Source organism: Streptomyces sp. NPDC047886 (assembly GCF_043204435.1).
Taxonomy (GTDB): Bacteria; Actinomycetota; Actinomycetes; order Streptomycetales; family Streptomycetaceae; genus Streptomyces.
Genome location: NZ_JBIDCF010000002.1, coordinates 401,899 through 515,296, shown reverse-complemented (window position 1 = coordinate 515,296; position 113,398 = coordinate 401,899). Strand labels below are relative to the sequence as shown.

Genomic DNA, 113,398 nt, shown 5'->3' with positions numbered 1-113,398 from the left:
CGGTACGCAGGTATGCGTAGTCCGCGGTGACGCTATCGCGATCCATGGTGCCGTGTCGCCGGGACCCCCGCCCCGACGGCTGTCACTCATGGTAAGCACATGAGTACGCACAGTGGCTAGAGGGTTGCGCCCCCCAAATCGCGAGAAACCAGCGGAGGGTTGACGTACCCAGGCGTCAGACGATCGAACCGTCGACGAAGCACCAACGCCATCTCTCACCCGGCTCGAAACTGCGCACCACCGGATGCCCGGTCTCCTGGTGGTGGCGGGTGGCGTGCCGCCCCGGCGACGAGTCGCAGCAGCCGACGTGCCCGCAGTACAGGCACAGCCGCAACTGCACCGGGTCCGTACCGGCGGTCACGCATGCGGGACAGCTCGCCGTCGACGGGGCGGGCTCCGGCCGTGGCGGTTCGGCGACGTGCGAGCACTCACTCATGATGGCCAGGTTACGTGCGTGACGGACGGTGACGGCTGGTGGCAGCTGGGAAGGCCGCGAAGGGCTGGGACGGCCGGGACGGCGGGGAGCAGCGGGTCGAGCGTGTAGTCGGGGACGCCCGGTATGTACGAGGCGGCCAGTCCGGCCGCGACCAGCAGCAGCGGCGCGGGGACGGGTGTCCTGCGGGCCGCTCCGGCGATCGCGGCGCTCACCGCGACCAGCGCCACCAAGGGCACGTCCATGGATCCTCTCCCCGCCGCATCGTGCTGCCGCTGCTGCTGCCGCCGCTCCTGCACACGGCGGCCGTCGACTCCTCGTACCTCGACCTGCGGGCCAACGCGCGGCCGGTCGCGCTGCTGTCGGTCGGGTACGTCCTGTTCGCCACGGTCGCCGTCGGCGGCGCCGCAACGCCGTGCGGGAGCGGCTCGGCGCGCCCAACCCCCTCACCGGGGAGTCCGCGGACGACACCTGCCGGCGGCTCGCCCGGGAGATGATCGCCGCCGAGCGCGACGTGTTCGTGCGGCTGCGGGACGAGCGGCGCATCGACGACGAGATGCTGCGCACGCTGCTGCGCCGGCTGGACCTGGAGGAGGCGGCCGCCCACCGCGAACGAACCCCGGACTGACCGGGCGGGCGGTCGGCCTTTGGGGGACGGCCGGCTCGGGCGGGCGGGCGGCCCTGTGGGATGGCCGTGTCGGTCAGACGACGCCCGGCCCGGACGCCGGTTCCGGGCGGCCCGTGACGACGGCGGCGACGACCGTGCCAGGCGGGAACGCGCCCTCCTCCGCCAAGGCGACAAGCCCGTACAGCATTTTGGCGACATATATGCGCTCGATGGCGAGTTCATGCCGCGCCGTGAAGTCGTCGGCGAAGGCGTCGAGCACGGCGTCCGTACGGGCGTAGCCGCCGAAGTGGAACCGCTCGTCCAGGCTCCAGTCACCCGACGGACCTCCGAAGGCACGCTCCTGGAGCGCCCGTATCTCCTCGCCCAGGAACCCGCCCCTGAGGACCGGGATGCCGAGCGCCCGCTGCCCCGCGCCGAGCCCCGCCGCCAGACCGGCGAGCGTGCCGCCCGTGCCGCAGGCCACCGCCACCACGTCCGCCCGGCCGCGCAACTCCCGGCCCAGCTCCGTACAGCCGCGTACGGCGAGCTCGTTGCTGCCGCCCTCCGGGACGACGAACGAGCCCTCAGGGGCGTCGCGCAGCAGCCGCTCCAGCACCTCCGGCTCGCCCTTCGCGCGGTACGTCGCCCGGTCCACGAACACCAGCCGCATACCGTCCGCCGCGCACCGCGCCAGCGACGGGTTCAGCGGTCGGCCGGCCAGCTCGTCCCCGCGTACGACACCGGTCGTCGGGAACCCGAGCAGCCGCCCCGCCGCGGCCGTGGCCCGCAGGTGGTTGGAGTAGGCACCGCCGAACGTCAGCACCGGCCGCCCGGCCGCCTCGGCCAGGTTCGGGGCGAGCTTGCGCCACTTGTTGCCCGGCAGGTCCGGGTGGATCAGGTCGTCCCGCTTGAGCAGCAGCCGGATGCCGCGCCGCGTGAACCGCTCGTCCGGCACGGGCTCCAGCGGCGAGGGCAGCCGGGGCCGGAGGGCCGAGGCGAGGCGGGCGAGGTCGAGCGGCTTCACCCCGCCATTGTCGCGTGAGCCCGTGCGGCCCGGGCCGTCGGCCGGGGGCGGCCGGGGGCGGCCGGGCCGCCCCGAGCCGCCCCGGGCCGCGTCGCGGTCAGCTGAGTCGCTTGGCGATGCGCGTGCGCATCGAGGTCATCGAGAACCCGCGCGGGTCCACCTTGCCCGGCTGCCACTCGCGGTGGCCGATGACCGACCGGGCCGTCCAGCCGTGGTGGCGGCAGACCGCGGCGGCCGCCTTCTCGATCGCCTCCAGCTGGGCGCCGGGCCACGGGTCGTCGCCGTCGCCGAGGTTCTCGCACTCGAAGCCGTAGAAGTGGCGGTTGCCGTCGGTGTTCGCCTCGTTGTCGACGGGCAGGCCCTTCTCCGCGATGACGGCCCGCAGGACGTCGTCGTCCCCCGGCCCCGCGTGGTTGGCCCTGCCGTACCCGACCAGGTGGACTCTGCCGTCCTTGGTGATCACCCCGTGGCAGAGCGGCCCCGGGAGACCCGAGTAGCCGTCCCGGCAGATGCCGACGGTCCGGTTCGAGCCGCGCGTGGCGGTGTGGTGGATCATCACTCCGTGCACCGGGCCCCAGGGGCCCGTGTGATTGCGGTTGTGGGTGCGCCAGTCGCCGACCTGGACGACCGTGAGGCCCTCGTCGCGCAGCGCGTCGAGGAACCTGCTCGCGGACATGGGTGGGGCCATGGCCGACTCCTTCGTGGTGGGGCGTGGGCGGGGGCACGCGGGACGAGTTCGTACGGGATCCGGCCCGTACGGACATCGGCCTGTACGGGCTCCGGCCCGCACGGGATCCGGCCCGTACGGACTCCGGCTTGTACGGGGACCTTGCCCACCGCGTCTCACGCCTCGTACGGCGAGCGATCGGATCCGGACAACCCGCGTGCTTCACGCCGGGACCGTTCGAAAAAGCGGGTTTGCTGCCCCGCGTATCTTCATTCAGTCCCACTCATTTGTGTAATGGCATCCTCACGACGCGTGCTGAAAGGCTTCTCCTGCAGGTCACTCCTTGATCGAGAGGGAAGTTCATGTCGGTTGGTTCGGTTGGTTCGGTCGGCGACGAGGTCCGGGCCGAGCAGGCGCCACCGCAGCAGAGTCTCGGCACGGCAGCGGCACGGAACCTGGCAACCACCACCAAGTCGGTCCCGCAGATGCAGGAGATCACCTCACGGTGGCTGCTGCGGATGCTCCCCTGGGTGCAGGTCCAGGGTGGTACGTATCGGGTGAACCGGCGGCTCAGCTACGCCGTGGGCGACGGACGGGTGACGTTCGTCCAGACCGGAGGGCGGGTCGACGTCATCCCGGCGGAGCTCGGCGAGCTGCCCGCGCTGCGGGGGTACGCGGACGACGCGGCGCTCACCGAGCTGGCGCAGCGCTGCGCCCAGCGGGAGTTCGCCCCCGGTGACGTGGTCGCCACCTCGGGGGAGGCGGCGGACCGGGTGTTCCTGCTGGCGCACGGCCGGGTCGAGAAGGTCGGCACCGGCCCGTACGGGGACGAGGCGGTCGTCGACGTCCTCGCGGACGGCGCGTACTTCGGTGAGCGGTCCCTGGTGGACGCCGACGCGACCTGGGAGTACACGCACCGCGCGGCCACCGCGTGCGTGGTGCTCGAGCTGACCCGCGCGGACGTGCTGAACCTGGCGGAGCGGGCCGGTTCGCTCGCCGCCCATCTCGCGGGCGTGGCGTCCGTACCGCACCAGCGCACCAACAAGTACGGCGAGAAGGCGATCGACCTGTCGGCCGGTCACGTCGGTGAGGCGGTCGTCCCGCACACGTACGTCGACTACGACCCCTCGCCGCGCGAGTACGAACTCAGCGTCGCCCAGACCGTGCTGAAGGTCCACAGCAGGGTCGCCGACCTCTACAACCAGCCGATGAACCAGACCGAGCAGCAGTTGCGGCTCACCGTCGAGGCGCTCCGCGAGCGCCAGGAGCACGAGCTGGTCAACAACCGGGAGTTCGGTCTCCTCGCCAACTGCGACTACGGGCAGCGGCTCCAGCCGCACGACGGCGTACCCAGCCCGGACGACATGGACGAGCTGCTGTCCCGCCGGCGCGGCAACAAGCTGTTCCTCGCCCACCCGAAGGCCATCGCCGCGTTCGGGCGCGAGTGCAACAAGCGGGGGCTGGTCCCGGAGAGCGTCGATGTCGCCGGGCACCAGATCCCCTCCTGGCGCGGGGTGCCGATCTTCCCGTGCAACAAGATCCCGATCTCCGACGCCCGCACCACCTCGATCCTCTGCATGCGTACGGGCGAGTCCGACCAGGGCGTCGTCGGACTGCACCAGACGGGCATCCCGGACGAGATCGAGCCCAGCCTGTCGGTCCGGTTCATGGGCATCGACGAGCAGGCGATCATCTCGTACCTGGTCACGGCGTACTACTCGGCGGCCGTGCTCGTGCCCGACGCGCTCGGTGTGCTGGAGAACGTGGAAGTCAGCCGCTGGCGGTGACAGCCCCCTGACAACGGGTACGGGCGGGGGAGCCGACAGCGCGGCACCCCCGCCCGCACCACCCCCTCAGCAGAGGAAGTGACCGTGACCACGACCAGCACGGATACGACACCGACGGCCGCGACGCCGACTGCCGCCGCGACGCCCACGCCCACGGCCGCGACGCCGACCGCCGTCCCGACGCCGACCGCCGCCGCCGCGACGGCCGGAGGCAGTCCCACCGGTACCGCCGAGTCCCCTGCGTCCCGCACGACGCCGGCCACTGCGGCGGCGCTCCTCGACCGCACCCGGACCGCCGTCACCCCGCGCCTGCGCTCCGCCGTCGAGACCCTGCCCGGCCGCATACGCCGGGTCGCGATGTACCACTTCGGCTGGGAGCACGCCGACGGCACCCCGGCCGCCGGATCCGCCGGCAAGGCGATCAGGCCCGCCCTCGTCCTCGCCTCGGCCCGGGCGCTCGGCGGCCACCAGCACGCCGCGGTGCGCGCGGCGGCCGCGGTGGAGCTCGCCCACAACTTCACGCTCCTCCACGACGACATCCTGGACGAGGACCCGACCCGCCGCAGCAGGCCGACGGCCTGGACCGTCTTCGGCGTTCCGGACGCGCTCATCGCGGGCGACGCGCTGCACGCGCTCGCCCTGCGGCTGCTCGCCGAGGACGCGCACCCGGCGGCCCCCGCCGCTTCGGCACGGCTCGCCGCCTGCGTGATCGAACTGTGCGCGGGCCAGCAGGCGGACTGCGCGTTCGAGGACCGGGGCCCCCGCGAGGTCTCGCTGGACGAGTGCCTCACCATGGCGACCGCCAAGACGGGGGCGCTGCTGGGCTGCGCCTGCGCCCTGGGCGCGCTGTACGCGGGCGCCGACGAGGCGGAGGTCGCGGCGATGGACGCGTTCGGGCGTGAGGCCGGCCTGGCGTTCCAGCTGATCGACGACCTCATCGGCATCTGGGGGGACCCGGAGCGCACGGGCAAGCCCGTCGGCGCGGATCTCGCCGCGCACAAGAAGTCGTTGCCGGTCGTCGCCGCGCTCGGCTCCGGCACACCCGCCGGTGACGAGCTGGCCGAGCTGTACCGGCGCCCGGTGCTGGACGGGCGCGACGTACGGCGGGCCGCAGAGGCCGTGGAGCGGGCCGGCGGCCGTGACTGGGCGCAGGCGGAGGCCGCCGACCGGATGGGTCGCGCGGTGCAGCAGCTGTCGCGCGCGGTGCCGGACCTGGCGGCTGCCGGGGACCTGCTGGCGCTGGCGGAGTTCGTCACGCGCCGCACCACCTGAGGCGTCCGCGACGCGCAACCGCCCGTCCGTCGCCGTCCGCCCCCGTAAGGCGGGTACGCCCGTACCCTCCGAACGCCTAGGCCTACGCCTACGCCGTTGTGCGCCCGTGCGCCCGTACGCCCGTACGTTGGCACGCACGATCGCTCGTACGTGGGCCCGTACGGCGCTCCGTGCGACGGCCGTACGACGACGGCCCGCCGGGCTGGACCTTCGGGGTCCACCGGCGGGCCGTCGCCGCTTCCTGGCCCCGGGAGCCTCCGCCCGTACGCCGTACGCCGTACGCAGTACGGCCGCTCAGGCTCCCGGCAGGACTCGGGAGACGATCCCGTCCACGACCCGGTCCAGCTCCTCGGCCGGGAGCATGCCGGGCAGCGTGAAGTGCTCCAGGAGCAGGCCCGTCATGGCGAGGTACAGCACCAGGACCGTGTCCGCGTCACCGGGCAGCCCGGCCCCCAGATGGAACTGGATGTTCCGGTCGAGTTCTTCGCGGACGACCCGGTTGAGTTCGGCCTGGAGCGCCGGACGACGGGTGGCCTCCAGCCGTAGCTCCAGCATCGCCAGATAGCCGGTGCGTTCCTCCGTCATCCGCCGGACCAGCCACTTCATCAACTCGGCGACCAACTCCCTGCTGGGCTCCGGCCGCATCGCCGTGTCGACGGCCTCGGCGGCCGGGGTCATCCGCGCATGGATGCGGGAGCCGGCCTGGGTCAGCAGGTCGTCCCGGCCGGCGAAGTAGTTCGACGCCGTGCCCGGTGGCACCCCGGCCTGGGCGTCGACGGCCCGGAAGGTCAGCCCCCGGGCTCCGTCCCTGGCCAGTACGTCGATGGCGGCGTCCAGCAGGGCGATGCGCCGCTCAGGGTTTCTGGCCATGCGGCCCCTCTCGTGTCCGAGAACGCCTCTGAAGCGCGTCCGAAAATCGTCGTGCGCGACCACTACGCTTGGAGCACTATATCCATAGTGGTTGGCCGATAGGGCCGGCCCAACCGACCGAAGGACCCTCTTGCGCAAGCTCACCTACCTCATCGCCTGCTCGATCGACGGCTTCATCGGGGACCCGAAGGGTGACGCCTCCTCGATGTTCGTCTTCGCGGACGGGGAGTACGCGGCCTACCTCGGGACCGAGTACCCGGACGCCCTGCCGACCGCCGGCAGGGAGGCCTTCGGTGTGGCCGGGGCGCCCAACAGGCACTTCGACACGGTCATTCAGGGTCGTGGCAGCTACCAGCTCGGTCTCGACGCCGGAATGCCCAGTCCGTACGGGCACCTGCGCGAGATCGTGGCGTCCCGCACGCTCGGCGATTCCCCGCACCCGAACGTCGAGATCGTGAACGGCGACCTCGTCGCCCGCGTCCGGGAGCTCAAGGCCGAGGACAGCGAGCTCGGCATCTGGCTCTGCGGCGGCTCACAGATCGCCGGTGAGCTGCTCGACGAGATCGACGAGCTGGTGATCAAGACGTATCCGCAGGTGTACGGGTCCGGGATGCCGATGTTCGGGGCCGGGTTCGCCGTCACCGACTTCACGCTCGACGGGGTGCGCGCCTTCGACAACGGCGTGGTCGTCCGTACCTACAGCCGGAAGCGCTGACCCGGCGGGAACCGTCGACCCGGCGGAAATCGCCGACCGCCCTATCCTGGAGGCATGGGCACTGAAGGGCGCCGAACCGTCAGCCGCTCGCGGACGAGCCGCGAGCCCGTGTGCCCCGCTTGCGGGCAGGCCGTCGGTACGGCCATCAAGAAGCGCAAGATCCTCGGCGCGTGGGTGCCGGTGTGGACACCGCAGCCGTGCCACAACCCCCGGTGTGAACGCTTCGGCAGAACGCCGGGTGGTCTGGGGAAGCGCCGGCCCGAGCCGGACCGCGAAGCGGATCACGAACCCGACCGCGAACCGGACCGCGAGTCGGCTCACGAACCGGACCGCGAGGCGGGTCACGAACCGGACCGCGAGTCGGCTCACGAACCGGACCGCGAACCGGACCGCGAACCGGGTCACGAACCGGGTGACAACGCCAAGACCGGCTGAAGTCCGGCGCGCACTCCGCCGGACATCCGCTGGACATCCGGCGGACATCCGGCTGAAGTCAGGCGCGCGTCGAGCTGAAGTCCGCCGGAAGTCTGGCCCTGAGGGTGACCGCCCGCACGCTGGAGGCAGTCATACCGCTACAGTCCGCGCCATGTCATCGGAGTCGACGGAAGTCTGGACCGGCTGGTACCGGGACCGCCGGGGTGCGGAAGCGATTGTCATCACGTCGGACGGGCGGCGCATCGCCACCCGCATCAGGGGTGTGGAGTACGCGGGGGAGAGCTTCGCCGGGCTGCGGGCGGGCGAGGAGAACGGCGGCCTGCCGTTGGCCGGTTGCGTACTGGAGTGGGACCTGCCGCTGCCGGTCGTCATCGGCGGGGTGACCCAACGGGGCACCCTCAGCTGTCTGTTGGCCCTGGGTGAAGCGCTGTCCGACGGCTCACCCGAGCGGGTGGACCTGCAACTGACCCTGCACTGCGGGGGAGCGGCGTACGAGTCGGGCCTGGCGGGAGGCGACTTCGACCAGGCGCTGGACCGCATCCTGCGCCAGCTCCCGCCCGGCACCCGGTTCGACCGGTCCCTCGTGGTCGCGGCCTGACGCCCCGGCATCCTCCCATCGGAAAGGCGCCCCGCGGGGAGCGGGGCGCCGTCGTTCCCACCTTCCCTGGCGGTCGGCAGGTCAGGAGACCCTGGCCAGTGCGGCCGCCAGGCCGTTCCGCCACAGATAGTCGACCCGTGACCGCTCCTGCGCGTTCGGTGTCGCGTTCTGGCACGAAGGACCGGGGCCGCCGCCGGACATCAGCTCGCTGCACGGACCCGAGTAGTGGTCCGGCAGGCCGAGCACATGCCCCGTCTCATGCGCGGTGACGCGCGTCGAGTTGTAGATCTGGTTCTGCCGGTAGTCGAGGAAGATGTAGCCCCGGCCGTGGCCGTCGGTACTGGCGTACGAGCCCCGGGAGTCGTTCCCCTCGTAGTAGCGGAAGTCCGGGTTGCCGCCCTCCTGGAGCTTCACGTTGCTGACCGAACTGTTCCAGATCTGGGTGGAGCGGGCTATCTGCGTACGGAAGCTCGGGGCGTTGGCCGCGGAGTAGACGACGGTCACGGCCTGGACGCCGGGTGTCGCGGCACGCTTCTTCGCTACCGACTCCATGACGGCGTCGAAGAACGCCCTGGTGGCCTTCGCGTCCTCCGTGGAACCGGAGTACGCGGCGTGCCCGGCCGCCGCGGTGACGGCGGCGGCGGTCGCGGATGCGGCGGCGGAGGCCGTGGACGTGGCGGCGGTGGCGGAGGCCGTGGACGTGGCGGCGGTGGCGGACGCGGCGGGTACGGTCGCGAGCGCGGCGGCGACGCTCAACGCGGCGGCCAGCGCGGCCCTGGGGTGTCTCATGGGGGGCTCCTACTCGTCCTGAACGGTTGGGTGGACGCGTTCGGTTGGAGAGAGTGTCGGGGAGCCGCCGCCCCGGACGGATGATGTCAAGGGGCGATAGCACGACCGCATCACCCCGACCAACTCCCTTTGCATTCAGGGAAATTGGCGTGGTCAGGGTGTCTGGTGCGGCGCAGGGTGCCGCCCTACGCTCAGGGCATGGAGCTGGAGGTCAGACATCTGCGCGCGCTCTGCGCCATCGCCGACGCGGGCAGTCTGCACAAGGCGGCCAGACACCTCGGGATGAGCCAGCCGTCCCTCACGACCCAGCTGCGGCGCATCGAGAACGCGCTGGGCGCCGCGCTCTTCACCCGGGAGCGCACCGGCTGCCGCCCCACCCCGCTCGGGCTGGCCGTACTCAGCCGCGCCCGCCCGCTGGTCGCCCAGATGACCGCCCTGGTCAGCGAGACGAGGGCGGCCGCCGCGCGTGCCGACGGCGCCCGGCTGCGCATCGGCTCCACCGCGAGCCGGGTCCTCGCGGGCTGGCTGCGCGGGCTGCGGCAGCGGCTGCCCGGCACGGACATCACGCTCCACATGGACGTCTCGGCGAACGCGCTGCTGCGGGCCGTCGCCGCCGGACAGCTCGACGTCGCGTTCGTCCACGAGGTCGAGGGCTGCCCGCTGCGGGTACCGGCCGGCCTGGAGCACCGGGTGCTCGTCGAACGGGAGCCGCAGTTCATCTCCATGGCCCGGGACCATCCGGCCGCCGCGGCTCCCGTCGTGGACGTCCGGGATCTGGCAGGCGACCGCTGGATGGTCGACCCGACGGTGGACGGCGAGTGGGACGGTCTGCGCCGTGTCCTCGCCGACGCGGGCATCGACCCGCCGGTGCTGCACGCCGACTACCACACGGCGGCCTCGCTGATCGTGGTCGGCGAGGCGGTCGCGCCGTGCCAGCCGACGTCGGGCCCGCGCGACGACATGGCGATCAGGCCGCTGCGGAACGACCCGCTGGCCGTACGGCTGCTGCTGTACCACCGCCCGGAGACCTCACCCGCCCTGCCGACGACCGCCCCTCCGGCGACGACCGCCTCCGCCCTACCGACGACCGCCCCTCCGACGGCCGCCCCCAATCCGCCGACGACCGCCCCGCCGACGACCGCCCCTCCGGCGACGACCGCCTCCGCCCTGCCGACGACCGCCCCTCCGACGGCCGCCCCCAATCCGCCGACGACCGCCCCGCCGACGACCGCCCCTCCGCCGACGACAGCCCTTCCGACGTGTGGCACGACGCGCGCCGCGCCCTGCGGTACCGTCCGCGACGCGGTGTACGGCGCGGTGTACGACGAACTGGCCTCGGCCTACCGGGAGGCGGCGCTGCGCACCACCGCGTACCGCCAGTGGCTCCTGCGCCACGGAAGCCCGCTCCCGCGCGCCTCCTGACCCCGGCTCAGTCCTTCTGCAGGTCGGCCAGGGCCTCCTTGGTGTCCTTGACGAGCCACTCACGCACGTCCTTCGCCTCCGGCGGCTTCACCTTGCTGTCGGGGCCGCCGCCGAACCAGTCCCACTGCATCTCGTACGTGAACCAGCCCGACCGCACGGCGAGCATCATGCTGCCGACCGTGTCGTCGCCCTCACCCCGGTACTCGGTCACCAGGAACGCCTCGTCGCCGAGGTCGTCCACGGGCAGCGTCTTGTACCGGTACCGCTCCTTGTCGGTCGTCTTGTCGCGGTAGGCCCAGTACGACGACGCGAACTCACCGGACGGGTCGGTCGCCTTGTGCCAGGTCGCCGACGTCCGCACGTGCACACTCGTGTAGTCGTTCTCGGTCGCCTTGGGGTCCTCCAGGCTCCGGGAGCAGTAGCTCTCGTCCAGGCCCTCCTGCTGGGAGGTGTACCGGGCGTCGGAGTCCTTGAGCCGGTAGTGGCCGCGGAAGGCGTTGAGCGGGGCGACCGCGCACAGGTTCTGTTCGTACGCGTGCCCGCCGAAGTCCGGCTTCGCGGCGGCTGTGCCGCCCTCGGTGCCGCCGAACGTGCCGGTCGCGAAGAGCGTCGTCGCCCACACCGCCGATGCGACCACCGCACCGGCGACCCCGAGCAGCCACCCGGGTACGGACCGCCTGCCCGGCCCGCCGCCCGGTCCGCCGCCGAACCCACCACCCGGTCCCCCCGGCCCACCCGGTCCCGGTCCACCGGGTTGGCCACCCGTGCCAGGGCCCCCGGCCTGCGGTGGGAACGGCTGCTGGGCGTACGGGTTCGGCATCGGCGCGGGCACGCCGGGCTGCTGCTGCGGATAGGCGGGCTGCTGGTACGGGTTGGGCTGCGGAGCCGGTGTCGACATGATCGGCAATGTATCGGGGGCCATGGCGTGCGATCGCGAAGGGGTGGGCGGCGAAGGAGTACGTACGCGATGGAGCGTGGCGGCGCTCACGCCACCCGGGCGGCCAGCCAGTCCGCGGTGGCGGGCAGCCAGTCGGCCCTGGCGTTGCCCAGCAGATGGTCGCCGTGCGGGACGAGCTGCCGGGTTCCGTGCGGCACCGCCCGTGCGAGCGCCGCCCCGCCCACGACACCGGGTATGACGTCCTGGCCGCCGTCCACCACCCGCAGGGGACAGGCGATGCGCTCGGCGACGCCGCGCAGATCGATCCGACGGACGAACTTCTCGGCTTCCGCCACGGAACCGGCGCGCTCCGTCAGCGTCTCGACGACGAACTGCGGCAACTCCTCCCAGATCAGGCGGTACGGCCCGCTGACCGTCGCGGCCGCGCGGACGCGGCTGTCGTACGCGGCGCCCATGGCGGCGTAGTAGCCGCCCAGGCTCATGCCGATCAGGGCGAGCCTGGTGGTGTCCAGGCCGGTGCCGGCGTCTCCTTCCAGCGCGTCGATCGCCTCGCCCAGGACCCGCGGGTAGTCGGGCGTCGGCGGCTCGGCCCCCGCCAGGACCCCCTGACCGGGCCCGTCCATGGCGAGTACGGCGACACCGCGCCTGAGGAGCTCCTCCGCCACCCCGTGGAACTCCTCCTTGCCCGAGTCGAGGCCGGGGACCACCACGACGACGCCGGGCCGCCGCGCCCCTCGCGCCGTCTGCTCCGGGCGCCGCAGCCACCCCGCGAAGCCGGCGCCCTCGACCCGTACCGCATCCGGCTCCAGCAGGGCGAGCGCCCGGCGCATCGCCCCGTCCGCCTCGGCGGCTGCCCGCGCGAGCAGGTCGCCGTCGGGGTGCGGGAGCAGCGTCGCGCAGTGGAACCAGCGGGCGGCGTGCCGGCAGGCGTCGCCCGCCGACACCCGGTTGCCGTCGGCCGCGTACGCGTCGGCGGCGGCCAGCCGGGCGCGGCCCTCCGCGCGGAACGCCTCGGGCCAGTCGTACAGCGAGCCGAGCGCCGCCGTCACCCGGTCGTAGGCGAAGAGGTCGAGGCCGGCGCCGGCCGCACGGGACCGGTTGAGCGCCGTGAACCGGCCCAGGGCGCCGGGCAGGTCGAGGGAGGAGGTCATCGTGTCTCGTTCCAGAGGGGTACCGGTGCACCGGTGTACGGGAATGGCGTCCGCACGGGCCGCCGTGCGGGGTACCCCAGCACACCGCGCACCGCGCCCGGCGGTCCAACAACCACCGCACACCGTCCGACCACCATCCGTTGTCGCCTAAGGTGAGCAGCGTGGACGCGGACCTGGATCTGGATCTCGCGCAGGTGCGCGCGTTCGTCGCGGTCGCCGGATCACTCCACTTCGGCCGGGCCGCCCGCGAACTCGCGCTCAGCCAGCAGGCGTTGTCCAAGCGCGTGGCCCGACTGGAGGCCGGGCTCGGCGTCCGGCTCCTGGAGCGCGGCGGCGGCACGGGCGTGCGTCTCACCGACGCGGGCCGGCGCTTCCTCGAACCCGCCCGCCGCGCGCTGGCGGCCGGTGACCTCGCCGTCGCCGCCGCGCGCGAGGCGGTGCCGCCCCTCCGCATCGACGTCTGGGGGCATCTGTACGAGCCGCTGCGCACCCTCGCCCCCGTCCTCGCCGCCGCGCCCGGCCTCGCCGTGGAGACGGGCACCGGACGCGACTACCCGTCCGTCGCCGAGGCGATCCGGCGCGGTGAGGTGACCGCGGGCCTCGGCCGGGTGCCCACGCGCCCCGGCGGCCGCGAGGTCCCGGACCTCGTCCACCGTCCCGTACGGCTGGAGCCGGTCGACGCGGTGGTCAGCGCGGCGCATCCGCTGGCGGCCGCCCCCCAGCTGCGCCCCGCGGACCTGCGCGACAGTGTCCTCCGCTACCCGGCGGACGCCGACCGCCTGGACTTCCTCACCCGGTTCGCCGAACACTTCGGCGTCGCTCGCGGAACGGCGGGCCCCAACCTCGGGCTCGGGCCCTTCCTCGACGCGATACGGGACGATCCCGCGTGCTTCTCGCTGTTCCCGGCGGACGCCGCCCCGGCCGCCGCACCCGGAGTCCGCTTCATCCCCCTGGCGCACCCGACCCCGCTGTACGCCTGGTCGGTCGTCTGGTCCGCCGCCCATGAGCCGCCCGCCCTGACCGAGCTGCTCCACCTCTTCGCCCGCACCGCCCGCACCACCCGCTGGCTGGAACGCGACCCGTCCCGCGACTGGCTCCCACCCACCCCCGACGCGCCCGCCGCCCGCCCCCGCTCCCCGGGAACGCGCGAGGACCCGGCCGTGCGGGACGGCCGGGTCCTCGGCTGACTTCCGGGGTTCCGGAGTGGTCAGGCCTTCTTGGTCTCCTTGAAGATCCGGTCGATCTCGGCGATCAGCTCAAGGGCCTTCTGGCCGGTCTTCGGGTCCGTGGACGCCTTGGCGGCGGACAGGGCCTTCAGGGTGTCGTTCACGAGCTGGTGCAGCTCGGGGTACTTCTCGAAGTGCGGCGGCTTGAAGTAGTCGCTCCAGAGCACCGAGACGTGGTGCTTGGCGAGCTCCGCGCGCTGCTCCTTGATGACGGTGGCGCGGGCCTGGAAGTGCGGGTCGTCGTTGGCGGCCATCTTCTCCTGGACGGCCTTGACCGACTCTGCCTCGATACGGGCCTGGGCAGGGTCGTACACACCGCAGGGCAGGTCGCAGTGGGCGCTGACCTTCACCTTCGGGGCAAACAGGCGGGAGAGCATTGAGCTGTCCTTCCTCGTGATCGTCTTCTCAGGTGGGACATTACTCGGTGGGAGACCCGTTTTCGCGGGTGCCCCCGGGGGCTTAGGACAAAAGTCCAGGTTCACCATGGGACTCGTGGACGAACCCGACGAAGGTCGGGGAGGAAGGACGGGAGGCGCCGGATGGCGGACCAGGGGCGGGAGCCGAGGGCGGCGTTCGGGATCGCCGAGGTGACCGGGCTGTCGATGGTGCCGACGCTCCGGCACGGGGACCGGCTGCTGGTGCACTACGGGGCGGTGCTCAGGCCCGGGGACGTGGCCGTGCTGCGGCATCCGCTGCAGCAGGACCTGCTCATCGTGAAGCGGCTCGTGGAGCGGCGGGGCGCCGGCTGGTGGGTGCTCGGGGACAACGCGGACGCCGAGGTGGTGGACAGCCGGGCGTTCGGGGTGGTGCCCGGGGAGCTGCTGCTGGGGCGGGTGCGGGTCCGGTACCGGGGGATCCGCCCCGGGCGTCAGCGGTCCTTGGGCGTCGTGCTGTCCTGGCTGGTGTCGGCGGTGCGGCCGGTGCTCAGCGACCGTTCGGTCTCCAGGCGTTTGCGGGCCCGGTAGGCGGCGACGTTCGCCCGGGTCGCGCAGCGGTCCGAGCAGTACCGGCGGGAGCGGTTGGTCGAGGTGTCCAGGTACGCGTTGCGGCACGGGGCCGCCTGGCACAGGCCGAGGCGGTCGGCGCCGAGCTCGGTCAGGTGGAAGGCCAGTCCCATCGCGGCGATCGCCGCGTAGCCCGCGGTCGCGTTCGACGGGTGGTCGGCGAGGTGCATGTGCCAGCGCGGGTGTCCCTCGTCGTCCAGCAGGTCGTGGCCGGAGATCTGCGGGCTGACCGGGAACTCCAGCAGGAGCGAGTTCAGCAGGTCGACGGCGAGTGCCTCGTCGCCGGAGTCGGCCGCCGTGAAGACCGCCCGCAGGCGGGCCCGTACGGACCGGAACCGGGTCACGTCCGCGTCGGTCGCGCGCCGGGCCATCTGGGTCATCTCGCCGAACAGTTCGCGCACCGCCTCCACCGAGCTGAGGGAGTCCTTGTTGCGCGCCGGCTCCTCGGTGTTCACCAGTCGCACGGCGTAATCCGAGTAATAGGCGAGTTCCACTTGTAGTCCTTACCGGAGCGGTCTAGGGTCGTCAAAGCAAGAGTAAGAGATCAGGGACGGTCAAGGGTGTTACGGAGGATGCGATGAGCGAGGCGACGGCAACCACCGACTGGCGGGCCTGGCAGCGCAGCTGGGACCGGCAGCAGGAGTGGTACATGCCCGACCGCGAGGAGCGGTTCCGGGTCATGCTCGACATGGTGGAGGCGTTCTGCGGCCCCGCGCCCCGGGTGCTCGACCTCGCGTGCGGCACCGGCAGCATCACCGACCGGCTGCTCACCCGGTTCCCCGACGCCACCAGCACCGGAGTCGACCTCGACCCGGCGCTCCTGGCCATCGCGGAGGGCCACTTCGCCGGCGACGACCGGGTACGGTTCGTCCGCGCCGACCTCCAGGACCCCGCGTGGACGCGGGCACTGCCGTACGCCACGTACGACGCCGTCCTCACCGCCACCGCGCTCCACTGGCTGCGCGCCGAGCCGCTCGCCGCGCTGTACGGGCAGCTCGGCGCACTCGTCCGGGACGGCGGTGTCCTGATGAACGCCGACGGCATGCCGGACGAGACCACACCCCGTATCAACGCCGCCGAGCGCGCCCACCGCCATGCCGCGATGGACCGCGCCCGTGGCGAGGGCGCCGTCGACTGGGCCGAGTGGTGGGCGCTCGCCGCGAAGGACCCGGTACTGGCCGGGCCGACCGCCGAACGCTTCGCGATCTACGGCGAGCACGCCGATGGCGACAGCCTCTCCGCGGCCTGGCACGTACGGGCCCTGCTGGCGGCCGGGTTCGCCGAGGCCCGCACGGTCTGGGCGTCCCCGTCCGACGCCCTGGTCCTCGCGCTGCGCTGACCGGCCGCGACGTACGCGGAGCCCACAGGATCCGTGAGGCCCGTGAGGCACGCGGGGCCCGTGAGGCACGCGGGGCATGGGAGACACGCGGGGCATGGGAGAGGGGCGGTACGGGGGTCCACCACCCGTACCGCCCCTCTCACCGCGGCCCACCGTGTCGGTCAGAGCACCTTGGAAAGGAACGCCTGCGTACGCTCGTGCTGCGGGTTCGTCAGGACGTCCCGCGGGTTGCCGGACTCGACGACCACGCCGCCGTCCATGAAGACCAGCGAGTCGCCGACCTCCCGGGCGAAGCCCATCTCGTGCGTGACGACGACCATCGTCATACCGGACTCGGCCAGGTCGCGCATGACGTCCAGGACGTCACCCACGAGCTCCGGGTCGAGCGCCGACGTCGGCTCGTCGAACAGCATCAGCTTCGGCTCCATGGCCAGCGCGCGGGCGATCGCCACACGCTGCTGTTGGCCGCCGGAGAGCTGCGACGGGTAGTGCCCCGACCGGTCGGCCAGGCCCACGCGGTCGAGCAGCTTCAGCGCCCGCTCCCGGGCCACGGCCCTGGACTCCCGCTTGACCTGGACCGGCGCCTCCATGACGTTCTCGACGGCGGTCATGTGCGGGAACAGGTTGAAGCGCTGGAACACCATGCCGATGTCCCGCCGCTTGAGCGCGACCTCGCTGTCCTTCAGCTCGTACAGCTTGTCGTTCTTCTCGCGGTAGCCGACGAGCTCGCCGTCGACGTACAGCCGTCCGGCGCTGATCTGCTCCAGGTGGTTGATGCACCGCAGGAACGTCGACTTGCCGGACCCGGAGGGGCCGACGAGGCAGAACACCTCGCCGTTCTGCACCTCCAGGTCGATGCCCTTGAGGATGTGCGCCGCGCCGAACGACTTGTGCACGCCCTCGGCCTTGACCATGGGGCGGCCGGTTGCGGAACTCATACCTTGACCTTTCCGACCTCGCTCGGCACCCGGAACCGGGTGAACTGCGCCTTGATCCGCTGTAGCGGTGTCGGCGGCAGCGCTCGGTCGGAGCCGCGGGCGTAATACCGCTCCAGGTAGTACTGGCCGATGCTGAACACGGTGGTCAGCGCCAGGTACCACAGGGAGACCACGATGTAGCCCTCCATGATGGCCAGGGTCCGCGAGCCGAACTCACGACCCCGCAGGAAGAGCTCGCCGTAGCCGATGGCGAACGCCAGCGACGAGGTCTTCAGCATGTTGATGAACTCGTTCCCCGTGGGGGGAATGATCACCCGCATGGCCTGCGGCAGCACGATCCGCCGCATGGTCTGGGTGCCCTTCATGCCGAGGGCGTGCGCGGCCTCGGTCTGCCCCTGGTCGACCGACTGGATGCCGGCCCGGCAGATCTCGGCCATGTACGCGGCCTCGTTCAGGCCGAGCGCGAGGAGCGCCGCCACGAACGGCGTCATGACCTCGTTCATCTCGTTCTTGTAGATGAACCCGAGGTCGAGGGTCTGGAAGACCAGCGACAGGTTGAACCAGAGCAGGATCTGGACGATCACCGGCGTGCCGCGGAAGAACCAGATGTAGGCCCAGGCGACGGAGGAGAGCACCGGGTTCGGCGAGAGCCGCATGACGGCGAGGATCGTGCCGAGGACCACACCGATCACCATGGACAGGACGGTGATCTTCAGGGTCTCCCAGGCGCCCCAGGCGAAGGTGCCGTTGGTGATCTGCTCACCGACCACGCTCCACTGGATCTGCGCCCCGGCGAAGGCGTTCACCAGCAGGGCGAGGAGCGCCAGGACCGCCACGGTGCCGACCCAGCGGCCGTAGTGGCGTACGGGGATGGCCTTTATCGTCTCCGGGGGCACGGCGGGACCCTCCGGGGCGGAGGAGTCCCCGGGAGGGGAGGAGTCCCCGCCGCCGGGCGGTGTGCCCGCGGCGGAGTCCTTCTTGAGGGGGTCAGTCACGGAGTTGCCTTACTTGCGTACGTGAGGAGGACCGAGCGGCGGCGCGTCACTTGCCGGCGTTGATCGTGGCCTTCTCGATGGCTCCGGACTCGGCCTTCCACTTCTTCAGCACCTCGCCGTACGTGCCGTCGTCGATGATCTTCTGGACGGCGGCCTGGAGGGCGTCACGCAGCTCGGTGTTCTTCTTGCTGACGGCGATGCCGTACGGCGCCGCGTCGATCTGGTCGCCGACCACCTCGAACAGCTTGCCGCCGCCGGCCTCCAGCTCGTTGTAGAGCGCCACCGGGAAGTCGGTGATCACGGCGTCGGCGCGCTTCGTCTGGAGCTGGGTGATGGAGTCGCTGTCCTGGTCGGAGATGAACGGCTTGATCTTCTTGGCGCCGCACTTCTTCTGCTGCGCGTTCAGCAGGTCCTCGTTGGCCGTACCGCGCTGCGCGGCCACGGTCAGACCGCACAGGTCGTCCAGGGTCTTGATGCCCTTGGGGTTGCCCTTGTGGGTGAGGATGGCCGAGCCGGCCTTGAAGTAGTTGACGAAGTCGGCGCCGCCCTTGGCGTCGTCGGTCGCGCCCTGCTGGCGCGCCTTGGTGTCGGTCATCGACGACATGACGACGTCGTGGCGGCCGTTGTTCATGCCGAGGACGAGCTGGTCGAAGGTGGCGTTGGTGAACTTGAACTCCACGCCGAGGACCTTGCCCAGCTCCTTGCCGAGGTCCACGTCCACGCCGGCCGGCTGGTTGTTCTCGTCCATGAACTCCATCGGCGCGTACGCGATGTCCGAACCGACCGTGATGACGCCCTTGTCGCGGATGGCCTTCGGCAGCTTGTCGGCGAGCGGAGCGGCGGACGTCTTCGTCCCGTTCGTCTCCTTGTCCGTGGCGCCGTTCGTCTGGTCGCCACAGGAGGTGAGGAGCAGGGAGCCGGCGACCGCGATCGCAGCGACCGCGGCGGTCCGGGACGTCCGGAGCGTCCGGTTCTTCGCGGCGGTCGGGCGGCGGGTGGTGCTTGCGGTCATGGTCGGTTTCCTCCGGCGGGTGAAAGGAAGGCCAATGGGTCGGGCACGCACCATCGGGTGTCGCGACCTCGTGTGATTACGGCATCTTGCCATTCGGACCACGTCGAACAAGGGTCCCGGCATGTCAAAATCGGGTAACGGGTGACCCCCGAACCTCAAGAGGCCGCTGGATTCAGGCCGAACCTTCTGCGGGATCGATGTCCTGCTGCCGGAAAATCTCCGGTTGATCTCGCTATCCGGACAGGATTGCGGTTGCAATTGGGTGTCAGCCGGACGAGTCCACACATTCGCCTATGAGTCATGTCACCGACACGGCGGGCCACGCCCGGCCCCGCGGGTGCCGGCCGGGCCCTCCGGCCGCCCCGCGCGGGACCCCCGGGGGGTCCCGGAGGTGACGGTGTGCGGAAAATGGACTCGTCGGCGGCACCTCGCGTCGGGTAAGAAGGATCCTTACACCCCTCATCCGGGGCTCAGGGCGCGTGTGCGGCGCGCCCGCGCGTACGTACCTCCCCCTGCAGGCGGCGGACCTACCCGCCACGCGCAGGGAACGGACGCGGTGCCCGCCCACCCCTCCTCAACCAGGAGTGGCCACCCTCAACTGATGAAGACTTAAGGGGTCAACCCACATGGCAGCGGAGATCGTCAACCCTCGTAGCGACAGCGATACCGACAGCGGTACGCAGAATGCTTCCGACGAGCCCTTCGATCCGGCTTTCGCCCTCCACAGGGGCGGCAAGATGGCCGTTCAGGCCACGGTTCCCGTGCGGGACAAGGACGACCTGTCCCTCGCGTACACGCCCGGCGTGGCGAAGGTGTGCAGCGCCATCGCCGAGCGGCCCGAACTCGTGCACGACTACACCTGGAAGTCCCAGGTCGTCGCCGTCGTCACGGACGGCACCGCCGTCCTCGGCCTCGGCGACATCGGCCCCGAGGCGTCCCTCCCCGTGATGGAGGGCAAGGCCATCCTGTTCAAGCAGTTCGGCGGCGTGGACGCGGTGCCCATCGCGCTCGCCACGACCGACGCCGACGAGATCGTCGAGACCGTCGTCCGGCTCGCCCCGTCCTTCGGCGGAGTGAACCTGGAGGACATCTCGGCGCCGCGCTGCTTCGAGATCGAGCGCAAGCTCCAGGAGCGCCTCGACATTCCCGTCTTCCACGACGACCAGCACGGCACGGCCGTCGTCACCCTGGCCGCGCTGCGCAACGCCGCGAAGCTGACCGGCCGGGGCCTCGGCGACCTGCGCGCCGTGATCTCGGGCGCCGGCGCCGCCGGGGTCGCCATCGCCAAGTTCCTGCTGGAGGCCGGGCTCGGCGACGTGGCGGTCGCCGACCGCAAGGGCATCGTCAGCCGGGACCGCGAGGACCTCACGCCGGTCAAGCGCGAGCTCGCCGAACTCACCAACCGGGCGGGCCTGTCCGGCTCCCTGGAGAGCGCCCTCGCCGGCGCCGACGTCTTCATCGGCGTCTCCGGCGGTACGGTGCCGGAGCCGGCGATCGCGTCGATGGCGCCGGGCGCGTTCGTGTTCGCCATGGCCAACCCGAACCCCGAGGTCCACCCGGACGTCGCGCACAAGTACGCGGCGGTCGTGGCCACGGGCCGGTCGGACTACCCGAACCAGATCAACAACGTGCTGGCGTTCCCGGGCATCTTCGCGGGCGCCCTCCAGGTGCGGGCCTCCCGCATCACCGAGGGCATGAAGATCGCGGCCGCCAACGCGCTCGCGGACGTCGTCGGTGACCGGCTGGCCGCCGACTACGTGATCCCGTCGCCGTTCGACGAGCGCGTCGCCCCGGCGGTCACCGCCGCCGTGGCCGCCGCCGCCCGCGCGGAAGGCGTCGCCCGCCGCTGACACCCCGCACCGGCCCCCGCCGGTCCGGCCCCGAGGGCCGCGTCGCACCCCGCCAGGGGCCCGCGACGCGGCCCTTCGCGTCGCCTGCGGCGGGGCCGGGCCGGGTTGGACTTTCGCCGGGGATGCTTGGACCCGCCGCTCGGTGTTCGCGGTTCCTCTTCCGGACGTTCACGCACGGCTGCTGTGATGCGCGCGCCACACACCCCAGCACAGGAGGCGTGAGTGAATCTGGTCGTCAACGGTGACGCCGAGAGCGGTCCCGGAGGGACCCCCGAACCCGTCGGTACGGTGACCGGCTGGCGGGTCGTGGACGGCGCGCCCGCGCTCATCGCGTACAGCCACGGCGGGGGCTATCCCACCGAGTCCGACCCGGGCCCCGCCCAGCGCGGCAGCCGGTTCTTCTCCGGCGGGAACGCGCCCAGGACCGCGCTCCTCCAGGACGTCGCCCTGCCCGCGACCGGCACCACGGGCCAGGCGGCCGTGGACGCCGGAGCCGTCCGGTACCGGATCGCGGCCTGGCTCGGCGGCTACGCCGCGCAGGAGGACGGCGCCCGGCTCTCCGTGGAGTTCCGCGACGCCAAGGGCACCCCCGTCGCGCTGAGCGTCCTCGGCCCCGTCACGGCGGCCGAGCGGAAGGGCCGTACCGGGCTCCTGGAGCGCTCCGCCGGGTCCCTCGTACCGCCCGGCGCCCGGTCGGCCCGGGTCCTCCTCGTCCTCACCCGCACCGGCGGCGGCACGTCCAACGACGGCTACGCCGACGGGATCACCCTCACCCTGACCGCGACGGGAGCCGCCCGGTGAAGCTCAACCGACGCGACCTGCTCAAGGCCGCCGGCGCCGCCGGGGCACTCAACCTGGCCTGGCCGCTGAGCGCCGGGCTCTCGCCCGCGCAGGCCCGGGAGGCCGCCGAGGCGCTCGGCGCCGACTACGACCCGGCGCCCTTCACGCTCGGCGTGGCCTCCGGCGACCCGCAGCCGTCGAGCGTCGTGCTGTGGACGCGCCTCGCCCCCGAGCCGCTCGCCGCCGAGCAGCAGCTGCCCGAGGTCGTGGAGGTCGGCTGGGTCGTCGCCGATGACCCGGCGCTCACCCGGGTCGTCGCCCGGGGCACGGCGCCCGCCTCCGCGACGCTCGGCCACAGCGTGCACGTCCCGGTCGGCGGGCTCGCGGCGGGCCGCGTCTACTGGTACGCGTTCAGCGCGCTGGGCCGTACGAGTCGCGTGGGGCGGACCCGGACGGCACCCGTCGGGCCCGTACCCCGCGTCCGGTTCGCCGCCGCCAACTGCCAGGCGTTCCACGACGGGTACTACGCCGCGCACCGGGGCATCGCCCGCGAGGACGTGGACTTCGTCGTCCACCTCGGCGACTACATCTACGAGCACGGCCCGGTCGGCGGGGACCACGTCCGCGACCACGACGGCCCGGCCGTCCTCACGCTCGCCGACTACCGCCGCCGCCACGCCCTGTACAAGGGCGACGCGTCCCTGCGCGAGGCGCACGCCGCCCACCCGTGGTTCCTCACCTGGGACGACCACGAGGTCGTCAACGACTACAGCGGTACGGGCGGCGGGGCGCCGTTCCTGCAGCGCCGCGCCGCCGCGTACCAGGCGTGGTACGAGAACATGCCGCACCGCGACGGCGCGGCCGCGTCCGCCCTGCCCGACCCCGAGATCCACCGCGTACGCCGCTGGGGCGACCTGCTGGAGCTGACCGTCCTCGACCTGCGCTCGTACCGGTCGGCGCAGAACCTGGCGAACGGCACCATCCTCGGCGCCGGGCAGAAGTCCTGGCTCAAGGGCACCGTCGACCGGGCGCCGGACTCCTGGCACGTCTGGGCCAACTCGATCATGCTCAGCCAGCTGCGCGGCCGGCCGGGCGGCTCGTACATGTTCACCGACCAGTGGGACGGCTTCCTCGCCGAGCGGAAGGAGGTACTCGGCCATGTGCACCGCAGCGGGCTCGAAGACCTCGTCGTCATCACCGGCGACTGGCACTCGGCGTTCGTCGACGACATCCGGGTCGACTTCGACGACGTGTCCTCCCCGCTGGTCGGTACGGAGTTCACCGCCCACTCGGTGACGTCGGGCGCGTACTCGGCCGACTGGAACGCGGCCAACGGTCCGCTGATGGGCCGCGCCAACCCGCATCTGAAGTATTTCGAGGGCAACCGCTACGGCTACGACGTGTACGAGGCCACGCCGGAACGGTTCAGCACCCATATGAGGGTGATCGCCGACCGCCGTGACCCGGTGTCGCCGGTGACCACCCTGACGACGTTCCACATCGACCGGGGGACCACCGGCTCCTACGAGGACCCGGCCACGAAGGGCTCCCCGGCCCAGTGGAGAAGGGACTGACGGGACGTGATTCACACCGGTGTGTGGTTCCGCCACGCACCGGCCCGCCCTAGTCTCGGGGCCATGTTCGCTGCCTACGCCGCCCGTATCGACCGTGACCAGCCGCTCAACGGACTCGAACTGGGCGAACGCCCCGAGCCCGACGCGCGTCCCGGCTGGACCACCGTCACCGTCAAGGCCGCTTCCCTGAACCACCACGACCTGTGGTCGCTGCGTGGCGTGGGGCTCGGCGAGGACAAGCTGCCGATGATCCTCGGCTGTGACGCCGCCGGTCTCGACGAGGACGGCAACGAGGTCGTCATCCACTCGGTCATCGGCCAGACCGGCCACGGTGTCGGCCCCACGGAGCCCCGGTCCATCCTGACCGAGCGCTACCAGGGCACGTTCGCCGAGCGCGTCGCCGTCCCCGCCTGGAACGTGCTGCCGAAGCCGAAGGAGCTGTCCTTCGAGGAGGCCGCCTGCCTGCCGACCGCGTGGCTGACCGCGTACCGGATGCTGTTCACCAACGCCGGCGTACGGCCCGGCGACTCCGTCCTCGTACAGGGCGCGGGCGGCGGTGTCGCGACCGCCGCGATCGTCCTCGGCCACGCCGCCGGCCTGCGGGTCTTCGCCACCAGCCGTGACGAGGCCAAGCGCAAGCGCGCGGTCGAGCTGGGCGCGGTCGACGCGTTCGAGCCGGGTGCGCGGCTGCCGCGGCGGGTGGACGCGGTCATCGAGACGGTCGGCGCGGCGACCTGGTCGCACTCGGTGAAGTCGCTGAAGCCCGGCGGCACGCTGGTGATCTCGGGCGCGACGAGCGGCGACCGGCCCGCGCACGCCGAACTGACCCGGATCTTCTTCCTGGAGCTGAAGGTGGTCGGCTCGACCATGGGCTCGAAGGACGAGCTGGAGGACCTGCTGTCGTTCTGCGCCGCGACGGGGGTGCGGCCGGTGATCGACGAGGTGCTGCCGCTGGACCGGGCGCGGGAGGGCTTCGCGAAGATGGAGTCCGGCGAGCTGTTCGGGAAGGTCGTTCTCACGACATCCTGAGTCCGCCGCGTCACATCTCTTGATGGTTCGTCAGTTCTGCTGATGGGATCTCCGGCATCGCGCGTACGACCACCACGTCACGCCATGCCGGAGGTTCCTCATGCGTACCACCGTCACCACCGTCACCGCCGTCGTGCTCGGCGCCCTGCTGGCGACCGGCTTCACCGCCCCGGCCCCCGACCCCCACCTCGACCCCGCCGCCGTCCCCGCCTCCGTCGCCCCGCCGTCCGCCGTGGCGGCCAGGTCCGGTATCCCGCCCCTCACCGACGACCGGGGCCGGGTGCTCACGCTGCGCGGCTGGAACGTCGAGGACAAGACGCACCGGGGTGACCAGGCGCTGTCCGCCATCACCGAGCGGCACTTCCGTGACATGTCCGCGCGCGGCTTCGACTTCGCCAGGCTGCTGGTGTTCTGGGACGACCTGGAGCCGCGCAGGGGCCGGTACAGCGGCGCGTACCTGCGGAAGATCGAACGGATCCTGGACTGGGCGCACAAGCACCGCGTCCGGGTGGTGATCGACGCCCACCAGGACGTCTTCGGCCCGGCGTTCGGGCATCGCGGGGTTCCGGAGTGGGCGACCCGCACCGACGGCCTGCCGTTCACGCCGCACCCCGACGACTGGTTCGCCGAGTACTTCGAGCCCGCCGTGCAGCGCGCGTTCACCCATCTCTACGAGGACGAGGACCTGCGGCGCGCGCAGGCGCGGATGTGGCGGGTGCTCGCCGGCCGCTTCGACGGCCACCCGGCCGTGCTCGGCTACGACCTGATCAACGAGCCGATGGGGGAGCTGCGGCCGGGCGAGGACCTGCCGTCGGCGGCCCGGCGGATCGAGGCCGAGCTGCTCACGCCGATGTACAACCGGCTGGCGGACGCGGTCCGCGCGGTGGACGGCGACGCCTGGCTCTTCGTGGAGCCGACCCCGATCGTCGGTGAGGGCGTCCCGACCGGCCTCGGCCGGATCGAGGACCCGAAGGTCGTGTACGCCCCGCACTTCTACAACACCGCGATGGAGGCGGGCGCCGACTACGACCCGTCGGCGGGGTGGATCGAGGCGTACGAGGCGGCCGTCACCCGCTACCCGAGGGAGTACCGGGTCCCGGTCGTCGTGGGGGAGTGGGGCCCGCTGAACAACGCGCTGCCGAACATGGGGGCGTTCTACCGGGACGCGATGGCGTCGCTGAGCCGCTACGGCTCCGGGTGGGCCGGCTACGTCTGGTGCTACGGCGGCGGGTACTGCGCGGTGGACGCCGCGGGCGAGTTCCGTACGAACAAGGAGCGCACGGCGGCGCCCTACGCGCCCGCCGTCGCCGGGGCCGTACGGGAGGAGGCGCACGCGCCGGACGCCTACCGGCTGCGGTACGTGGCCGGGCGGGGCGTGACGGAGCTGTCCCTGCCGCCGGCCGCGCGGGGCTGGCGCGTGGTGGTGGAGGGGCGGGCCCGCGCGTCCGCACCGGTGGTGGCGCCGGGGCGGCGCGGCCGGGTGCTGGTGCGGGCCGTTCCGGGTGCGACGGTCACCGTGCATGTCAACCAGGGTTGACGGCTGCGCCCCTGTCAACGTAAGTTGACACCATGACGGAAGCGACCGATCTCGCCGCCCGCGCGGGCGACCGCGACCCCCGGGTGGGGCTGCGGGCCGTCGCCGCGCTGCGGCGGCTGCTGGAGCAACTGGAAGCCGTCCAGGTCAGAAGTGCCCGAGCGCAGGGCTGGTCCTGGCAGGAGATCGCAGCCGAGCTGGGGGTCAGCCGGCAGGCCGTGCACAAGAAGTACGGGAGGCATTGATGTTCGAGCGGTTCACCCCGGCGGCCCGAGGGGTCGTCCGGGGCGCCTTCACCGAGGCGGAGCTGACGGGCTCCGCCACCGTCACCGACGACCACCTCCTGCTGGCCCTGCTCGACGTGGAGGGCACGCGCACCTCGTTCGCCTTCGCGTCACTCGGCCTCGCGGGGCGCCGCGCCGAGGTGGCCGCCGCCCTGGCGGACGCGCGCCGGCGGGGCGGGCTGACGCGGGCGGACACGGAGGCCCTCGCGGGCATCGGCATCGACGTGACGGAGATCGTCTCCAAGGTGGAGGCGGCACACGGCCCCGGCGCGCTCGCGGGCGCCGGGCGGCCGAAACGGTGGCGACCGGGCAGCCGGCCGGTCTTCACCCGCCCCGCCAAGGACGTCCTGGAGAAGTCCCTGCGCATCGCGCTGGGACGCGGCGACCGCGAGATCCGCGACGACCACGTGCTGCTCGCCCTGGCCGCCCGCCCCGGCGTCGTCGCCGACGTCCTGGCGGAGCGCGGAGCGACGTACGCGGCCCTGGAACGCGCCATGTTCGGCACCGGTCCGGGCACGGCCGCCGAAGCGAGCTGACACCCGCCCGCCGGACACCCCGCACCGGCCGCCCCCGGACGCCGCGCCTGGCTGCCGCGCCCGCTCCTCACCGATGCCGGACGCCCCCGGCCCCCGGCGGCGGGGGCCGGGGGCCGGGCACCCGCCGCGCCACGCGCGGGGTGTCAGGGGGCCGGGGGGTGGAGCAGGGCCGCGATGTGGGCCGCCGCCGTGGAGAGGTGGCGGCGGGCCTCGGCGAGCTGGTCGGGCGTCACGCCGTGGTCGCGGGCCGCGTCGCGTACGTCGTCGCGGAACCGGTCCAGGAGCCGCTCCAGGTCACGGCCGGGGTCGCCCGTGCCGTCCGTCTCCCGCGCCCACGCGGGCGTCTCGGCCGGGTCCGGCTTCGCCTGCGGCGGCCACGCGCCGCCGGGCGTCGCGCCGCCGAGCAGGCCACCCAGCCGGGTCGTCAGATCGGCCAGCCCCTCCCGTACGCCCGACGGCCAGTCGCCCTTGGCGATGTGGTCCTGGACCTGCTGCGCGATGCGCTGCATCTCCTGACGCGCCCGCTCCTGGGTCTCCTTGGCCTGCCGCCGCGCGCTCTGCGCCTCCTCGCGGGCCCTGCGCGACTCGTCCTTCGCCCGCCGCGTCTGCTCCCGCCACTCCTGCTTGGCCTTGCGCAGCTCCTCCTTGGCGCTGCGCCACGCCTCCCAGTCCTCGCCGCCGCCCGGCCGGGTCCGCCGGTTCTCGCCGGCCGCCGCCCGCATCTCGCTGCGCAGCCGGCCCGCCGCGCCGCGCACGTCGTCACGGATCTCGGCGGCCAGTTCGGAGACCGAGTCGCGGATCTCCAGCTCCAGGTCGGCCAGCTCGCCGCTGCGCCCGGCGAGTTCCGCGCGGCCCGCGTCGGTGATCGAGTACACCTTGCGCCCGCCCTCGGTGGTGTGCCGGACCAGCCCCTCGGCCTCCAGCTTCGCCAGGCGCGGGTACACGGTGCCGGCGGACGGCGCGTACAGCCCCTGGAAGCGCTCCTCCAGCAGCCGGATCACCTCGTACCCGTGCCGGGGCGCCTCGTCCAGCAGCTTGAGCAGATACAGCCGCAGACGGCCGTGGGCGAATACGGGCGGCATGTCAGAGCACCTTTCCGGACGGAGCGTCCGTGACGGCCGGTTCCTCGGTGATGTCCTCGCCGACGGCCGGGACGGGCTCGGCGGGCTCGGCGCGCTCGTCGGGCTCGTCGGTCGGCTCCGGGCGGCGCAGCAGCGCGATCGCCCCGGACACCGTCGTCGCCTTCAGCGTGCCGGTGCCCGCGCCGAGCGTGCCGGTGATGTGCTTGGCGCCCCACGCCCCCGAGACCCGCAGTCCGTCGAACGCGTTGGCGACGGCGCCGCTCGTCGTGTTGGCCTCGACCCGGGCGTCCGTACGGTGCGGAAGCCGGACCGCCACCTCGCCGGAGACACTGGTGAGCCGCACGTCGGCGGGCGAACCCGAGCCGTCGGGGTCGAGGTCCACGACCATGTCGCCGCTCACGGAATCGGCCCGCACCGAGGCCCCCGAGCCGTCGACGACCGTGAGGTCGCCGGAGACCGAGGTGAACCGGAGGTCACCGGTGACCGACTGGGCCTCCACGCTGCCGGACACGGTCTCCGCGCGGACCGGCCCGGACAGTCCGACGAGCGTCGTGTCGCCGGTGACGCCCCGCACCTCCGTACGCCCCCGGATGCCGGAGACGACGGCGCCGGCCGCGACCACGCCCACCTCGACGGAGGCGCCGGCCGGTACGGCCAGGGAGACCACGGCGGCGCGGTTGCGGCCCTTGGGGGCGAGCCAGGAGAGGAAGCCCTTCCAGGACAGGTCCTCGTAGGCCACGGTGAGCGTCGCGTCCTCGTGCGTGACGATCAGCGGCGGGCCGTGCAGCGCGGTGACCTCCAGGCGCGCGGTGTCGTCGTCGGTTCCGACGACGTTGACCGTCCCTCCGACGATCCGCACGCGCAGTGCCGTCACGGGATCGTCGAGGGTGAGCTTGAGCGGCTCGGTGACGGACCACTCGGGCATGGTGCTGACCTCCTCGGCGCGACCACGACGCAACATATCGCGTCCTCTGCGATACACGATATATCGCGGTCGCCCCAAGTCAAGCGTGCCGTACCTGGACGAATTGCCCTAGCGTGGCCCCATGGACGTGACATCCACGGGCGCGCTGCTGCTGTGCCGGGCCGATCCGCCCGCCGTACGCGCCCCCGCCCAGCTGCTGCGCGAACCGCTGATCCTCGCCCCGGCCGGGCGCGGGTGGAGCGTGCTCGTCCCCGAGGGCAGGCCCTGGCGGGAGGGAGCCGAGCCCGTCGACCGCGTCGTCTCCGGCTGGGCCACCGCCCTCACCGTCGGCGCGACCTGGCCCGTACTCGCCCTGTGGTGGGACGCCGACCGGGCGGCCGGCTACACCCTCGCGTCCGGCTTCCGCAGGCCCGTCGGCTACACCTGGCTCGCGGACGGGACACCCGCCGGCGAGGACGAGGCCATGTACACCTTCGCCGAGCGGCTCGGCCTCGACCCCGTCCTGGACGTCCAGGAACTCCAGCCCCTCACCCGCCCCGACAAGGACGCCGACGCGCGGGCCCGGCTGCTGGGCCTGACCGCCGTCCTCACCCGACTGGACCTCGCGCTCCCGCCGGACGTCCACCCGGGCGCCCCCACCGGCACGCTGCGCGCCGCGGCCCACGCCGCAGCCGGCGCCGAGCAGGTGGAATGGCACGGCTGGCGCGACGCGGTACGGGCCGAACTCGACGTGATGGAGGAGGGCCGCCTCGGCCCCTGGCTGCGCGGCCCCCGGGCACGGGCGGCCGCCATGGCCCAGCTCGCGGCGGGTGTCCCGCTGCTCCTGTGGGCCCTCGGCCGGAGGCACCGCCCCGGCTGGGCGACCGCCGGGGCGCTGCTCGTCGTCCAGGGCGCGCTGGGACTCGCGTACGACCGGCTGCGCACCCACCGGCCACCGGGCGAGCCCCGGCCTTCCGGGCGGCCGGACGCGCCGGCCTCCACCGGCACCCGGCCGGCCACCTGACCGGCTACTCGTCGTCCTCGTCGTCGTCCAGCCGCGCCAGCCAGGTCGCCAGCCGCTCGACCGGAACCTCGAAGTCCGGGTTCAGGTCCACGAACGTACGCAGCTGCTCGGCGAGCCACTCGAAGGTGACCTCCTCCTCGCCGCGCCGCTTCTCCAGCTCCTCGATGCCACGGTCCGTGAAGTACATGACGCCAGGATATGACGGCCGGGAAACGGGCCGGGCCCGCACCCCGTGACAGGGGTGCGGGCCCGGCGACGACTCCGGAACCGGGGCCGTCAGGCCTCGAAGACCTCGTTGACCAGCTGTGCCTGCTCCGCCTGGTGGCGCTTGGCCGAGCCGACCGCCGGGGACGAGCTGTGCGGCCGCGAGATCCGGCGCAGCCGCTCGCCGTGCGGGATGTCCGCGCCGACGGCCAGGTCGAGGTGGTCGATCAGGTTGAGCGCGATGAACGGCCACGCACCCTGGTTCGCCGGCTCCTCCTGCGCCCACAGGTACTTCTCGGCGTTCGGGAACTTGGCGATCTCGGCCTGGAGCTCCGCGCCGGGCAGCGGGTACAGCCGCTCCAGACGGATGATCGCCGTGTCCGTGATGCCGCGCTTCTGCCGCTCGGCGTCCAGGTCGTAGTACACCTTGCCGGAGGTGAAGACGACCTTGCGGACCGCGTTCGGGTCGACCGACGCGTCGCCGATGACCGGGCGGAACCCGCCCGTGGTGAACTCCTCCACCTTCGACGCGGCGGCCTTCAGACGCAGCATCGACTTCGGCGTGAAGACGACCAGCGGCTTGTGGTGCGGGTTGTGCACCTGCCACCGCAGGAGGTGGAAGTAGTTCGACGGCAGTGTCGGCATGGCGACCGTCATGTTGTTCTGCGCGCACATCTGCAGGAAGCGCTCCGGGCGGGCGGACGAGTGGTCCGGGCCCTGGCCCTCGTAGCCGTGCGGCAGGAGCAGCGTGACGCCGGAGGTCTGGCCCCACTTCTGCTCGGCGGACGAGATGAACTCGTCCACGACGGTCTGCGCGCCGTTGACGAAGTCGCCGAACTGGGCCTCCCACATGACCAGCGACTCCGGGCGGGCCAGCGAGTAGCCGTACTCGAAGCCCATCGCCGCGTACTCGCTGAGCAGCGAGTCGTAGACGTTGTAGCGGGCCTGCTGGTCCGACAGGTACATCAGCGGCGTGTAGTCCTCGCCGGTGACCTGGTCCACCAGCACCGCGTGGCGCTGGCCGAACGTGCCGCGGCGGGAGTCCTGGCCGGCGAGCCGGACGGGCACGCCCTCCATCAGCAGCGAACCGATGGCCAGGGTCTCGCCCATGCCCCAGTCGATGGTGCCGTCGTCGATCGACGCGGCGCGGCGCTGGAGCTGCGGCATCAGCCGCGGGTGCACCGTCACCTGGTCGGGGACGTTGACCTGCGACTCGGCGATCCGCTTCACGACCTCCTGCGACACCGCGGTGGTCACGGCCGTCGGGAACCCGGCCTGCGGGTCCACACCCGGCGCCGGCGCCGACTGGGCGGTGGCCTCGCGGACCTCCGCGAACACCTTCTCCAGCTGGCCCTGGAAGTCCTGGAGCGCCTGCTCCGCCTCCTCCAGCGTGATGTCGCCGCGACCGATCAGGGACTCGGTGTACAGCTTGCGCACCGAGCGCTTCTTGTCGATCAGGCTGTACATCTGCGGGTTGGTGAACTGCGGGTTGTCGCCCTCGTTGTGGCCGCGGCGGCGGTAGCAGATGAGGTCGATCACGACGTCCTTGTTGAACGTCTGGCGGAACTCGAAGGCGAGCCGCGCCACGCGGACCACGGCCTCCGGGTCGTCGCCGTTCACATGGAAGATCGGCGCCTCGATCATGCGGGCCACGTCGGTCGCGTACATCGAGGAGCGCGACGACTCCGGGGCGGCGGTGAAGCCGACCTGGTTGTTGATGACGATGTGGACCGTGCCGCCGGTGCGGTAGCCGCGCAGCTGCGACATGTTCAGCGTCTCGGCGACGACACCCTGTCCCGCGAAGGCCGCGTCACCGTGCAGGGCGACCGGCAGGACCGTGAAGTCCGTGCCGCCCTTGTTGATGACGTCCTGCTTGGCGCGGACGACACCCTCCAGGACCGGGTCGACGGCCTCCAGGTGCGAGGGGTTGGCGACCAGGCTGACCTTGATCTGCTCGCCGTCGAGGCCGGTGAAGGTCCCCTCGGCGCCCAGGTGGTACTTCACGTCGCCGGAGCCGTGCATCGACTTCGGGTCGAGGTTGCCCTCGAACTCGCGGAAGATCTGCGCGTACGACTTGCCGACGATGTTCGCGAGGACGTTGAGGCGGCCGCGGTGGGCCATGCCGATGACGACCTCGTCGAGCCGGGACTCGGCCGCCGAGTCGATGACCGCGTCGAGCAGCGGGATGACGGACTCGCCGCCCTCCAGCGAGAACCGCTTCTGGCCGACGTACTTGGTCTGCAGGAACGTCTCGAACGCCTCGGCGGCGTTGAGGCGGCGCAGGATCCGCAGCTGCTCCTCGCGCTCCGGCTTGGAGTGCGGGCGCTCCACCCGGTCCTGGATCCACTTGCGCTGCTTCGGGTCCTGGATGTGCATGAACTCGATGCCGGTGGTGCGGCAGTACGAGTCGCGCAGGACGCCGAGGATGTCGCGCAGCTTCATCATCGACTTGCCGCCGAAGCCGCCGACCGCGAACTCGCGCTCCAGGTCCCACAGGGTGAGGCCGTGCTCGGTGATGTCCAGGTCGGGGTGCTTGCGCTGGCGGTACTCCAGCGGGTCGGTGTCGGCCATGACATGGCCGCGGACCCGGTAGGAGTGGATCAGCTCGAAGACGCGCGCCGCCTTGGTGACGTCGTCGTCGTGCGACGTGTCGATGTCCTTGAGCCAGCGGACCGGCTCGTAGGGGATGCGCAGCGACTTGAAGATGTCGTCGTAGAAGTCGTTCTCGCCGAGGAGCAGGTTGGCGACGATCCGCAGGAACTCGCCGGACGCCGCACCCTGGATGACCCGGTGGTCGTACGTCGAGGTGAGGGTCATCACCTTGGAGATGCCCAGCTTGTTCAGGGTGTCCTGGGACGTGCCCTGGAACTCGGCCGGGTAGTCCATCGAACCGACGCCCATGATGACCGACTGTCCGGGCATCAGCCGCGGCACGGAGTGGACGGTGCCGAGGCCGCCGGGGTTGGTCAGCGAGACGGTGACCCCGGAGAAGTCGTCCATCGTCAGCTTGCCGACGCGGGCGCGGCGGACGATGTCCTCGTACGCCTGCCAGAACTCGAAGAAGCCCAGCGTCTCGGCCTTCTTGATGCCGGCGACGACGAGCTGGCGGTCGCCGTTCGGCTTCACCAGGTCGATGGCCAGACCGAAGTTGACGTGCTCCGGCTTGACGAGGGTCGGCTTGCCGTCCTTGACCGCGTACGACCAGTTCATCGACGGCATGGCCTTGATGGCCTGCACCATCGCGTAGCCGATGAGGTGCGTGAAGGAGATCTTCCCGCCCCGGGCCCGCTTCAGGTGGTTGTTGATGACGATCCGGTTGTCGAAGAGCAGCTTCACCGGGACGGCGCGGACCGACGTGGCGGTCGGCACGTCCAGCGAGGCGTCCATGTTCTTCGCCACGGCACCGGCCGGACCGCGCAGGGTCACGAACTCGGGGCCGGCCGGAGCCTCGGTCGCCGGAGCGGCGGCCGGCTTCGCGGGGGCGGCGGCCGCCGGCTTGGCGGGCGCGGGCGTCGCCGGCTTGGCGGGCGCGGGCGCGGCGGCGGGCTGTGCGGCGGGGGCCGGGGCCGGGGCCTGTGCGGCGGGGGCCGGGGCCGGAGCGGCCGGGGCCTGTGCGGCGGGCTGTGCCGGAGCGGCGGGAGCGGCGGCAGGGGCCTGTGCGGTGGGCGCCTCTGCTGCCGGGGGCCGCGTCGCGGTGCCGGTGGCCCCCGCGGCCGCTCCGGCCTGGCCTGCGGGCTTGTCCGCCGAGCCGGACGTCCCCGGCTTGTAGTCGGCGAAGAAGTCCCACCAGGCGCGGTCGACCGAATTCGGGTCCTGGAGGTACTGCTGGTAGATCTCGTCGACGAGCCACTCGTTGGCACCGAAGGCGGCGGCAGGGTTCTTACCCTGCCCGTCTTGATCGGTCGAGATGCTGGAGTTACTGGGGGACTGAGACGACACGGCGGCAACCGCCCTCTTCCGCTTCACAAGGTGATGGACAGCGGAAATAAAGGCTACGCCTCCCTGGCCTGGAGGTGCAGGCCGGGCAAGGCATCGTCGCGTACATCACACCGAAAGGCGGGTTTCGCGGGAAGAAATGGCGGGAAACAAACGTGGTTCCCCCGCGTCCGGGTAGGGGGCAGCCCGGCTACGGCCCTGTCGACCGCACCCCTGACCGGGTCCTCCCCGTGTCCCGTACTGATACACGAGGAAGCCGCACTTCCGGTTCGAACCCTACGTCAAACGCGCGGCGGGGGTATCCCCGGAAGAGTGACCCGGATCCGGCAACCCCGCGCCGATTCGGCCACCCCGATCCGGCCGCCGTGCAGATCGACCGCCCAGCGGGCGATCGCCAGCCCCAGCCCCGTACCGCCGTCGCTGCCCGGCCCGTGCGGGGCGGCGACACTGCCCCGGTTGAACCGCTCGAAGACCTTGTGCCGCTCCGACTCCGGAATGCCGGGGCCCTCGTCCAGCACCTCCAGGTCCAGCGACTCCGGCTGCGCGCCCCGCCTGGCCCGCACCGTCACGCGGCCGTGCGGCGGCGAGTGCTTCACCGCGTTGTCGATCAGGTTCGCCACCACCTGGTGCAGCCGCTCCACGTCCGCGTGCGCCGTCAGCTCCGGAGGTGACACGTCCAGGTGCAGATGCACGTCCGTCCGCGAGTGACGGCCCGAGTCGGAGCCGAGGCCGCGCCGCGCCGCCGCCAGGTTGGCCTCCTTCAGCACGCCCGACAGATACGGCCACACCTCGAACCGGCACGACCGCAGCGGTACGACACCGTTGTCCAGCCGCGACAGGTCCAGCAGCGTCTCCACCAGCCGGCCCAGCCGCTCCGTCTGCTTCAGGGCCGTCCGCATCGTCTCCGGGTCGGCGGCCGAGACGCCGTCCACGACGTTCTCCAGCACCGCGCGCAGCGCCGCGATCGGCGTGCGCAGCTCGTGCGAGACGTTGGCGACCAGCTCCTTGCGGTGCCGGTCCACGGCCTCCAGGTCGTCCGCCATGCGGTTGATCGTCGACGCGAGGTCGCCGAGCTCGTCACGGCGGTCGGCGCCGCGCACCCGGCGGGTGTAGTCGCCGTGCGAGATGCCCTTGGCCACCGTGTTCATCTCGTCCAGCGGCGCGGTCAGGCCGTGCGCCACGAACTGGGTGATCAACAGCGTCGCTATGACCGAGAACACCGTGATGAACCGCAGCTCGGTCTCCGTGCGCAGCGCGACCAGCAGCAGCCCGGTCGTGATGAACACGGACACCACGACCAGCGTGCCCAGCTTGGTCTTGATCGAGATGGTGACCGACCGCAACCGGGAGCGGAGGCCGACGGGCCGCCGGTTCACGGCGCCGGGGTCTCCAGCGCGTAGCCGACCCCGTGCACCGTACGGATCCGCTCGGCGCCGATCTTCCGGCGCAGCGCCTTGATGTGGCTGTCCACGGTCCGGGTGCCCGACGCGTCCGCCCAGTCCCACACCTCCGCCAGCAGCTGCTCCCGGGAGAGCACCGCGCGCGGCGTGTTGGCCAGGCAGACCAGCAGGTCGAACTCCGTCGGCGTCAGATGGACGTCGTCGCTCCGCACGCGCACCCGGCGCTGGGCGTGGTCGATCTCCAGCTCGCCCAGCCGGAGGATGCCGCTGCGCGGCGTCACGGCGGCCAGCGCGGCCCGCTCCACCCGGCGCAGCAGCACATGGACGCGCGCCGCGAGCTCCCGCATCGAGAACGGCTTGGTCATGTAGTCGTCCGCGCCGACGCCGAGCCCGACGAGCATGTCGGTCTCGTCGTCGCGGGCCGTCAGCATCAGCACCGGGACCGGTCGCTGCGCCTGGACCCGGCGGCAGACCTCCAGGCCGTCGAAGCCGGGCAGCATCACGTCGAGGACCATCAGGTCGGGCTGCCAGGCCTCCGCCGCGTCGACGGCCGCGGGGCCGTCCGCCGCCGTCTGTACCAGGAACCCCTCGGCGCGGAGCCGGGCCGAGATGGCCTCGGCGATCGTGGTGTCGTCCTCGACGACCAGGACCCGGCGCTGGGTACCCGGCGTGACCGCTGTGCCGGTGTGGCTGGTGTGTGTGTGCTCCATGCCCCGCCCCTGTCGCGTCCTGCGCGAGCGTGTAGATCCGTGCGTTCGGTCAACAACATAAAGGCACCGACGGTGTCCCGGCTACGCAGGGCGAACGGCGAGGTGGACGACGTCCGGTACGCCCCGGGCAACCGGCACCTCTTCGGTTCTTACCCCGCTGAACCCGGCATTCCGCAATGACTCTTCGAAATCCGGGGACGGCCGCGCGGACCAGACGGCGAGAATTCCGCCCGGATTGAGCCGGTTCGCGCAGGCCGCCAGGCCGGAGGGGGAGTAGAGGCTGTGGTTGCCCTCGGTGACGGTCCAGTCGGGGCCGTTGTCGATGTCGAGACAGAGGGCGTCGTACGTGTCGGCGGCGGTGTGGACGTACTCGACCAGATCGGCGTGGACGAGGACGGTGCGCCGATCGGCCAGCGCCGGGCCGGAGATGGCGGCGAGCGGCCCCTCGCGGTGCCAGTCGATGATCGCCTGCTCGCGCTCCAGGACCGCGATACGGCCCCAGGCGGGGTTCGCGGCGGCGTGGGCGAGCGAGAAGCCCACGCCCAGACCGCCGATGAGCACGGCCGGGCGGCCGGAGCGGCGCGGGGCGTCACCGTCCAGCGCCCGCAACGCGGCGTCCACGAGCAGCCGTTCGGAGCGGCCGTCGGAGGTGTCCATCAGGAACGTGCCGTTGGCGATGATCTCGTAGTGGTCGCCGCGCCTGCGCAGGGCCACCTCGCCGTACGGACCTTCACGTCGGTCGAGCGTCAGAGCCATGGCCCGCAGCCTATTGCCTGCGGCCCGGGATGTGAGATGTGTCATGGACGGGGGCGTGATCCATCGCGTTGGGTAGGGGGCGGTGGACCGGGGGGTTGCCGTGCGTGCCGGGGGGCCGACGACGAAAGGGCCTCACCGTGCCCCAACAGCTCACGCCGCGCGGGACGGTGGAAGCGGAGCAGCCGCCGCGACCCGGTCCCGGCGCGATGGGGGGATCCGGGTTGCTGAACGCGATACCCGCGCAGCCCGCGGCCGACGGCGCCCGTGAGCTCTCTGAGGCCGGTACGGCGGGCCGGCCCGCCGCGCGCCGGGCGCTCACCGGACCGCCGCCGCCGTCGGGGTGGCGCCGGGCCGCCGCGCTGCTGCCCACGCCCGCCGGCACGCCGTTCACCTTCGGCTACACGGCCGTTCTGGTCGCGACGTCCCTCTACGCCGAGTTCGGCGACGCGCGGACCGTCGCCGAACTGCTGCGCGCCTCCAGCACGGATGTCGCTCATCTGTCCCGCGACCCGCTGCTGGTGCTCGTGGCGAGCGCGCTGTGGGTGGCGGGCGGCCTGACGTCGCCGTACGTCATCGGGTTCGTCTTCGTCCTCACCGCGCTGGAGCGGCGGATCGGGGCCTGGCGGGCGGCCGCCGTGTTCCTGGTCGGGCATGTCGTGGCGACGCTGGCGACCGAGATTCCCGTGGGGCTCGCGGTGCTGGCGGGGCATCTGCCGGACACATCGCTGCACCGGCTGGACTACGGGATCAGTTTCGGCCTGCTGGCCAGTGTCGGCGCGCTCGCCGGACTCCTGCCGCCGCTGGTGCGCGGTGTCGTCCTGGCGTGGGTGTCGCTGATGCTGCTCCACGACCTGCTGGTGTTCGAGGACCCGCTCACCAACTGGGGGCATCCGCTGGCCCTGTCGATCGGCGTGGCCGGCTGGCCGCTGGTGCGCCGTGCGGCCGGGCGGGCGCCGGGCCGCACGGGGTGACACCCTCCGGTGCCGTGGCGGGCGTCAGTTCCGTACGACCCCGGTCAACGGCCCCTGGTACCGCCAGCCGAGCGCGCTGTAGAGGGCCCGGCCCTGGACGGTTCCGGACAGCACGGCGGTCGTGGCGCCCGCCTCGGCGCCCCGGTTCTGGAGGGTGAGCATGACGAGGCTGCCCAGGCCGCGCCGCCGGTGGTCGGGGTACGTCTCGACCTGGTCGACCACCGCCGTACGGCCCAGGGGCGCGATCTGGCCACGGGCGGCGAGCGAGCCGTCGGCAGCGAGGATCCGCACGCGGAAGACCCCGTCCGTGTCGGACGTCTCCGTCCGGTAGCCGGGCGGCGGTTCGGGTGTGGCGACGGGGCGCAGCGCGGTCCACATCATGAAGCCGGGGTCGTCGGGGACCGTCCAGCCGGGGGTGACCCAGCCCGCGACGTCCTCGGGTTCGGCGAGGACTTTCAGCCAGGCGCCCGGCTCCGCGACGCTCGCGCACAGCGCCCGCACGGTGGCCTCGTCCGGCTCGGGCAGGACGTGCCGGAAGACATGGCCGGGCAGCCCCACGTCGATGCGGTAACCCCAGGGCTCGGCCACGGGCGGTGGGGTCCCCCGGTTGACGGCCCATCCGTGCACCCACACCTCGGTAATAGCTGAACTCATCATGCGGTCATTGCATACGGGGGCGCGGTCCGGCCGCCACCGGATTTCCCGGGGTGGGGGAGTCTCGTCCGGGTCTCGTGCCGGAGTCGCGGCCGGGGCCGGGGCGCACCCGGCGGCGCCGCTTTCCGGCCGGCCCCCGGTCGGGGCGGAGAGCCGCCCCGACCGGCGTCGGCCGTCGGCCGTCGGCCGGCCGGCTGCCGTCAGTGTCTGCCGTCGCCGTCGCCGTCGCCGTCGCCGTCTGCCGTCAGCGGTCAGTGTCAGCCGTCCGCCCTCCGGCGTCGTCAGCGGGCGTACGGCCGGGTCATGATCTCCATGTTGTGGCCGTCCGGGTCGTCGAAGTACGCGCCGCGCCCGCCGAAGAGCCGGTTGATCCGGCCCGGTTCGGTGTGGGAGGGGTCCGCGTAGTAGGTGACGCCGACCGCCTCCAGGCGCTCGATCATCCCGTCGAACCGCTCGTCGGGCACGAGGAACGCGTAGTGCTGCGACTGGATCGGCTCGTCCGTCTTCTCGTAGTAGTCGAGCGTCACGCCGTTGCCGAGGTCCACGGGCAGGAACGGCCCGAACGGCGCACCCACCTCCAGGCCCAGGACGGCGGCGATGAACTCGGCGGACAACCGCCGGTCCCTGGCGTAGACGGCGGTGTGGTTCAGTTCGACGGCCGTCGGGCCCGGCCGGTGCTGCTGGTCGTGTGACATGTGCGGTTTCTCTCCAGGTCGTGGTTCCGCGGAAGTGCGGGCGCCGCACGCGGGCGCCGCGTGGCGAGGACGAGGAGAGGGGAAGGCGGGGCTCTGGCCCGCCTCGCGCTCACGCCGAGGCCGGGCGCCTCACTCGTGCGTGGCCCATGGCCGACCCGGCAGTCACCCGCCCGACACTAGTGCGACCCGGGACGAGGGCAAAGGATCACCGCGGATGTGGCGTGGACCGCCCGCTCGGTGGCCGAAACACCCTGCCACGACGCGTCGGCGCGGAACGTCCCGCTTCCGGGCCGCTCAGGTCGCCGTCGGTATCGGCCGCCCGCCCGGGGGCTCGCGCAGCAGCGTCTGCCGCAGGCGGTCGACGGTCGACCGCCACGGGCCCGCGTGGTCCGTCTCGCCCCACAGCTCCAGCAGCTCCGACGGGTCGCTGACCACACGGTCGAGGGCCTGGACGGCGAGTCCGGCCAGCTCGGCCGGGAGCGGCGGTATGGGCCGCTGGGGGCCGTAGGCGGTCGTGACGGGCGTACCGCCGGGGCGCTGTGCCGCGACCAGCGCCGCCGCGGCGATCGCCTCGTCGGCGACGTCCGCCTCCAGGTAGTCGTCGGTGCCGGCGGCGCGGGCGAGCGCGCTCCGGATGAGGGCCTCCCGCTCGCCCTCGGGCGCGTCGTCGAGGCCGCCCGCGAAATCCGCCGCCGTGTCGTTGTCGAAGGGGGCGATGTCCCAGGTGCCCATGTGTCACTCCCGATCGGTGCGATGTCCCGCCATCGTCGCAGCGGCCACTGACAACGACCCGGGCCGAACACCGGCGCGGGCGGCCCGGGTTCCCCGTACGGACACGGCGGCGCTGTCGGGCGATCGCTGTCAGCGAACGGTGGGAACACCTCCGGGCTCCCGAGCATTGAGTCGATACAGCTCAACTTGACTGCCTAAGGGGAGATCATGGCTTCGACGTCCACACCGCTCACCCTGCCCGTGCTGCCGCTCGACGACGAGGTCGTGCTGCCGGGCATGGTCGTGCCGCTCGACCTGTCCGACAACGACGTGCGCGCGGCGGTGGAGGCCGCACAGGCGGCCGCCCGTGGCGATACCGGCAAGCCACGCGTCCTGCTGGTGCCGCGGGTGGACGGGACGTACGCCGGGATCGGCGTCCTCGGCACGGTCGAGCAGGTAGGGCGGCTCTCCGACGGCGATCCCGGAGCGCTCATCCGGGGCCGGGGCCGGGTCCGGATCGGGGCGGGGACGACGGGGCCCGGCGCCGCCCTGTGGGTCGAGGGGACCGCGGTGGACGAGTCCGCGCCCGACCCGCTGCCGGGCGCGGTCGCCGAACTCGTCAAGGAGTACAAGGCCCTCGCCACCAGCTGGCTGCGCAAGCGCGGCGCCTGGCAGGTCGTGGACCGGGTCCAGCAGATCGACGACGTCTCCGCCCTCGCCGACAACTCCGGCTACTCGCCCTTCCTGACACTGGACCAGAAGGTCACCCTCCTGGAGACCGTCGATCCCGTCTCCCGCCTCAAGCTCGCCACCGAACAGCTCCGCGACCACCTCACCGAGCAGGACATCGCCGAGTCCATCGCCAAGGACGTCCAGGAGGGCGTCGACAAGCAGCAGCGCGAGTTCCTGCTCCGCCGCCAGCTCGACGCCGTACGCAAGGAGCTGCGCGAGCTCAACGGGGAGGACGGCGAGGACGAGGGCGACGACTACCGCTCCCGCGTCGAGGCCGCCGACCTGCCCGAGAAGGTCCGCGAGGCCGCGCTCAAGGAGGTCGACAAGCTGGAGCGGGCCAGCGACCAGTCCCCCGAGGGGTCCTGGATCCGCACCTGGCTCGACACGGTCCTCGAACTGCCGTGGAACGAGCGGACCGAGGACGCGTACGACATCAGGGGCGCCAAGCGCGTCCTCGACGCCGAGCACGCGGGCCTGGACGACGTCAAGGAGCGCATCACCGAGTACCTCGCGGTGCGCAAGCGGCGCGCCGAGCGCGGCCTCGGTGTCGTCGGCGGGCGGCGCGGCGGCGCCGTGCTGGCGCTCGTCGGCCCTCCGGGCGTCGGCAAGACCAGCCTCGGCGAGTCCGTCGCCCACGCCATGGGACGGAAGTTCGTCCGGGTCGCCCTCGGCGGCGTACGGGACGAGGCCGAGATCCGGGGCCACCGGCGCACCTACGTGGGCGCGCTGCCCGGCCGCATCGTGCGCGCCGTCAAGGAGGCCGGTTCCATGAACCCCGTCGTCCTCCTCGACGAGATCGACAAGGTGGGCTCCGACTTCCGGGGAGACCCGGCGGCCGCCCTCCTGGAGGTACTCGACCCGGCGCAGAACCACACCTTCCGGGACCACTACCTGGAGGTGGAACTCGACCTGAGCGACGTCGTCTTCCTCGCCACCGCCAATGTGCTCGAAGCCATCCCCGAGGCGCTGCTCGACCGGATGGAGCTCGTCCGGCTCGACGGCTACACGGAGGACGAGAAGATCGTCATCGCCCGTGACCACCTGCTGCCCCGGCAGCTGGAGCGGGCCGGACTGGGTGACGGCGAGGTCGTCATCGAGGAGGACGCGCTGCGCAGGCTCGCCGGGGAGTACACGCGCGAGGCGGGCGTACGGAACCTGGAGCGGTCCATCGCCCGGCTGCTGCGCAAGGTCGCCGCCCAGAGCGAGCTGGGCGAGCGGGAGTTGCCGTCGGTGGTGGGCGCGGACGACCTGCGCGGGCTCATCGGCCGGCCGCACCACGTACCCGAGTCCGCCCAGGACCCGGCGGAGCGCCGCACCGCCGTGCCCGGCGTGGCGACCGGCCTCGCGGTGACCGGCGCGGGCGGCGACGTGCTGTTCGTGGAGGCATCGCTCGCCGACCCGGAGACGGGTGCGGCGGGACTGACCCTGACCGGGCAGCTCGGCGACGTGATGAAGGAGTCCGCGCGGATCGCGCTCTCCTTCCTCCGCTCGCACGGCGCCGAACTGGAACTGCCCGTCACCGGGCTGAAGGACCGGGGCGTGCACATCCACTTCCCGGCAGGCGCGGTACCCAAGGACGGCCCCAGCGCGGGCGTCACGATGACCACCGCCCTCGCCTCGCTGCTGAGCGGCCGGCTGGTCCGTACGGACGTGGCGATGACCGGTGAGGTGTCGCTGACCGGACGGGTGCTGCCCGTCGGCGGCGTCAAGCAGAAGCTGCTGGCGGCGCACCGTGCGGGCATCACCACCGTCGTCATCCCCAAGCGGAACGAGGCGGACCTGGACGACGTGCCGGCGGAGATCCTGGACGGGCTCCAGGTCCACCCGGTGACCGACGTACGGCAGGTGCTGGAGATCGCGCTGTCGCCCGCGACGTCGGAGGTCTCCGTCCCGGCGGCCGCGTAGCGGGTGCCCGGCGGTACGGGCGGGCGGTGCGCGGTCAGGAGCCGGCCGCCACCGCCCGCTCGTACAGCGCCCGCGCGTCCGCGCCGAACAGCACCGCCGTCGACTCCCGGTCCGTGTCGCCGCCGCTGAGCACCGCGATCACCCGCCCGGGCCGCTGCGCGTCCCGGTGGCCGGCGAGCCACGGGCTGCCGCTCGTCCCGGACCAGAAGCCGCCGCACTCCATCAGCAGCGAGCCCTCGAGGTCCGGGTCGCGGGCCGTGTCGGTGGTGCAGGAGACGGCACGGTTGCCCGGGTTGTGGTCCTCGTTCGGGTAGCCGACGACCGTCACCCGGCGTTCGGGTCCCGACGCCCAGTCCACCGGCAGACCGCCCACCACCCGCTGGACCTGGCGGCCCCTCGCGTCCGGCTCCAGGGTGAGGAAGGCGTAGTCGTGGGCGTCGTCGCGGTCGTCCCGCCACGCGTCGTCCACCTGCACCGAGCGGACCTTCCAGGTGCCGTACGGGGCCCTGTCCGCGCCCGACCCGTGGAACCCGGGCGCGAACGAGACGTGTTCGGCGACCTCCCCCTCGTCCCCGTGCACGCAGTGCGCGGCGGTCGCGACGACGTTGCCGCGCGGGCTGTCCACCACGCTCGCCGTGCACCAGTGCTCGTCCCCGTCCAGCAGGACGCCGACGGGTGGCAGGGCGCGCGCCGGCACGGCCGTACGCTGCGGAACGGGCGGCGCCTCCGCCTCGGCCCGCTCTCCCGGCACGCCGCCGCCCGGTTCGTCACGGCCGTCCTTGTACGTGTCCGTGTCCGCGCCCGCGCCCGCAGCCGCGTCCACCGAACCGGGCGCGTGCGAAGGGCCCACGAGCACCAGCGCGGCCACGAGGAGGGCGACGGTCCTGGCCGAGGCCCCGGCGTAGGAGGAACGTGTCAGCGGCAGTTTCCCGAGCATGGCCCCCATCCTGCCCAACCGGCCCGCGGCCGATGCCGCCTCACGCGTCCAGCCAGCCGCGGAGCGTCGCCTGCGCCCCCGCCTGGAACCGCGTCCGGGCGTCAAGCGCCTCCAGCAGCCGGCTGATCCGCCGCCGTGCCGTATGGACGTGGACGCCCAGCCTGCGGGCGATCGCCTCGTCCTTCAGCCCGGCGGCGAGGAGTGCCAGCAACTCCCGCTGCTCCCGCCCGCCACACTCCTCCGCGCCTTCCCGGCCCCGCGCGCCCTCCGCGCCCCGCGCGTCCTCCCGGCCCCGCGCGCCCTCCGCGCCCCGCGCGTCCTCCCGGCCCCGCGCGTCCTCCCGGCCCCGCGCGTCCTCCCGGCCCCGCGCGTCCTCCCGGCCCCGCGCGTCCTCCCGGCCCCGCGCGTCCTCCGCGTCCTCCCCGCCCGACCGGTCGCGGCCCGATCCCTCCCGGCCACCGTCCCGGCCGTCCGGGCACCCCGGCACCTCGCCCTCCTCGCCCGCGCGTACCTCGGCTCCCCATGGCGCCGCCCGCTCCCACACCGCCTCGAACAGCGGCACCAGCGCGTCCCGGAGCCGCACGTCGGCCGTCACCAGCGCGGCCGCCCGTGGATCGGCGGCGTCCCGGGGCGGCAGCAGCGCGACCCGCCGGTCCACCGCGACGAGCCGCGTGGGCACCCCCGCGGCGACGCGCACCCGCAGCCCCCGCCGCGTCAGAGCCGTCAGAGCCGTCAGAGCCGTAGACGTCCGCGTACCCGCCGACGACATGACGCCCGACCGGTCCAGGACCACCCGCACCCGCACACCCCGGGCGAGCAGCGACTCGACATCGAGCCGGGGCAGACCCGGCCCCAGGCTCAGGCACGGCCCCGGAACCGGCCACGGCCCCACACCCGGCCCCAGGCCGGAGTCCGGCCCCGGGCCCGGCGGCGGGTACGGGGCGCGGTCGTCCATGATGAGCACCTCGCGCTCGGCGCGGGCGAGCAGGTGGTCGGCCCGCTCCCCGATCGCGCGGCGCCCGGTGACCGTCTCGACGCCGCTGTCGCCGCCGCCCGGCCCCGCCGGGTGCGCGGCGAACCGGTGGGCGGCCAGCCGCAGCCGCTCCAGCTCCGCCGACCGCAGGTGCAGTTCCGCCTGGCGGCGGTGGATCAGCGTACGGATCGCGGCGGCGGGCGCCGCCGGATGCGGCAGGGCGCCGTCGTCGGACGGGTCCGCCGGTCGTGCGAACCCGTGCTCGACGAGCCGGTCCAGCGCGGTGTCCAGCCGTTCCCGGGGCAGATCCAGGAGCCGCGCCAGCTCCTCCGCCCGTTCCGCGCGTTCCGCCAATAACGCCTCGTAAGCCCGCTCCTCGGCCTCCCCCAGGCCAAGTGGGTGCAATTCCCCCTTGATCATGGGTCGGATTCTCACTCCGCTTTCACGGCACACACAAGTGTGCGTGTCCACTTCTCAACGCCCTTGGCTCATTGCCCACTTCGCACCTCGCCGCTTGCATGGCCATGACCACCTGAACGGCTCTGACCAAGCTCGTAGGAGGGGTACGTACTGTGCGCAAGTCCAGGAGAGACTCGGCGAGATCCGGAATGCGGACGGGGGTGACCGCGACCGGGGGAGCGGCGCTCATCACCGCCGGACTGCTGATCGGCACCGTTCCGGCCCAGGCGGCGGCCCTCCCGGCCGCCGCCGAGCGGACCGTGGGGTCCGCGCCGCCGGCCGGTGACGTGATCCCGGGTACGGAGACGGAGACCCCGTCGCTGATCGACGGCATCCGCGAACCGGCGGACGCCAAGGCGTCCCCGGCGGACGCGGCCCGCGGCCACCTCGCGGCCAAGGAGAGCCGCTACAAGATCGCCGAACCGAGGCGTGATCTCGCCCCCGTGCAGACCCTCAAGCGGGGCGCGGAGGAGACGGTACGGCTCCAGCAGAAGCACCGGGGCGTACCGGTCCTGGGCGGGCAGTACGTCGTCCGGATGGAGACCAGGGGCGGCGAGCGGGTCGTCACCGGCACCTCGGGCAAGTACTTCACGGGACTGACGGCCGGGACGAAGCCGACCGTCACCAAGGACACGGCCGTGCGCCGCGCCGTCGCCGCCACCCTCGCGCGGCTCGGCGGCCACCGGCTCACCACGGCGGACGCGGTACGGGCCGAGGGGGCCGCTTCCGTGAACGCCGAGGCACTCAGCGGCAGTGCCCGGGGGCTGGTGGTGATCCCGAGCGGCGACGGCGTCCTCGCGTACCACGTCACCGTGCGCGGCACCGACGCGGCGACCGGCCGACCGGTGCTCCAGCAGGTGTACGTCGACGCCCGCGCCGGGTTCCCGCTGCTGCAGTTCAGCGGCATCAAGACGCTGACGGCCGACCGGACGGACCAGACCGCCACCCGGGCCGGGGCCACCACGGCCGAAGCCACCCGGGCCAAGGCCGGCCAGGGCAAGCCGTCCACCGCCGGGGCCACCGCTCCCGGGGCCGGCGCCGAGGCCACCACCGGCAGCGGCGTCCGCGTCGACGGCACCAAGGTGACGCTGAACATCCACCGGCCCACCGCCGAAGGCCCGTACGTCATGGCCGACCACGCCCGTATGGCGGACAGCAGCAAGAACACCCTCTCCACCTGGGACGCGCGCGGCCGCGACGTCGGCGAGGTCGCGGGCGTCTGGCCCGCCGGCCTGAAGGAGTTCGCCTCCGCCACACCCGCCTTCGGCAAGGCGGCCACCGACTCGGGCGCCGTCGACGCGCACTGGGCCGCCGGCGAGGTGTACGACTACTACAAGCAGCGGCACGGCCGCAGCGGCCTCGACGGCCACGGCACGTCCGTGAACTCCCTCGTCGGCGTCACCGACTTCGGCGAACCGTTCGTCAACGCCTTCTGGGACGGCACCAAGATGGTGTACGGCTCCGGCGACGACGAGTACAAGCCGCTCTCCGCCGACCTCGACGTCGTCGGCCACGAGATGACGCACGGCGTGGTCGAGAACACCGCGAACCTCGTCTACGCGGGCCAGCCCGGCGCCCTCAACGAGGCCATCGCGGACTACTTCGGCAACGCCATCGACGTCGACCGGTCCGGGACCCGGATGGACGACCCGGACGCCGGCCTCATCGGCGAGGACCTGTGCCGCACCACCGCGCCCCGCGACTGCGCGCTCCGCGACCTCAACGACGGCGCGACCACGTCGAAGAACTTCCTCGGCGTCACCTTCGGCACCGACAACGGCGGCGTCCACCTCAACTCCACCATCTTCTCCGGCGCCCTGTGGGACATGCGCCAGGACCTCGGGCCCGAACTCGCCGACCGGATCGTGTACAAGGCGCTCGCCGAGTACCTCACCCCGCTCGACGGGTTCACCGAGGGCCGCGCCGCCGTGCTCGCCGCGGCCAAGGACCTCGGCACCACCGGAAAGGCCCTGAAGGCCGTCCAGCGGTCCTTCAACGCCCACGGCATCGTGAACGGCTGGGAGAACGCCCTCGGCGTCGACTCCGACAGGCTGTTCGGCCCGCTCAACATCGGCGGCACCGGTGTCCGGGCCGGCGGCGGCTGGTGGGCCACGTCCAAGTCGAACGACGACGGCTCCGAGCCGTACTCGGTGTACGCGGGCCGCGCCGACGGCACGGGCACACCCAGGCTGATCAGCCCCAACGACGGCCGGTACCACGTGTACCCGGCGACCGACGGCAGGACCGTGGTCTGGGCGGCGTACGGCCCCACCGGTATCGACGTCCTGTCCCGGCCCCTCGCGGGCGGGCCCGTCAGGAAGCTCCACTCGACCGAGGGGGACATCATCTCCCTGGCCGTCGCCGACGGCGTCACCGTCTTCGACGCGTTCGACTTCACGGCCGGCCGGCACGTCGGCTACGTACGCGCCGGCGACCGCGCACCGACCTACGTGGCCGGCGGGCGTGACGACGTCGTCACGGCCGTGCCGTCCATCGCGCACGGCAGGATCGCCTACGGGAAGCTGTACCCCGGCGGCGGCGACTACCTCCTCGGCGTCGAGATCCTCGACCTGAAGACGGGCAGGACCACCCTGACCGAGCAGATGGGCGAGCCCCTGACCCTCGGCCAGACCGGCATCAACGACCGCCATGTCTTCTGGCTCGCCGACCAGAACGTGGAGGACGACGGACAGATGTCCATCGTCCGCGCGAACGTCGACGGCACCAGCACCTTCGACATCAGCCCGGAGGCCAAGCCGGGCGCGCTCATCCCGTTCGAACTGACCGTCTCGGCGACGGCGGTCACCGTCAGCTCCGTCCTCCCGGACCTGGAGCTGCGCAACGAGAACCTGCCGAAGCTGTGGCAGCTCAACGAGGACGGCTCCCGCCGCGAGCGGTTCTCCTGCAACCGGGGCGAGCAGCTGTCCCCGGCCGCCGTCTCCGGCACACGGGTCCTGTGGCTCGACGGCACGACCGGTTCCACCGATCTCGTCGGCCGTGACCGCCCGGCGGGCCGCTGCGGCTGACCCCGGCCGGTCCCGCGCGACCGGACCCCGCGCAGAACCGGACCCCCGGCGCCCGTGCGCCGGGGGTCCTCCCAACGCCTATGCTGAGGGCGCTCGAAAACCTGAGTGGGGTCCGGCCGAATGAACCGTTCAGCAGTGCACGTGATGATCGTCGACGACGAGATCCTCATCCGGGAGGGACTCCGGAGGATCGTCGACGGGTTCGACCGGGCACAGGTCGTGGCTGTCTGTACGGGCGGCGCCGCTGTCCGTGAGGCCCGGCTCCACCGTCCGGACGTCGTCCTCCTCGACATCAGGATGCCGGACCGCGACGGGCTCAGCGTCCTCGCGGACCTGCGGGCCCTGCCCGAACCCCCGGTCGTCGCCATGCTCACCACCTTCGACGCCGACGAGCACCTGTCGGCGGCCCTGCGCGGCGGCGCGGCCGGCTTCCTGCTCAAGGACACGGCGCCGGAACAACTGGAGTACGTCATCCAGGATCTCGCGGCGGGCGGCAGCGTCATCTCGCCGAAGGTCGCCAGGACCGTCGTCGACGGCTATCTACGCGCGCAGTGCGACGCCCGGCCGCCGGGACCGGCGGCCGACACCCGGGCGGTACCGGCCGGGGCCGGTGACGACCGCGTCCTGGAGGAGCTCACCGCCCGCGAGCGCCAAGTGCTCGCGCTGCTCGCCGACGGCCTGTCGAACACCGAGATCGCCGGCCGTCTGTTCATCGGCGCCACCACCGTCAAGGACCACGTCAGCACCGTGCTCGGCAAGCTGGGCGTGACCAACAGGGTGCAGGCCGCGGTCCGCGCCCACCAGCTGCGGATCGTCCCCGCCACGCCCGCCCGCGACACCGAATGAGGCGGCTCGTGTCCGCCGAGCGCGTGGTCGTCGCGCTCGCCGCGGCCGAACTGCTCACGGTCGCCGACACCTTCGGCACCGTACCCCTGATCGTCTGCGCTTCCGCGCTGCTCGCGCTGCCGCTGCGGCGGCGGTTCCCCCTGCTCACGCTCGTCGCGACGCTGCCGTCCATGCTGACAGGGCACCTGTGGCTGCCGCCGATGATCGCCATGTTCCATGTGGCGTCGCGGCTGCCGCGGACCCGGATCGCGGCCGCCTGCGTGCTGCTGTTCGCGGCGGCGGTCTGCCCCTGGCCCGTGGACGACTTCTCCGGGATGAGCCGTGTGGAGCTGTTCACCTCCATCGAGGCGGCCGGGCTGCTCAGTGTCGGCCCCACCGCGCTCGGCCTGCTCGCCAGCACCCGCGCCGAGCTCAGGGCGCGGATCGTGGACCTCACCGCCACCCAGGAGCGGGAACGGCGCCTGGAGTCCGAACGGGCGGTGGCCGGTGAACGGGCGCGGCTCGCCCGCGAGATGCACGACACCGTCGCCCACCACGTGGGCATCATCGCCGTGCAGTCGGGTGCGCTGCGGGCGGGCGAGACCGACGACTGGAAGCGGGACACGGCCGAGAGCATCCGCAGGCACAGCGTCCAGGCGCTGGAGGAACTGCGGGACATGGTCGGGGTGCTGCGCGCGTCCGACCCGGAAGCGGCCGCCGCGGCGGGCCGCCCCTGTCTGGACAACCTGCGCGCCCTGACCGCGGACAGCCTGCTGGACGTGACGGTCGAGCTGACGGAGCCGCACAGCGTGGCGTGGACCCCGGCGATGGAGTCGGCGGTGTTCCGGATCGTGCAGGAGGCGCTGAACAACGTGCGCAAGCACGCGCCCGGGGCCCGGGTGGCGGTGTCCGTGGCGCCCGACGACGACCACACGTCCCTGACGGTCGAGATCCGCAACAGCGCGCCCGCCGTGGACCAGGACCCGGCCGCCCGCACCGCCGTCGACGCGGCCGCCGGACTCCCGGTCGGCGGGCACGGACTTGCGGGCCTGCGCGAACGGGCCGAACTGCTCGGCGGCCGGCTGACGGCGGGGCCCGGCCGTGACGGCGGCTTCCTGGTCCGCGCGGTGCTGCCGCTGTGACGTGAGGCCCCACCGGACGGAGGGGGTCGGTCGGCGGTACCGGCGGCGGCGCGGGCCCGGCACGATGGACCCGCCGGGCTCCGGCGGGGGACTGACCGACCCCGCCGCGGCCCGTTTCACCACTGGCCGGGCCGGAGGAGGAACGTCCACGGCGTCCCGGACGCCGTGGACCTGGATTCCGTCCTGTGTGAAACGGCGAACCAGCGGGGGCGCACCGGTGCGCCGGGGCAGCGGCGCCTGGTGACGCCCCGCTGGTGTCGCTCTTCCCCGAGCCGCCGAGCCACGGGGCTGACGAGCCGCCCGCCCGACGAGCCGCCCGCCCACCGAGCAGGTAGACCTCGTTCCTCCCGCGCGACGCGTCGCGACCGGCGGCGTAGCCTGAAGTTGACCGGACTCGGGGATGCTTCCCGGGAGGCAGCGAAATGGCCGAGATCTTCCACAAGAACTTCGACTCCGCGGATGAGACGCGCCCGTTCGAGGACGGCAAGGGCAGGCTGGACCTGGTCGAGACGGACCACGGCCCGGTGGGCCGGGCGATCTTCGAACCCGGCTGGCAGTGGTCCAAGCACATCAAGCCCATCGCCGGTACCGAGAGCTGCCAGGCCGCGCATGTCGGCTACTGCGTCAGCGGCAGGATGAAGGTCGTCATGGACGACGGCACGTCGGCGGAGGCGGGGCCGGGGGACTTCATGTCGATCGCCCCCGGACATGACGCCTGGGTCCTCGGCGACGAACCGTGCGTCATGCTCGACTGGGCCGGTTTCGGGGACTACGCCAAGCCGGCCGCCTGAGCGGGGCCGGCCGCCTGACCGTGATCAGCCGTTGGCCAGGGCCTGGAGACGGTCGTACGCGCCGTTGAACCTGTTGTGGTCGCCCACGATCGGGCCCGACGACGTGTACTGCCACATCGTGTAGTACGCCCAGCCCGCAGGGAGTTCGCCCACGGTCGTGTTGTAGCGCGCCACCCACAGCGGGTTGGCGGTGGCGAAGCCGCCGTAGTCGCCCGTGCACTGCCGCCACCAGCTGGTGGCGGTGTAGATGACCGCGTCACGGCCGGTGCGGTACTTGTACCGGTTCAGGAAGTCGCGGATCCAGGCGACCATGCCGGACTGGGTCTTGCCGTAACAGGTGGAGCCGTACGGGTTCCACTCGATGTCCAGGACGCCCGGGAGGGTCTTGCCGTCGCGGGACCAGCCGCCGCCGTTGTTCACGAACCAGTCGGCCTGTGCGGCGCCCGTCGTGGTGTCGGGCGTGGCGAAGTGGTACGCGCCGCGGATCATGCCGATGCCGTACGAGCCGTTGTACTGCTGCGTGAAGTACGGGTTCTTGTAGTACGTCCCCTCGGTGGCCTTCACGTAGGCCCACTTCACGCCGCTCGTCCACAACGCGGACCAGTTCACGTTGCCCTGGTGGCTGGAGACGTCGACGCCCTCGGTCTGGACGGCGCGCGTCTCGGGCGGCAGGCCGCCGACACCGTCGTGGGATGCGACACCCATGCCCATGTGGGCGGTGCCGCGCGCCGGTGCGCCCGGCTTGTCCGCCTTGTCGGCGGTGGGGGGAGGGGTGGCATCGGCGGCGGCCGCGTTGGCCGCGCCGGGCAGGGTGAGGATCAGGGCCACGACGGCGAGCAGTGCCGTGGCCAGGGCAGAGCGGGTCGTTCCGGATCTGTGCACGGGCATGGCGTGCCTCCGAAAGCTTCATGGTGTGGACATGACACGTCGCACGCTACGCACGTAGAACGACTCCGTGGAAGAGGGTCCGGGCGACGCCGTTGGTCTACGCCTGCGAAATACTGACGGAGCTGCGGCGATGGAACGCCGCCGACGGAAACTTTCACCGAGGCAAAAGCGCGCGAGGGGTGCTGACGTGCACGGAAGCGGTACCGGGAGTGAAGCGGAACCCAACCGCGAAAGCGGCGGGGACCAGGAGTTCCTGGCGCTGGAACGGGAACTGGCGGTCTTCCTCCGCCGTGCCCGCGCCTCGTCCGGCGAGATGGCCCGCGAGGTCCACCCGGACCTGGAGCCCGCCGCGTACGGACTGCTCGTCCGGCTGGACGAGGCCGGCAGCCGCCGCGCCACCGAACTCTCCGCGTACTTCGGCGTCGGCAAGGCGACCATGAGCCGCCAGCTGCGCGCCCTGGAGGACCTCGGGCTGATCGCCCGCGACCCCGACCCCGCCGACGGCCGCGCCTCCCTCGTACGCCTCACCGAGGAGGGCCGCGCCCGCTTCCGCCGGGTGCGCGACGCCCGCCGGGAGCGCTACGTCCGGAAACTGGCGGGCTGGGACCGGGCCGAAGTGGCCGAACTGGCCCGGCTGCTGCACCAGCTCAACGCCGGGGCCGATGAGCAGGGCGCGAGCGGCGCCGGCCAGCCCTGACCCGCCACGCCCGCCTGACCCGCCACTCCCGCCTGACCCGCCACTCCCGCCACTCCGGCCTGTTCGCCACGCCCGCCTGTTCGCCGCTCGCGCCAGGCCCCGCCCGTCCGACGGTGCCGCCGTCCGCCACTCGCGGCGTCCGCCGTCCGCCGTCCGCCACCCGCCGCCGTCCGCCGGGTGGGGTGGCGGGCGACCGGCGCGGTCAGGGGGTGAGGCGGGCGTAGACCGCCGTCGCGTCGTCGTGCGTCTTGCCGCCGCGTCGCGGTCGCGTACGGGCGGAGGCGTCCGCCGTCTCCAGCTCCCGCACCCGGCCGATCAGGCCGCGCGGGCCCTCCTTCCGCAGCACCGCGCAGCACTCCGCCCAGTCGCCCGCTCCGAACCGCTCCGTCCAGCGCGTCGCGCCGTCCGTGAGCGCGGCCAGCGCCCGCACATCGGCGAGCGGTGTCCGGCCCGTCACCGCGCGGGCCGCCACCGACGGGTCGGCGGCGGCCGTGAAGAAGCCGCCCTCCCTGTTGCGCACGGTCGCGTCGGCGATCGCGTTGCTCGCCAGCGAGCCGGGCGGCAGCCGGTCCAGGCGGTCGTCCCGTACCGCCCGTACCGCCCCCTGGGGCGACTCCAGCAGCAACACGGAGTCCGACAGGACCAGGTGCTCCAGCTCCGCCGTGTTCCAGCGGGCCACGACCACCGTGGCCTGCGGCGTACGGGTGTGAGAAAGGTCACAGGTGCCGCGATGGGTGTCGGCGGTGCGTCGGATTGCCTGCGACAGGATCTCAGTCAACGTCAGATCGGGCCGCGAAGCGGACAGTTCGGTCAAGGCGCCCCCCAGTCGGGCGGTGTACCAGGGCACCGAATGCACACAACCGACGTCACCCTCCGGTGGTGTCACCCCGTCCAGCGCCACCACGACCCCTCCCTGGCCGGCGGCGGGAAGCGCCACGGCGGCCCAGTCCTCGTTGGGGTGTTCCGGGTCGCCCGGGACGGAAGCGATCTCAGCGTGCATGCACCTCAGTCTGCATGACTCCTTCACGCCGCGCACAAGAGTCCGAAATTGGCCTGTACCAGCAGGTCAGGTCACGGTAGGAGCCTGGGATTCGGCCCTCCGGGAGTGTGCGGGCGCGCATCCTGCCAAAGCCCGCGCCCAAGGTCCAACCCGCTCCCTGGAACGGCCCGCGAGTCGGCCACACGGGAGTTGTTCGCCAACTCGGGATTGTTGTTCACTCGTTCGGGTGGCGGAGCGGCCGATGCCCGCTCCCTTCCCAAAAGGGCTGGAATGGTCGGAAGCCGTGCCAGGGGTGGGGGCGCTCTCGTGTGACCGGCCGTCACCTCTGCTTCATCGGCGGACGAGTTCAAGAATGTGAGCACCGGTGCAGAAGCGCAGTGACACTCCCGGCGATCCCCAGGTTCCGGGCGGCCGCGGCGTACGCGTACGCAGCCGGCTCGTGGCCGGTGTCGCGCTCGTCGGGATCACCGTCATCGGCGCGGGCACCCCGGCCGTCCTCACCGCCTCCACGGAACTGAGCGAGTCCCAGGGGCTCGTCACCCACGCCCAGCTCAACCGGCAGGCCGTCACCCTCGCGCACTCGCTCGCCGACGAACGCGACGAGGTCGTCACCTATATCGCCGGCGGCCGCAAGGGCAGCCCCGGCGACACCGGCACCTCGACGGACGAGGGCTCCGGCTCGGACGCGGACCCCGGCTCCGACTCGGCCTCCGGCTCGGACGCGGGCGCGTCTGGCAGCCGCAGCGCCCGTGTCGACCGGCAGATCGACGAGATCAGCGCCGACGCCCCCGCCGAGCTCCGCCGCGACCTCGCGGGCCTCCCCGCCGTCCGGCGCGCCGCCCTCACCGGCAAGGGCACCGCCATGGAGACCCACCGGGCGTACACGCAGGTCATCGCCAAGCTCCACGCGCTCGCCGACGACCTCGCCGAGCGGACTCCCGCCCGCGCCGCCGGAGCGGGCGGCCGCGCGTCGGCCGAGCTGGGCCGGGCCGCCGAGCAGGCATCCGCCACCCGCGGTCTGCTGCTCGCCGCCCTCGCCGTCCCCGGGAAGCGGGACACCGGCACCGTGTACGACCCCGTCACCGGCCGTTTCGTGCCCCGCGAGGACCCCGAGGGCGAGGCCGCCGACCGTACGCGCGACCTGCTCAGCGCCGCCGCCCAGCAGGCCCGCGTCCGTGAACTCGCCGCCCTCGCCGACTTCGACCAGGCCGCCGACCCCGCCGCCCGCGACTCCCTCGCCGGTACGGTCACCGGACCCGACGTCAAGACCGCCGAGGAGTACCTCGCCCGGCTCACCGACCGCCCCGAGCTGTCAGGCGACGAGCGGCGCACCGACCCGGAGCCGCTGGAGGCCGCGCTCACCGCCCGTATCGAGCAGATGCGCGGCGTCGAATCCGCCCTCGCCACCGGCCAGGTCGAGCGCGTGGAGCGGCTCCGCGACGACGACGTCACGGCCCTGGAGCTGCGCATCGCCCTCCTCGGCGGCTGCCTGCTCGTCGCGATCGGCGTCTCCACCGCCGTCGCCCGTACGCTCACCAGGCCGCTCGCCGTCCTGCGCATCGGCGCCGCCCGGATCGCCGCCGCGCCCGAGGCCGAGGAACCGGTCAGGTTCACCGGCCGCAACGACGAGTTCGCCCAGGTCGTCCGGTCCCTCAACACCCTCCACGGCAAGTTCGTGGAGCTCGGCACGCGCGCCGAGCGGCTCGACGGCGAGCGGGCCGACCTCACCGGCGCCCGCGAGGCCCTGGCCGCCGAACTGTCCGGTCAGCGCGCCGAGCTGCAGGAGCGCGCCGCCCAGGTCACCGCCGAGCTGGAGCGGCTGCGCGAAACCGTCCACCACACGTTCGTCAACCTCGCCCTGCGCACCCTCGGCCTCGTGGAACGGCAGCTGACCGTCATCGAGAAGCTGGAGGAGCGCGAGCAGGACCCGGAGCGGCTGGCCACCCTCTTCAAGCTCGACCACATGGCCACCGTCATGCGGCGGCACAGCGAGAACCTGCTCATCCTCGCGGGCCACGAGCACAGCCACGCCCACCAGGGCCCCGTCCCGCTCGTCGACGTCCTGCGCGCCGCCGTCAGCGAGATCGAGCGGTACGAGCGGGTCACCATCCAGTCGCTGCCGCCGCACGCGCACGTCGCCGGGTTCGCCGCCGACGACCTCAGCCACCTGCTCGCCGAACTGCTGGAGAACGCCACGTCGTTCTCGCCGCCGGACGCGCACGTGCAGCTCTCCGGCTGGCTGCTGGAAGGCGGCGAGGTGATGCTCTCCGTACAGGACGAGGGCATCGGGATGACGGAGGGCAGGCTGGCCGAGCTCAACGCCCGCCTCGCCGACCCGCACCCCGAGGAGCAGGACGCGGACGGCGCCGGGGAGGGCCTCGGTCTGCGCGTCGCCTCGCTGCTCGCGGCGCGCCACGGTGTACGGGTCCAGCTCAGGGAGCAGAAGCAGGGCGGCGTGGCGGCGGTCGTCGTCCTCCCGCAGTCCCTGCTGCCGGCGCCCCCGCCCACCGCGGGCCCGCCGTCGGTCACCGGCACGCCGCCGACGCTGAACCTGCCGGGTTCGGTGGCCGAGGCGAACTCGAACGCGCTCCCCGGCCGCCCCCGCCCGGCGGACCCGCTGGTGGCGGCCGCTGAAGCGGCCCTGTCCGCCCAGGGGACCACCCCGGAGACGCCGGAGGCCCCGGAGGCCGCGACCGCCCCGGAAGACCCGGCCGCCCCCGACCACGAGGACCCGGCCGCCCCGGAGGGCCTGAGCGGCGCCGGAGGCGAGGCCGAGGCGACCGACGCGGCAGACCCGATCGACTCGGGCGACCCGATCGACGCGGCAGACCCGATCGACTCGGGCGACCCGATCGACGCGGCAGACCCGATCGACGCGGCAGACTCCGAGCACGGGGCCGTGGCCGAGGGCGTGGAGACCACCCTGCAGTTCCGGGCACCGCTCGTGGAGCCCGACGACCCGGGGCACGACCCGTACGCGATCGGACCCGACCGCCATGAGCGCGCCGGTGAGCCGGACCCGGTTCAGGGTCCCGGAGCGGAGCCCGACGCGGGTGCCGGCACGGGCACTGGCGCCGAGTACGGCGCCGGGCCGCAGCGGCTCACCGACAAGGGGCTGCCCAAGCGCACGCCCCGGATCGTGGAGACCTCGGCGCCGCGCGCCGACCGGACCGGCAGCGTCGACGCCGAGGCACTGCGCCGCCGGCTCGGCGGGTTCCGCCAGGGGGCCGAGCAGGGCCGACGCGACGTCCAGGCGGAGATCGCCGGGAACGCACAGCAGCAGGTGACGGAAGAGGCGGGGGACGGAATCGAGGAGGCACGCAGTTGACTGCGACGACCGGCACCTACGGACTGAGCAGCGAGGCCCGTAACCTGCACTGGCTGCTGGGCAACCTCGTGGAGGAGGTGCCAGGGGTCCGTTCGGTCGCCGTCGTCTCGTCGGACGGCCTGCTGCTGCTCTCCTCCGACCCCGCCCAGGGCGCCGCGCCGGCGGCCGGGCCCGCGTCCGACGACACCGGTCGCCCCAAGGGCCCGCGGGGCTCCAGCGCCGACCTCGCCACCATCGTCTCCGGCATCGCCAGCCTCACGGTCGGCGCCGCCCGGCTGATGGACGGCGGGGGCGTCAAGCAGACCATGGTCGCGATGGAGGAGGGCAGCGTCTTCGTCATGTCGATCAGCGACGGCTCGCTGCTCGGCGTCCACGCCACGCCCGACTGCGACATGAGTGTCGTCGCGTACCACATGGCCCTCTTCGTCGGCCGTGCCGGGCACGTCCTGACCCCCGAACTCCGCAGCGAGCTGCGCAAGTCGATGGAGAGCGCCCAGTGACGTCCGCGTCGTTCCCCCTGCCCAGGTCCGGGCCCGGCAGGCTGCCGGTGCGCGGCGACGGCCGCCGGCCCGCCCGGGTACGCCCGTACTCCCTGACCGGCGGCCGCACCCGCTTCGGCCACGTGCTGCTGGTCGAGACGTTCGTCGCGGCCCTCGAAGCGCCGCAGGGCCGCAAGGAGCTGTCGAACGGCGGGCTCGGCTCCCGCCTGATGCCCGAGATGCGGGCCATCGTGGAGATCTGCCGCCGGATGCGTACGGTCGCCGAGATCTCCGCGCTCCTGAAGATGCCGCTCGGGGTGGTCCGGGTCCTGCTGAGCGACCTGGCCGACCAGGGAAAGATCCGTGTGTACGGGACGGGGCACGGCGTCGGCCAGCCCGACCGCGCGTTGCTCGAAAGGGTGCTGAGTGGACTCCGCCGTCTCTGACCTCCGTACGGCCGCCGACCGTACAGCCTCCGGCAGCACAGCCGCCGACCGTACGACCGCCGACCGTCCGGTCGCCGCCGACCGTGCGACCGGGGTCGACGGCATACCCGGCACGCCTCAGCCCGAGGAGCCGCCCCGGGCCTGGCAGCTCGACCACACCCGGGCGCCGATCGCGACGAAGGTCGTCGTCGCCGGTGGCTTCGGCGTCGGCAAGACCACGTTCGTCGGGTCCGTCTCCGAGATCACGCCCCTGCAGACGGAGGCGCTGATGACCCGGGCCAGCGCCGACACGGACGACCTCTCCGCGACGCCGGACAAGCTGACCACGACCGTCGCGATGGACTTCGGCCGCGTCACCCTCGACGACGACCTCGTCCTGTACGTCTTCGGCACACCCGGCCAGCAGCGCTTCTGGTTCATGTGGGACGACCTCGTCCGGGGCGCGATCGGTGCCGTCGTGCTGGCCGACACCCGCCGCCTCACCGACTGCTTCCCGGCGCTGGACTACTTCGAGAGCTGCGGCCTGCCGTACATCGTCGCCGTCAACCACTTCGACGGCACGGAGCTGTTCGAGCCCGAGGACGTGCGCGATGCGCTGACGGTACCCCCGGACGTACCGATCGTGATCATGGACGCCCGCAACCGGATCACCGTGATCGAGTCCCTGCTCGCGCTGGTCGCCCGGGCACTCGAAACCACCCCTGAGTAGCGCCGGTCACCGGCCAGTACGGAAAGAGGCCCCCTCTCGATGCGGAAGATACTCATCGTCGGAGCCGGCCAGTCCGGTCTCCAGCTCGCCCTCGGCCTCCAGGGCCGGGGGTACGAGGTCACCCTGATGTCGAACCGCACGGCGGACGAGGTCCGGTCCGGCCGTGTGATGTCCACCCAGTGCATGTTCCACACCGCGCTGCAGCACGAGCGGGACCTCGGCATCAACTTCTGGGAGTCGCAGGCGCCGCGCATCGAGGGCCTCGGCGTCTCCGTCGCCGCCCCGGACGCGGGCCGCGCCGTCGACTGGCTGGGTCGGCTGGACGGCTACGCCCAGTCCGTCGACCAGCGCGTCAAGATGGCCGGCTGGATGGAGACCTTCGCCCAGCGCGGCGGCCAGCTCGTCATCCACGGCGCCGCAGTCTCCGACCTGGACTTCTTCTCGCGCACCTACGATCTGGTGCTGGTCTCAGCGGGCAAGGGCGAACTCGTCTCCATGTTCGGCAGGGACGCCGCCCGCTCCCCCTACGGCGAGCCGCAGCGCGCGCTGGCCGTGTCGTACGTCCACGGCCTCGGCCCGCGCCCCGAGCACCCGGAGACCGAGGCGGTCCGCTGCAACCTGGTGCCGGGTGTCGGCGAGCTGTTCGTCATGCCGACCCTCACCACCAGCGGCCGTGCGGACATCCTCTTCTGGGAGGGCGTCCCCGGCGGGCCCCTCGACGTCTTCCAGGGCGTCAAGGACCCGCAGGAGCACCTCACGCTCACCCTGGAGCTGATGGAGCGGTTCCTGCCCTGGGAGTACGCGCGGGCCACCAAGGCCGAACTGACCGACGCGGGCGGCACCCTCTCCGGCCGGTACGCCCCGACCGTCCGCAACCCCGTCGGCCGGCTGCCCGGCGGCGGCCTGGTGCTCGGCGTCGCCGACGTCGTCGTCGCGAACGACCCGATCACGGGGCAGGGCTCCAACTCCGCGTCCAAGTGCGCCGCGTCCTATCTGGCGTCCATCGTCGAGCACGGCGACCGGCCGTTCGACGAGGACTGGATGCGGAGCACCTTCGACCGCTACTGGGATACGGCCCAGCACGTCACCAAGTGGACGAACGCCATGCTCGGCGTCCCGCCCGAGCACGTCCTCAACCTGATCGGCGCGGGCGGTCAGCTCCAGCCCGTCGCTGACCGCTTCGCCAATGGCTTCAACGACCCGGCGGACTTCGAGAACTTCTTCTACGATCCGGAGAAGGCGTCCGCCTACCTGGCGTCGGTCACCGCCTGACCGCGTCGGTCACGTCCCTCCCGCCCCGGGTCCGGCACCGTTCGGCCCGGCCCGTACGCCCCGCCGGCCGGCAGTCCCGGCGGGGCGTACGCACGCCCCGGCGCCCCCGCGAGGCCGGTCGGTTCGGCGGGGTCCGCCGGGTCGGCGAGGCCGGTCGGTTCGGCGGGGTCCGCCGGGTCGGCGGGGTCACTCGGATCGGCGGCGTCCGTCGGGTCGTCGAGGTCGTCGAGGTCGGTCGGGTCTGTGAGGCCGGTGAGGCCGGTGAGGCCGGGCAGGGCGCCCGCCGCTCCGGCCCGCTCCAGCTCGGCGAGCTGCCGGACCTCCTCGTCGGACAGCGACGCCAGCATCTCCTCGATCTCCGCCAGCCGCGCCCGTACCGTGTCACGCGCCTTCTCCTGACGTTCGGTCAGCGTCTGGCGCCGGTCCAGGGCCCGGCGGGCCGCCGTCGCCAGCGCGTCCGCCCGCCTCTCGCCGCCTTGCAGCAGCGTCACGGCCGCCATCCGGTCCCGGGCCGCCCGGCGGATCAGATGCGCCTGGTCCAGGGCGTGGTCCGGGTCGCGGGCGAGCAGCAGCCGCAGGGCGGAGGAGAACTCCGTACGCCCCTGGTACTGGGCCCGCGCCAGCCGCCCGGCCTCGTCGCGGGCGCGGGCGAGGGCGCCCCGGGCGCGGGTCAGTTCCCGGGTGAGCCGCCTGGTCTCGGCGGCCTGCGCGGCCAGTTCCTCCCGGGTGGTGCGGTACGTCTCGGTCGCCGCCTCCGTCTCGCGGTACAGCCGCCGGAGCTCGACCAGCATCCCGGACACGGTGGTGACGGCCGGTTCCTCGGGCGCGGGGACCGGCGCCGCCGCGATCACCGTCGCGGCGAGTGCCGCCGTACAGACCGAGCGCAGCCGTCTCGCTGACACCTCATCACCTCATCGCCTCGTCGTCTCGCCATCTCGGGACGAGTCGATGATGGGTCGTCAGGTCGTCGGATCACCTGACGAATGGGCGGTTCGGCCCAACGGGGTCACCCGGAGAGGGGGAGCGCGTAGAACATCCGGTCCCTGCGGACGACGGCGGTCGTCCCGACGACCAGGGCCGCGTATCCGGCGACCGGATCCCCGGCGCGCGGATCCTGGACCCCGGCGTCCTGGAACTTCCACAGGCGCCGCCCGTCGGCCGCCGCGAACGCGGTCACCTGCGCCCCGTCCGCGACGAGCAGCGCGCGTCCCCGGGCGCCGCCCGCCGTCACCCTCGGGACACCCCTGCCGGGCGCCGTCGCCTCGGTCGAACGCCGCCACCGGGCGCGGCCCGTCGCCGGGTCCACGGCGTACACCGTCTGGTCCCGGTTCGCCACGTACAGCGTGCCGGCGTGCGGGGCGCCGGGCCCGAAGACGGCGCCCGCACCGGACAGCCGCCACAGGGGCTTGCGGGTCCGCAGGTCGAAGGCGTGCAGCTCGTTCCCGACCGGGGCGAACAGCCGCCCCCGGTCGTCCCCGGCGACGGCGGCGGTGGGCCTGGCGGCACCCAGCGGGCCGGACCACAGGAGCTTGCCGGATGCCTTGTGGTACGCGTGGAACACCGCAAGGCCCTTCGCGGCCGCGCTCTGGGCGGGGGTGATCGACAGCGGGTCCTGACGGACGACGACGGTGCCCGGCAGGACGGCGGCCACCGTGTACCGGGGTGTGTGGGGTGCGCGGCCGTTCGGCACGAGGGCCCGCCACAGCGGCGTACGGCGTACGACGTCGAAGGCGAAGAGGTACGTCCGCGAGGCGGGTTTCGCCGCCGTACCAGAGGTACCGGACGCACCGGACGCACCTGCGCCGGGTGACGCGGTGGCCGTGTGCGAGCCCGTGAACCACACGGTGGAGCCGGACTGACCGGCGATCGCCGACACGGTCAGGCCGGGCGTGCCGGGGAACCTGTCCCGCAGCGGGACGCGGTGCCGTACGGTGCCGTCCTCCGGCGCCAGCCACAGGAGGTCGGCGACTCCCGCGACGAACAGCAGGTCGTCCCCGGCCGGCATCGCCGCCGCGAGCGACGCGCCCTCGCGGCGCTGCCACAGCCGCCGCCCGGTGGCCAGGTCCACGGCCGCGGCGTGCGCGTCGGTTGTCAGGACGAGGGCCCGGTCCCGCCAGAGCGCGGCCCGCGGCGCACCGCCCGCCGTCGTCGGGCTCTCGTACGCCCAGCGCGGCTGCGGCGGCACGCCGGCGACCGCCGGACGAGGCCGGGCGGCGGGCCTGGGGTCGACCCGGGGCTCCTCCGCGCCGCCCCGCACCGCGAGGACCCCGCCGCCCCCGAGGACGGCGCCCACCGCGCCGGCGGCGACGGCACCGAACAGCCCCCGCCGCGACAACCGGGGAGCCGGCAGCCCTGCCCCGGCCGTGACCGGCGTGACGGGCGTGACCGGCGCGACGGCCGGGGGCGGCCCGGCCGGTTCGGCCGGTTCGGCCGGTTCGGCCGGTCCGGCCGGTCGGCTCTGCGGGGCCGGGCCCGCCGGGACGGTCTCCGGGTACGCCATGTGCAGGGCCACACCGGGGTGCGCGGGATGAGGGCGCGCCAGGGGGCCGTGGTCCGGCGCCGGTCCGGTGTCCGGCGCCTGCGACGGGGGCGCCGTCCCGGTCCGGGGCGTCGGGATGGCGAGCCGTACCGTGCCCCGTACCAGGCCCGCCGCCGTGGCGGCCTCGGCGGCCAGGGCCGTCGCGAGCGGCGCCGGCAGCCAGCCGCCCCTGGCCAGCGCCGCCGCGCCCTCCAGCGCGAGCCCCGCCGCGACCTCGCCCGCGGTCGGGCGGTCCTCCGGCGCCTTGGCCAGGCACCGGGCGATCAGCGGCCGTACGGCATCCGGCACCGAGCCCAGGTCCGGCTCGGCCGACGCGATGTCCGCCGCGTCCCCCAGGGCGGCGGCGCCCGTCGCGGCGTACGCCAGCAGCAGGCCCAGGACGAACACGTCCGACGGCGGTCGTGGCTCCGCGCCCGCGACCTGCTCGGGGGTGAGGTAGCCGAGCCGTACCGCCACCTGGCCGCCCGGCCGGGCCTCCACGGACACCGCGGCGCCCAGCGGCCCGAACGCGGCCGGGCGCGGCCCGTCCACCGCGAGCAGCACCGTGTCGGGCGAGAGCCCCTGGAGCACCGCACCGGTCGCGTGCACCCGCGACAGCGTCTCGGCGAGGCCCGCGCCGATGACCCGTACCGCCCGTTCGGGCAGCGGCCCGGCGAGGGCGACGGACTCGCCGAGGCTCAGCGCGGGTACGTACGCGCTCGCCGTCCACAGCCGAGGCCCGCCGTCGGCCGGGCCGCGCGCGTCGCCGTCGCCACCGTCGCCGGCTCCGGCGGCTCCGGTGGTTCCGGACCCGGGCGCGGAGCCGAGCGGTTCCGGCACCCAGCCCCCGGCGAGCAGCTCGGCGGTGCGGGTCTCGGCGGTGAACCGGCGGCGGAAGGCGGGCAGTTCCGCCAGTCTCGCGGGCGGCACCGTCACGAGGGCCGGCGCGCCACCGGGCTCCCGGGCCAGGTACCGGACGGCGCTCGCGGCCTCGTGCAGGCGCGCGAGCACGGCGTACGGGCCCACGGTCCGCGGATCGTCATCCCGCAGCGGCTGTACGGGCACGTCGGGCTCCCCCCCTGGTGGCGGCTCGGTCGCCCCGCGATCCTATGCCCCGGCCGCTCCACGGCCCCGGTCCTCGGCCTTGGACCAGGGCCACCTGAGCCCGCGCCGCTCGCGGCCACCGGGCTCGTACTCGTACTTCCAGCCGCGCTGCAGCCCGAGCCGCTTCGTGTACCCGGACGGGACCCGGCGGTAGGCGTACACGGTCGGCGGGCCGCCCGCATCGTCGGGGACGGGCACCTCGTACCACTTGGGCGGATGGCCCGTGGGGCCGGTCAGCACGGGCAGGACCCGCCCGTCGAGGGGGCCGCCGCTGAAGGGGGTGTTCTCGCTTCGCACGAGAACCAGTGTCACAGCAGGTGCGTGGCCTCGCCGACGACGGGGGCGACGCGCCGGGCGAGCGTGCCGACCGGGCCCCGCGCCGTCTCCAGGGCCAGGAGCCCTGCCACGACCCGCGCGGTCTGCGGGTCCGTCGCGGCGGTCGCCGTCAGCAGCGCGACCAGGTGGTCGACGAGCCAGCCGCGCAACTCGTCGGCGGGCGGCCGCTTCTCCTCGTCCAGCCAGATCAGCGACGCCGCCTCGACCGCCGCGATCCAGGTGCGCACCATCATCCGCAACCGGGGGCCCGGCTCGGGCACGCCCAGGTGGTACAGGATCTGCTCGGCGGCGGCGCGCCGCACCTCGTCCACGATCGCGGTCGTCCGGGACGTCTCGGCGACGCTGCCGCCCTGGAGCAGCGCGCTGAACCCGGCGTCGTGCTGGTCCACGAACGCCAGGTAGCGGTCGAGTACCCGGGCCAGCCGCTCGGTGGGCGGCCCCGCGGCCGGTTCGGCGAAGCAGAGCTCCAGTTCGTCGGCGGCCGACCGCAGCGCCGCCTCGTACAGCTCGGACTTGCCGCCGGGGAAGTAGCGGTACACGAGCGGCCGCGAGACCCCGGCCGCCTCGGCGACATCGTCCAGGGAGACGTCCTCCGGCGCCCGGTGCGCGAACAGCGAGAGAGCGGCACCGAGCAGCTGGGTGCGACGCTCCTCGACGCTGAGCCGTCGGTACGCGGGCGTGGCGGCACTCGTCATGCCCGCAGCGTAACCCCGGCGGCGAGCCCCGAGGTCCGGGACGGCCGCCCCGGGCCCGACGGCCCCGCCCGAGGACCGGACAGGCCGGCCGGTCCCCGCCCGCGCGACTGGCGTCGCGTGGCGAGGTCGTCCGGGTTGCCGGACGGCCGTGCCCGGTCGGGGCGTCGAACCGCCGCGCACCGGCCAGGCCCGCCGGGCCGCCGTCCGTGTGGGAGTCGTCGGCCGGGCCGCCGTGCCGGTCAGGCGAGCAGGCCGGAGCTCTTCCAGAGGCGGCGGCCCGCGCCCCGTAGTACGCCGATGTCGTCGAGGAAGTCCGTCAGCCGCTTGGCGCCCGACTGCATGACCTCGCGGCGGTGGCCGCTCGCGCGCACCTGGGCGACCGCCTCGCGCCGGTCCAGGCCGATGTTCTCGTACACCTGGGGGTTGACGAAGCACACCGAGAACACCCGGGCGGCCTCGCCGCAGCTGATCCGGGTGAACTCCTGCTCCCAGCGCGGGGCCGTCACCATCTGGCGGCGCAACTCCTCGCGGGCGTACCTGACGTGGCGGGCCTCCTCCACGACATGGATGCGGGTGACCCCGCGCACCAGCGTCTGGACGCGCTCGTCCGGGAACGTCAGCCGCTGCATCCAGTCGAGGATCTCCTCGCCGAGCAGTGTCGCCGCGAACGAACCGGGGGTCGTGGAGACCGTCTTCAGGACGCGGGCCATGTTGTGGTAGACCCGCGGCACCGGATAGGCGGGCGCCTCACCCTTCTGGATCATCTTGGCGAACATCATCGAGTGCCGGCACTCGTCCGCTATCTCGGTGAGCGCGTAGCGGACATGGTTGCTGGTGACGGACTTGTCGTAGATGTGCCGGACCAGCAGCTGCATCAGGATGATCTCGAACCAGATGCCCAGCGACGCCAGCGACGCGGCCTCGTGCCGGGCCAGGTCCATCCGCTGCTCCTCGGACATCTTCCGCCAGAGCGGGGTGTCGTAGAGGGAGACGAGCTCCGGTGGCCAGAACCACTTCCCTTCCTCGATCGGGGCGTCCCAGTCGAGTTCCTTCTCGGGGTCGAACGAGTGCTTCGCGGAGGATTCGAGCAGGCGCTCGGCGACCTGTTCGCGGTCCCTGAGCGGGCCGAGCGCGTCCCGGAGGAGACGCAGGTCGGGTTCGGACACGGTCGTCATGGTGGCGGCACCTCGCAGCTCACTGTCGCGTTACCGGCGGTCATCCCTTATGAGACTGCCTGTCAGTAAGCCCGTCAATCCCCCCGGCGTGAGTTGTTGACGCTTCGTACAGCACCATGTGAGCCTGCGAAGGACGCAGCCACCCCGGATGAACCCGGACGAACCCAGGTGACGCGAAGGAGCCGCCGGTGTCGACACACGATCTCTACGCGAACGGTCCGGGAGACTCGATCTGGCAGGTGCCCGCCTCCGGCGCCGCCCGGTTCAGCTGGGAGTACGACGACGGGCGCGACCGCCTCCTGGCCCTCTACCAGAAGGGCAAGGACAAGCAGTGGGACGGCGCCACGCGCATCGACTGGGACCTGGAGGTCGACCCGTACGACGCCCTCGGCACCCCCGACGAGGCGATGACCGTCTACGGGACCCCCTACTGGGCGAAGCTGACCGACAAGGACAAGGGTGAACTGCGCCGGCACTACGCCGCGTGGCAGTTCAGCCAGTTCCTCCACGGCGAACAGGGCGCCATGATCTGCGCGGCACGGATCGTCGAGTCCGTGCCCGACATGGACGCCAAGTTCTACTCCGCCACCCAGACCATGGACGAGGCGCGGCACGCCGAGATCTACGGGCGGTTCCTGCACGAGAAGATCGGCATGCTCTACCCGATCAACGACAACCTCCAGAGCCTGCTGGGCGACACCCTGCGCGACTCCCGCTGGGACATGCCGTACCTCGGCATGCAGGTGCTGATCGAGGGGCTCGCGCTCGCCGCGTTCGGGATGATCCGGGACACCACGAACAAGCCGCTGCCCAAGCAGATCCTCGCGTACGTGATGCAGGACGAGGCCCGGCACGTGGCCTTCGGGCGGATGGCGCTGCGCGACTACTACAAGCAGCTCACGGACGCGGAGCTGCGGGAGCGCGAGGAGTTCGTCATCGAGGGCTGCTACCTCATGCGCGACCGGCTGCGCGGGGTCGAGGTCCTGGAGAACTTCGGCATCCCGAAGCGGGAGGCCGAGGCGATGTCGGAGCACTCCGAGTTCCTCCAGCTCTTCCGCAAGCTGCTGTTCAGCCGGATCGTCCCGTGCGTGAAGGACATAGGCCTGTGGGGCGAGCGGCTCCAGAAGGCGTACCTGGACATGGGCGTCTTCGACCTCGGCGACTCCAACCTCGACCTGCTGATGACCCGGGACGAGGAGATCGCCGAACAGCTCGACCGGGAGCGGTTCGCGGCGGAGGAGGCGGAGCGGGTCGCCGAGGTGGCGGACGCGATCGCGGAGGGAGCGGCGCCGTCCTGACCGAGCCCGGTCGGTCGGGTGGGCCCGGAGGCGACGGTGGGTCCGGTGGGTCCGGTCGGTCCGGAGGTGACGGTGGCTCCGGTGGCTCCGGTGGCTCCGGAAGTGACGGTGGGTCCGGTGGGTCCGGTGGCTCCCGAGGTGACGGTCGGTACGCGGGCCTCGCGGGCTCCGGTGGGTCCGGTGGCGACGTTGGCGACGGTGGCTACGCGGGCTTCGCGGGCTCCGCGGTCCGGTGACCCGCGGGTGGTCAGGACCGGCTGCCGTCCCCGGACGCCAGCGCGGCCTCCATCACCGCCCGCGCGATCGGTGCCGCGCTCCCGCCGCCGCTGATGTCCTCGCGCTTCGCCGACGCGTCCTCCACCACCACCGCCACCGCGACCTCGGGCCGCGCCGACTCCGGGCCCTGCGCCCAGCCGATGAACCAGGCGTACGGCGTGCCCAGGTTGCCGACGCCGTGCTGGGCCGTCCCCGTCTTGCCGCCCACCCGCGCGCCCTCGATGGCGGCGTTGCTGCCGGAGCCCCGCTCCACCACGTCCACCATCAGCCGCCGCAGCGCGGCCGCCGTCGACGGTCTCATCGCCTGCGCGTAGCTGCGCCGCAGCGTCCGCGTCACCGGGCTGCCGCCCGCCGTCGTCGTCCGGTCCACCAGGTACGGGCGGGCCAGCTCACCGCCGTTGGCGACGGCCGACGCGACCATCGCCATCTGGAGCGGGGTCGCCGTCGTGTCGTACTGGCCGATGGACGACAGGGCGAGCTGGTCGACGGTCATGCCGGTGTCGAAGTTGGACACCGCGACCCGCGAGGGAATGCGCAGGCCGGTGTCGTTGAAGCCGAACCTCCGTACCGCGTCGAGCATCCCGGCGAGCCCGACCCTGACCCCCAGATCGGCCATCACCGTGTTGCACGACCAGCGGATGGCGTACGCGAGGGAGGCGCCGCCGCAGCCGGTGGCCTCGTTCGGCAGGGCGGTGCGGGTGCCCGGCAGGACGTACGGGTCGGGGGTGCTCGTCGGCGCGTCCGGGTCCGTGACGAGCCCCGCGTCCAGCGCGGCCGCCGCCGTCACGATCTTGAAGGCGGAGCCGGGCGGATACGTCTGCCGGATGGCCCGGTTGAGCATCGGCCGGCCGGGGGCCGCGTTGAGCCGGGCCCAGGCGCGGGTGACCGCGTCACCGGTGCCGGAGAGCAGGGCGGGGTCGTACGAGGGGCTGGACACCAGCGCGAGGACGCGGCCGCTCGACGGCTCCACGGCGGCGACCGCACCCCGCCGCCCGGCCAGCCCCTCGTACCCGGCGCGCTGCAGTGCGGGACTGATGGTGGTGACGGCGTCGCCGCCGGGCCGGCGCCCACGGCTGAGGTCGTTCCAGAACGGCAGCGGCGCCAGGCTCGGGCTCGTACCGGAGAGCAGGGCGTCCTCGGCGCTCTCGACGAGCGTCGTGCCGTACGTCTGGGAGGCGTAGCCGGTGACCGGCGCGTACAGCGGGCCCTCCGTGTAGGTGCGTTCGTAGCGCAGGGCCTGGCCGGTGTCCCTGGAGCCGGTCACCGGCTCGCCCGCCACCAGGATGTCGCCGCGCGGCTCGGCGTACCGGGTGATGACGATCCGGCGGTTGGCCGGGTTGGCGTCCAGGGACGCCGCCTCGAAGAGCTGGACGCGCGCGGCGTTGACGAGGAGGGCGACGAGGAGCAGCAGGCACAGCGCGGCGGCGCGCCGGATGGTGGCGGTGCCGCCCGTGCGGCCGAAGTCGAGGTCGCGGGGGAGGCTCATCGGGCGCCCTCCGTCGGTACGGGCTCCAGGACCACGGTGTCCACGGCGTCGGGTTCCGGTGCGCGGGCCGAGTCGCTGACCCGGATGAGCAGGGCCACGATGATCCAGTTGGTGACGACGGACGAGCCGCCCTGGGCGAGGAACGGCATCGCCATACCGGTGAGGGGGATCAGCCCCATCACCCCGCCCGCGATCACGAACACCTGGAGGGCCACGATCGACGCGAGCCCGACGGCGAGGAGCCGGCCGAAGGCGTCGCGCAGCGCGAGCCCCGTCCGGTAGCCGCGCGCCACGAGCAGCGCGTACAGGAGGAAGAGCGCCGTCAGCCCGGCCAGCCCCAGCTCCTCGCCGGCCGTCGCCAGGATGAAGTCCGACTTGGCGGCGAACCCGATGAGCACCGAGTGGCCCAGGCCGAGGCCCACGCCGGACATGCCCCCCGCGGCGAACGCGAACAGCGACTGGGCGAGCTGGCCGGGGCCCCGGCCGGCCTCGATCGAGGCGTACGGGTCGAGCCAGTCCTCGACCCGGACGTTCACATGGGGTTCGAGCGAGCCGACGACGAACGCGCCGACGGCGGCCAGCAGCAGGCCCACGGCGATCCAGCCGGTCCTGCCGGTCGCCACGTACAGCATGATCACGAAGAGGCCGAAGAACAGGAGCGACGTCCCGAGGTCCCGCTCCAGGACCAGCACACCCACGCTGACCAGCCAGATCGCCACGATCGGGCCGAGCACCCGGCCGGCCGGCAGCCGCAGCGGTCCGATCCGGCGGCCCGTGTGGGCCAGCGCGGTCCGGTTGGCCGCGAGGTACGCGGCGAAGAACACCGCGAGCAGGATCTTGGCGAACTCGCCCGGCTGGAACGACAGTCCGCCGAGCCGGATCCAGATCTTGGCGCCGTTCACGGCCGGGAAGAAGATCGGTGTGGTCAGCAGGAGCAGCGCGGCGGCGACGGACACGTACGCGTACCGCTGGAGCAGCCGGTGGTCGCGCAGGCACACGACGGCGGCGATGAAGAGCCCGACGCCGAGCGTCGACCACACCAGCTGCGTGGGCGCCGCCCGGTCGCCGGGGGTCTCCAGGTCGAGCCGGTAGATGAGGACGAGCCCGAGACCGTTCAGCAGGACCGCGATCGGCAGGGGGAGCGGGTCGGCGTACGGGGCGCGCAGCCGCACCGCGAGATGGGCGAGGAGCGCGAGGAGGCCGAGCCCGGCGCCGTAGCCGGCGGCGTCGGGCGGTACGGCACCGCTCCGGGCGAGACCGACGGCGACGTAGCCGTAGACGGAGATGAGGACGGCGCAGACGAGCAGCGACAGCTCCACGCCCCGGCGCCTGGCGAGGCGCGGCGTGGCGTGGCGGCCGGGCTGCGAAGGGTCCGGCGTCGTTGCGGTCATGGACCGCAACGTAGCAAGCCAGGAGTTGTATGTCCGTTTATGTCACATTGTGCGGCGGGTGGTGTCCACGTCGGACGCGCCTCCGGGCCTTCCGCCGTGCTCCGCCGCGGCCTCGTCGCCGTCCCTCGCGGCGTCCGTGTGGTCGTACACACAGTCGTCCGTCTGGTCGTCCACACAGTCGTCCGTCAGGTCGATGTACTCCGGCAGCCGCAGCCGTGCCAGGGCGCCACCGTCGGGCGCGTTCGTGAAGTCCAGCTCGGCGCCGATCGCCGCGGCCTGGCCCTTGGCGATCGTCAGCCCCAGCCCGTGCCCCTTGCTGCCGCTCTCCGTACGGAACCGCTGCGGCCCGTGCTCCAGCAGGTACTCCGGATAGCCGGGGCCGTGGTCGCGGACCGTCACCACCGGCCCGTCCACGACCAGTTCGACCGGGGCCCGCCCGTGCCGGTGGGCGTTCGACAGCAGATTGCCCAGGACCCGCTCCAGCCGCCGCCGGTCGGTCTCCACCTGGGCGCCCCGCACGATCCGTACGGTCGTGTCGGTTCCCGACGCGCGGACCACGCGCTCGGCCAGCGGACCCAGCGCGTACACGTCCGGATCGACGGTCTCGCGGCCGGTGTCGAGGCGCGAGATCTCCAGCAGGTCCTCCGTGAGCGCGCGCATCGCCCGCACCCTGTCCTGCACCAGCTCCGATGGCCGGCCGGGCGGCAGCAGTTCGGCGGCCGCCGACAGACCGGTCAGCGGGGTGCGCAGCTCGTGCGCCACGTCCGCCGTGAAGCGCTGCTCGCTCAGCAGCTTGCTCTGCAGCGAGGACGCCATGGTGTCCAGCGCCCCGGAGACCGCGGCCACCTCGTCCTCGGCCCGCGAAGGGTCCTTGGTGCGGGGGTCGTTGACCCGTGCGTCCAGGTCGCCCGCGCTGATCCGCCGCGCCACCTGCGCCGTCAGGTGCAGCCGCCGGGTGACCCGGGTGACCGCGAACGAACCGAACAGCAGGGTCGCCCCGATCGCCAGCACCGACGAGCCGACGATGGCCTGATCCACACCGCTGATCGTCCGGGCGCTCATCGAGTAGTCCACGCGCACCGCCAGCGCCCGGCCGTCCGCAGGGCCCGCCGCCCACATGGTGGGCCGCCCCTCGTGGTCGGCGACGAGCGTGCCGCGGCTGCCCCGCGCCGCCAGGTTCCGCAGCGAGGACGGCAGCCCCTCCGGGTCGACGGCCGCGTACGGGGGCAGCGGCTCGCCCGCCTCGTACGACCGCGTGACGTCCTCCAGCTTGGACAGCGCCTTCTCCCGGGCCGAGTCGACGGTCTGCCGGGTCACGGAGACGTGCACCAGCGCGCCGAGCAGCGCCGCCAGCGCACAGCACATGACGGTGATGAAGACGGCGGCCTTCCACGTCAGGGTCGCGGTCCAGGCGGGCAGCGGCGCCCGGCGCGGCCGCCGGGGGACACGGGGCGTACGGGAGCCACGGGATGCGCGGGAGACACGGGGGACACGGGGTTCGTGGGAGGCGCGGGGGACACGGGGTGCGCGGGACGCGCGGGCGGGGGTCACCGAGGGCTCTCCTGCGGCTCCGGCGACCGTACGGGCGACGGCGCCAGCGACGGGCCCGGCGCGGCCGACGGGCCGGGCGGGGCCGACGGGCCGGGCGGGGACGGGTTGGGTGGGGCCGACGGGCTGGGTGCCGTCGGCTTCACCCGGACGATCTCGTCCCGGGTCGGCAGCATCGTCCGCTGCTGGGCGTCCCACGACCAGGCCGTCCGGTACTCGTAACCTGGAATGCCCGCCGACACGACCCGTACGACCAGGTCCCTGCCCGCCAGTTCCACGCTGACGACCTGGTCGACCGTGGACATGATGCGCGTCAGCCCCCCGCCGTCCGGCATGTAGCAGCGCAGCGCCAACTGCTGGTCGGGCATGGTGATCCCCACCACCAGCTCGTCCTTGCCGTCCCCGGTCAGGTCCCGGTAGTACGGCTTCAGGACCGGACACCGCCGCGGCTCGTCCGCGCACTTCCGGATCCGGTCCGCGGTCTCCTCGTACAGCGCGTCGCCGCCGCTGTACCGGTCGGGGTTGGCCATGACCTCCGCCTGGACGACGGCCACCGGGTCGAGCGCGCGGACGTCGCCGCCCGGCAGGTCGATGCCCGGCACCCGCTCGGTGTCGTTCTCGCCGTAGTCGAACGGCGTCGCGGTGATGGGCGGCAGGTCCGGCCAGAGACGCACGGGACCGACGGCCGTCGGGGTGGCGCCCGCGCTCTTCAGCTCACCCGCGTTGCCGCAGCCCGACAGCGCCGCGGCGACCACCGCGACGGGCATCAGCAGAGCCGCGCGTGCGGCGATGCGGTACGGGCTCACTGTGCTCCTGTGTCGTCGTGGTGGTGCGGGCGGTGGCTGCCGCCGTGCTGGTCCGAGCCCATTTCACCAGGTCGGCAGCGCCATCGACGCTGTCACCGCCGGGCGGGGGCGGTTCAGGTGTCGGTCCGGCCGTGGCTGAGCATCGCGTACCCCATGCCGGCCGCGCCGAGCGTCGCCACGCCCCCGCCCGCGAGCAGCAGCGTCGTACGGTCGCGGGCCGTGCCGATGTCGTGGGCGGTGCGGTCGTCGTAGGCGGTGGCGCCGTCGTGGGCGGCCGGGCCGTCGGCCAGAACGCCGACGGGATCACCGGCGGGATCGTCGGCGAGGGCGGAGGCGGCCGGTGCGAGCAGCGCGCCGCCGAGCGCCACCGTGACGGCGGCACCGCGCAGGAGGCCGCGGCGGCGGTGGATGGTCATGGCGAGAACGCTAGGCGAACGCCGTTGCGGCACCTCATCGGCTGTGTAACAGCCGTCCATAGCTGACCGCACAGTGCTGTTACCGCGCCCGCCGACGAGGCACGCCACCGCGAGTCCGGCGCCCGCGAGTCGCGGCGACGGCCTACCGGCCCGTACGGGCGTCCGGCCGGGCCAGCAGCCGGTCCGCCTGGACCCGGTCGAGCCGCTCCTCCGCACCGCAGAACGTGCACTGCGTGGCGTACTTCGTCGACACCGGGAACAACGGGATGAAGAACAGCGTGAACTTCGTGACGCGCTTGCGCAGCGTGTGGGCGGCGGGGTTGCCGCAGCTGCCGCACACCAGCGTCAGTATCGCGAGCTGGTACAGATAGCCCTTCGTGCCGAAGATGATCACTCGGCGTTCTCCCCTCCGGAGTGGCCCAGCGCCCTTCGGCACAGAGCGAGCAGCTTCTCGTCATGGTGGACGTCATGATCGCCGGAGCTGCCCTCCGACACATTGTGCCGACGCCTGCGCACCAGCTCCGCGCGCAGCAGCGGAGCGGCGGCCGGCGCTGCCGCCGTCCCGAGCTCGGCCAGGCATTCGGCGATCTCCACCCGGCTGTGACGGTTCTCCTTCCACGCGGCCAGCAGCACCGGCAGCGGCTCGCCCGCGTCGCCGGTCACCCGGCACAGCGCCGTCGCCGCGTCGACCCGCAGCCACAGGTCGCGGGCGCCCAGGCCCGCGCGGAGCTCCGGGGCCGCGGCACGGGCCGCCCCGCCGATCGCGCCGACCGCCCACGCAGCGGCCCGCCGGTCATGGGCGTCCGCCACGAGCAGCAGGCTCCGCAGCCGGGGCAGCACGGCACAGGCGTCACCCTCGACGGCCCACAGCGCCCGCGCCGCCGCCGTCACCGTCCCGGCGCGGCCGTCCTCCAGCAGCGCCCGCAGGTCGGGCACCGCCTCCCGGGCCGCGGGCCCGAACGCGGCCACCGCCCGCAGCGCCGACTCGATCACCCACTCGCGGCGGAACGCGGGCGCGCCCCGCAGCACCCGCAGGACCTCCGGAAGCGCCTCGACGGCTCTCAGCCCGGCCAGCGCCAGCAGCAGCGGACCCGCCCTGAAGGCCAGGTCCTCGTCGAGCGGCAGCCGCGCGAGGCGCCGGCGCAGGGCGGGCACGAGCGGCGCGCCGGCCGCCCCCAGGTACGGGACGGCCCGTACGAGCCGGGTGTCGAGCTCCGGCTGCTCCAGGGCGCTCGCCAGCGCGGGCACCGCCCGGGCGTCACCGCACCGGGCCAGGGCCAGCAGCGCGCTGCCCGGACCGGCGGGGCCGCCGCGCCCGCACCCCCGCTCGGGCGCCCAGGGCGCGGGCGCCGCCGCCACCCGCGCGGCCAGCGCGTCGGCCGCCGGGCGGGCCAGCGAGAACAGGCCCTCCAGCCAGGTCGCCGCAGCCTGCCGGAGCCGTGGCTCGGCGTCGTCCAGCTGAGCCCCGACGAGCCGGACCACCTCGTCGTACGCGCCGCGCCAGGTGTGCACGAGGCCACCGCACATCCACACCGCGTCGGCCCGCTGGCCCCAGTCGGGGCTGCGCAGCTGCGCGGTCAGCAGCGCGGTCCTGTCCTCCACCCGGTCGTCGAGGGCGCTGTGCAGCGTACGCAGCAGATCGTCCGCCCAGGCCGCGCTCCGGCCCACGCGCTGTTCCCCCCGCAGCTCCCGCAACTGCCCGACGAGCGTCGGCGTGGCGGGACGGGGCTCCACGGGGTCGGCGAGGTCGCCGAGATCCACCCAGTCGAAGAACTCACCGGCACCGGGCTCGCCGGGCAGCCGTCCCGACCCGCCGCCGAGTCCCACACCGATCTCCGGTCCGGCACCGCGCCCGTACCCCGATCCGCCGGGCCCCGATCCGTACCCGGGCCCCGATCCGTACCCGGGCCCCGATCCGTACCCGGGCCCCACCCCGTACCCGGTGCCCGCCCCGTACTCCGTTCCGCCGTACCCCGCTCCGCCGGACCCCGATACCGACCCCGACCCCGACCCCGAATCGGATCCCGGCCCCCAACCACCCCCGCCTCCGTACCCGGAGCCGTACCCCGACCCGTATCCGGAGCCGGACCCCGCCCCGGGCCCCCATCCGTCGGTGTCGTCGCCCGCTCCCGTCCCCCAGCCGCCCGAGGAGCCCCTCAGGGCGACCGGTCCGGTGGCGTGGGGCCCCGTCCGCAACTCCTCCAGCAGCCGCGTCACCGTCGCGACGACATCCGAGGGGAGCCGCCCGGGGGCGCACCGGGCGAGCTGCGCGAGCGCGGCGAGCCGGAGCCCCGGGTCCTGGGCCGCGCCCGTGAGCCAGCCGAGCCAGCCCACCGTCTCGTCGCGCAACGACTCGTACCGCAGCGCGATCCGGCCGACGGCCTCGACCAGCGCCAGCCGCACCTCCGTGTCCGTCTCGACCGTCAGCCGCTCCCGCAGCAGCTCCAGCACCCGCGCCGGGTCGCCGTGGAGCGAGGCGAGCGCGCCCGGGGCCGCGAGCCGCACCTCCGCGTCGTCGTCCTGGATCAGCGCGACGAACACGTCCGCGCCCGCGGCGATGGCGGCGGCCGCCATCGCGTAGTTCGCCGCGTCCTCGAACTCCTCGTCGTCCGGGTCGAGTTCCTGCAACTCGTCGTCGCCGTTCAGGTCGATGCCGCCGATGCTGGCCAGCAGCTCCACGATGCAGCCGCGGTCCTGGACGTCCGGCGCCGCCACGAGCTCCAGCAGGAACGGAATGCACGCGAGCGTCGAGTCGTACACATCCCCCTGGTGGTGCACCGTGCCGTACATCCCGTCCAGCGCCGTCTCGCGCTCCGCCGGATCCGTGGAGGCGAGCCCGCGCAGCAGTGCGGGAACGTCGTCGGCCGGACCGTAGGCATGACTCAGCGAGGCCCAGTCGACCTCGTCGATCCCCGTGAACATGCCCTTCCCTCCCCGTCAACACTGCACTTGGGGGCAATAGTGCACCACACGCCCGACGCCGATGACCCGGCAATCGGACACGCCTTGGACACGTATCGCCCTCCTCTTGCCTGCCCGCTTATTGCCCGCTCAGGCTCCGGACTGCTCCCATGGGCGTGGGGGTGATGGGGCATGACCGGATTACGCGTCATACCGGCCCGTACACGGGGCGGGGACCGGATCTACGTCAGCCTCCCGGACGGCCGTTCGATCGCCTGGTACGACCGCGAGAGCGGCCGGATCAACCTGTTGGCGCGGGAGTACGAACGCGCTGTCGTCCAGGCGCTGGCGCCCTACGTCACGGGAGAGCCGACCGTGGGCCCGCCGCCCGTTCCGACCAGGTCCGAGCTGGCCCGTCTCGCGCTCCACCCCGATGACGACCTGGCGCCGAACCGGCCGGGCGAGGCGCTGCTGGCGGCACCGGCCGCCGGAGGCCGCCGGGCGCGCCACCGCCGCCGGTCCGACGCCGCCGACCTGGCCGCCCAGCAGCGGGTGGGCGACGCCCTCGACCGGCTGGACGGCGCGGGCTGGCGGATCCTGCACTGCCTGCCCCTGCCGGGCGCCGCGCGCATCCACCACCTGGCCATCGGCCCCGGCGGGGTCCTGGTCGTCCGCACCGTCGCGGCGGGCGGGCGCCGGGTCGGGATCGACGACCCCATGGTGGCCGTCGGCCGGGCGGAGCCGCGCCCCGAACTGCGCCGCCTGCGCCACACGGCGGAACGCGCGGGCCACGCCCTGGCGACGGCGGTACGCCCGCTGCTCGCGGTCGCCGACCCGAAGAGGCTCCCCGTGCCGCCCGGCCTCCAGGACGTCCGGGTCGTACGGGACGACCAGATCCCGGCGCTGGCCCGGCTCGGCGGCGTACTGAAACCTGCGGAGGTGGAGGCGCTGTACGCGACGGCGAGGGACCGCGGGACCTGGCGCCGCACGTGACACCGCGGGACGGTGACACCTCAGGGCCTCAGGGCCTCAGGGCCGCAGGTCCGGGGGATCGGGGGACCTGGTGACCTGGGGACAGCGGTAGCGCGCCGCGTGCCTGGGGACAGCGGTGCCGGTGGCGCGTGACGCCTATTCGCCCACGTCACGGAGGCGGAGGACGGTGGTGACCGTGTGCCGGGTGGTGCCCTGGGACACCTCGGCGCGTAGCCGCGCGGGCACGGCGCGGTAGGGGACATCGCCCAGCCCGACGGCCATCGCGGTGCCGCCGTCGTCGTCGGCCGGCAGGGCGCGGAGCGCGGTGCCGGCACGGGCCCGCAGGGCGGGCAGCAGGGGGCTGGAAACGATCGGTGTGTCGTCGTCGGGGAGGACGAGGACGAGCGCGGTGGGCCGTTCCCGGGGCCCGGTGAACCCGACGACGACGGCGTCGCGGGTGTCGGTGTGCCGCAGCTTGCGCCACGCGCGCGTGCCCGCCCGGTAGGACTGGTCGAGCCGCTTGACGACGAGCCCCTCGATACCGGCGGCGGTCAGGGTCTCGAACCACTCGGCCGCGACGTCCGGGTCGGTGGTCATGGGCACGGCCTGGAGGGGCGGGCCGAGGTCGCCGAGCAGGTCCACGAGCCGGCGGCGCCGTTCCGCGTACGGCCGGAGCCGCAGGTCACGGCCGTCGGCGGCGAGGACGTCGAAGGCGGCGTACGAGGCGGGCAGTCGGCGCGCGAGGGCCGGCGCCCGGCCGGGCGTGGCGGCGGCGCGGCCCTGGACGGCGGCGAAGTCGACGCGGCCGCCGGACCAGACGACGACCTCGCCGTCGAGGACGGTGCCGTCCGGCAGGGTGAGGGCGGCCTCGGCGAGGTCGGGGAAGGCGGCGGTCACGATCCGCCCTGATCTCGCCTGGAGCAGGACGCCGTCGCCGCGCCGGAAGAGCACCATGCGATGGCCGTCGAACTTGGGTTCGTAGGCGAGGCCGGCCTCGCGCGGCAGCCGGTCCACGTTCTCGGCGAGCGCGACACGGAAGGGCGGCGAGAGCGGGGGGAGCGGGGTCACGGCACGCGGCCCGCCTCGCTGTGGTCGACCAGGGGGAGCAGGAGGTCGCCGTACCGCTGGAGCCTGGGCGCGATGTCGTCCAGGAGGAACTCGAGCTGTTCGGGGCTCCCGCACGCCTCGACCTCGTCCCAGGTCACCGGAGTGGAGGCGGTGGGCCGGGGGCGGGCCCGCAGTGTGTAGGGGGCGGCCGTCGTCTTCGCGGCCGCGTTCTGGCTGTGGTCCACGAAGATCTTCCCTGGCCGCAGGGCCTTGGCCATCCGGTGGACGACCAGCCTCGGCAGCTCCGCCTCCGCCTCGACGGCGAGCCGCTTGGCGTACGTGGACACGTCGTCCGACGGCGTGGGCTCCAGGGCCGCGTACAGGTGGAGCCCCTTGGCGCCGGAGGTCTTGGCGTACGCGTGGAGCCCGTCGGCGGCCAGCCGCTCGCGCAGCCAGAGGGCGACGCGGCAGCACTCGACGACGGTCGCGGGCGCGCCGGGGTCGAGGTCGAACACGAGCCGGTCGGCGACGGCGGGCGCCTCGCCGAGCCACTGCGGGGTGTGGAACTCCACCACCAGGTTCGCCGCCCACATGAGTGAGGGGAGGTCCCCGACCGTCACCTGCCGGGCTCCGGGTTCGTCCGAACGGGGCACGGGGACGGTGGTCACCCAGTCGGGGGTGCCGGGGGGCGGGTTCTTGGTGAAGAAGAGCTGCCCGGCGGGGCCGTCCGGGTAGCGCAGGAAGGACAGCGGCCGCCCCCGCAGATGCGGCAGCAGCGCGTCGGCGACGATCGCGTAGTAGTGCAGGATCTCGCCCTTGGTCGTGCCGGTGTCGGCATGGATGACCTTGTCCAGGTTGCTGAGCGGGATGCGCCGCCCCTCCACCTCCGTGATCGGCGTCATACGATGAGAATCCCACGATTTCGGTACGAAAGGGATGAAACGTGCGATCCATATGGAACGGCGCTATCTCATTCGGCCTGGTCAGCATCCCCATCAAGCTGGTGAACGCGACCGAGAACCGGTCCGTCTCCTTCCGTCAGATCCACACCCAGGACGGCGGACGGATCCGCTACCGCAAGGTGTGCGAGCTGGACGGCGAGGAGGTCCAGCAGGCGGAGATCGGCAAGGCGTACGAGGAGCCGGACGGGACGATGATCCCGATCACCGACGAGGACCTCGCCGCGCTCCCGCTGCCCACCGCCAAGACGATCGAGATCGTCTCCTTCGTACCGGCTTCCGAGATCGACCCGCTGCAGATGGACGCGGCGTACTACCTCCAGGCGAACGGCGTCCCCGCCGCGAAGCCGTACACCCTCCTCCGCGAGGCGCTCAAGCGCAGCGAGCGCGTCGCGATCGCCAAGTTCGCCCTGCGCGGCCGGGAGCGGCTCGGGATGCTGCGGGTCGTGGACGACGTGATCGCCATGCACGGCCTGCTGTGGCCGGACGAGATCCGCACCCCCGAGGGCGTGGCCCCGGACACCTCCGTGACGGTCAGGGACGCCGAACTCGACCTGGCGGACGCGCTGATGGACACCCTGGGCGAGGTGGACATCGCCACCCTCCACGACGACTACCGGGCGGCGGTGGAGGAGATGATCGCCGCCAAGGCCGAGGGCGTGGAAGCCCCCACCAGCCCGGCCCCGGAGGGACGCGCCCAGGTCATCGACCTGATGGCCGCCCTGGAGACCAGCGTCCGCGCCGCCCGCGAGGCCCGCGGCGAAGGGGAGCGGGGCGAGCGGGTCGCCGAGGCGACGGTCACCGAACTCCCACCCCGCAAGAAGCCCCCACGAGCGGCCGCGGCCCCCAAGGAGACCGGCGCGAAGAAGTCCACCGCCAGATCGGCCGGCGCGACCGCCAAGAAGGAGCCCAGCCGCAAGACCACGTCGAAGGCGGCGACCGCCGGGAAGACGGCGACGAAGAAGACGCCGGCCAAGACGACCGCCAAGACGACTGCCAAGACGCCGGCCAAGACGACCGCAAAGACGACCGCAAAGACGACCGCAAAGACGACCGCAAAGAAGACGACGGCCAAGAAGGTCACCCCGCGCAAGCGCTCCGCCTGACCGCCCGATCTGACCGAAAACCGCCCCCTCGGCCGGCACCGCTGTTACCGCGGGTCTTCGATGTCCCGTGCCACTCCGCGGGCTTGAGGAGGATCACGCGTCTTCCGGGAGGGGCGCGTCCTCCGGAAGGTCGCGCCCCGTGGGTCGACGCTGGTTCCGTCGGCGCCGGCGGCCGAGCTGGTCCGGTGTGCGCGGCGAGAGGAGACCGCCGTATCAGGGGCGCCCGCGGGCCGCGTCCCGGCCCCGCCGCGGTCAGCGGTGGGCGAGCAGCAGGCGCCAGGCTTCGGGGCCGCGCTGCAGGTATTCGACCGCGAACACGCCGGGGTGCCGGTCCTCGATCTGGGCCAGCAGGGGCAGCGGGTCGTGCGGCGCCACCAGGACCATCGCCCGCCCGGAGGGCACGGCGGCGATCGCGCCGAACACCGTGGCGTGGCGCAGCGAGTGCGGCACCTCCCGCACGTCGAGCTCGGGCACATCGGCGTCGTCCGAGCCGCCGCAGCCGCAGGCGCCGCCGCACCCGCCGCCGGACTCGGCCGCGACCCCGCCACCGGACTCGGCGACCACATCGGCGCCGCCGTGGTCATGGCCGAGGAGCTCGTGCATCCCGGCGAGCAGCCCGGCGAGGGAGATGTCCGGGGATCCGGCGAGCAGCGGCAGGATCAGGGTGTTCTCCTTCTCCACGTGCTCCTCGAACAGCACATGGAGTGCCTGGCCGTCGGCCGCCGCCTGCACGGCGGAGCCTGCGCCGCGCAGCCGGTCGACGAGCGCGACGAGCCTGCGGTGCTCGGCGAGCATGCCGTCGACGAGGAGCCGCGCGGCGGGCAGGTCACGGGCGGCGGGGTAGAGGGCGTCCTCCTCGGCGGCCGCGTGCGGGACGAGGTCCCGGTCGCAGAAGTCGACCAGTCCGGCACGGACCCCGTCGACTGTGGCGGGGTCGCGCTCCGCCGCCGCGACCAGCATGGCGACCCGCCCGGCCAGCTCACCCGCCAGCTGCGTGTGATGCGCTTCGACGGCTTCTGCGGCAGCCGCGTCCTGGGGGTCCGATGCGATGGTGAGCGTGCTCATGGGGTCGTCCTTCCAGCAGTCGCCGGCCCGTCCCTGTCGGCTCGGGCCGATGCACGCAATATAGTACGGACATGACCGTGGAAAATAACGGACCGCTCCCCGGCAGTGGATCGAACCGTGTGCCGCTGTCCCGGCAGCGCAGCGGCGTCCTGCAGCAGCTGCGCGGCCAGGCGGCCCCCGTGACCGCCGCCGCCCTCGCGCGGGTGTGCGCGCTGCACGTCAACACCGTCCGTGAACACCTGGACGCCCTGGTGGACGACGGTCTCGCCGTACGCGAACGATCCGCCCCCTCGGGGCGCGGCCGACCCGCCTGGCGCTACCGGGCCCGCCCCCCGCAGGAGTCCCCGGCGCGGGAGTACGCGGGGCTCGCCGCCGTGCTCGCCGCGCAGATCGCCCGCTCCAGCGCCGACCCGCGCCGGGACGCCCTCGCCGCGGGCGAGCACTGGGGGCGCGTCCTGACCGCCGGACAGGAACCGGCGGCGGACCCGGAGCAGGCGCGTACGCGGTTGCTGCGCCTCCTTGAGGAGATCGGCTTCGCGCCGGAGGCGGACGCCCGGGTACGCCGGGTACGGCTGCTGCGCTGCCCCTTCGTCGAGGCGGCCCGCGAGCACCCCGGCGTCATCTGCGGCGTCCACGAAGGGCTGGCCCGGGCCGGCCTCGCCGCGCTGGGCGGGACACCGCAGGAGGTCGAGCTGCTCCCGTTCGCCGACCCGGACGCCTGCCGGCTCCACCTGGACGCCCGGTGAGGCCGCCCGCCGACGGAGGCGCGGGCGCACGACAGGCGGCGACGGGACGCGCGGGCACCGAACGCACGGGCGACCAACGCCCAGGCGCCGAAAGCGGGGGCGACCAACGGCCAGGCGCCCGAAGCGCGGGTGCCGAGCACGCGGACGCCCACAGCCCAGGCGCCCGAAGCGCGGGCACCCCACGCGCGGACGCCCACAGCCCAGGCGCCCGAAGCGCGGGTGCCCACAGCCCAGGCGCCCAAAGCCCAGGCACCCAACGCGCGGGCTACCAACGGTCAGGCGAACGGCGGCCAGGCGTACGGCGACCAGGCGTGCGAGGGGCGGACGCCCACCGCGCGGGCATGCGACGCGCGCCCCTCCTCCTGGCCGCCGGTCTCTGCCTGCTCGCCGGCCTCGACGCGGCCCTCGTGCTGCTCGAACTCCCCGCCCCGGTCACCAGCGAGCAACTCCCCAAGGTCCACGGGGTGCTGCTGGTCCTGGGCTTCGCCGGCACACTGGTCGCGCTGGAACGCGCGGTCGCACTGGGCGGCCGCTGGCCCTACCTCGCCCCCGCCTTCCTCGGCGCCGGGGGCCTACTCCTGCTCACGGCGGTCCACCCGGCCATCCCCCGGCTGCTCCTCGTCACCGGCTGCGCCACCCTGACCTTCCTGTACGTGCGCTTCTGGCGCCGACAGCCGAGCGCCGCCCTCGTCGCCCAGGCCGCGGGCGCCGTGACGGCCCTCGGCGCGGCACTGCTGTGGCTGGGCGGCCTCGACATCCCGCGCATGTTGCCCTGGCTGGTCGCGTTCCTCGTCCTGACCATCGCGGGGGAGCGGCTGGAGCTCGCCCGGGTCGGCGCCCTGGCACCCACGGCGGAACGGACCTTCCTGTGGTGCGTCGGTGCCGTCGTCACCGGTGTCGTCGCCACCCTGATGTGGCCCGCGACGGGCACCCTGCTCCTCGGCGCCGCCCTGCTCGCCCTGGTCGCCTGGCTCGTCGTACACGATGTCGCCCGCCGCCTGCTGCGCGCCACCGGGCTGCCCCGCTTCACCGCGGCCTGCCTGCTCGGCGGCTACGCGTGGCTGGGCCTCGCCGGCACCCTGTGGCTGCTGACCGGCCCGGTCACCGACGGGCCCCGCTACGACGCGGTGGTGCACGCGGTCTTCCTGGGCTTCGTCATGTCGATGATCATGGCGCACGCCCCGGTGATCCTGCCCGCCGTACTGCGCCGCCCGCTGCCGTACCACCCGGTGATGGCGGCTGCGGCCTGGCTGCTGCACCTCTCCTTGCTCCTGCGGGTGGTGGTCGGCGACCTCCGCGACATGCCGGGCGCGTGGCAGGTCGGGGGAGCGCTGAACATCGCCGCCGTCCTGCTGTTCGTCCTGACGGCGGCGGCCTCGTCGGCGACCGCCGGCCGTACGAGGCAGTCCGCCGCCCGTGAAGGGTCACCCACCGGCAGCACGCCGCCCGCCACAGCCGACACGCCACCGCCCGCCACAACCGACACGCCACCGGCCGCCGCGAGCAAACCACCGGCCGCCGCGAGTAAACCGCTCGCCCCCGACGACACATCACCAGCCCCCGCCGGCAAACCACCGGCCCCCGCCAGCAAACCACCGGCCTCCGCCAGCAAACCACCAGCCTCCGCCGCCAAGCCACCAGCCTCCGCCCGCAAACCGCCGGTCTCCACCCGCAAACCGCCCGCCCCCGACAACCCGAGGAACCCCCGGTGACCACGCACCTGCCTCCGCCTCCGGCGAGCGATCCCACCCCGACGCCGGGTCCGACGCCGGGTCCGACGCCGGACCAGGGGCCGGACCAGGGGCCGGGTCCTACGCCAGGCCCGGGTCCGGGGCCGAGGCCGCCTGGGCGTTCCCCGCGCACTCTGTGGCACGTCGGGGCGAACGCGATCGTGGTCGCCTGGCTCGGCCTGTTCGCCACGGTCGCGACCGCCCATCACTTCCTGCCGCACGCCTCCTGGCTGCTCGTCCACGTGCTGCTGCTCGGGGCGGTCACCAACGCCGTCGTCATCTGGTCGGGGCACTTCGCCGCGTCGGTGCTCCGGCTGCCGGAGGCGAACCGGGGCATCGCCGCGGCGCTGCGGCTGGTGTGCCTCAACCTCGGCGCGGTCACGGTGATCGGCGGCATGCTGAGCGGGCGGTGGTACGCCGTGCTCGTCGGCGGATGCCTGGTCGCGGCCGCCGTCACGGCCCATGCCGCCTGGCTCGTCCGCCTCCTCCACAGGGCACGCCCCGCCCGGTTCTCCATGACGGTGCGCTACTACATAGCCGCTGCCGCGCTGCTGCCCGCAGGCGCCGCGCTTGGCGTCGTCATGGCCCGCGGCGACCTCGCCGGAGATCTCCCCGACCGCCTGCTGATCGCGCACGAGGTGCTCAACCTGCTCGGCTGGATCGGCCTCACCGTGGCCGGAACGCTGATCACCCTGTGGCCGACGATGCTGCGCACCCGGGTGGCGGACGGCGCTGAACGGGCCGGGCGCACCGCGCTGCCCGTCCTCCTGGCCGGTCTCGCCGCGGCCGTCACCGCCGCCCTGCTCGGCCCGCCGCCCCTGGCCGTCCCCGGCGTGGCGGTGTACGCCGCCGGGCTCGTGGTCGCGGGTCGGCCCTGGCTGCGCGAGGCGCGCGCGAAGGCGCCGCGCTCCTTCGCCGCCTGGTCGGTGGCCGCGGGCTACGTCTGGCTCGCGGGTTCCCTGACGTTCCTCTCAGTCACCCTCGCCACCGCGACGTCCTGGGCAACAGCGGCGGAACGCACCTCACTTCTGACCGCGCCGCTCGCCGCCGGCTGGATCGCCCAGGTGCTGCTGGGGGCGCTCAGCTTCCTGGTCCCCGTGGTCCTGGGCGGTGGCCCGACGGCCGTACGCGCCGCCGCCGAGGTGCTCGACCGGGCCTGGCCGGCGCGGCTGGCCATCACCAACGCCGCACTGCTGCTGTGTGTGCTCCCGGTACCGTCCCTGGTCCGGGTGGCATGCTCGCTCCTGCTCCTGGCGGTGCTGCTGCACTTCCTCACCCTGCTCGTGCTGACGACGGTCCGCAGCAGGCGCATCCGCCACCAGCCGACACAGCAGCCAGTGAACGCGTCTCCAGGACTCGGCAGCGTGGCCTTCGGGGTCGCGGTCGTGGTGCTGGCCGTCGCGGGAGGCGCCGCGGCGGACGTCCGGTCGCTTCCCGTCCCCGCCTCGTCCGCCGCCAAGGGCACGGGCGACGCGAACGAGGCGCGCCCGACCGGCCGCACGACCACGGTCCAGGTAACCGTCCGCGACATGCGTTTCACCCCTTCCGCCATCGAGGTCCCGGCGGGCGACCGCCTGGTGGTCGTTCTGCACAACACCGGCACCGACACCCACGACCTGGTCCTGGAGACCGGAGCCCGCACCGACCGGCTCAGCCCCGGCGAGCGCGGGACGCTGGAGGCGGGAGTCGTCGGCCGGGACCTCTCGGGCTGGTGCTCCATTGCGGGACACCGGCAGATGGGCATGACGTTCGAGGTGAGCGTCAAGGGCGGAGACAGCCCTGCGGAAGGCGAAGCGCGCCACGACCACACCGGGGGCGGGGACGGGTCCGCGGCGGACGCGTTCGACCCGATGGCGGAACCGGCCGAGGGCTTCGAGGCCCGGGACGCGGAACTGCCCCCCACCACACAGAAGCCCGGCCCCCAGCTCCACAGGAGAACCCTCACCGTCAAGGATGCGGAAAGGGAGGTCGCCCCGGGCGTACGCCAGCGACTGTGGACCTTCGGCGGGACGGCTCCCGGGCCGGTCCTGCGGGGGCGTGTGGGCGACACCTTCGAGATCACCCTCGTCAACGACGGAACGATCGGCCACTCGATCGACTTCCACGCGGGAGCGCTGGCACCGGACCGGCCGATGCGCACGATCCAGCCCGGCCAGTCCCTGACGTACCGGTTCACGGCCACCCGCAGCGGGGTGTGGATGTACCACTGCTCGACCATGCCCATGTCCCTGCACATCGCCAACGGCATGTTCGGCGCGGTGATCATCGACCCGCCCGGCCTGCCGAAGGCGGACCGCGAATACGTACTGGTCCAGTCGGAGTTCTACCTGGGCTCCCAGTCCGGAACGGCCGACGCCGCCAAGATAAGGACCAGGCAGCCCGACATGGTCGCCTTCAACGGGTACGCCAACCAGTACGACCACGACCCGCTGACGGCGAAGCCCGGCGAGCGCGTACGGATCTGGGTCCTGGCGGCCGGGCCGAACCTGCCCAGCGCGTTCCACGTCGTGGGCGGCCAGTTCGACACGGTCTTCCACGAGGGCGCCTACGAACTGCGACCGGGCGGCGCGGAACACGGCGGCGCCCAGGTCCTCGACCTGGCCCCCGCGTCGGGCGGGTTCGTGGAGCTGTCCTTCCCGGAAGCGGGCGACTACCCCTTCGTCACCCACGCCATGACCGACGCGGAGCGCGGCGCGCACGGCATCTTCAAGGTCCGCTGACACAGGGCCGAACGGCCCTGCTAGGCACCGTCAACCCTCCCTAGGCTCGAAAAACATGCGCACCGCGCACAGGCCCTACCGTCGTGAGCGAGGCCCCACGTGAACCGCCGCCGTGATCTCCCCCTCGTCTACTCCTGCTCCGGCTGTTCGAGCGCGGCCCAGATGACCAACTGGCTGGCCATCCAGCTCGACCGGCGCGGCATCGCCGAGATGTCGTGCATCGCCGGCGTCGGCGGGGACGTCCCGAGCCTGGTCCGCAAGGCCCGCAGCGACCGCCCGGTCGTCGCCATCGACGGATGCGTCCTCCAGTGCGCCCGCAACTGCCTCGCCCGCCACGGCGTGACCCCGACGGTGCACCACCTCCTCAGCGACGACGGGGTGCGCAAGCGCCTGGGAGAGGACTTCGACCCCCTGCAGGCGGAGCAGGTCCTCGACGGCCTCATCACCCGCATCAACCATTCCCGCGCCCGGGAACCGCTCGAGTAGGCCGAGCCGCCGCCGGCGCCGGGCAGGCGCCGAGGGGCCGGCGGGATCCGCCACTGACGACCGCGCCTGGCACCAGGCCCGCCCGAACTCGCCCTTCCGCCGGACCTGGTGGCGTCTCCCCTCGCCTCTCGCCCCTACGACCTGCGGCACTCGGCCCCCTCCGCCTGGCTGAACGCGGGTGTCGACCACACCGAGTTCGCCGAACGGGCGGGCACCAGCGTCGAGACCTCCATGACCTGGTACGCGAAGTGCCTCTGTGGGCGCCAGGCTCCGGCGAACAGGCGCACCGACACGCTTCAGCACTGTGCCTGTCTGGCGCGAGCTGGTTTGACCCGGTTGCACACGCCCGACATTGTGGATGCGTCGAGGGAAAAGGGCAGGTCAGAGACGTGTATGTGCAGCGGTCACATGGGCCGTGTGTCACTTGACCCGAACAAGAAAGCCCCTGACTTGCATTCCTGCAGGTCAAGGGCTTCTTTAGCACTTCTTGCGAAGTGCCCCCGGCAGGATTCGAACCTGCGCACACGGCTCCGGAGGCCGTTGCTCTATCCCCTGAGCTACGGGGGCGTCCGCCGCGTTCGGCGGCGACGGGTAGAACCCTACCAGCTCCTGGTGGGTGCCCGTGAACAGGTATTTCGGCGGCGGAGATGGCGTGAGGTCGCCGCTGGGGGACGGAAGTGGTGAAAAGCCGGACGGGGGCACCGGGCGGGACCTACTCTCGAGTTGTGTCAGGCGTTGCCGGCCGGGTGCTGGTTGTGGACGACAACCGGGTCATTCGGCAGCTGATCAGGGTCAACCTCGAGCTGGAGGGCTTCGAGGTCGTGACCGCGGCCGACGGTGCCGAGTGCCTGGAGGTCGTGCACCGGGTCCGCCCGGATGTCGTCACCCTCGATGTCGTCATGCCCCGGCTCGACGGGCTCCGGACCGCCGCGCTGCTGCGGGAGGACGCGCGGACGCGGGATCTGCCCGTCGCGATCATCAGCGCCAGTACGCAGTACGACCTGGAGTCCGGCCTCCTCTCCGGTGTGGACGCGTTCCTGGCGAAGCCCTTCGAGCCGCTGGAGCTCGTCCGGCTCGTACGGCGGCTGATGCGCCGCGAGGGCATGCCGCCGCTCGACGGCACGCGCGGCGCCGGCCGGGCCGGCAGCACCCGCGGCTGAGCCCCGAGGGCGCGCCCTGCCCGTATCGCGAAACCGGTTCGCGTAGTCACCCCCCTCCTCCCATACGCTTGTCCCGTGACCCCCGCCGACCTCTCGCTCACCGTGCTGCACGCCGTGCGCCGTGCCGTCGGTGAGGGTGCGCTGCCGGCGGTGGACGTCCCGTCGCGCGTGATCCTGGAGCGGCCCCGAGCCGGGGGCTGCGGCGACTGGGCCACCAACGCCGCCCTCCGCCTCGCCGGAGCGGCCTCGCTCCCGGCGCGGCACGTCGCGGAAGTGCTCCGCGCCCGCATCGACGGGGCGCCCGGCGTCGAGCGCGTCGACATCACCGGCCCCGGCTTCCTGAACTTCACCCTGCGCGCCGAAAGCAACGCCCTCCTCGTACGGCGGATCCTGGACGAGGGCCTCCGGTACGGGCACGGGGAAGCCCTCCGGGACGTCGACGTCGTCTTCGCCGCGCCCCGTGAGCTCCGCGCCTCCGTCGTCACCGAGGTCCTCGTCACCCTGCTCCGGTCGCAGGGCGCCCGCGCCGATGTCGCCCCCATCGCCGCCCGTCCCGCCATCGCCGCCGAAGGCGTCTCCGACGGGCTCTCGACCGACACCGGGGGCACTGCCTCGGCCGGTATCCGTGCCGGTGCTCCGGACGGCACCCCTGACGCCCCCGACAACGACGCCACCGCCGCCGCCGCTGTCGACTGCCTCGCCGCCCCCGTCGCCGGTACCCCGGACATCACCTCCGCCGCCGGCACCCCCGCGACCACCCCACCCCCCGCGCCCGCCCGGACCGCCCCCGCGCCCGCCCGTGCCACTCCCGCGCCCGCCCGTGCCACTCCCGCGCCCGCCCGTGCCACTCCCGCGCCCGCCCCCCATCGCCCTGTCGAGCGGGTCTCGCCTCGTGCCGTCGGTTATGACGTTCAGGCGCTCGGGCGGGACGCGTGTCGGTGGGCGTTGCTGCGGCCCGCCGGGCATGACCGGGTCCTCGGGCCCGGGGCGTTGCTGCGGCAGAGCGAGGCCAATCCGCTGTTCACCGTCCGGTACGCCCATTCCCGGGCCCGCGCGCTCGTGCGCAACGCGGAGCAGCTCGGGTTCGTCGCGGCGTACGGGGGCGTGGACGGCCTGGAGGGGGCCGGGTTCTCCGGTCTCCTGGGGCTACTCGGCGATCACCCGGCCGTTGTGGAGGCGGCTGCCCGGCATCGCGCGCCCGACCGGGTCGCCCGGCATCTGGAGGCGGTCGCCGACGCGTTCCTCGGGGTCCAGCACACGGTGCTGCCGCTCGGTGACGAGAAACCCTCGGCCGCCCACCGTTCCCGGCTCGCCATCGCCGAGGCGGCCGGGACGGTGCTGGCCGGCGGCCTGTCCCTGCTCGGCATCAGCGCACCCGACCACCTGTGACCCCGTGATCCTGTGAGAGAGACATGAGCCGTTCCGCACACCCCGCCGGACCCCGTCACGCCGATGTGCTTCCCGAGGGCCACTACACCGCTCCGCCCGCCGATCTGAACCGGCTCGACCCGAAGGTGTGGGCGCGGACCGTCCAGCGCGGTGACGACGGTGTCGTCACCGTCGGCGGGATCGAAGTCACCACGCTGGCCGAGCGGTTCGGCACGCCCGCCTACTTCCTCGACGAGAGCGACTTCCGCGCCCGCTGTCGCGCCTGGGCCGACGCCTTCGGGCCGGACGCGGACGTCTTCTACGCGGGCAAGGCGTTCCTCAGCCGGGCCGTGGTGCGGTGGCTCCACGAGGAGGGGCTGAACCTCGACGTGTGCTCCGGCGGCGAGCTGGCCACCGCGCTGAGCGCCGGCATGCCCGCCGAGCGGATCGCCTTCCACGGCAACAACAAGAGCCCCGAGGAGATCGAGCGGGCCGTGCGCGCCGGTGTCGGGCGCATCGTCGTCGACTCGTTCGAGGAGATCGTGCGGGTCGCGCACATCGCGCAGTCGCTCGGCACCCGGCAGCGCGTGCAGATCCGGGTCACCGTCGGTGTCGAGGCGCACACCCATGAGTTCATCGCCACCGCCCACGAGGACCAGAAGTTCGGTCTGGCGCTCGCGGGCGGGCAGGCCGCCGAGGCCGTGCGCCGGGCGCTGAAGCTGGACGGGCTGGAGGTCATCGGGATCCACTCGCACATCGGGTCGCAGATCTTCGACATGGCCGGGTTCGAGGTCGCCGCCCGGCGGGTGGTCAAGCTGCTGGCGGAGATCCGCGACGAGCACGGGATCGAGCTGCCCGAGATCGACCTCGGGGGCGGGCTCGGCATCGCGTACACGTCGGACGACGACCCGCGTGAGCCGGATGAGATCGCCAAGGCGCTCAGGGAGATCGTGACCCGTGAGTGTGAGACCGCCGGGCTGGCCGTGCCGCGCATCTCCGTCGAGCCGGGGCGGGCCATCGTCGGTCCCACCGCCTTCACGCTGTACGAGGTCGGCACCGTCAAGCCGCTGGAGGGGCTGCGGACGTACGTCTCCGTCGACGGCGGCATGTCGGACAACATCCGCACCGCGCTGTACGACGCCGAGTACAGCGTCGCGCTGGTGTCGCGGACGTCCGACGCGGGCCCGATGCTCAGCCGGGTGGTGGGCAAGCACTGTGAGAGTGGCGACATCGTCGTGAAGGACGCCTTCCTGCCGGCCGACGTCGCGCCGGGCGATCTGATCGCTGTGCCCGCCACCGGCGCGTACTGCCGTGCCATGGCCAGCAACTACAACCACGTGCTCAGGCCGCCCGTCGTCGCGGTGCGGGACGGCGAGGCGCGGGTGATCGTCCGGCGCGAGACGGAGGAAGATCTTCTGCGTCTCGATGTCGGCTGATGAAATAGACATCTCAGGATCCGGACGGGGGATAGAAACTCCCGTCCGGTGAGTGAGACTGGACCACCGTAGAAATACGCAGAAGTACGAGAAACGAGGTCGGATGATGCGTACGCGTCCGCTGAAGGTGGCGCTGCTGGGCTGTGGAGTGGTCGGCTCAGAGGTGGCGCGCATCATGACGACGCACGCCGACGACCTCGCCGCGCGCATCGGCGCCCCGGTCGAGCTCGCCGGTGTCGCGGTCCGCCGGCCGTCCAAGGTCCGCGAGGGCATCGACCCCGAGCTGATCACCACCGACGCGACGGCCCTGGTCAAACGCGGCGACATCGACGTCGTGGTCGAGGTGATCGGCGGCGTCGAGCCCGCCCGGACGCTGATCACCACCGCCTTCGAGCACGGCGCGTCCGTCGTCTCCGCCAACAAGGCCCTCCTCGCCCAGGACGGCGCCGCGCTGCACGCCGCCGCCGAGGAGCACGGGCGGGACCTCTACTACGAGGCCGCCGTCGCCGGCGCCATCCCGCTCATCCGGCCGCTGCGCGAGTCCCTCGCCGGTGACAAGGTCAACCGGGTGCTCGGCATCGTCAACGGCACCACCAACTTCATCCTCGACAAGATGGACACCTCCGGGGCCGGGTACTCCGAGGCGCTGGACGAGGCCACCGCCCTCGGATACGCCGAGGCCGACCCCACCGCGGACGTCGAGGGCTTCGACGCCGCGGCCAAGGCCGCCATCCTCGCCGGGATCGCCTTCCACACCCGCGTACGCCTCGACGACGTGTACCGCGAGGGCATGACCGAGGTCACCGCCGCCGACTTCGCCTCCGCCAAGCGGATGGGCTGCACCATCAAGCTGCTCGCCATCTGCGAGCGGGCCGCCGACGGCGAGTCCGTCACCGCCCGCGTGCACCCCGCGATGATCCCGCTCAGCCACCCGCTCGCCTCCGTCCGCGGCGCCTACAACGCCGTGTTCGTGGAGGCCGAGGCGGCCGGGCAGCTCATGTTCTACGGTCCGGGCGCCGGCGGTTCGCCGACCGCGTCCGCCGTACTCGGCGACCTCGTCGCCGTCTGCCGCAACCGCCTGGGCGGCGCGACGGGTCCCGGCGACTCCGCGTACACCCAGCTGCCCGTGAGCCCCATGGGCGACGTGGTGACGCGGTACCACATCAGCCTCGACGTGGCCGACAAGCCGGGCGTCCTCGCCCAGGTCGCGACGGTCTTCGCCGAGCACGGGGTGTCGATCGACACCGTCACCCAGCAGGGCAAGGACGGCGAGGCGTCCCTCGTCGTCGTCACCCACCGCGCGCCCGACGCCGCCCTCACCGGGACCGTCGAGGCGCTGCGCAAGCTCGACACCGTGCGCGGTGTCGCCAGCATCATGCGTGTTGAAGGGGAGTAAGGACCCATGACCAGCAAGGGCACCCACCAGTGGCGCGGCATCATCGAGGAGTACCGGGACCGTCTTCCGGTCACGGACACCACGCCCGTCGTCACGCTCCGTGAGGGCGGTACGCCGCTCGTCCCGGCCCAGGTCCTCTCCGAGCGGACGGGCTGCGAGGTGCATCTCAAGGTCGAGGGCGCCAACCCCACCGGGTCCTTCAAGGACCGCGGCATGACGATGGCCATCACCCGGGCCAAGGAGGAGGGCGCGCAGGCCGTCATCTGCGCGTCGACCGGCAACACGTCGGCCTCCGCGGCCGCCTACGCGGTACGCGCGGGCATGGTCTCCGCCGTCCTCGTGCCGCAGGGCAAGATCGCGCTCGGCAAGATGGGCCAGGCGCTGGTGCACGGCGCGAAGATCCTCCAGGTCGACGGCAACTTCGACGACTGTCTGACGCTGGCCCGGGCGCTCTCCGACAACTACCCGGTGGCGCTGGTCAATTCGGTCAACCCGGTACGCATCGAGGGCCAGAAGACCGCCGCGTTCGAGATCGTGGACATGCTGGGCGAGGCCCCGGACATCCACGTCCTGCCCGTCGGCAACGCCGGCAACATCACCGCGTACTGGAAGGGTTACACCGAGTACGCGCACGACGGGATGGCCGGCCGCAGGCCGCGCATGTGGGGCTTCCAGGCGTCGGGTTCGGCGCCCATCGTGCGCGGTGAGGTCGTCAAGGACCCGTCGACCATCGCCACCGCGATCCGGATCGGCAACCCGGCCTCCTGGCAGTACGCCCTGGCGGCGCGGGACGAGTCCGGCGGCCTCATCGACGAGGTGACGGACCGTGAGATCCTGCGCGCCTACCGCCTGTTGGCCTCCCAGGAGGGCGTCTTCGTGGAGCCCGCGTCGGCCGCGTCCGTGGCCGGCCTGCTGAAGGCCGCCGAGCAGGGCAAGGTCGACCCCGGCCAGACCATCGTCTGCACGGTCACCGGCAACGGCCTCAAGGACCCTGACTGGGCGGTCGCCGGAGCGCCCCAGCCGGTCACGGTGCCCGTCGACGCGGTGGCCGCCGCCGAACGGCTCGGCCTCGCCTGACGGACGCCGTACGGACGCCGTACGGGCGCCGTACGAGCGCCGTGCGGACCCCGTACGGACGCCGGATCGCCCTGGTCGGCGGCCCGCCGCCGCCCGCACGGCAACGCGCCCAGAGGAGCACAGGAAGGCTCACGACACGCATCGTGCGCCTCCTGTGCGCCCTATGTCGCCACAGAACCTTCCTTCGATAGGCTGTACCGAACCCACCCCGCCGCATATGCCGCGGGTGATGTTGCCGTTGACGCCGTTGCGGCCCCTGGGTCTTCGCAGTCCGACGGAAACCTCGCAGTCGCCACACCCCACCCGCAAGTCGAAAAAACCCCCGCAGGTCAGAGTCAAGGAGAGTCATCGAGCGATGGCCGGTCCCGCGTTCCGCGCTGCCGCCGTCCGGGTGCGCGTTCCCGCCACCAGCGCCAACCTCGGCCCGGGCTTCGACGCCCTCGGCCTGTCGCTGGGGCTGTACGACGACGTCGTCGTCCGGGTCGCCGACGCCGGACTGCACATCGACATCGCCGGAGAAGGCGCCGACACCCTCCCGCGCGACGAGAGCCATCTGCTCGTCCGTTCCCTGCGCACGGCATTCGACCTGCTCGGCGGACAACCCCGCGGCCTGGAGGTCGTCTGCGCCAACCGCATCCCGCACGGGCGCGGCCTCGGCTCGTCGTCCGCCGCCATCTGCGCCGGCATCGTCGCCGCCCGCGCGGTGACCATAGGCGGCGACGCCCGCCTCGACGACGCGGCGCTGCTGGAGCTCGCCACCGAGATCGAGGGGCATCCCGACAATGTGGCCGCCTGTCTGCTCGGCGGCTTCACACTGGCCTGGACCGAGAACGGAGCGGCCAGGGCCATCAGGATGGAACCCGCGCATTCCATCGTTCCGGTGGTTTTCGTGCCCGGAAAGCCGGTGCTGACGGAGACGGCCCGCGGACTTCTTCCGCGCACCGTCCCCCATGTCGACGCCGCCGCCAACGCGGGCCGCGCGGCCCTGCTCGTCGAGGCCCTGACCAGGCGCCCCGAGCTGCTGCTCGCCGCCACCGAGGACCGCCTCCACCAGGAGTACCGGGCTCCCGCGATGCCCGAGAGCATCGCCCTGGTGAACCGGCTGCGCGCCGACGGCGTGCCCGCGGTGATCTCCGGCGCCGGCCCCACGGTGCTCGCCCTGGCCGACGGGGGATCGGCGGAGAAGGTCGCACGACTGGCCGGTGACGGCTGGGCCGCCAATCGGCTCGATCTCGATGTCTCCGGCGCGAGTGTTCTGCCGCTCGCGCCGTAATACACGGATTGCCGGTGTGTGAGAGGGGGAATGTTTGTTGGAGCCGGTAGTGTTAACCTCAAGTCTGCACCCGACGTCTTTGTGGCGCGGTGCTTCGTGTCCCGATTCGGGACCACCATTCTTCCGGGAGCCTCCCCGACTGCCTGAGCAGCCTGCCTGAGCAGATTCGAGCACGCTCCGGAACCGGCGCGCGAACCCCTCGCTTTCCCAGGAGCGGGCCGAGCAGGGGGCCTCGGGCCGGACCCACAGCACGTCTTTTCTCTTCCGCCGTACCCGGCGGGACCACCGCCCCGGCACGGTCCATCCATCGAGGACCGCGGTCGGACAGCACAACCGGTCGCCGAGCCAGAAGGCCGACGTCCGCTCCAGGGAAGGACCCTTCGTGAGCGACACCACCGATCTGATGGGCGTGACTGCCGACAACAGCGTCGACACCACCGCGCCCGCCGCAGGTGCTGCCACTGGCACCACCTCACGGCGCCGCCGCTCCGGCACCGGCCTCGAGGGCATGGTCCTGGCCGAGCTGCAGCAGGTCGCGTCCGGCCTCGGCATCAGGGGCACCGCGCGTATGCGCAAGAGCCAGCTGATCGAGGTCATCAAGGAGGCGCAGGCCGGCGGCGGCACGTCCGCGCCGAAGAGCGCCGACGCGGCCACGGGCGCCGAGACCAAGCCCAAGCGGCGCGCCACCTCCAAGACCCGTACGGGCGAGGACGGCGCCGCGGCCGACGCGGCCAAGACCACCGCCAAGGCCGACAAGACCGAGAAGGCCGCCACCGCCGCCTCCGCCGGCAAGGCCGAGAAGGCCGACCGGCCCGCCGCGCAGCAGCAGATCGAGATTCCCGGTCAGCCCTCCCCCAAGCTCTCGGCTTCGCCGGAGCAGGGTGGTGCCACCGGTGACGATCAGCCCGCCGGCGAGCGCCGCCGTCGCCGTGCCACCGCGCCGGCCGGCGCCCCCGAGGGCGAGGCGCGCGGCGACCTCCGCACCGAGGCCCGTACCGACGTCAAGACGGACGTCCGGACGGACACGCGGACCGAGGCGCAGCCCGAGGCCAAGGCCGACACGGCCGTCGAGACCGCCGAGGGCGGCCGCCAGGGCCGCCGCGACCGCGGTGACCGGGGCGGCGAGCGGGGTGGCGAGCGCGGTGACCGCCGTGACCGTCAGCGCGACCGCCGCGACCGCGGCAAGGGCGACGACCAGCAGGGCGGCGGTCAGCGCCAGCAGCGCCAGGGCGGCCAGCAGACCCAGGCGGGACCGCAGGACGACGGCTACGACGACGAGGCGGGCGGCCGTCGCGGTCGCCGCGGCCGCTACCGCGACCGCCGTGGCCGCCGTGGCCGCGACGACTTCGCGGCCGGCGAGCCGCAGGTCTCCGACGACGACGTCCTGATCCCCGTCGCGGGCATCCTGGACATCCTCGACAACTACGCGTTCATCCGGACGTCCGGCTACCTGCCGGGCCCGAACGACGTGTACGTGTCGCTGGCCCAGGTCCGCAAGAACGGCCTGCGCAAGGGCGACCACATCACCGGTGCCGTGCGTCAGCCGAAGGAGGGCGAGCGCCGCGAGAAGTTCAACGCGCTGGTCCGCCTCGACTCGGCCAACGGCATGGCCGCCGACTCCGGTCGCGGGCGCCCGGAGTTCAACAAGCTGACCCCGCTCTACCCGCAGGACCGGCTCCGTCTGGAGACCGACCCGGGTGTGCTGACCACGCGGATCATCGACCTCGTGTCGCCGATCGGCAAGGGCCAGCGAGGTCTGATCGTGGCCCCGCCGAAGACCGGCAAGACCATGATCATGCAGGCGGTCGCCAACGCGATCACCCACAACAACCCCGAGTGCCACCTGATGGTCGTCCTCGTCGACGAGCGTCCGGAAGAGGTCACCGACATGCAGCGGTCGGTGAAGGGCGAGGTCATCTCCTCGACCTTCGACCGCCCGGCCGAGGACCACACCACGGTCGCCGAGCTGGCCATCGAGCGCGCCAAGCGCCTGGTGGAGCTGGGTCACGACGTGGTCGTCCTGCTCGACTCGATCACCCGCCTGGGCCGTGCGTACAACCTCGCGGCACCGGCCTCCGGCCGCATCCTGTCCGGTGGTGTCGACTCGACCGCGCTGTACCCGCCGAAGCGCTTCTTCGGTGCCGCGCGGAACATCGAGGACGGCGGCTCGCTGACCATCCTGGCCACCGCGCTGGTCGACACCGGCTCGCGCATGGACGAGGTGATCTTCGAGGAGTTCAAGGGCACCGGCAACATGGAGCTCAAGCTCGACCGGAAGCTCGCCGACAAGCGCATCTTCCCCGCGGTGGACGTCGACGCGTCCGGTACCCGCAAGGAGGAGATCCTGCTCGGCAGCGAGGAGCTCGGCATCGTCTGGAAGCTGCGCCGGGTGCTGCACGCGCTCGACCAGCAGCAGGCGATCGAGCTGCTGCTCGACAAGATGAAGCAGACGAAGTCGAACGCCGAGTTCCTGCTGCAGATCCAGAAGACGACGCCGTCCGCCGGAAACGGCAACGACTGATCCTCCGGGTCCGTAAGGATCTCCGGGTCCGTAAGGATCTCCGGGTCCACAAGGATCTCCGGGTCCTTCGGGACCTTCGGGTCCGCGAGGTCCAACAGGACCTTCGGGTCCATAGCGCCCATAGGGCCGGCGGGCCATCGCGTCCGTCAGGTTCCCGATACACCGACCGCCCCCGTCACCGTCGTGACGGGGGCGGTTCGGCATTGTACGATCAGCGCGTCATAGGTGGGGGGGAACGTATATTCCAATACGCCCACTGAGCAGGCGGAGCTGTGCCCCGACGTCTCCGGGGAGCCCGAAGTCTTCGGGGAGCTCGCGCCGTTGTCGCGGACCGTGCGCATCGCCGTCCCCGGTCATCCAGTGGCTCCTCTCCTCCACACCGCATCGAGAGGAGTTCCTGAGTGGCATCCCATCGGAGAGCACGCATCGCTCTCCCCGCGGCGTTCGCCGCGATCGCCTTGGGAGCCGGCATTCTGACGGTGATGCCGTCGGCCGAGGCGACCGATCCGCAGACTCCCAAGCCCGAGATACCGACTGTCGTCTCGACGGCAGAGGTGAAGCAGCGGGCCGCGGAGTACCTCAAGGGTGAGGACAAGCCGGCCGACGAGCGCCCCGAGGGCGTCGAAGAGCGCCAGCCGAGCAAGTCCTCGTCCCCCGCCGACCCCAAGGTCATCGGCGGGGTCGACGCCTCCACGGGCACCGCCCCGTGGATGGTGCAGCTGTACGGCGTGGACAAGGCCACCGGTGAGGACTTCTTCTGCGGCGGCTCGCTCATCGCCCCCGCGAAGGTCCTGACCGCGGCCCACTGCGTGTACGGCGCCGACTGGACCAACCAGGGCTTCGTGGTCGGTGGCGCCACCCGGCGCGTCTCCGAGGACGCCGCCGGCAACCCGGTGTTCCACGGCGGCAAGCCGGCCGTCGTCAAGCGCGCCTGGGTGAACCCCGGTTACAGCGACGCGACGCTCAAGGGCGACATCGCGGTCCTCACCCTGGACCGTCCGCTGCCCCTGCCGACGCTGCGGTTCGCGTCGCCGACCGAGACCGCGGCGTACCGCGCCGGTACGCAGGCCACGGTCTACGGCTGGGGCCGTACCAGCAGCGAGCCCGACTCGCCGATCTCGGAGACCCTCAAGGTCGCCACGCTCCCGATCCAGGCCGACTCGGTCTGCCCGGGCTGGGACGAGGCGAAGCCGTACTTCATCGCGGGCCAGATGTTCTGCGGCGGCGAGCCCGCCTCGGGCTCGGACAGCGGTACGGTCTCGCCCTGCAACGGCGACTCCGGCGGCCCGCTCCTCGTCAACGGCCGGATCGTCGGCGTCGTGTCGTGGGGCATCGAGGACTGCGTCGGCGCCGGCGCCCGCAGTGTCTACGCCAAGGTCAGCACCTTCTCGGCGCACATCGCCCGCAACGTCGACGACGCCAACACGACGGACGACGACAAGGCCGACCTGATCGCGCGGAAGAAGACGAACTACAACGCGTACCTGTTCGCGTCGCAGGGCGCCAGGTCCCTCGCCGCCGGCGAGTGGCTGGGTGTCTGGGACAACATCAGCCTGATCCGTCAGGCCGACCTGAACCGGGACAGCAACCAGGACCTGATCTACCGCACGCTCAACGGCGACCTGTGGTGGAGCCGGGTCGAGTACCGGGAGTCGACGAACGCGTACGACCACGTCGAGACCAAGATCGGTGCCGGCTGGGGCAAGTTCAAGAACATCTACATCCCCGGCGACCTGACGGGTGACACCTACCCGGACGTCATCGGCATGGACCCGAGCGGTGTCCTGTGGATGTGGAAGGGCCGTTCCACCGGTACGCTCCAGGCCCCCGTCAAGATCAGCTCCGGCTGGCTCGGCACCGGCCTGTTCGCCAAGGGCGACTTCAGCGCGGACGGCAAGCCGGACATGCTGGCGCGTGACCCCTCGGGCAACCTGTGGATGTACACGGGCACCGGCTCGGCCACGACGCCGTTCGCCACGACCCGTCTGCTGGTCGGCAAGGGCTGGAACTTCAACGGTTACGCCGCCGTCGGCGACCTGACCGGTGACAACCTGCCCGACTTCGTCGCCCGCGACTCCTCCGGCTACCTGTGGGCCTACACGGGCACGGGCAAGCCGACGGCACCGTTCGCGACGGCGGCCAAGGTCCGGATCGGCGCCGGCTGGAACGGCTTCGACCAGATCGGCTGACCGACCCGCCGGCGAGACGTTCGCCACACGAAGGGAACACGGCCCCACCGCCGTGTTCCCACCGTGATCCGGCCGTGACCTGCGGCAGGACCGCTGTGCCCACCGTGCGCCGCACGGTGGGCACAGCGCGTTCCCGGCCGACTCCAGGCGCGTGCCCGGCTCGATCCCCGCTCGTTCTCCGACTCCCGTGCAACCCTTTGCCGCGCCTCGCCGTCTGACAAGTGTCGTGATCGTCGGACAACTGCCGACAAACCGTGCCTGCTCTCCATGGCCGGGGTAGCGGAACCAGCGAGAACCGAGGAGAACATGGCCGAGCAGGGCAGCAGCAGCCGAATACGCGGCACCGGACGCCGCCGCAAGGAGCCCGCGAAAGGGCGCAGAGCACTCACCGTGGCCGCCTGGTCGGCGGCCGGGCTGTTCCTCGTCGGCGGCGGCGGACTCGGGTACGGCTATCTGACCCTCAACGGCAACATCGACAGCGTCGACATCAACGCGCAGCTCGGCGACGACCGTCCGCTGAACGTCGACAACGGCTCCCTGGACATCCTGGTCCTGGGCTCCGACTCCCGCTCCGGCGCCAACGCCGCGTACGGCAGGGACGAGGGCGGCGCCCGCTCCGACACGGCGATGATCGTCCACGTCTACGAGGGCCACAAGAAGGCGAGCGTCGTCTCCGTCCCCCGCGACACCCTGATCGACCGCCCCGAGTGCGTCGACCGCTCAGGCGCCGCCGTCCCCGCCGAGCACCGGGCCATGTTCAACACGGCGTACGAGGTCGGCGGCCCGGCCTGCGCGGTGAAGACGGTCGAGGAGATGTCCGGCATCCGCATGGACCACTACATCGAGGTCGACTTCACCGGCTTCAAGAAGCTCATCGACGAACTCGGCGGCGTCACCGTCACCACCACCAGGGCGATCAGCGACCGCGGCAGCCACCTCGACCTGCCCGCCGGTACGCACACCCTCGGCGGTGAGGAGGCGCTCGGCCTCGTCCGCACCCGCAAGGGCGTCGGCGACGGCAGCGACCTCGGCCGAATACAGCTCCAGCAGGCGTTCATCAAGGCCTTCATCGACCAGGTGAAGAGCGTCGGCGTCTTCACCAGCCCGCAGAAGCTGTGGGGCCTCGCCGACACCGCCACCAAGGCGATCACGCCCGACTCCGAGCTCGACACCGTCAAGGAGCTCGCCGACTTCGCGGGCGGCCTGTCGAGCCTCGGCGCCGACGACGTCCACATGATCACGCTGCCGGTGCGGTACGACCCCGTCGACCCCAACCGGGTCGTGCCGCTCCCGGTCCAGTCGCAGCAGGTGTGGCAGGCGCTCAAGCTGGACCGGCCGATCCCCGCGTCCGCGACGAAGGACGCCGCCACGGGAGACGCGGCGGACGTCGTGAGATAGCCGCCGAGCCCGTACGGGACGGTGCGGTGCCGGAACGGCCCCGGGCCCCGTAGGGGACCGGGCGGAATAGATCCGGTACGACCCCGGTTTTGGGAGATACGGCCGGTCCTGGCAGACTGGTACGTCGGCCCCGGTTCACGCATCCGCATCCCGCGCGTGCGACCCGGCGCCCTCCCGAAACTAGGAGACACCTTGAAGCGCGACATCCACCCCGAGTACGTCGAGACGCAGGTCAGCTGCACCTGTGGCGCGTCGTTCACCACCCGCAGCACGATCGAGGCCGGCACCATCCGCGCCGAGGTCTGCTCCGAGTGCCACCCGTTCTACACGGGCAAGCAGAAGATCCTCGACACCGGTGGCCGTGTGGCCCGCTTCGAGGCCCGCTTCGGCAAGGCTGCCGGCTCCGCCAAGAAGTAGCGAGCCACTGCGCCGGTCTCCGGCCGCCCCGGTGTGGGGCGGCCGGGACCGGCGTTTTGGTCGCCGGGGTCCAGCCCCGACCGGTACCCGCCCGGTACTTCCGCAGCCCTTTCGCGTCACCCAACCCAGGAGCCCCCGATGTTCGAGGCGGTCGAGGAACTGGTCGGCGAGCACGCCGACCTCGAGAAGAAGCTCGCCGACCCTTCGGTCCACGCCGACCAGGCGAACGCCCGCAAGCTGAACAAGCGCTACGCGGAGCTGACCCCGATCGTCGCCACGTACCGCTCCTGGAAACAGACCGGCGACGACATCGAGACCGCGCGCGAGTTCGCCGCCGACGACCCGGACTTCATCGCCGAGGTCAAGGAGCTGGAGCAGCGCCGCGACGAGCTCACCGAGAAGCTGCGCCTGCTGCTCGTGCCCCGCGACCCCAGCGACGACAAGGACGTCATCCTGGAGATCAAGGCGGGCGCCGGCGGTGACGAGTCCGCGCTGTTCGCCGGTGACCTGCTGCGCATGTACCTGCGGTACGCCGAGCGCGTCGGCTGGAAGACCGAGATCATCGACGCCACCGAGTCCGAGCTCGGCGGCTACAAGGACGTCCAGGTCGCCGTGAAGACCAAGGGCGGCAACGGGGCCACCGAACCCGGCCAGGGCGTCTGGGCCCGGCTCAAGTACGAGGGCGGTGTGCACCGCGTGCAGCGCGTGCCCGCGACCGAGTCCCAGGGCCGTATCCACACCTCCGCCGCGGGCGTGCTCGTCACCCCGGAGGCCGAGGAGATCGACGTCGAGATCCACGCCAACGACCTGCGCGTCGACGTCTACCGGTCCTCGGGCCCCGGCGGTCAGTCCGTCAACACCACCGACTCCGCCGTACGCATCACCCATCTGCCCACCGGCATCGTCGCCTCCTGCCAGAACGAGAAGAGCCAGCTCCAGAACAAGGAGCAGGCGATGCGTATCCTGCGCTCCAGGCTGCTCGCCGCGGCGCAGGAGGAGGCGGAGAAGGAGGCCGCGGACGCCCGCCGCAGCCAGGTGCGTACCGTCGACCGGTCCGAGAAGATCCGGACGTACAACTTCCCGGAGAACCGGATTTCCGACCACCGCGTCGGGTTCAAGGCGTACAACCTTGACCAGGTGCTCGACGGCGAACTGGACGCGGTGATCCAGGCGTGCGTCGACGCCGACTCCGCGGCGAAGCTCGCCGCGGCGTAGCCGCCCGCCACGACCACCCGACGACACCGCCCGCCCCGCCCCGACCACCCGCCCGCCACCGACTCGCTCGCTCAGCCCGGAGGACCAGCGTGCAGCAACACTCCGGGGGACGACCCCCAGGCCCCCGCACACTGCTGCTTGCCGAGGTGGCCCAGGCCACCCAGCGGCTGGCCGACGCCGGCGTGCCGTCACCGCGCTTCGACGCGGAGGAGCTCGCCGCGTTCGTGCACGGCTGCAAGCGGGGCGAGCTGCACCTGGTGAAGGACGCGGACTTCGACGCCCGTTACTGGGAGGCCGTCGCCCGCCGCGAGGCCCGCGAGCCGCTCCAGCACATCACCGGGCGGGCGTTCTTCCGCTACCTGGAGCTCCAGGTCGGCCCCGGCGTGTTCGTGCCCCGCCCGGAGACCGAGTCGGTCGTCGGCTGGGCCATAGACGCCGTACGCGCCATGGACGTGGTCGAGCCGCTCATCGTGGACCTGTGCACCGGATCCGGCGCCATCGCCCTCGCCATGGCCCAGGAGGTGCCGCGCTCCCGCGTGCACGCCGTGGAGCTGTCCGACGACGCCCTGGTGTGGGCGCGGAAGAACGCCGAGGGGTCGAGGGTCACCGTCCACCAGGGCGACGCCCTGACCGCGCTCCCCGAGCTCGACGGCCAGGTCGACCTGGTCATCTCCAATCCGCCGTACATCCCGCTCACCGAGTGGGAGTACGTCGCCCCCGAGGCCCGCGACCACGACCCCGAGATGGCGCTGTTCTCCGGTGAGGACGGCCTCGACACCATCCGGGGCATCGAGCGCACCGCGCACCGGCTGCTGCGGCCCGGCGGGCTCGTCGTCGTGGAGCACGCCGACACCCAGGGCGGCCAGGTCCCGTGGATCTTCAGCGAGGAGTCCGGCTGGACCGACGCCGCCGACCACCCCGACCTGAACAACCGCCCCCGGTTCGCCACCGCGCGCAAGGCGACGCCATGACGGGGAACCGGGCCACGACGCCCGGCGCGACGAACACCGAAGAGCTGTACGCCTACGAGGAGGCTGGCGAGTAATGGCACGGCGATACGACTGCAACGACGCGACCGACCGCACGACCGGCCTCCGCGAAGCCGCGTCCGCCGTCCGCCGCGGCGAGCTCGTCGTGCTGCCCACCGACACCGTGTACGGGATCGGTGCGGACGCCTTCAGCGCGGAAGCCGTCGCCGACCTGCTGGAGGCGAAGGGGCGCGGCCGCAACATGCCCACCCCCGTCCTCATCGGCTCGCCGAACACCCTGCACGGCCTCGTCACGGACTTCTCCGAGCAGGCGTGGGAACTCGTCGACGCCTTCTGGCCGGGCGCGCTGACCCTGGTCGCCAAGCACCAGCCGTCGCTGCAGTGGGACCTGGGCGACACCCGGGGGACCGTCGCGATCCGGATGCCGCTGCACCCCGTCGCCATCGAGCTGCTGACGGAGGTCGGGCCCATGGCGGTCTCCTCCGCCAACCTGACCGGCCACCCGTCGCCGGAGGACTGCGACGCCGCGCAGGGCATGCTCGGCGACTCCGTCTCCGTCTACCTCGACGGCGGCCCGACGCCCGGCATCGTCCCGTCGTCCATCGTGGACGTCACGGCACCCGTCCCGGTCCTGCTGCGCGCGGGCGCGGTGTCCGCCGAGGAGCTCCGCAAGGTCGTACCTGACCTCGAGGTGGCCAATTGACCGCCCCTGAGGGGCGTGGCATAGGCACGGAGAGCACGTTCCGGATCCTCCACGTCAGCACCGGCAACGTCTGCCGCTCGCCGATCACCGAGCGGCTGACCCGCCATGCCCTGCGCGACCGCCTCGGTGACCCCCTGGGCGGCCTGATCGTGGAGAGCGCCGGCACCTGGGGCCACGAGGGAGCCCCCATGGAGGCCAACGCCGAGACGGTCCTCGCCGACTTCGGCGCGGACGCGACGGGATTCGTCGGCCGCGAGCTCCTCGACGAGCACGTGATCCGCGCGGACCTGGTCCTCACGGCCACCCGCGACCACCGGGCGCAGGTCATCTCGATGGGCCACAGCGCGGGGCTGCGCACCTTCACGCTGAAGGAGTTCACCCGTCTGGTTCGCGCCATAGACCCCGCGACCCTCCCGGACGCGGAGGTCCACGGTGTCGTGGTCCGCGCCCGCGCCCTGGTCCACGCGGCGGCCGCCCTGCGCGGCTGGCTGCTGGCGCCCAGCGCGGAGGCGGACGAGGTGAACGACCCGTACGGGGCGCCGATCACCTTCTTCCGCTCCATCGGCGACGAGATCCAGCAGGCGCTGGACCCGGTGGTCACGGCGCTGACGGGCGTCTCGGCACGGCGCTGACGGCCGCGTGCGGGCGTGGACGGGTTTTCCGTGTGCGCGGGCAGGGGTCGGCGGACGGAGTCCGGCGCAGCGGTCCCGATGCCCGGGAGGCCCCTGGGGCCGAGCGGTGCGAGGGGTGCGTCGGGGGTGGGGCTCCAGCAGGCGCTGGACCCGGTGGTCACGGCGCTGACGGGGGTCTCGGCACGTCGCTGACGGCCCCCTTCGGCGTGGGCGGGGGTTGAGGGGCCCCGGGGGCTCAGGGGGCTGCTGGGGCGCGGTGGGGGGCGTCCGCGCGCCGTGCGGGGCGTCCGGGCCTACATTGGGGGACGGGGCCCGTTCTCGCCTGGAGCCACAGATGCCGGTCACCGCTGGAATCGCCGACCTGACGGCGCACGCGTACGGGGCGGACGCCGACGCCCTGCGACGGCAGGATCCCCAAATCGCCGACGTACTGGACGGGGAGGTGCGGCGACAGGGAGACAGCCTCCAGCTGATCGCCGCCGAGAACTTCATGTCGCCGGCCGTGCTGGCCGCGCTCGGGTCGCGCCTCGCGAACAAGTACGCCGAGGGGTACCCGGGCGCCCGGTACCACGGGGGCTGCGAGTTCGTGGACGCCGCCGAGCGGCTCGCCGTGGAGCGGGCTCGTACGCTGTTCGGCGCCGAGCACGCCAACGTACAGCCGCACTCGGGGTCATCCGCCGTCCTCGCGGCGTACGCGGCGCTGCTGCGGCCGGGGGACACGGTCCTGGCCATGGGCCTCGCGCACGGCGGGCACCTGACGCACGGGTCGCCGGTCAACTTCTCGGGGCGCTGGTTCGACTTCGTCCCGTACGGCGTCGACGCGGAGACCGGGCTCATCGACTACGAGCAGGTGCGCTCCCTGGCGCACCAGCACCGGCCCAAGGCGATCGTCTGCGGCTCGATCTCATACCCGCGCCACATCGACTACGCCGCGTTCCGGGAGATCGCCGACGAGGTCGGCGCCTGTCTGGTCGCCGACGCCGCGCACCCGGCGGGGCTGATCGCCGGCGGCGCGGCGCCCAACCCCGTCCCCTACGCGGACGTGGTGTGCGCGACCACGCACAAGGTGCTGCGCGGCCCGCGCGGCGGCATGGTGCTGTGCGGCGCCGAGCTGGCCGAGCGCGTCGACCGGGCGGTGTTCCCGTTCACGCAGGGCGGCGCCCAGATGCACACGGTCGCGGCGAAGGCGGTGGCCTTCGGGGAGGCGGCGACGCCCGCGTTCGCGGCGTACGCCCATCAGGTGGTCGTCAACGCCCGGACGCTCGCGGACGCCCTCGCGGACCAGGGGTTCACGATCACGACGGGCGGTACGGACACGCACCTGGTCAACGCCGACCCCGGTCCGCTCGGGGTCGACGGGCGCACCGCCAGGGCGCGCCTCGCGGCCGCCGGCATCGTCGTGGACACCTGCGCCCTCCCGTACGGCGACGGGCGCGGCATCCGGTTCGGTACGGCCGCCGTGACGACGCAGGGCATGGACCGGCCGGAGATGGCCGGGATCGCCCAGCTGTTCACGGCGGCGCTCGGCACGGCGGACAGCGGCGCGGTACGCGCCGAGGTGCGTGAACTGGCCGAGCGATTTCCACCGTATCGGGCGTAGAAAGCCCCTCGTGCAACCGTCCGCCGCCCCCGGGTGTCCTCCACCACATGGGTGGCGGCACTAGGGTGTGGGGCTGAGATGGCCAGCGATTCCTGTGGGGCAGCCCGTGCGTGATTACCTGCTGACGCTCTGTATCACGGCCGCGGTGACCTATCTGCTCACCGGGCCGGTACGGAAGTTCGCCATCGCGGTCGGCGCGATGCCGGAGATCCGCGCCCGCGACGTACACCGAGAACCGACACCCCGGCTCGGTGGCATCGCCATGTTCTTCGGGCTGTGCGCGGGGCTGCTCGTCGCGGACCACCTGCCGAACCTCAACAGCGTCTACGAGTTCTCGAACGAGCCGCGCGCCCTGCTGTCCGGTGCGGCGCTGATCTGGCTGATCGGCGTCCTGGACGACAAGTTCGAGATCGACGCCCTCATCAAGCTCGGCGGCCAGATGATCGCCGCGGGCGTGATGGTCATGCAGGGTCTGACGATCCTGTGGCTGCCCATCCCCGGTGTCGGCACGGTCGCGCTCACGCAGTGGCAGGGCACGCTCCTGACCGTCGCCCTGGTCGTCCTCACCATCAACGCGGTGAACTTCGTGGACGGTCTCGACGGCCTCGCCGCCGGCATGGTCTGCATCGCCGCGATGGCGTTCTTCCTGTACGCCTACCGGCTCTGGTTCGGCTACACCATCGAGGCCGCCGCCCCCGCGACGCTCTTCGCCGCCGTCCTGATGGGCATGTGCCTGGGCTTCCTGCCGCACAACATGCACCCGGCGCGGATCTTCATGGGCGACTCGGGGTCGATGCTGATCGGCCTGGTGCTGGCCGCGTCGGCGATCTCCATCACCGGCCAGGTCGACCCGGACGTGCTGAAGCTCTTCGAGGGCTCGACCCGCCAGGCCACGCACGCGGCGCTGCCGGTCTTCATCCCCCTGCTGCTGCCGCTGACCATCATCGCGATCCCGATGGCCGACCTGGTGCTGGCGATCGTGCGGCGCACCTGGAACGGCCAGTCGCCGTTCGCGGCGGACCGGGGCCATCTGCACCACCGGCTCCTGGAGATCGGCCACTCGCACAGCAGGGCCGTGCTGATCATGTACTTCTGGTCGGCGCTGATCGCCTTCGGCACGCTGACGTACTCGGTGCACTCGGCGTCCATGTGGATCGTGCTGCCCATCGTCGCGCTGAGCGCGGTCGGGCTGGTGCTCCTGCTGCTGCCGAGGTTCACGCCGCGCGCCCCGCGCTGGGCCGAGTCGTTCGTGCCGCCGCGCTACCGCCGCCGCAAGCCCGCCGTCGCGGACGCGGCGGGGACGGCGGCTCCGGGGGCCGCGGCCGCCATGGTCGACCCGCACGCGCCGGAGGGGCGCGCGCCGGTGCCGGCCGGGGTCAACGGCGCGACGGCGATCGGGGGGCGCGCCTACGCCCCCGACCGGAGGAAGGCCGGAACGCGCGGTTGACGAACGCCGCAACGACGCTCATTACCAGACAAAGTCACCGTGAGTCCATGCACACACGCGCGGGGTCACTCTCATGTGTGAGAGTCAGCACACCTTTGGGTAAAGACCTCGCCAAATAGTTTGTGATACGGTTCACGAGACCCGGCTTCAGAGCCGAAGGGCCGTAGAGCGACGGTCTGTTGGCCCCGAGACCTGCCTCGGACCGGGCTTACGCTCGTCCATGACGACACCACTGCCCCCACCAGTAAGCGGAGATGCCGCCATGCCTTCCAGTGCCCCGCGCGCTCTTCTTCCCATGCTCGTGCCCACCGCGGTCGTCGGCGTGGTCGCCATCGCGATCAGTGCCGTCGCGGCGGGGACCGACGGCGGGTTGGGGTCGCTGCTCGGCGTACTGGTGGTGCTGCTCTTCATGGGGCTCGGCCAGCTGGCGCTGCAGTACGTGGGCACGGCGATGCCTCAGCTCTTCCAGGGCATGGCGCTCATGATCTACTCCGTTCAGCTCGTCCTCCTGCTCGGCTTCGTCATGGCCGTGCGCGACACCACGAGCTTCGATCTCCAGGCCTTCGCGCTCACCCTCGTGGCTGCCACCATCGTGTGGATCGCGGCCCAGGCCAGGGCCCATGCGAAGTCCAGGACCCCCTACGTCGTGCCGGCCGCGGGTGTCGAGCGTCAGGCGCAGGGCATGGGAGTGTCGGATGAGAAGTAGGGGCGGTATAAGGGCCCGTTCGAAGGGCTGCTATCGTCCGGTTTCAACTGCGGCACTGCGGGCGCGGGCACCAGAGCTGACGCCGCCCCGATCGCGAGGCTCCAGGCCTGCCCGCCGCCATCACACCTGTAAGACCAGTCCGGTGCCGAACTGCGGCTGCCTGCCGCTCCGACACAACGAGGTTGTCGTATCCATGCGCCATGCAGAAGGAGCTCTTGGTGACTGCTGACGCCCAGACGCTCGCTTTCGAGGTTGACTGCCATCTGTTCCAGGGCTGTGGTTTCCCGGCCCCCTCGGTGTGGTCGTTCATCTTCGATCCGATCGCCAAGATCGGCCCCGTCGAGTTCAACAAGCCGATGCTGCTGGCGATCATCGGTACCTTCGCGATCCTGGGCTTCTTCTGGGCCGGCTTCGCCAAGGCCAAGGTCGTGCCCGGCAAGCTCCAGATGGTCGCCGAGGCCCTGTACGACTTCGTGCACCGCAGCGTGGCCCGCGAGGTCATCGGCAAGAAGGGCGAGCCGTTCGTACCGCTGCTCGTGTCGCTCTTCTTCTTCGTGTGGATGCTGAACCTCTGGGCGCTGATCCCGCTCGCCCAGTTCCCGGTCAGCTCCGTCATCGCCTACCCGGTCGGCCTGGCGCTGCTCGTGTGGGTCACCTACATGACGGTCACCTTCCGGACCAACGGCTTCGTCGGCGGCATCCGCAACCTGTGCGTACCGAGCGGCCTTCCCAAGCCGATCTACGTTCTGCTGACTCCGCTGGAATTCGTCTCCAACGTCTTCGTACGCCCCTTCACGCTGGCCGTCCGACTCTTCGCGAACATGTTCGCCGGCCACATCCTGATCCTGATCTTCACGATCGCCACGTGGTACATGCTCGGAACGGTGCTCGGCACCGTCTACGCCTCGGCGTCCTTCGTGATGACGCTCGTGCTGACGGTCTTCGAGCTCTTCATCCAGGCCCTGCAGGCGTACGTCTTCACCGTGCTGACCGCCACGTACCTGTCCCAGGCGCTCGAAGAAGCGCACTGAGACCACACGCCACACCCGGCTCACCCATAGACGTCCGGTGGACGCACCCTCCACCGGCCCACCAAGAGAAGGAACCACGGACATGTCTGCTCTCGAGACCCTCGCGGCCGTCAACGGCAACGTCGGCACCATCGGTTACGGCCTCGCCGCGATCGGCCCGGGTATCGGTATCGGCATCATCTTCGGTAACGGTGTGCAGGCCATCGCCCGCCAGCCCGAGGCCGCCGGCCTCATCCGCCAGAACATGCTCCTCGGCTTCGCCGTCGTCGAGGCCCTGGCGCTCATCGGCTTCGTCGTTCCGTTCATCGTCAAGTAACGGTCCGTTCGTAGCCGTATCCGACGGAAAGGTCCACCATGTTGCATCTGGCAGCTGAAGAGCCGCAGATGCCGCTGCTCCCGGTCTGGCCCGAGATCATCATCGGCCTGATCGCCTTCGGCATCGTCTTCTTCGTCTTCGCCAAAAAGCTCCTTCCGACCATCAACAAGGTCCTTGAGGAGCGCCGCGAGGCCATCGAGGGCGGCATGGAGAAGGCCGAGGCGGCTCAGATCGAGGCCGCGAGCGTGCTGGAGCAGTACAAGGCCCAGCTCGCCGAGGCTCGCCACGAGGCCGCACGCCTGCGCCAGGAGGCTCAGGAGCAGGGCGCCGCGATCATCCAGGAGATGAGGGCGGAGGGCCAGCGTCAGCGCGAGGAGATCGTCGCGGCCGGCCACGCCCAGATCGAGGCCGACCGCAAGGCGGCCGCCGGTGCGCTGCGTCAGGACGTGGGCACGCTCGCCACGACCCTGGCCGGCAAGCTGGTCGGCGAGTCCCTCGAGGACCACGCCCGCCAGAGCCGCACCATCGACCGGTTCCTCGACGAGCTCGAGGAGAAGGCCGAGTCGACTGGGGCTGCCCGATGAACGGAGCGAGCCGCGAGGCACTGGCTGCCGCACGTGAGCGTCTCGACGCGCTGACCGACAACACGTCGGTCGACGCGGCGGAGCTCGCCGCGGAGCTGGCCGCCGTCACCGCTCTGCTCGACCGTGAGGTGTCGCTGCGTCGGGTCCTGACCGACCCGGCGCAGGCCGGCGAGGCCAAGGCCGAGCTGGCCGGGCGGCTGCTGAGCGGTCAGGTGGGCGGCGTGACCGTCGACCTGGTCTCCGGCATGGTGCGGTCCCGCTGGTCCAGCTCTCGCGACCTGGTGGACGCGGTCGAGGAACTGGCCGACATCGCCGATCTCACCGCGGCCCAGCGGGCCGGTGCGCTCGACGACGTGGAGGACGAGCTGTTCCGGTTCGGCCGGATCGCCTTCTCCAGTCCCGAGCTGCGCGCGGCACTGACCGACAAGGCCGCCCCGGCGTCCGCCAAGGGCGAGCTGCTGCGCAGCCTGCTCGGCGGCAAGGCCAACCCGGCCACCGAGCAGCTCATCGTCCGCCTTGTGACCCAGCCGCGGGGACGTAGCCTGGAAGCGGGACTCGAGTCCCTCTCCAAGCTGGCCGCTGCGCGCCGGGACCGGGTGGTCGCGGTCGTCACCTCGGCGGTGCCGCTCACCGACCAGCAGAAGCAGCGCCTCGGCGCGGTGCTGGCGAAGCTGTACGGCCGCCAGATGCACCTGAACCTGGACGTGGACCCGACGGTCCTCGGCGGGATCTCGGTGCGGGTCGGCGACGAGGTCGTCAACGGCACCATCGCGGCCCGCCTCGAAGAGGCGTCGCGGCGGCTGGCCGGCTGACCAGCCACCAACTCAACAAGCATTGCTAGCGGCCCGGTTGGGCCGTGCAGAGGATTCCTGGGGGTCGAACCCCAGACCCCCAAAGAAACTTCGGGCCCAACAAGGAGAGCAGGGAACCCAGATGGCGGAGCTCACGATCCGGCCGGAGGAGATCCGGGACGCGCTGGAGAACTTTGTCCAGTCGTACAAGCCGGACGCGGCCTCGCGCGAGGAGGTCGGTACGGTCAGCCTGGCCGGCGACGGCATCGCGAAGGTCGAGGGTCTTCCCTCGACCATGGCGAACGAGCTGCTGAAGTTCGAGGACGGCACCCTCGGCCTCGCCCTCAACCTCGAGGAGCGCGAGATCGGTGCCATTGTCCTCGGTGAGTTCAGCGGCATCGAGGAGGGCCAGCCGGTCACCCGCACCGGCGAGGTCCTGTCCGTCGCCGTCGGCGAGGGCTACCTGGGCCGGGTCGTCGACCCGCTCGGCAACCCGATCGACGGCCTCGGCGAGATCGAGACCAGCGGTCGCCGCGCCCTTGAGCTGCAGGCCCCCACGGTCATGCAGCGCAAGTCGGTGCACGAGCCGATGGAGACCGGCTACAAGGCCGTCGACGCGATGACCCCGATCGGCCGTGGCCAGCGTCAGCTGATCATCGGCGACCGTCAGACCGGCAAGACCGCTCTGGCCGTCGACACGATCATCAACCAGCGCGACAACTGGCGCTCGGGCGACCCGAAGAAGCAGGTCCGCTGCATCTACGTCGCCATCGGCCAGAAGGGCTCCACCATCGCGTCCGTGCGCGGCGCGCTGGAGGAGGCCGGTGCCCTGGAGTACACGACCATCGTCGCCGCCCCGGCGTCCGACCCGGCCGGCTTCAAGTACCTGGCGCCCTACACCGGCTCCGCCATCGGTCAGCAGTGGATGTACGAGGGCAAGCACGTCCTCATCGTCTTCGACGACCTGTCCAAGCAGGCCGACGCCTACCGCGCCGTGTCCCTGCTGCTGCGCCGCCCGCCGGGCCGTGAGGCCTACCCGGGTGACGTCTTCTACCTGCACTCCCGCCTGCTGGAGCGCTGCGCCAAGCTCTCCGACGAGATGGGCGCCGGCTCGATGACCGGTCTGCCGATCGTCGAGACCAAGGCCAACGACGTGTCGGCGTTCATCCCGACCAACGTCATCTCCATCACCGACGGCCAGTGCTTCCTGGAGTCCGACCTGTTCAACGCCGGCCAGCGTCCGGCCCTGAACGTCGGTATCTCGGTCTCCCGTGTCGGTGGCTCCGCCCAGCACAAGGCCATGAAGCAGGTCTCCGGCCGCCTCCGCGTGGACCTCGCCCAGTTCCGTGAGCTGGAGGCGTTCGCCGCCTTCGGTTCCGACCTGGACGCCGCGTCGAAGTCCGCCCTGGAGCGTGGCAAGCGCATGGTCGAGCTGCTGAAGCAGCCGCAGTACCAGCCGATGTCCACCGAGAACCAGGTCGTCTCCGTCTGGGCCGGCACCACCGGCAAGATGGACGACGTCCCGGTCCAGGACATCCGCCGCTTCGAGCGGGAGCTGCTGGACTACCTGCACCGTGACCACAAGTCGCTCATGACGTCGATCCGCGAGGGCGGCAAGATGTCGGACGACACGCTCACCAAGGTCGCCGACTGCATCGCCGACTTCAAGAAGCAGTTCGAGACCTTCGACGGCAAGCTCCTGGGCGAGGACGCTCCGGCGGCCGCCGACGTCTCGAAGTGACGACGGAAGGGACCTGACTCATGGGAGCGCAGCTCCGGGTCTACAAGCGTCGCATCCGGTCCGTCACCGCGACGAAGAAGATCACCAAGGCGATGGAGATGATCGCCGCCTCGCGCATCGTCAAGGCGCAGCGCAAGGTGGCGGCGTCCACGCCGTACGCGACCGAGCTCACCCGCGCGGTCACGGCGGTGGCGACCGGATCGAACACCAACCACCCGCTGACCACGGAGGCGGAGACGCCGACCCGTGCCGCGGTGCTGCTCATCACGAGCGACCGCGGTCTGGCCGGTGGCTACTCCTCCAACGCCATCAAGCAGGCCGACCGGCTCACCGAGCGGCTTCGCGGCGAGGGCAAGGAGGTCGACACCTACATCGTCGGCCGCAAGGGTGTCGCCTACTACGGCTTCCGCGAGCGCAAGGTCGCGGAGTCGTGGACCGGCTTCACCGACAGCCCGAGCTACGCGGACGCCAAGATGGTCGCCGCGCCGCTCATCGCGGCCGTCCAGCAGGACACCGCTGAGGGTGGCGTCGACGAGCTGCACATCGTCTTCACGGAATTCGTGTCGATGATGACGCAGATGCCGGTGGACAACCGGATGCTGCCGCTCAGCATTGAGAAGGCTGCCGAAGAGACGGGCACGAAGGGCGAGATCCTTCCGCTGTTCGACTTCGAGCCGTCGGCGGAGGACGTCCTCGACGCCCTGCTGCCCCGGTACGTCGAGAGCCGGGTCTACAACGCCCTGCTGCAGGCCGCCGCCTCCGAGCACGCGGCCCGTCGCCGGGCGATGAAGTCGGCGACCGACAACGCGGGCGAGCTGATCAACTCGCTCTCGCGCCTTGCCAACGCGGCCCGCCAGGCCGAAATCACCCAGGAAATCAGCGAGATCGTCGGTGGCGCCAGCGCCCTGGCCGACGCGACCGCGGGGAGTGACAAGTAATGACGACCACTGTTGAGACGGCCGCCGCCACGGGCCGCGTCGCCCGGGTCATCGGCCCGGTCGTCGACGTGGAGTTCCCCGTCGACGCGATGCCGGAGATCTACAACGCGCTGACGGTCCAGGTCGACGACCCGGCCGAGGACGGCAAGAGGAAGACGCTGACGCTCGAGGTCGCCCAGCACCTCGGTGACGGCATCATCCGTGCCATCTCCATGCAGCCGACCGACGGTCTGGTCCGCCAGGCCCCGGTGACCGACACGGGCG

102 protein-coding genes, 1 tRNA gene and 2 pseudogenes (1 of these 105 cut by a window edge) are annotated in these 113,398 nt (G+C 72.8%); 61 read left to right on the top strand and 44 right to left on the bottom strand.

Features of this window, described 5'->3' with window-relative positions:
• Nucleotides 1-175 precede the first annotated feature (175 nt).
• Both ACGF5U_RS08010 and ACGF5U_RS08005 read right to left on the bottom strand, forming a co-directional pair.
• Nucleotides 176-436: a UBP-type zinc finger domain-containing protein gene (locus tag ACGF5U_RS08010; RefSeq protein ID WP_392711253.1), complete on the bottom strand. Its 261-nt coding sequence runs from the start codon at nt 434-436 to the stop codon at nt 176-178.
• Between the two features lie 77 nt (nt 437-513).
• Nucleotides 514-678 (bottom strand): annotated as a pseudogene (locus tag ACGF5U_RS08005) (Na+/H+ antiporter); the annotation flags it as partial.
• A gap of 155 nt (nt 679-833) precedes the next feature.
• Between ACGF5U_RS08005 and ACGF5U_RS08000 the strand changes: the two are divergent.
• Nucleotides 834-1,061: pseudogene (locus ACGF5U_RS08000) on the top strand (Na+/H+ antiporter); the annotation flags it as partial.
• A gap of 73 nt (nt 1,062-1,134) precedes the next feature.
• Here the strand turns inward: ACGF5U_RS08000 and ACGF5U_RS07995 are convergent.
• On the bottom strand, nt 1,135-2,064 hold the full coding sequence (locus ACGF5U_RS07995) for a 1-aminocyclopropane-1-carboxylate deaminase/D-cysteine desulfhydrase (protein WP_392711252.1): 930 nt from the start codon (nt 2,062-2,064) through the stop codon (nt 1,135-1,137).
• Nucleotides 2,065-2,161: 97 nt separating this feature from the next.
• A complete protein-coding gene (locus tag ACGF5U_RS07990) occupies nt 2,162-2,752 on the bottom strand; it encodes an N-acetylmuramoyl-L-alanine amidase (protein ID WP_392711251.1) in 591 nt (196 codons plus the stop codon).
• 341 nt (nt 2,753-3,093) lie between these two features.
• Between ACGF5U_RS07990 and ACGF5U_RS07985 the strand changes: the two genes are divergently transcribed.
• Together ACGF5U_RS07985 and ACGF5U_RS07980 are read left to right on the top strand one after the other, a co-directional pair.
• On the top strand, nt 3,094-4,518 hold the full coding sequence (locus tag ACGF5U_RS07985; RefSeq protein WP_392711250.1) for a family 2B encapsulin nanocompartment shell protein: 1,425 nt from the start codon (nt 3,094-3,096) through the stop codon (nt 4,516-4,518).
• An 84-nt stretch (nt 4,519-4,602) separates the two neighbouring features.
• Entirely contained in the window at nt 4,603-5,790 is a 1,188-nt protein-coding gene (locus tag ACGF5U_RS07980) for a family 2 encapsulin nanocompartment cargo protein polyprenyl transferase (RefSeq protein WP_392711248.1), read from the top strand.
• Nucleotides 5,791-6,084: 294 nt separating this feature from the next.
• Here the strand turns inward: ACGF5U_RS07980 and ACGF5U_RS07975 are convergent, their stop codons facing one another.
• Nucleotides 6,085-6,660 carry a TetR/AcrR family transcriptional regulator gene (locus ACGF5U_RS07975; RefSeq protein ID WP_392711246.1) on the bottom strand — a complete coding sequence of 192 codons (576 nt, stop codon included), beginning with the start codon at nt 6,658-6,660 and terminating at the stop codon, nt 6,085-6,087.
• A gap of 130 nt (nt 6,661-6,790) precedes the next feature.
• Between ACGF5U_RS07975 and ACGF5U_RS07970 the strand changes: the two genes are divergently transcribed.
• The 3 genes from ACGF5U_RS07970 (at nt 6,791) to ACGF5U_RS07960 (ending at nt 8,408) form a co-directional block, all read left to right on the top strand.
• Nucleotides 6,791-7,375: a dihydrofolate reductase family protein gene (locus tag ACGF5U_RS07970; RefSeq protein ID WP_392711244.1), complete on the top strand. Its 585-nt coding sequence runs from the start codon at nt 6,791-6,793 to the stop codon at nt 7,373-7,375.
• A gap of 54 nt (nt 7,376-7,429) precedes the next feature.
• Nucleotides 7,430-7,810, top strand: coding sequence for a hypothetical protein (locus ACGF5U_RS07965; RefSeq protein ID WP_392711243.1), 381 nt, complete (start codon nt 7,430-7,432; stop codon nt 7,808-7,810).
• A gap of 151 nt (nt 7,811-7,961) precedes the next feature.
• On the top strand, nt 7,962-8,408 hold the full coding sequence (locus ACGF5U_RS07960; RefSeq protein WP_392711242.1) for a DUF6304 family protein: 447 nt from the start codon (nt 7,962-7,964) through the stop codon (nt 8,406-8,408).
• Nucleotides 8,409-8,489: 81 nt separating this feature from the next.
• Here the strand turns inward: ACGF5U_RS07960 and snpA are convergent, their stop codons facing one another.
• Nucleotides 8,490-9,197 carry a snapalysin gene (gene snpA, locus ACGF5U_RS07955; protein ID WP_392711241.1) on the bottom strand — a complete coding sequence of 236 codons (708 nt, stop codon included), beginning with the start codon at nt 9,195-9,197 and terminating at the stop codon, nt 8,490-8,492.
• A gap of 198 nt (nt 9,198-9,395) precedes the next feature.
• Between snpA and ACGF5U_RS07950 the strand changes: the two genes are divergently transcribed.
• Nucleotides 9,396-10,619, top strand: coding sequence for a LysR family transcriptional regulator (locus ACGF5U_RS07950; protein ID WP_392711239.1), 1,224 nt, complete (start codon nt 9,396-9,398; stop codon nt 10,617-10,619).
• A 7-nt stretch (nt 10,620-10,626) separates the two neighbouring features.
• On the opposite strand, the gene ACGF5U_RS07945 is transcribed toward ACGF5U_RS07950, so the two are convergent.
• Nucleotides 10,627-11,517: a hypothetical protein gene (locus tag ACGF5U_RS07945; protein ID WP_392711238.1), complete on the bottom strand. Its 891-nt coding sequence runs from the start codon at nt 11,515-11,517 to the stop codon at nt 10,627-10,629.
• 86 nt (nt 11,518-11,603) lie between these two features.
• A complete protein-coding gene (locus tag ACGF5U_RS07940) occupies nt 11,604-12,668 on the bottom strand; it encodes an alpha/beta hydrolase family protein (protein ID WP_392711237.1) in 1,065 nt (354 codons plus the stop codon).
• Nucleotides 12,669-12,829: 161 nt separating this feature from the next.
• Here ACGF5U_RS07940 and ACGF5U_RS07935 point away from each other — a divergent pair, with 161 nt between their 5' ends.
• On the top strand, nt 12,830-13,855 hold the full coding sequence (locus ACGF5U_RS07935; protein WP_392711235.1) for a LysR family transcriptional regulator: 1,026 nt from the start codon (nt 12,830-12,832) through the stop codon (nt 13,853-13,855).
• 20 nt (nt 13,856-13,875) lie between these two features.
• On the opposite strand, the gene sodN is transcribed toward ACGF5U_RS07935, so the two are convergent.
• Nucleotides 13,876-14,271 (bottom strand): superoxide dismutase, Ni, encoded by a 396-nt coding sequence (sodN, locus tag ACGF5U_RS07930; RefSeq protein WP_392711234.1) that lies wholly within the window; start codon nt 14,269-14,271, stop codon nt 13,876-13,878.
• Between the two features lie 162 nt (nt 14,272-14,433).
• Here sodN and sodX point away from each other — a divergent pair, with 162 nt between their 5' ends.
• Nucleotides 14,434-14,859, top strand: a complete 426-nt coding sequence (sodX, locus tag ACGF5U_RS07925) for a nickel-type superoxide dismutase maturation protease (RefSeq protein WP_392711232.1) — start codon at nt 14,434-14,436, stop codon at nt 14,857-14,859.
• Here the strand turns inward: sodX and ACGF5U_RS07920 are convergent.
• Nucleotides 14,763-15,392 carry a CGNR zinc finger domain-containing protein gene (locus ACGF5U_RS07920; protein WP_392711230.1) on the bottom strand — a complete coding sequence of 210 codons (630 nt, stop codon included), beginning with the start codon at nt 15,390-15,392 and terminating at the stop codon, nt 14,763-14,765. The genes sodX and ACGF5U_RS07920 overlap by 97 nt on opposite strands.
• An 83-nt stretch (nt 15,393-15,475) precedes the next feature.
• Between ACGF5U_RS07920 and ACGF5U_RS07915 the strand changes: the two genes are divergently transcribed.
• Complete coding sequence (locus ACGF5U_RS07915) at nt 15,476-16,237, top strand: class I SAM-dependent methyltransferase (RefSeq protein ID WP_392711228.1); 762 nt, start codon at nt 15,476-15,478, stop codon at nt 16,235-16,237.
• Nucleotides 16,238-16,398: 161 nt separating this feature from the next.
• On the opposite strand, the gene ACGF5U_RS07910 is transcribed toward ACGF5U_RS07915, so the two are convergent.
• From ACGF5U_RS07910 to ACGF5U_RS07900, 3 genes are read right to left on the bottom strand one after another with little or no spacing between them, the layout of a single operon-like run.
• Complete coding sequence (locus ACGF5U_RS07910) at nt 16,399-17,175, bottom strand: amino acid ABC transporter ATP-binding protein (protein WP_392711227.1); 777 nt, start codon at nt 17,173-17,175, stop codon at nt 16,399-16,401.
• Nucleotides 17,172-18,170 carry an amino acid ABC transporter permease gene (locus tag ACGF5U_RS07905; protein ID WP_392711226.1) on the bottom strand — a complete coding sequence of 333 codons (999 nt, stop codon included), beginning with the start codon at nt 18,168-18,170 and terminating at the stop codon, nt 17,172-17,174. The genes ACGF5U_RS07910 and ACGF5U_RS07905 overlap by 4 nt, the downstream gene beginning before the upstream one ends.
• Nucleotides 18,171-18,216: 46 nt before the next feature.
• Nucleotides 18,217-19,182 carry an ABC transporter substrate-binding protein gene (locus ACGF5U_RS07900; protein ID WP_392711224.1) on the bottom strand — a complete coding sequence of 322 codons (966 nt, stop codon included), beginning with the start codon at nt 19,180-19,182 and terminating at the stop codon, nt 18,217-18,219.
• A gap of 626 nt (nt 19,183-19,808) precedes the next feature.
• On the opposite strand from ACGF5U_RS07900, the gene ACGF5U_RS07895 reads away from it, so the two are divergent.
• From ACGF5U_RS07895 to ACGF5U_RS07865, 7 genes are all read left to right on the top strand, one after another.
• Complete coding sequence (locus ACGF5U_RS07895; RefSeq protein ID WP_392711222.1) at nt 19,809-21,032, top strand: NADP-dependent malic enzyme; 1,224 nt, start codon at nt 19,809-19,811, stop codon at nt 21,030-21,032.
• A 222-nt stretch (nt 21,033-21,254) separates the two neighbouring features.
• A complete protein-coding gene (locus ACGF5U_RS07890) occupies nt 21,255-21,833 on the top strand; it encodes a phosphoesterase (RefSeq protein ID WP_392711221.1) in 579 nt (192 codons plus the stop codon).
• A complete protein-coding gene (locus ACGF5U_RS07885; RefSeq protein WP_392711220.1) occupies nt 21,830-23,386 on the top strand; it encodes an alkaline phosphatase D family protein in 1,557 nt (518 codons plus the stop codon). The genes ACGF5U_RS07890 and ACGF5U_RS07885 overlap by 4 nt, the downstream gene beginning before the upstream one ends.
• Before the next feature lie 63 nt (nt 23,387-23,449).
• Nucleotides 23,450-24,415, top strand: coding sequence for a zinc-binding dehydrogenase (locus ACGF5U_RS07880; RefSeq protein WP_392711219.1), 966 nt, complete (start codon nt 23,450-23,452; stop codon nt 24,413-24,415).
• Between the two features lie 100 nt (nt 24,416-24,515).
• Nucleotides 24,516-25,952 (top strand): glycoside hydrolase family 5 protein, encoded by a 1,437-nt coding sequence (locus ACGF5U_RS07875; protein ID WP_392711217.1) that lies wholly within the window; start codon nt 24,516-24,518, stop codon nt 25,950-25,952.
• 32 nt (nt 25,953-25,984) lie between these two features.
• Nucleotides 25,985-26,194: a helix-turn-helix domain-containing protein gene (locus tag ACGF5U_RS07870; RefSeq protein ID WP_056794174.1), complete on the top strand. Its 210-nt coding sequence runs from the start codon at nt 25,985-25,987 to the stop codon at nt 26,192-26,194.
• Nucleotides 26,194-26,769, top strand: coding sequence for a Clp protease N-terminal domain-containing protein (locus ACGF5U_RS07865; RefSeq protein ID WP_392711215.1), 576 nt, complete (start codon nt 26,194-26,196; stop codon nt 26,767-26,769). The genes ACGF5U_RS07870 and ACGF5U_RS07865 overlap by 1 nt, the downstream gene beginning before the upstream one ends.
• A gap of 143 nt (nt 26,770-26,912) precedes the next feature.
• Here the strand turns inward: ACGF5U_RS07865 and ACGF5U_RS07860 are convergent, their stop codons facing one another.
• Both ACGF5U_RS07860 and ACGF5U_RS07855 read right to left on the bottom strand, forming a co-directional pair.
• Entirely contained in the window at nt 26,913-27,851 is a 939-nt protein-coding gene (locus tag ACGF5U_RS07860) for a helix-turn-helix transcriptional regulator (protein WP_392711214.1), read from the bottom strand.
• Between the two features lies 1 nt (nt 27,852).
• Nucleotides 27,853-28,776, bottom strand: a complete 924-nt coding sequence (locus ACGF5U_RS07855) for a DUF4097 domain-containing protein (protein ID WP_392711213.1) — start codon at nt 28,774-28,776, stop codon at nt 27,853-27,855.
• A 121-nt stretch (nt 28,777-28,897) separates the two neighbouring features.
• On the opposite strand from ACGF5U_RS07855, the gene ACGF5U_RS07850 reads away from it, so the two are divergent.
• Complete coding sequence (locus ACGF5U_RS07850; protein ID WP_392711212.1) at nt 28,898-29,779, top strand: hypothetical protein; 882 nt, start codon at nt 28,898-28,900, stop codon at nt 29,777-29,779.
• A gap of 4 nt (nt 29,780-29,783) precedes the next feature.
• Here the strand turns inward: ACGF5U_RS07850 and ACGF5U_RS07845 are convergent, their stop codons facing one another.
• The 5 genes from ACGF5U_RS07845 to ACGF5U_RS07825 all read right to left on the bottom strand — a co-directional run bounded on the left by ACGF5U_RS07845 (nt 29,784) and on the right by ACGF5U_RS07825 (nt 36,785).
• On the bottom strand, nt 29,784-29,966 hold the full coding sequence (locus ACGF5U_RS07845; RefSeq protein ID WP_019058231.1) for a DUF6104 family protein: 183 nt from the start codon (nt 29,964-29,966) through the stop codon (nt 29,784-29,786).
• A gap of 89 nt (nt 29,967-30,055) precedes the next feature.
• On the bottom strand, nt 30,056-33,922 hold the full coding sequence (locus ACGF5U_RS07840; RefSeq protein WP_392711210.1) for a multifunctional oxoglutarate decarboxylase/oxoglutarate dehydrogenase thiamine pyrophosphate-binding subunit/dihydrolipoyllysine-residue succinyltransferase subunit: 3,867 nt from the start codon (nt 33,920-33,922) through the stop codon (nt 30,056-30,058).
• A gap of 278 nt (nt 33,923-34,200) precedes the next feature.
• A complete protein-coding gene (locus ACGF5U_RS07835) occupies nt 34,201-35,295 on the bottom strand; it encodes an ATP-binding protein (protein WP_392711208.1) in 1,095 nt (364 codons plus the stop codon).
• Nucleotides 35,292-36,029, bottom strand: a complete 738-nt coding sequence (locus ACGF5U_RS07830) for a response regulator transcription factor (RefSeq protein ID WP_392711207.1) — start codon at nt 36,027-36,029, stop codon at nt 35,292-35,294. Before ACGF5U_RS07830 ends, ACGF5U_RS07835 begins: the two co-directional genes overlap by 4 nt.
• Before the next feature lie 81 nt (nt 36,030-36,110).
• The gene (locus ACGF5U_RS07825; RefSeq protein ID WP_392711206.1) at nt 36,111-36,785 is read right to left on the bottom strand and encodes a spermidine synthase; all 675 of its coding nucleotides are present in this window, start codon (nt 36,783-36,785) and stop codon (nt 36,111-36,113) included.
• 221 nt (nt 36,786-37,006) lie between these two features.
• Between ACGF5U_RS07825 and ACGF5U_RS07820 the strand changes: the two genes are divergently transcribed.
• Nucleotides 37,007-37,756, top strand: a complete 750-nt coding sequence (locus ACGF5U_RS07820; RefSeq protein WP_392711205.1) for a rhomboid-like protein — start codon at nt 37,007-37,009, stop codon at nt 37,754-37,756.
• Nucleotides 37,757-37,780: 24 nt separating this feature from the next.
• Here ACGF5U_RS07820 and ACGF5U_RS07815 read toward each other — a convergent pair whose 3' ends face one another.
• From ACGF5U_RS07815 to ACGF5U_RS07805, 3 genes are all read right to left on the bottom strand, one after another.
• Nucleotides 37,781-38,413 carry a GNAT family N-acetyltransferase gene (locus ACGF5U_RS07815; protein WP_392711204.1) on the bottom strand — a complete coding sequence of 211 codons (633 nt, stop codon included), beginning with the start codon at nt 38,411-38,413 and terminating at the stop codon, nt 37,781-37,783.
• 278 nt (nt 38,414-38,691) lie between these two features.
• Nucleotides 38,692-39,105: a VOC family protein gene (locus tag ACGF5U_RS07810; protein WP_392711202.1), complete on the bottom strand. Its 414-nt coding sequence runs from the start codon at nt 39,103-39,105 to the stop codon at nt 38,692-38,694.
• Nucleotides 39,106-39,399: 294 nt separating this feature from the next.
• A complete protein-coding gene (locus ACGF5U_RS07805) occupies nt 39,400-39,837 on the bottom strand; it encodes a DUF4259 domain-containing protein (RefSeq protein WP_392711201.1) in 438 nt (145 codons plus the stop codon).
• A gap of 207 nt (nt 39,838-40,044) precedes the next feature.
• On the opposite strand from ACGF5U_RS07805, the gene lon reads away from it, so the two are divergent.
• The gene (lon, locus tag ACGF5U_RS07800; protein ID WP_392711200.1) at nt 40,045-42,453 is read left to right on the top strand and encodes an endopeptidase La; all 2,409 of its coding nucleotides are present in this window, start codon (nt 40,045-40,047) and stop codon (nt 42,451-42,453) included.
• 34 nt (nt 42,454-42,487) lie between these two features.
• On the opposite strand, the gene ACGF5U_RS07795 is transcribed toward lon, so the two are convergent.
• Together ACGF5U_RS07795 and ACGF5U_RS07790 are read right to left on the bottom strand one after the other, a co-directional pair.
• Complete coding sequence (locus tag ACGF5U_RS07795; RefSeq protein WP_392711198.1) at nt 42,488-43,390, bottom strand: trypsin-like serine peptidase; 903 nt, start codon at nt 43,388-43,390, stop codon at nt 42,488-42,490.
• 40 nt (nt 43,391-43,430) lie between these two features.
• Entirely contained in the window at nt 43,431-44,783 is a 1,353-nt protein-coding gene (locus ACGF5U_RS07790; RefSeq protein WP_392711196.1) for a helix-turn-helix domain-containing protein, read from the bottom strand.
• Between the two features lie 188 nt (nt 44,784-44,971).
• Between ACGF5U_RS07790 and ACGF5U_RS07785 the strand changes: the two genes are divergently transcribed.
• The 4 genes from ACGF5U_RS07785 to ACGF5U_RS07770 all read left to right on the top strand — a co-directional run bounded on the left by ACGF5U_RS07785 (nt 44,972) and on the right by ACGF5U_RS07770 (nt 50,606).
• Entirely contained in the window at nt 44,972-47,848 is a 2,877-nt protein-coding gene (locus ACGF5U_RS07785) for a M4 family metallopeptidase (RefSeq protein ID WP_392711194.1), read from the top strand.
• Nucleotides 47,849-47,968: 120 nt separating this feature from the next.
• Entirely contained in the window at nt 47,969-48,694 is a 726-nt protein-coding gene (locus ACGF5U_RS07780; RefSeq protein WP_392711192.1) for a response regulator, read from the top strand.
• A gap of 8 nt (nt 48,695-48,702) precedes the next feature.
• Nucleotides 48,703-49,815 carry a sensor histidine kinase gene (locus ACGF5U_RS07775; RefSeq protein WP_392711190.1) on the top strand — a complete coding sequence of 371 codons (1,113 nt, stop codon included), beginning with the start codon at nt 48,703-48,705 and terminating at the stop codon, nt 49,813-49,815.
• 422 nt (nt 49,816-50,237) lie between these two features.
• Entirely contained in the window at nt 50,238-50,606 is a 369-nt protein-coding gene (locus ACGF5U_RS07770) for a cupin domain-containing protein (RefSeq protein ID WP_392711188.1), read from the top strand.
• 24 nt (nt 50,607-50,630) lie between these two features.
• Here the strand turns inward: ACGF5U_RS07770 and ACGF5U_RS07765 are convergent, their stop codons facing one another.
• Entirely contained in the window at nt 50,631-51,494 is an 864-nt protein-coding gene (locus ACGF5U_RS07765) for a lysozyme (RefSeq protein ID WP_392711186.1), read from the bottom strand.
• A gap of 187 nt (nt 51,495-51,681) precedes the next feature.
• Here ACGF5U_RS07765 and ACGF5U_RS07760 point away from each other — a divergent pair, with 187 nt between their 5' ends.
• Nucleotides 51,682-52,191 carry a MarR family winged helix-turn-helix transcriptional regulator gene (locus ACGF5U_RS07760; RefSeq protein ID WP_392711184.1) on the top strand — a complete coding sequence of 170 codons (510 nt, stop codon included), beginning with the start codon at nt 51,682-51,684 and terminating at the stop codon, nt 52,189-52,191.
• 202 nt (nt 52,192-52,393) lie between these two features.
• Here the strand turns inward: ACGF5U_RS07760 and ACGF5U_RS07755 are convergent, their stop codons facing one another.
• A complete protein-coding gene (locus ACGF5U_RS07755; RefSeq protein WP_392711182.1) occupies nt 52,394-53,191 on the bottom strand; it encodes a hypothetical protein in 798 nt (265 codons plus the stop codon).
• A gap of 364 nt (nt 53,192-53,555) precedes the next feature.
• Here ACGF5U_RS07755 and ACGF5U_RS07750 point away from each other — a divergent pair, with 364 nt between their 5' ends.
• The 5 genes from ACGF5U_RS07750 to ACGF5U_RS07730 all read left to right on the top strand — a co-directional run bounded on the left by ACGF5U_RS07750 (nt 53,556) and on the right by ACGF5U_RS07730 (nt 59,425).
• The gene (locus ACGF5U_RS07750; protein WP_392711180.1) at nt 53,556-56,519 is read left to right on the top strand and encodes a nitrate- and nitrite sensing domain-containing protein; all 2,964 of its coding nucleotides are present in this window, start codon (nt 53,556-53,558) and stop codon (nt 56,517-56,519) included.
• A complete protein-coding gene (locus ACGF5U_RS07745; protein ID WP_392711178.1) occupies nt 56,516-57,019 on the top strand; it encodes a roadblock/LC7 domain-containing protein in 504 nt (167 codons plus the stop codon). The genes ACGF5U_RS07750 and ACGF5U_RS07745 overlap by 4 nt, the downstream gene beginning before the upstream one ends.
• The gene (locus tag ACGF5U_RS07740; protein WP_392711176.1) at nt 57,016-57,444 is read left to right on the top strand and encodes a DUF742 domain-containing protein; all 429 of its coding nucleotides are present in this window, start codon (nt 57,016-57,018) and stop codon (nt 57,442-57,444) included. Before ACGF5U_RS07745 ends, ACGF5U_RS07740 begins: the two co-directional genes overlap by 4 nt.
• Nucleotides 57,445-57,547: 103 nt before the next feature.
• Nucleotides 57,548-58,153, top strand: a complete 606-nt coding sequence (locus ACGF5U_RS07735; RefSeq protein WP_392711311.1) for an ATP/GTP-binding protein — start codon at nt 57,548-57,550, stop codon at nt 58,151-58,153.
• A gap of 39 nt (nt 58,154-58,192) precedes the next feature.
• A complete protein-coding gene (locus ACGF5U_RS07730; RefSeq protein ID WP_392711174.1) occupies nt 58,193-59,425 on the top strand; it encodes a styrene monooxygenase/indole monooxygenase family protein in 1,233 nt (410 codons plus the stop codon).
• Here ACGF5U_RS07730 and ACGF5U_RS07725 read toward each other — a convergent pair.
• The 5 genes from ACGF5U_RS07725 to ACGF5U_RS07705 form a co-directional block, all read right to left on the bottom strand.
• The gene (locus tag ACGF5U_RS07725) at nt 59,401-60,327 is read right to left on the bottom strand and encodes a coiled-coil domain-containing protein (RefSeq protein ID WP_392711172.1); all 927 of its coding nucleotides are present in this window, start codon (nt 60,325-60,327) and stop codon (nt 59,401-59,403) included. The two genes, ACGF5U_RS07730 and ACGF5U_RS07725, sit on opposite strands and share 25 nt — an antisense overlap.
• Before the next feature lie 104 nt (nt 60,328-60,431).
• Entirely contained in the window at nt 60,432-63,008 is a 2,577-nt protein-coding gene (locus tag ACGF5U_RS07720; RefSeq protein ID WP_392711170.1) for a PQQ-binding-like beta-propeller repeat protein, read from the bottom strand.
• 42 nt (nt 63,009-63,050) lie between these two features.
• Nucleotides 63,051-63,344 (bottom strand): hypothetical protein, encoded by a 294-nt coding sequence (locus tag ACGF5U_RS07715; RefSeq protein WP_392711168.1) that lies wholly within the window; start codon nt 63,342-63,344, stop codon nt 63,051-63,053.
• Between the two features lie 11 nt (nt 63,345-63,355).
• Nucleotides 63,356-64,078 (bottom strand): TetR/AcrR family transcriptional regulator, encoded by a 723-nt coding sequence (locus ACGF5U_RS07710; protein WP_392711166.1) that lies wholly within the window; start codon nt 64,076-64,078, stop codon nt 63,356-63,358.
• Between the two features lie 239 nt (nt 64,079-64,317).
• The gene (locus tag ACGF5U_RS07705; protein ID WP_392711164.1) at nt 64,318-65,253 is read right to left on the bottom strand and encodes a diiron oxygenase; all 936 of its coding nucleotides are present in this window, start codon (nt 65,251-65,253) and stop codon (nt 64,318-64,320) included.
• A 188-nt stretch (nt 65,254-65,441) separates the two neighbouring features.
• Between ACGF5U_RS07705 and ACGF5U_RS07700 the strand changes: the two genes are divergently transcribed.
• Nucleotides 65,442-66,551, top strand: coding sequence for a ferritin-like domain-containing protein (locus ACGF5U_RS07700; RefSeq protein ID WP_392711163.1), 1,110 nt, complete (start codon nt 65,442-65,444; stop codon nt 66,549-66,551).
• A gap of 247 nt (nt 66,552-66,798) precedes the next feature.
• On the opposite strand, the gene ACGF5U_RS07695 is transcribed toward ACGF5U_RS07700, so the two are convergent.
• From ACGF5U_RS07695 to ACGF5U_RS07665, 7 genes are all read right to left on the bottom strand, one after another.
• The gene (locus ACGF5U_RS07695) at nt 66,799-68,313 is read right to left on the bottom strand and encodes a penicillin-binding transpeptidase domain-containing protein (RefSeq protein WP_392711162.1); all 1,515 of its coding nucleotides are present in this window, start codon (nt 68,311-68,313) and stop codon (nt 66,799-66,801) included.
• On the bottom strand, nt 68,310-69,704 hold the full coding sequence (locus ACGF5U_RS07690; RefSeq protein WP_392711161.1) for an FtsW/RodA/SpoVE family cell cycle protein: 1,395 nt from the start codon (nt 69,702-69,704) through the stop codon (nt 68,310-68,312). Before ACGF5U_RS07690 ends, ACGF5U_RS07695 begins: the two co-directional genes overlap by 4 nt.
• 42 nt (nt 69,705-69,746) lie before the next feature.
• Entirely contained in the window at nt 69,747-71,123 is a 1,377-nt protein-coding gene (locus tag ACGF5U_RS07685) for an ATP-binding protein (RefSeq protein WP_392711309.1), read from the bottom strand.
• A gap of 128 nt (nt 71,124-71,251) precedes the next feature.
• The gene (locus ACGF5U_RS07680; protein ID WP_392711159.1) at nt 71,252-72,058 is read right to left on the bottom strand and encodes a hypothetical protein; all 807 of its coding nucleotides are present in this window, start codon (nt 72,056-72,058) and stop codon (nt 71,252-71,254) included.
• A gap of 113 nt (nt 72,059-72,171) precedes the next feature.
• Nucleotides 72,172-72,474, bottom strand: coding sequence for a hypothetical protein (locus ACGF5U_RS07675; protein ID WP_392711158.1), 303 nt, complete (start codon nt 72,472-72,474; stop codon nt 72,172-72,174).
• Nucleotides 72,475-72,616: 142 nt separating this feature from the next.
• Nucleotides 72,617-72,868 (bottom strand): zinc-ribbon domain-containing protein, encoded by a 252-nt coding sequence (locus tag ACGF5U_RS07670; RefSeq protein ID WP_392711157.1) that lies wholly within the window; start codon nt 72,866-72,868, stop codon nt 72,617-72,619.
• On the bottom strand, nt 72,865-75,396 hold the full coding sequence (locus tag ACGF5U_RS07665; protein WP_392711156.1) for a HEAT repeat domain-containing protein: 2,532 nt from the start codon (nt 75,394-75,396) through the stop codon (nt 72,865-72,867). Before ACGF5U_RS07665 ends, ACGF5U_RS07670 begins: the two co-directional genes overlap by 4 nt.
• A 171-nt stretch (nt 75,397-75,567) precedes the next feature.
• On the opposite strand from ACGF5U_RS07665, the gene ACGF5U_RS07660 reads away from it, so the two are divergent.
• Nucleotides 75,568-76,368 (top strand): nuclease-related domain-containing protein, encoded by an 801-nt coding sequence (locus tag ACGF5U_RS07660; RefSeq protein ID WP_392711154.1) that lies wholly within the window; start codon nt 75,568-75,570, stop codon nt 76,366-76,368.
• 135 nt (nt 76,369-76,503) lie between these two features.
• Here ACGF5U_RS07660 and ACGF5U_RS07655 read toward each other — a convergent pair whose 3' ends face one another.
• Nucleotides 76,504-77,415 (bottom strand): ATP-dependent DNA ligase, encoded by a 912-nt coding sequence (locus ACGF5U_RS07655; protein ID WP_392711152.1) that lies wholly within the window; start codon nt 77,413-77,415, stop codon nt 76,504-76,506.
• Nucleotides 77,412-78,296 (bottom strand): non-homologous end-joining DNA ligase, encoded by an 885-nt coding sequence (ligD, locus tag ACGF5U_RS07650; protein WP_392711150.1) that lies wholly within the window; start codon nt 78,294-78,296, stop codon nt 77,412-77,414. Before ligD ends, ACGF5U_RS07655 begins: the two co-directional genes overlap by 4 nt.
• A 41-nt stretch (nt 78,297-78,337) precedes the next feature.
• On the opposite strand from ligD, the gene ACGF5U_RS07645 reads away from it, so the two are divergent.
• Nucleotides 78,338-79,459, top strand: coding sequence for a Ku protein (locus tag ACGF5U_RS07645; RefSeq protein ID WP_392711149.1), 1,122 nt, complete (start codon nt 78,338-78,340; stop codon nt 79,457-79,459).
• 252 nt (nt 79,460-79,711) lie between these two features.
• Here ACGF5U_RS07645 and ACGF5U_RS07640 read toward each other — a convergent pair whose 3' ends face one another.
• On the bottom strand, nt 79,712-80,524 hold the full coding sequence (locus ACGF5U_RS07640; RefSeq protein WP_392711148.1) for a DUF2249 domain-containing protein: 813 nt from the start codon (nt 80,522-80,524) through the stop codon (nt 79,712-79,714).
• 71 nt (nt 80,525-80,595) lie between these two features.
• On the opposite strand from ACGF5U_RS07640, the gene ACGF5U_RS07635 reads away from it, so the two are divergent.
• The 4 genes from ACGF5U_RS07635 (at nt 80,596) to ACGF5U_RS07620 (ending at nt 86,206) form a co-directional block, all read left to right on the top strand.
• The gene (locus ACGF5U_RS07635) at nt 80,596-81,270 is read left to right on the top strand and encodes a helix-turn-helix transcriptional regulator (RefSeq protein ID WP_392711147.1); all 675 of its coding nucleotides are present in this window, start codon (nt 80,596-80,598) and stop codon (nt 81,268-81,270) included.
• Nucleotides 81,271-81,611: 341 nt separating this feature from the next.
• A complete protein-coding gene (locus ACGF5U_RS07630) occupies nt 81,612-82,982 on the top strand; it encodes a hypothetical protein (protein WP_392711146.1) in 1,371 nt (456 codons plus the stop codon).
• A gap of 179 nt (nt 82,983-83,161) precedes the next feature.
• Nucleotides 83,162-85,720 (top strand): multicopper oxidase domain-containing protein, encoded by a 2,559-nt coding sequence (locus ACGF5U_RS07625; RefSeq protein ID WP_392711144.1) that lies wholly within the window; start codon nt 83,162-83,164, stop codon nt 85,718-85,720.
• A 99-nt stretch (nt 85,721-85,819) separates the two neighbouring features.
• The gene (locus tag ACGF5U_RS07620; RefSeq protein WP_392711142.1) at nt 85,820-86,206 is read left to right on the top strand and encodes a putative zinc-binding protein; all 387 of its coding nucleotides are present in this window, start codon (nt 85,820-85,822) and stop codon (nt 86,204-86,206) included.
• 134 nt (nt 86,207-86,340) lie between these two features.
• On the opposite strand, the gene ACGF5U_RS07615 is transcribed toward ACGF5U_RS07620, so the two are convergent.
• The gene (locus ACGF5U_RS07615) at nt 86,341-86,499 is read right to left on the bottom strand and encodes a hypothetical protein (RefSeq protein WP_392711140.1); all 159 of its coding nucleotides are present in this window, start codon (nt 86,497-86,499) and stop codon (nt 86,341-86,343) included.
• A gap of 202 nt (nt 86,500-86,701) precedes the next feature.
• Nucleotides 86,702-86,773: transfer RNA gene (locus ACGF5U_RS07610), tRNA-Arg, on the bottom strand.
• Between the two features lie 110 nt (nt 86,774-86,883).
• Here ACGF5U_RS07610 and ACGF5U_RS07605 point away from each other — a divergent pair.
• The 24 genes from ACGF5U_RS07605 to atpD all read left to right on the top strand — a co-directional run.
• Nucleotides 86,884-87,366 carry a PleD family two-component system response regulator gene (locus tag ACGF5U_RS07605; protein WP_392711139.1) on the top strand — a complete coding sequence of 161 codons (483 nt, stop codon included), beginning with the start codon at nt 86,884-86,886 and terminating at the stop codon, nt 87,364-87,366.
• A 75-nt stretch (nt 87,367-87,441) separates the two neighbouring features.
• Nucleotides 87,442-88,755, top strand: coding sequence for an ArgS-related anticodon-binding protein NrtL (gene nrtL / locus ACGF5U_RS07600; protein WP_392711137.1), 1,314 nt, complete (start codon nt 87,442-87,444; stop codon nt 88,753-88,755).
• A 23-nt stretch (nt 88,756-88,778) separates the two neighbouring features.
• Nucleotides 88,779-90,170, top strand: coding sequence for a diaminopimelate decarboxylase (gene lysA, locus ACGF5U_RS07595; protein ID WP_392711134.1), 1,392 nt, complete (start codon nt 88,779-88,781; stop codon nt 90,168-90,170).
• Between the two features lie 106 nt (nt 90,171-90,276).
• Nucleotides 90,277-91,566 (top strand): homoserine dehydrogenase, encoded by a 1,290-nt coding sequence (locus tag ACGF5U_RS07590; protein WP_392711308.1) that lies wholly within the window; start codon nt 90,277-90,279, stop codon nt 91,564-91,566.
• Between the two features lie 6 nt (nt 91,567-91,572).
• A complete protein-coding gene (gene thrC, locus ACGF5U_RS07585) occupies nt 91,573-92,643 on the top strand; it encodes a threonine synthase (protein ID WP_392711133.1) in 1,071 nt (356 codons plus the stop codon).
• A gap of 355 nt (nt 92,644-92,998) precedes the next feature.
• Complete coding sequence (gene thrB / locus ACGF5U_RS07580) at nt 92,999-93,916, top strand: homoserine kinase (protein ID WP_392711131.1); 918 nt, start codon at nt 92,999-93,001, stop codon at nt 93,914-93,916.
• A gap of 382 nt (nt 93,917-94,298) precedes the next feature.
• A complete protein-coding gene (rho, locus tag ACGF5U_RS07575; RefSeq protein WP_392711129.1) occupies nt 94,299-96,437 on the top strand; it encodes a transcription termination factor Rho in 2,139 nt (712 codons plus the stop codon).
• Between the two features lie 401 nt (nt 96,438-96,838).
• Complete coding sequence (locus tag ACGF5U_RS07570) at nt 96,839-98,626, top strand: trypsin-like serine protease (RefSeq protein WP_392711127.1); 1,788 nt, start codon at nt 96,839-96,841, stop codon at nt 98,624-98,626.
• Nucleotides 98,627-98,932: 306 nt separating this feature from the next.
• Nucleotides 98,933-100,024, top strand: a complete 1,092-nt coding sequence (locus ACGF5U_RS07565; protein WP_392711125.1) for an LCP family protein — start codon at nt 98,933-98,935, stop codon at nt 100,022-100,024.
• A 192-nt stretch (nt 100,025-100,216) separates the two neighbouring features.
• Nucleotides 100,217-100,441 (top strand): 50S ribosomal protein L31, encoded by a 225-nt coding sequence (gene rpmE / locus ACGF5U_RS07560; RefSeq protein WP_149181220.1) that lies wholly within the window; start codon nt 100,217-100,219, stop codon nt 100,439-100,441.
• Between the two features lie 138 nt (nt 100,442-100,579).
• The gene (gene prfA / locus ACGF5U_RS07555) at nt 100,580-101,656 is read left to right on the top strand and encodes a peptide chain release factor 1 (protein ID WP_392711122.1); all 1,077 of its coding nucleotides are present in this window, start codon (nt 100,580-100,582) and stop codon (nt 101,654-101,656) included.
• A gap of 89 nt (nt 101,657-101,745) precedes the next feature.
• Nucleotides 101,746-102,627 carry a peptide chain release factor N(5)-glutamine methyltransferase gene (gene prmC, locus ACGF5U_RS07550; RefSeq protein WP_392711121.1) on the top strand — a complete coding sequence of 294 codons (882 nt, stop codon included), beginning with the start codon at nt 101,746-101,748 and terminating at the stop codon, nt 102,625-102,627.
• A 73-nt stretch (nt 102,628-102,700) separates the two neighbouring features.
• The gene (locus ACGF5U_RS07545) at nt 102,701-103,348 is read left to right on the top strand and encodes an L-threonylcarbamoyladenylate synthase (protein WP_392711119.1); all 648 of its coding nucleotides are present in this window, start codon (nt 102,701-102,703) and stop codon (nt 103,346-103,348) included.
• A complete protein-coding gene (locus ACGF5U_RS07540; RefSeq protein ID WP_392711117.1) occupies nt 103,345-103,980 on the top strand; it encodes a protein-tyrosine-phosphatase in 636 nt (211 codons plus the stop codon). Before ACGF5U_RS07545 ends, ACGF5U_RS07540 begins: the two co-directional genes overlap by 4 nt.
• 334 nt (nt 103,981-104,314) lie before the next feature.
• Nucleotides 104,315-105,580, top strand: a complete 1,266-nt coding sequence (glyA, locus tag ACGF5U_RS07535; RefSeq protein ID WP_392711115.1) for a serine hydroxymethyltransferase — start codon at nt 104,315-104,317, stop codon at nt 105,578-105,580.
• Between the two features lie 106 nt (nt 105,581-105,686).
• Nucleotides 105,687-107,027 (top strand): MraY family glycosyltransferase, encoded by a 1,341-nt coding sequence (locus tag ACGF5U_RS07530; RefSeq protein ID WP_392711113.1) that lies wholly within the window; start codon nt 105,687-105,689, stop codon nt 107,025-107,027.
• Nucleotides 107,028-107,322: 295 nt separating this feature from the next.
• Nucleotides 107,323-107,733 carry a hypothetical protein gene (locus tag ACGF5U_RS07525; RefSeq protein WP_392711111.1) on the top strand — a complete coding sequence of 137 codons (411 nt, stop codon included), beginning with the start codon at nt 107,323-107,325 and terminating at the stop codon, nt 107,731-107,733.
• Between the two features lie 200 nt (nt 107,734-107,933).
• Nucleotides 107,934-108,764 carry a F0F1 ATP synthase subunit A gene (gene atpB / locus ACGF5U_RS07520; RefSeq protein WP_392711109.1) on the top strand — a complete coding sequence of 277 codons (831 nt, stop codon included), beginning with the start codon at nt 107,934-107,936 and terminating at the stop codon, nt 108,762-108,764.
• Nucleotides 108,765-108,846: 82 nt separating this feature from the next.
• On the top strand, nt 108,847-109,080 hold the full coding sequence (gene atpE / locus ACGF5U_RS07515) for an ATP synthase F0 subunit C (protein WP_031131076.1): 234 nt from the start codon (nt 108,847-108,849) through the stop codon (nt 109,078-109,080).
• 38 nt (nt 109,081-109,118) lie between these two features.
• Nucleotides 109,119-109,664, top strand: coding sequence for a F0F1 ATP synthase subunit B (locus ACGF5U_RS07510; protein ID WP_392711106.1), 546 nt, complete (start codon nt 109,119-109,121; stop codon nt 109,662-109,664).
• Nucleotides 109,661-110,476 carry a F0F1 ATP synthase subunit delta gene (locus tag ACGF5U_RS07505; RefSeq protein WP_392711104.1) on the top strand — a complete coding sequence of 272 codons (816 nt, stop codon included), beginning with the start codon at nt 109,661-109,663 and terminating at the stop codon, nt 110,474-110,476. Before ACGF5U_RS07510 ends, ACGF5U_RS07505 begins: the two co-directional genes overlap by 4 nt.
• A 121-nt stretch (nt 110,477-110,597) precedes the next feature.
• Nucleotides 110,598-112,196: a F0F1 ATP synthase subunit alpha gene (atpA, locus tag ACGF5U_RS07500; RefSeq protein WP_392711102.1), complete on the top strand. Its 1,599-nt coding sequence runs from the start codon at nt 110,598-110,600 to the stop codon at nt 112,194-112,196.
• 20 nt (nt 112,197-112,216) lie between these two features.
• Nucleotides 112,217-113,134 (top strand): F0F1 ATP synthase subunit gamma, encoded by a 918-nt coding sequence (locus tag ACGF5U_RS07495; protein ID WP_392711101.1) that lies wholly within the window; start codon nt 112,217-112,219, stop codon nt 113,132-113,134.
• Nucleotides 113,134-113,398, top strand: the 5' end (the start) of a protein-coding gene (gene atpD, locus ACGF5U_RS07490; RefSeq protein WP_392711100.1) for a F0F1 ATP synthase subunit beta. Its footprint extends 1,178 nt past the window's final position; only the first 265 of its 1,443 coding nucleotides appear in the window; the start codon lies at nt 113,134-113,136; the stop codon falls past the right edge of the window. The genes ACGF5U_RS07495 and atpD overlap by 1 nt, the downstream gene beginning before the upstream one ends.

Coding starts and splice junctions, on each gene's coding strand:
- ACGF5U_RS07915 (WP_392711228.1), top strand. CDS start 15,476: ATGAGCGAGGCGACGGCAACCACCGACTGGCGGGCCTGGCAGCGCAGC.
- glyA (WP_392711115.1), top strand. CDS start 104,315: ATGCCGGTCACCGCTGGAATCGCCGACCTGACGGCGCACGCGTACGGG.
- ACGF5U_RS07525 (WP_392711111.1), top strand. CDS start 107,323: ATGCTCGTGCCCACCGCGGTCGTCGGCGTGGTCGCCATCGCGATCAGT.
- ACGF5U_RS07675 (WP_392711158.1), bottom strand. CDS start 72,474: ATGACCATCCACCGCCGCCGCGGCCTCCTGCGCGGTGCCGCCGTCACG.
- ACGF5U_RS07815 (WP_392711204.1), bottom strand. CDS start 38,413: ATGATGAGTTCAGCTATTACCGAGGTGTGGGTGCACGGATGGGCCGTC.
- ACGF5U_RS07865 (WP_392711215.1), top strand. CDS start 26,194: ATGTTCGAGCGGTTCACCCCGGCGGCCCGAGGGGTCGTCCGGGGCGCC.
- ACGF5U_RS07950 (WP_392711239.1), top strand. CDS start 9,396: ATGGAGCTGGAGGTCAGACATCTGCGCGCGCTCTGCGCCATCGCCGAC.
- ACGF5U_RS07790 (WP_392711196.1), bottom strand. CDS start 44,783: ATGATCAAGGGGGAATTGCACCCACTTGGCCTGGGGGAGGCCGAGGAG.
- ACGF5U_RS07805 (WP_392711201.1), bottom strand. CDS start 39,837: ATGGGCACCTGGGACATCGCCCCCTTCGACAACGACACGGCGGCGGAT.
- snpA (WP_392711241.1), bottom strand. CDS start 9,197: ATGAGACACCCCAGGGCCGCGCTGGCCGCCGCGTTGAGCGTCGCCGCC.
- ACGF5U_RS07630 (WP_392711146.1), top strand. CDS start 81,612: ATGCGACGCGCGCCCCTCCTCCTGGCCGCCGGTCTCTGCCTGCTCGCC.
- atpE (WP_031131076.1), top strand. CDS start 108,847: ATGTCTGCTCTCGAGACCCTCGCGGCCGTCAACGGCAACGTCGGCACC.
- ACGF5U_RS07960 (WP_392711242.1), top strand. CDS start 7,962: ATGTCATCGGAGTCGACGGAAGTCTGGACCGGCTGGTACCGGGACCGC.
- ACGF5U_RS07895 (WP_392711222.1), top strand. CDS start 19,809: ATGGCAGCGGAGATCGTCAACCCTCGTAGCGACAGCGATACCGACAGC.
- ACGF5U_RS07640 (WP_392711148.1), bottom strand. CDS start 80,524: ATGAGCACGCTCACCATCGCATCGGACCCCCAGGACGCGGCTGCCGCA.
- ACGF5U_RS07765 (WP_392711186.1), bottom strand. CDS start 51,494: ATGCCCGTGCACAGATCCGGAACGACCCGCTCTGCCCTGGCCACGGCA.
- ACGF5U_RS07590 (WP_392711308.1), top strand. CDS start 90,277: ATGCGTACGCGTCCGCTGAAGGTGGCGCTGCTGGGCTGTGGAGTGGTC.
- ACGF5U_RS07990 (WP_392711251.1), bottom strand. CDS start 2,752: ATGGCCCCACCCATGTCCGCGAGCAGGTTCCTCGACGCGCTGCGCGAC.
- ACGF5U_RS07855 (WP_392711213.1), bottom strand. CDS start 28,776: ATGCCCGAGTGGTCCGTCACCGAGCCGCTCAAGCTCACCCTCGACGAT.
- ACGF5U_RS07660 (WP_392711154.1), top strand. CDS start 75,568: ATGACCGGATTACGCGTCATACCGGCCCGTACACGGGGCGGGGACCGG.
- ACGF5U_RS07510 (WP_392711106.1), top strand. CDS start 109,119: ATGTTGCATCTGGCAGCTGAAGAGCCGCAGATGCCGCTGCTCCCGGTC.
- ACGF5U_RS07690 (WP_392711161.1), bottom strand. CDS start 69,704: ATGACCGCAACGACGCCGGACCCTTCGCAGCCCGGCCGCCACGCCACG.
- ACGF5U_RS07495 (WP_392711101.1), top strand. CDS start 112,217: ATGGGAGCGCAGCTCCGGGTCTACAAGCGTCGCATCCGGTCCGTCACC.
- ACGF5U_RS07565 (WP_392711125.1), top strand. CDS start 98,933: ATGGCCGAGCAGGGCAGCAGCAGCCGAATACGCGGCACCGGACGCCGC.
- ACGF5U_RS07985 (WP_392711250.1), top strand. CDS start 3,094: ATGTCGGTTGGTTCGGTTGGTTCGGTCGGCGACGAGGTCCGGGCCGAG.
- ACGF5U_RS07860 (WP_392711214.1), bottom strand. CDS start 27,851: ATGCCGCCCGTATTCGCCCACGGCCGTCTGCGGCTGTATCTGCTCAAG.
- ACGF5U_RS07875 (WP_392711217.1), top strand. CDS start 24,516: ATGCGTACCACCGTCACCACCGTCACCGCCGTCGTGCTCGGCGCCCTG.
- ACGF5U_RS07845 (WP_019058231.1), bottom strand. CDS start 29,966: ATGTACTTCACGGACCGTGGCATCGAGGAGCTGGAGAAGCGGCGCGGC.
- ACGF5U_RS07635 (WP_392711147.1), top strand. CDS start 80,596: ATGACCGTGGAAAATAACGGACCGCTCCCCGGCAGTGGATCGAACCGT.
- ACGF5U_RS07545 (WP_392711119.1), top strand. CDS start 102,701: ATGGCACGGCGATACGACTGCAACGACGCGACCGACCGCACGACCGGC.
- ACGF5U_RS07730 (WP_392711174.1), top strand. CDS start 58,193: ATGCGGAAGATACTCATCGTCGGAGCCGGCCAGTCCGGTCTCCAGCTC.
- ACGF5U_RS07795 (WP_392711198.1), bottom strand. CDS start 43,390: ATGCTCGGGAAACTGCCGCTGACACGTTCCTCCTACGCCGGGGCCTCG.
- ACGF5U_RS07755 (WP_392711182.1), bottom strand. CDS start 53,191: ATGCACGCTGAGATCGCTTCCGTCCCGGGCGACCCGGAACACCCCAAC.
- ACGF5U_RS07505 (WP_392711104.1), top strand. CDS start 109,661: ATGAACGGAGCGAGCCGCGAGGCACTGGCTGCCGCACGTGAGCGTCTC.
- ACGF5U_RS08010 (WP_392711253.1), bottom strand. CDS start 436: ATGAGTGAGTGCTCGCACGTCGCCGAACCGCCACGGCCGGAGCCCGCC.
- ACGF5U_RS07705 (WP_392711164.1), bottom strand. CDS start 65,253: ATGACGACCGTGTCCGAACCCGACCTGCGTCTCCTCCGGGACGCGCTC.
- ACGF5U_RS07785 (WP_392711194.1), top strand. CDS start 44,972: ATGCGGACGGGGGTGACCGCGACCGGGGGAGCGGCGCTCATCACCGCC.
- atpB (WP_392711109.1), top strand. CDS start 107,934: ATGCAGAAGGAGCTCTTGGTGACTGCTGACGCCCAGACGCTCGCTTTC.
- ACGF5U_RS07710 (WP_392711166.1), bottom strand. CDS start 64,078: ATGACGAGTGCCGCCACGCCCGCGTACCGACGGCTCAGCGTCGAGGAG.
- thrB (WP_392711131.1), top strand. CDS start 92,999: ATGGCCGGTCCCGCGTTCCGCGCTGCCGCCGTCCGGGTGCGCGTTCCC.
- ACGF5U_RS07965 (WP_392711243.1), top strand. CDS start 7,430: ATGGGCACTGAAGGGCGCCGAACCGTCAGCCGCTCGCGGACGAGCCGC.
- ACGF5U_RS07850 (WP_392711212.1), top strand. CDS start 28,898: ATGGACGTGACATCCACGGGCGCGCTGCTGCTGTGCCGGGCCGATCCG.
- atpA (WP_392711102.1), top strand. CDS start 110,598: ATGGCGGAGCTCACGATCCGGCCGGAGGAGATCCGGGACGCGCTGGAG.
- ACGF5U_RS07810 (WP_392711202.1), bottom strand. CDS start 39,105: ATGTCACACGACCAGCAGCACCGGCCGGGCCCGACGGCCGTCGAACTG.
- ACGF5U_RS07900 (WP_392711224.1), bottom strand. CDS start 19,182: ATGACCGCAAGCACCACCCGCCGCCCGACCGCCGCGAAGAACCGGACG.
- ligD (WP_392711150.1), bottom strand. CDS start 78,296: ATGACGCCGATCACGGAGGTGGAGGGGCGGCGCATCCCGCTCAGCAAC.
- ACGF5U_RS07695 (WP_392711162.1), bottom strand. CDS start 68,313: ATGAGCCTCCCCCGCGACCTCGACTTCGGCCGCACGGGCGGCACCGCC.
- ACGF5U_RS07665 (WP_392711156.1), bottom strand. CDS start 75,396: ATGTTCACGGGGATCGACGAGGTCGACTGGGCCTCGCTGAGTCATGCC.
- ACGF5U_RS07910 (WP_392711227.1), bottom strand. CDS start 17,175: ATGAGTTCCGCAACCGGCCGCCCCATGGTCAAGGCCGAGGGCGTGCAC.
- ACGF5U_RS07880 (WP_392711219.1), top strand. CDS start 23,450: ATGTTCGCTGCCTACGCCGCCCGTATCGACCGTGACCAGCCGCTCAAC.
- ACGF5U_RS07770 (WP_392711188.1), top strand. CDS start 50,238: ATGGCCGAGATCTTCCACAAGAACTTCGACTCCGCGGATGAGACGCGC.
- thrC (WP_392711133.1), top strand. CDS start 91,573: ATGACCAGCAAGGGCACCCACCAGTGGCGCGGCATCATCGAGGAGTAC.
- ACGF5U_RS07830 (WP_392711207.1), bottom strand. CDS start 36,029: ATGGAGCACACACACACCAGCCACACCGGCACAGCGGTCACGCCGGGT.
- lysA (WP_392711134.1), top strand. CDS start 88,779: ATGAGCCGTTCCGCACACCCCGCCGGACCCCGTCACGCCGATGTGCTT.
- prfA (WP_392711122.1), top strand. CDS start 100,580: ATGTTCGAGGCGGTCGAGGAACTGGTCGGCGAGCACGCCGACCTCGAG.
- ACGF5U_RS07945 (WP_392711238.1), bottom strand. CDS start 11,517: ATGTCGACACCGGCTCCGCAGCCCAACCCGTACCAGCAGCCCGCCTAT.
- sodN (WP_392711234.1), bottom strand. CDS start 14,271: ATGCTCTCCCGCCTGTTTGCCCCGAAGGTGAAGGTCAGCGCCCACTGC.
- sodX (WP_392711232.1), top strand. CDS start 14,434: ATGGCGGACCAGGGGCGGGAGCCGAGGGCGGCGTTCGGGATCGCCGAG.
- ACGF5U_RS07940 (WP_392711237.1), bottom strand. CDS start 12,668: ATGACCTCCTCCCTCGACCTGCCCGGCGCCCTGGGCCGGTTCACGGCG.
- lon (WP_392711200.1), top strand. CDS start 40,045: ATGGCTTCGACGTCCACACCGCTCACCCTGCCCGTGCTGCCGCTCGAC.
- ACGF5U_RS07870 (WP_056794174.1), top strand. CDS start 25,985: ATGACGGAAGCGACCGATCTCGCCGCCCGCGCGGGCGACCGCGACCCC.
- ACGF5U_RS07975 (WP_392711246.1), bottom strand. CDS start 6,660: ATGGCCAGAAACCCTGAGCGGCGCATCGCCCTGCTGGACGCCGCCATC.
- ACGF5U_RS07825 (WP_392711206.1), bottom strand. CDS start 36,785: ATGGCTCTGACGCTCGACCGACGTGAAGGTCCGTACGGCGAGGTGGCC.
- ACGF5U_RS07780 (WP_392711192.1), top strand. CDS start 47,969: ATGAACCGTTCAGCAGTGCACGTGATGATCGTCGACGACGAGATCCTC.